The following is a 115,343-nucleotide window of genomic DNA, read 5'->3' on the forward strand; positions in this document are numbered from 1 at the left end:
CTTCGACTTCCAGCGCGCCAAGGGCGCCTCCGACGTCACCGTCTTCAACGAGGCGGTGAAGAAGCTCGCCGACCTCGAGAAGCGCAACCCCAACGTCCATTTCATCCTGCGCTCGAACAGCGTCAAATACACCGAGGCGCAATACGAATCCGCGATCCATGCGATGATCGAGGGCGCGGTGCTCGCGGTGCTCGTCGTGCTGCTGTTCCTGCGCGACTGGCGCGCGACGATGATCTCGGCGCTGGCGATCCCGCTGTCGGCGATCCCGACCTTCTGGTTCATGGAGCTGCTCGGCTTCAACCTCAACCAGATGACGTTGCTCGGTCTCAGCCTCGTCGCCGGCGTGCTCGTCGATGACGCGATCGTCGAGATCGAGAATATCGTCCGCCACATGCGGATGGGCAAATCCGCCTATCAGGCGTCGATCGACGCCGCCGACGAGATCGGCCTCGCGGTGCTCGCCACCACCATGTCGATCGTCGCGGTGTTCATGCCGGTCAGCCTGATGCCCGGCATCTCGGGCCAGTATTTCCAGAATTTCGGCCTTACCGTCGTCGTCTCGGTGCTGATGAGCCTCGCCGTCGCGCGTCTCATCACGCCGATGATCGCCGCCTATTTCCTCAAGAGCTTCGGTCACGCCAGCCATGGCGAGGGCAGGCTGATGGACGTCTATATGGCGGTGCTGCGCTGGACGCTCGACAGCAGCCGGCAAAAGGCGAGCGCGGCGCGCGGCGGCGTCCACCGCTTCACCAGCCGCTGGCGCGATCACCGCATGTGGGTGATGGGCTTCGGGTTCCTCACCTTCATCGCGACGATCCTGATGTTCGGCGCGGTCCCGATGCAATTCTCGCCCGCCGAGAACAGCGACAATTCGACCGCGACGATCGAGATGGTGCCGGGCGCGACGCTGGCCCAGACCGACGAGGTCGTGACGCGGGTCGGCGAGCTGCTGCGGCGCCAGCCCGAGGTCGCCTCGGTCTATACCCGCACCGGCTCGAACGGCGCGGTCAACACCGGCCGCGTCACCGCGACGCTCAAGGAAGACCGCACCGTCACCAGCACCGAATTCGAGCGCAACCTCGCGCCCGAACTCGCCAAGATCGCCGATGCGCGCGTCGGCTTCCGCTCGCAGTTCGGCTGGGGCTCGTCGGGCCGCGACATGACCGTCGTGCTCGGCGGCGACGATCCCGTGCTGTTGCAGAAGACCGCGAACACGCTGGTCGACCAGATGGCGACGCTGCCGACGCTCACCCAGCCGCGCATTTCGGGCAACCTCCAGCGGCCTGAGATCGTCATCAAGCCGCGCTTCGACCTCGCCGCCAATCTCGGCGTGACGACGCAGGCGCTGTCCAGCGCGATCCGCATCGCGACGCTCGGCGACATCGACCAGAATTCGGCGCGCTTCTCGCTGTCGGACCGGCAGGTGCCGATCCGCGTCGCGCTCGATCAGGGCGCGCGCACCGAATTGTCGACGATCCAGAACCTGCCCGTCTCCACCGCGAGCGGCGGGTCGGTGCCGCTGTCGCTGATCGCCGACATCAGCCTGGGCTCCGGCCCGACGCAGATCGACCGCGTCAACCAGCAGCGCCGCATCGCCGTCGGCGCCGATCTCGCCCCCGGCATCGTCTCCGGCACCGCGCAGAAGCAGATCGACAATCTGCCGATCATGAAGAACCTGCCGCTGGGCGTGAACAAGCTGACGCTCGGCCAGGCCAAGTGGCAGCAGGAGATGCTCAACAATTTCGTCGTCGCGGTGATCGCGGGCACCTTCCTCGTCTTCGCGGTGCTGGTGCTGCTCTACCGCCGCGCGCTGCCGCCGTTCGTCAACATGGCCTCGCTGCTGCTCGCGCCGCTGGGCGGGCTGATCGCCTTGTGGGCGACGGGCAATCCGCTGTCGCTGCCGGTGTTCATCGGGCTGCTGATGCTGCTCGGCATCGTCGCCAAGAATTCGATCCTGCTGATCGACTTCGCGCTGGAGGAGATGAACAAGGGCGTCGACACGCTCACCGCGATCATCGACGCCGGCCACAAGCGCGCGCAGCCGATCGTGATGACGACGGTCGCGATGGTCGCCGGCATGGTGCCGACCGCCGCGTCGATCGGCAGCGACGGGTCGTGGCGCGCACCGATGGGCATCGTCGTGATCGGCGGCCTGCTGCTCTCGACGCTGCTGACGCTGGTGATCGTGCCGGCAGCCTTCAGCCTCGCGGTCGGCATCGAACGCTACATCGGCCCCCGCCTCGGCAGCCGCCTGCTCACCTACCGTCCCGGCGACGACGGCAGCACCGTGGTCGGCATCGCCGGCCCCGACCAGCCGAGCATCGCCCCGGTCCCGGGCCGCATCGGCCGCGACGATCCGGGCGCGCAGCCGGCGGAATAAGGGGGGGCGAGGCGGAACGACGCGTCCGCCACCCTACCGTCATCCCCGCGCAGGTGGGGATCCAGACGCGCAGGTCGGGCTTGGGCCGCAACCTCAGCGTATATGGATCCCCGCCTGCGCGGGGAGGACATAGGAACAAGCGGTATCGACCGACGCCGCGCCATCCCAATCGCCCCATCCACTTGAACTTCCCCCGCGCTCGGGGATTGTTTCGCATATGACAGCCTTCCCCCGCGCCAGCACCACCGAGGCGGCACCGCCCGCGCTGGTCCGGATGCGGCGTATCGCCGTCGGCCTTCTCGTCGCGATGGCGGCGCTGTTCCTCGTCAGCCGCCAGCTCGCCCCGACGCACCCCGGCTGGGGGTTCGCGCAGGCGTTCGGCGAGGCGGCGATGGTCGGCGGGCTCGCCGACTGGTTCGCCGTCACCGCCTTGTTCCGCCACCCGCTCGGCCTGCCGATCCCGCACACCGCGATCATCCCGCGCAACAAGGACCGGATCGGCGACACGCTCGCCGCATTCCTGCGCACCAATTTCCTCCAGCCCGCGGTGATCGGCCGGCGCATGCGCCGCGTCGACGTCGCCACCGCAATCGCGCGCTGGCTCACCGATCCGCCCGAGGGGGCAGGGGGCCGTTTCCGCCAGGGCGCGTCGAAGCTCGTCGCGCAGGTGCTCGAAGGCCTCGATCCGCAGCGGCTCGGCGGCATGGTCAAGGCCGGCATCGCCGCCCGGCTGCGCGAGACGGAGGTCGCGCCGATCCTCGGCCGGGTGATGCAGGCCGCGCTCGCCGAACAGCGCCACGCGCCGCTGCTCGACGGCGCGATCCGCTGGGGAGCGAAGGCGCTCGCCGCCAACGAGCATCTCATCCGCCAGATGGTCCACGACCGCGCCGGATCGATCCTGCGCTGGACCGGGCTCGACGAGAGGGTGGCGGACAAGCTCATCGCCGGGCTCGACAAACTGGTCGCCGACATGGCCGACGATCCGCAGCATCCGCTGCGCCTCAAGGCGGAGGAGGGGCTCGACCGACTCGCCTGGGACCTGCAATTCGATCCCGCCACCCGCGCCCGCGTCGAGGCGATGAAGGTCGAACTGATCGCCAATCCGGCGATGCAGCGCTGGCTCGACGGGCTCTGGGAGTCGGCACGCGCGGGCCTGCTTCGCATCGCGCGCGATCCCGAGGGGGCGATGCAGGGCCAGCTCGGCGACATGCTGCGCCAGCTCGGCCAGACGCTGACGCAGGACCCGCGGCTGTCGCATACGATCAACCGCTTCGTCCGCCGCGCCGTGGTCGGCATCGCCGCGGATTATGGCGACGGCATCGTCCGTTTGGTCTCGGAGACGGTGCGCGGCTGGGATGCCGATACGATCACCAGCCGGCTGGAGAATGCGGTCGGTCGCGACCTGCAATATATCCGCATCAACGGCACGCTGGTCGGCGGTCTGGTCGGCCTCGCCATCCATGCCGTCGACGTGCTGTTGTGAACCCGCGCTGTCCGGTCAACCCAACCGTCCCGTATGATAAACGCCTTGCCGTGGATCGGAACTTGCCGCACAAGCGCAAGCGATGAGCGCCACAGCCGAATTCGAGCAGGACAGCGGCGGAACCCTTCGCTTTTCCGGTGATCTGCTGTTGCGGACGCTCGGCACGCTGCCCGACCGGCTCGACGCGATCAGCGGCCCGGTCGAGCGGATCGATCTCAGCGGCATCGGCCGGATCGACACCGTCGGCGCCTGGGTCGTCCATCGCCTCGCGACCCGCCACGAGGCGGCGATCGAGGGGCTCGACGAGGACGGCCGCTATCTGCTCGATTCGGTGGTCGCCGCCGACCGGCCGGTGGCGCTGGCCCCGCACGCGCGCAACGCCTTCAGCAAGATGCTCGGCGAGATCGGCGATGCGGTCATCATCACGCTGCGTACGCTGTACGGCCTGCTCGGCTTCATGGGCGCGACGACGATCGCCTTCGTCAACGTCGTGCGTCATCCCAGCCGTTTCCGCTTCAACGCCACGGTGCACCGGTTCGAGGTGGTCGGCGTCCAGGCGCTCGCCATCGTCGGTCTGATGAGCTTCCTGATCGGCATCGTCATCGCCCAGCAGGGCGCGGTCCAGCTCCGCCAATTTGGGGCAGAAGTATTTACCATTAATCTGGTCGGCCGGCTCACTTTGCGTGAACTTGGTGTACTTATGACCGCGATCATGGTCGCCGGCCGCTCCGGCTCGGCCTTCGCCGCGCAGCTCGGCACGATGAAGCTGACCGAGGAGATCGACGCGATGCGCACCATCGGCGTCTCGCCGATGGAGGCGCTGGTGCTGCCGCGGACGATCGCGGCGGTGCTGCTGATGCCGCTGCTCGGCTTCTATTCCTCGCTGATCGCGATCATCGGCGGCGGCCTGCTCGCTTGGGTGTCGCTCGACATCCCGCCGGTCACCTTCATCCAGCGCATCCGCGAGGTCGTGCCGATCACCGACCTCTACATCGGTCTCATCAAGGCGCCGGTGTTCGGTGCGATCATCGCCATCGCCGGTTGTTTCCAGGGCATGCTGGTCGAATCGGACGCCGAACAGGTCGGCCTGCGCACCACCTCGGCGGTGGTGCAGGCGATCTTCCTCGTCATCGTGCTCGACGCCTTCTTCGCGGTGTTTTTCACCTGGGTGGGGTGGAACTGATGGCGCAGCGCGAGCCGCAGGACGACGCACCGATCATCCAGGTGCGCGGCCTCAAGAACGCCTTCGGCGACGCGGTCGTCCACGACAATCTCGACCTCGACGTGCGTCGCGGCGAGATCCTCGGCGTGGTCGGCGGCTCGGGCACCGGCAAGTCGGTGCTGATGCGCTCGATCATCGGGCTGCAGACGCCGGTCGAGGGCGACATCACCGTCTTCGGCGAACCGACGATCGGCCGCGAGGAGACCGAGGCGACCGACATCCGCAAGCGCTGGGGCGTGCTGTTCCAGGGCGGCGCATTGTTCTCGACGCTGACCGTCGCCGAGAACGTGCAGGTGCCGCTGCGCGAGTTCTACGGCGACCTCAACCCCGCGCTGATGGCGGAGATCGCCGCCTACAAGGTGGTGATGACCGGCCTGTCGCCCGACGCCGGCCCCAAATACCCCGCCGAACTGTCGGGCGGCATGAAGAAGCGTGCCGGCCTCGCCCGCGCGCTCGCGCTCGATCCCGAATTGCTGTTCCTCGACGAGCCGACCGCGGGGCTCGACCCGATCGGCGCGGCGGCGTTCGACGGCCTCACCAAATCGTTGCAGAAGACGCTGGGGCTCACCGTCTTCCTGATCACCCATGATCTCGACACGCTCTATGCGATCTGCGACCGCGTCGCGGTGCTCGCCGACAAGAAGGTGATCGCGGTCGGCACGATCGACGAACTGCTCGCGCTCGACCATCCGTGGATCGAGGAATATTTCAAGGGTCCGCGCGGCCGCGCCGCGATCGCGACCCAGGAAGCGCATGCCGACGCGTCACAGCATCCGACCGAAGTGAAGACGCAGCAGATCGCGGCAAGTCCGGCCGCCGCCACCGAACCGGCCGAACCGGCCCGACCCCCTGTAGGGACCGACTGATGGAAACCCGTTCCAACCATGTGATCGTCGGCGCGGTGGTGCTGATCCTGCTCGCCGCGCTCGCGATCTTCACGATCTGGATCGCCCGGCTCGGCGGTGCCACCGAGCGCGAATACGACATCTTCTTCAAACAGTCGGTCGACGGTCTGGCGAAGGGATCGACGGTCACCTATTCCGGCGTTCCCACCGGCCAGGTCAAGACGATCGCGCTGTGGAAGCCCGATCCGCAGTTCGTCCGCGTCCGCGTCACCGTCAACGAGGAGACGCCGATCCTGCTCGGCACCACCGCGACGATCCAGGGCAGCTTCACCGGCACCAGTACCGTCGCGCTCGACGGCGCCCGCAAGGGCGCGCCACCGATCGTCTGCCCCGAGCGTGCCGATGCGACGCAATGCCCCTATGGCGTGCCGGTCATCCCGACCAAGCAGGGCGGCATCGGCGCGATTCTCAATTCGGCGCCGCAGCTGCTCGAGCGGCTGTCGACGCTGACCGAGCGGCTGACCGGGCTGCTGACTGACCGCAACCAGGCGTCGATCGCCGGCATCCTCGAGAATACGAACCGTCTGTCGGGCGCGCTCGCCGATCGCGGGCCGGAGATCGCGGCGACGCTGGCGCAGACGCGCATCGCGATCCAGCAGGCGGGCGACGCCTCGCAGCAGATCGGCAAGCTCGCCGAGACGACCAACGGCCTGCTCGCCGAGGACGTCAAGCCGACGATGCAGAACCTCAACAAGGCGATCGCCTCGGCGCAGCAGAGCGCCGAGACGCTCAACTCGGCGATCCAGGACGCGCGGCCGGGCCTCCAGACCTTCTCCAAGCAGACGATACCGGAGGCGAACCGGCTGGTCCGCGACCTGCGCGTCACCGCGACGGCGCTGTCGTCGATCGCCGACAAGGTCGATCAGGGCGGCGCCAGTTCGCTGATCGGCCAGCAGAAGCTCCCCGATTACAAGGGCAAGTGAGATCATGAAGACCAAGCTTCTCCTCCTCGCCGCGGCGCTGCCGCTCGCCGGCTGCATCAGCTTCGGCGCCAAGCCGCCGCCCTCGCTGCTGACGCTCGACGCGACCTCGGCGCCCGCGGTCGGTGCCGACCAGAATTCGGCGAAGACGCGCTCGATCACCATCCAGGTACCGTCGACGCCGACCGCGATCGCCGGCGGACGGGTGCCGGTGCAGGCGACGCCGACGACGATCGCCTACGTCAAGGACGCGTTATGGGCCGAGCCGCCGGCACGGCTGTTCGCGCGGCTGCTGTCCGATACGGTGTCGGCGCGCAGCAACATGGTGGTGCTCTCGACCGTCCAGTCGATCGCCGACCCGAGCGCGACGCTCGCCGGTGAATTGCGCCGCTTCGGCCTCGACGCGACGACGCGCGAGGCGGTGGTGACCTATGATGCGTCGCTGACCCGTGCCGGCAAGGAGACGGTCGAGAAGCGCCGGTTCGAGGCACGCGTCCCGGTGACCGCGATCGACGCGGCGAGCGCCGGCCCGGCGATCAGCCAGGCGGCCAACCAGGTCGCGGTCGAGGTCGCCGCCTGGGTCGCCGCGAGCTGATCGGCTAGCGCGGCGTGCGCCGGACCGTCGGCAGCACGTCGCACACCGCCGCGCCGCCCAGCCCGACCGTCGGCGCGTCGGGGGTCTCGCGCTTGGCCACCGCGGCGGCGAACCGTGGATTGTCGGCGCTGCGATACTGGAAATGCGGCCGGTCGCCCGCGGGCATGTCGCTGGCCAATCGCACCGAGACGATCGGCAGCCGCTCCGCCGCGCTCGCATAGACGCCCATCGCCGCATCGCTGCGCGGCAGGCCCGACAGATACCCCATCCCCTCGACGATCCGCCCGACGACGGTATAGTTGCGATCGAGCCGCCGCGCCGACTGGCCGATCGGCGTGAACAGTTCGGCGCCCGAGCCGGTGCTCGGCAAGGCGTCGCGCGCGACGCCGACCATGCCGTAGCAATGCGTCAGCCACGCCTGCCGCCCGTTGGTCGCGACCGGCCAGCCGTCCGCGGTGATGCCGCTCGCGGTCGAATAGCTGTCCGCCTTCGTCATCCGTACCGCGGGCCGGAAGGCGGCGATCTCGAACTCGGCGGCGGGATGATCGGTGATGCCGGCGGGCAGCGGCTTCTTCTCGGTGGCGTCGCCCCATTGCGCCACCCAATTCTCCTGCACCCGATAGACGCTGGCATCGTCCCACCAGCGCGCCCGGGCGAGCGTGCGGATGTTGGCGACGTGCGCGGGGGCGAAGCCCGGCGCGAGCCGGATGACGACCTGCTTGCCGGTGGCGAGCGTCATCACCAGCAATTCGTCGTCGGGCACCGCGTGCCAGTCGGCCTCGACCGGGTTGGCGGGGGAGGCGGCGGGGGCGGCCTGGGGCGGCGGCGCGGCGGCGAGAAGGAGCAGGCTCAGCATGGCCGCGAGACTGGCCCAGGCGCGCCGATCACGCAATCACTTGCAGCCCGGATGCGGACCGGCTACGCGCGCCTTTCCAGGACATGCGGAGCGGTGGCCGAGTGGTCGAAGGCGCTCGCCTGGAAAGTGAGTATACGTCAAAAGCGTATCGAGGGTTCGAATCCCTCCCGCTCCGCCACTTCAGTACCTGACCGGGCACGCCGATCGGCACAGATTTCTCCCCCTGCGCCGTTACGAGCGTCCTGAGTAGGTCGCTTTGCTCCCATGATGCCGGCCTCGTCGTCGCTGACCTTGATGCGCTAGGCGAGCGCGCGCCGATGATCGAAAGGCTCGCCGAGCGGTTCGGAATGTCCAATCTTCTTGCGATGAGCGGCAAGTTCAGGTCCACGCCTGCGATCAGCCCCGCAGGCGTCAGCCAATCAAGATCGTTCTTCCTAGACGCATCGATCGATCAGGCCGTCGCCATCAAAGCGGCATGGCGTAGAGCGCGTGATGGGTCAGGATGAACAGCGTGCGTTTGTCCTTCCCCCCGATCAATAGCTGCAATGGCCGCTCGGGGGTGTCGATCCGGCGCTCGAGCTTTCCGTCCGCGCCGTAGACGAACACCTGCCCGTTGGCGACGTAGAGGGTCCCGGCGTCATCGCGCGCGACGCTTTCGCCGCCACGGTCTGCTACCACCTTCAGGTCGGTCAATTGTCCGCCGATGCCGACCAGTCCGCTGTACGTCCGGTTTTCCGATGCATTCGTCAGGACCACGCGCTCACCCTGTTTCGCGGCCACCAATCCATAAGCGTCGAGCGAGTCCGACCAGCGCCAGCCGAGAGTGTCCGCCGTGCTCTGGTTCCAGACGCGAAACGCCGGCAGCACCAGCGACCCGTCGGGCGAGACATATTCCTGCGGCTTGGCCTCGGCCATCTTGTCCACGAAGAATGCGGACAGGGGCGGGAAGGCATAGGTCTTGGGATCGAGCCGATCGGCGAACTCGCCATTGGCATAGACGTTGACCGGCAACAGCGTCGCCGCGTCGCCGTTTCTGCGCGCCGGGGTGGCGGGGATCGTGCGGATCTGCTCGGGATGCGCGGGATCGATGCTGTACACGCTGGCGTCCGTCCCCGCCGACGAGAGCACCATCAGGTCGCCGGAGCGGGCGACCGCCAGATTCACCGGGTCGAGCGGCGTATCCGTCAGCAGCGACAATCCCTCCTCCTGCGACCAGCCATGGATGCGGTGTTGAAAGCGGTCGATGAAGTAGAGCTTGCCGCTGGCATCGACCGCGCCGCCGGCGACCGAATAGAAGCCGTCCGCCAGTTTCCGGATGCCCGGCGTCACCACGACGCCGGACTCAGTGGCCGCGGCTGCCGCGGTGGCGGGGACGTCCAATCTGGCGAACTCGCGCTCGCGCACCTCCTGCCGGCGCGTGTAATCCTTGATCGCATTCTCGAACGGATATTTGCTGGCGCGCGAGAAGGTGCCGCAACCCTTTGCGTCGCAATGCGCGAAGCTGTTGTCCGCGTTAACGTGGACGTTGCGGAACCGGATGTCGCCCGAATCGAACAGCCGCACCGCCGTGTCCATCGGCTTGGCCGACCGCGTCACCCGATAGCTGTGGTAATTGGCGAACAGGATGTTGCGCGAATGGTGGAACTCGGTCGACACCGCATTGACCCCGTCGGTGACCTCCTGCTCGGTCTGCGGCCCCAGGAATTGCCAATTCTCGACGTTGCGCAGCACGATCTCGTTCTTGAGGTGATGCTCCGCCGACAGCTCGTAGACATAGCCCGGCGTCTTGGTGTCGGACACCATGAAGCCGCTTGACGCGAGTCCGTTGGGGGTCCAGATCGCGGCGAAGGTGCCGCCGCCGCCATCGGTCACCCAGATGCTGGCATGTTGCGAATCCATCCGTGCGCCGGGTTCGTTGACGCCGGTCGGCTTGCCGCCCGCCAGGACGACCGGGCCGTGGATGCGGACGTCGTTGACCAGCGATGCCTCGCCGGCCTTCCAGATCAGCGCCGTCGCACGCGGGTTGATCGCCCCCGCCCACAGGCCGAGCCCCGAGACGATCGCATTGCCGCCGCGGGCGCTCTCCACCATCGCCTTGGCGGCGCCCGTACCCGCATAGCCTTCCGTCCGGTTCGCCAGCGTGATCTGGGTCAGATCGGGATGCAGCGCGATGACCACGCTGTCCGGCCGCAGCTTCAGCGTATCGGTGATCCGGTAGCGGCCGATCGGCAGGTAGACGACGCGATGCGCGGTGATCGCGCGCTGGAGCGCGGCGGTATCGTCGGTGCTGTCGTCGCCCCGCGCGCCGGCGTCGCGCACGTTGGCCCATTCGCGCACCGGCGGCAGCGCGCGGATCGCCGGCGCGCGCCGCGTCGGCACCCGGGGCAGCGGGCTCATGCTGAGGTCGGTCGCATAGTCGCCGACGGCACCGAGGCCGGGTAGTTTCAGCCCGTAGGAGAAGTCCTTGACCAGCCAGCGGCTGCCCTGGCCTGCCAGCGTCCTGCCGCTGTCGCGAAACAGCGCGAACGTCGGCGTGTTGATGCCGATCGCATGGTCGAAGCCGATCTGGGTGAAGACGCTTTTCTCTTCGGAGATCAGCACGGCGGCGCGCGACACGTTCTCGAAGCGGACGTCCTTGCCCCACAGGGAATCCGAATAGCCGCGATCGATCTCGATGCCGACCGGCGTGTTGCGGATCGAGACGTTGACCAGCGTCAGGCCTAGTTCGTGTTCGCGGATCGCGGCGTCGCGCTGCCCCTCGAATTCGGAATCGATGAGCGTGAACGGCCAGGCGGGCGACGTCTTTTCGCTGATGATGCCGTAGCGACCGCCGTAGAAGCGCAGGTCCTCGCATTCGTTGCCGGCCTGGTAGATGCCGGCGAGGCCGGATCCGAGCTGGAAGTCGGCGTGCCGCACGAAGGCATGTTGCGCCACGCGGAAGCGGATGGCGACGGCGCCGGCATTGCCTTGGCCGAGCGCGAAGTCGACGTTCGAGAGGGCGGAATAGAAGGTCGTCTGGGTCGCATCGAACACGGCGGGGTCGAACGGGCGGGTGGTGGGCGGCGGGATCGGTGGCTTGCCCGACCGGTATTGATCGTCGCCGGTGAAGCTCACCACCGCGGCGATACCGTCCGCAAAGCCCGGCGTGTTGTCGCCGAGCACGATCACCGGGCGCGTCTTGCCGATGCCGAACACCCGGACCGCGGAACGGATCAGGATGGTGCGACCGACCCGATAGCGTCCCGACGGCAGGAAGACGATGCCGCCCTTGGCGCCGCCGGTCCTCGCCGCGGCATCGATCGCCTGCTGGATCGCCGCGGCATCGTCGGCGACGCCATCGCCGACGCCGTTCACCGTGATCGCCCGTGGCTCGTCCGGACGGGTGACGTACACCGACGAGGACGCCCCATATGCGGGACCGGCGATGCTCGCCAGGGCGACGCCCAGCATCACGAAGGCTTTCAACTCATGCTCTCCCGGGACCGATCCGTTCGCGGACTGGGTTATGCCGCGCGGCGGGGGCGCGCAATCCGTCGTAAGGTCGTAGATTCATTGGTATTTTCGGAAGGTCGGATCGGCTTCAGTCCTTGAACAGCAGGGGTGCCATCTCGCGCAGGCTCCGTCGCCACGACAGGAATTCGTGACCGGTGCCGGGCGAGACGTAGAAGACGCTGTTGATGCCGGCCTTCTTCAGCGCATCGGCATTCGCGCGCGGATCGACGCGCGGGCCGCCGGGCGGACCGGTGCGTCCCCCGTCCAGCTCGCGGCTGCCGAAGCTGACGAAGGTCAGCTTGACGCGTTCGCGGTATCCCGGCGTCTTGTCGACGTCGTTCAGCGACATGGTCCCGCCGCTCAGCAGGCCGATATAGGCGAAGGTGTCGAGGTGCTTCGGCGCGATCAGCTTGGTCTCGAAACCGCCCATCGACAGCCCGGCCATGGCACGGTGGCGCTGGTCGGCGAGGGTGCGGAAGTGCGCATCGACGTAAGGGATCAGCTCGTTGACCAGCACGGTCTGGAACGGCTTGATGTCGAAGCGCGCGAGGCCGCCGGGACTGCCCGGCCTAATGTCGTTGGTCATGCCGTAGGTCATGACGATGATGAAGGGCCGCGTTCGGCCGGACGCGATCAGATTGTCCATGATCAGATTGGCGTGCCCCTGATTGGACCAGGCGGTCTCGTCCTCGCCCCAGCCATGCTGGAGGTAGAGCACCGGATAGCGCGTCGGCTTGCCGGCGTCGTAGCCGGGCGGCGTGTAGACGAACGCGCGACGCTGCGTCTGCGTGCTCGGCGACGGGAACAGGATCTGTTCGACGTGGCCGTGCGGGACGGCCTTCAGGGCGTAGAATTCGGCATCGTCGGCCGGTATCTCGATGCCGCTCTCCCAGCGCGTCGATCCGTAGAAGTTGAGCGTGCCCGGATCGTTGAACGTCCCGCCATCGACGGTCAGGTGGTAATAATGGAATCCCGGGTCGAGTGGGCCTTCCGACGTGCCCGTCCACGATCCGTCCGCCGCCTTGGCGAGCACCGTGCCGCCGCGCCCGCCAAGGCCGAGGCTGACCTTGACGCTCCTCGCTTCGGGCGCAGTGATCTTGAAGCGGACGAAGCCCTGCGAATTGACCTGGGGATAGCTCTGCCCTGGCTGGTTCAGCGTCGAGGGCCTGAAATCCTCGACCACCGCGGGCACGGCGGTTTGCGCCAGAGCTGTAGGAGCGATCATGGCCGCGGCCAGCATCGCAGCAAGAGCGATCTTCACCAGACATCCTCCCTCAAAGAAGCATATCCGCATCTAATATCGCCTTGTTGTCAATGACCTATGCGTCGCTTGCCGACCCTCCGTCCGATCGTCATCAGGCCGGGCAATCATTTGTAATGTGGGAGTATTGACAGCCGGCCCAAATCCCACGACACGTGATGGTAACGTTACCAGATACATCTGGACAGGAAGGGAGAGGCCATGTTGAACCGTGCTGGCGGATCGCGTTTGCGAATGAGAGGGATCGGCTCGGCGAGCGTCGCCGCCATCGCCATCGGGCTCGTCTGCACGCCGGCAGCGGCGCAGCAGACGCCGGCCCCGGTCGACGTCCAGCGCGCCACGCCGGTCCAGACGGACGCCGGCGGTCAGTCGGCGGATGCGGCAGGGGGCACGATCACCCAGGCGGACCCGCAGTCCGCGGCAGCAGCCGGCCAGGATACGCCGGCCGAGGATATCGTGATCACCGGATCGCGCATCACCACCGGCGGCTTCACCGCGCCGACGCCCACCACGATCATCGATTCGGCCGCGATCGCCGCGAACGCACAGCCCAACGTCTTCACCACGATCGCGCAATTGCCCTCGCTGCAAGGCTCGACCGGCACGTCGGTCGGCACGTTCAGCACCTCGAGCGGGCAGCAGGGGCTCAGCTCCTTCTCGCTGCGCGGCGTCGGCGCGATCCGCACGCTGACCTTGCTCGACGGCCAGCGCGTGGTCGGCGCGAACGTGACCGGCGTTCCCGACATCAGCCTGTTCCCGCAACTGCTCATCAAGCGCGTCGACGTCGTCAACGGCGGCGCGTCCGCCTCCTACGGTTCGGATGCGGTCGGCGGGGTGGTCAATTTCATCACCGACACCCGGTTCAAGGGCATCCGCGGCAACGTTCAGGGCGGCATCACCACCTATGGCGACGACGAGCAGGTGCTCGTCCAGCTCGCGGCCGGCACCAGCGCGCTGAACGATCGGCTGCACCTGATCGCCAGCACCGAATATGCGCATGAGGAGGGCGTCGGCGGCGGCGACTTCGGCATCGGCCTGGCGGGCGGGCGTGACTGGTTCCGCCAGTCGACGCTCATCAACCGCAACGTCGTCAATGACGGTTCGCCGCAATATCTGTTCCGCGACTTCGCCCAGCCGTACAATTACACCAAATACGGGCTGATCACGGCGGGGCCGTTACAGGGTATCGCCTTCGATCAGGGCGGCAATCCGTTCCAGTTCAACTATGGCTCGAACGGCGTTCCGGCGCGCGACGCGGCCGGCAACGTCAACGGCTGTTACCCCGGCTTCTGTCTGGGCGGCGATCTGTCCGGCAACGTCGACGCGGGGCGGACGCTCCAGTCGAAGATCCAGCGGGTCAACAGCTACGGCCGGATCGGCTTCGACTTCGCGCCCAACGGCGAGATCTACGCCACCGCCAACATCGGTCAGGTGAAGACCAGCAACCAGCCGGTGGGCGGGCAGAATCGCCCCAATCTCACCATCCAGTGCGCCAATCCCTTCGTACCCGCGCTGGTGCAGGCCGCCTGCGCCACCGCCGGGATCACCAATTTCCAATATGGCACCAGCAACGCGGCGCTCGGCAGCACGCAGGTGTTCACCGATCGTCGGCAATACCGGTTCGTCGCCGGCGCGAAAGGCCGCCAGCCCGTCGCCGGCTCGGAGTGGAGCTACGACATCTATTACGAACATGGCACCAATTATTCGAACATCGACGTCAACAACATCCTGCTGTCCAACCGCTTCAACCAGGCGATCAACGCGACGACGCTGAACGGCGCGATCGTCTGCGCCAATGCGGTGGCGCGCGCCAACGGCTGTCAGCCGCTCAACATCTTCGGCGGCAATCCGTCCCAGGCGGCGCTGTCGTACATCATGCCCGAGAACGGGCCGCGGCAGCGGACGCGGCAGACGCAGGACGTCATCAGCCTCAACTTCTCGGGATCGCCCTTTTCGTCGTGGGCGGGACCGGTCTCGGTCGCCTTCGGCGGCGAATTCCGGCACGAATTCTACACCGTGCGTGCCGATCCTTATGGCGCCGGCTTCGCCAACACGCCCGCCGATGCGGCCTATCCCGCCGATCCGACGCTGCTCGCGGGCGGCAACAACTGGTATGCGGGCAATTACAAGAACGGCAACGGCGCCTACAGCGTCAAGGAAGCCTTCGTCGAGGCCGATTTGCCGCTGATCAACTCCGATCTGGCCGGGCGCGCCAACGTCAACGGCGCGGTGCGCGTCACCGACTACAGCACCTCCGGAACGGTATGGGCGTGGAAGATCGGCGGCACCTGGGACCTGCCGCTGGACGGCCTGCGGGTGCGCGGCGTCACCTCGCGCGACGTGCGCGCGCCCAATCTGTCCGAATTGTTCGCCGCGCCGGTGACGACCACGCTGCCGGGCTTTTTCGATCCCTTCCGCAACGTCAACGTGCTGGCGATCCAGAACACGATCGGCAACCGCAACCTGACGCCGGAGATCGCCCGCAACACCACCTTGGGGATCGCCTTCTCGGGCTCGAAGGCGCTGCCGGGGCTCAGCCTGTCGGTCGATTACTACAAGATCAAGATCACCGACGTCATATCCAGCCTGGGCGCGGCAGACATCGTCAACCTGTGCTTCCAGAACATCGCGCCGGAAACCTGCGGCGCCTTCAACCTGAACAACAATGCGGGTCCGAACTTCATCAACGTCCAGGCCTTCAATCTCGCATCGATCGAGACGGACGGGTTCGACATCGAGGCGAGCTATCGCTGGCAACGGCCGCTGGGACTGCCCGGCAGCCTGACGTTGCGGGCGCTGGCGACGAACATCCGCAGCTTCGTCACCGATACCGGCCTGCCCGGTACGATCCCGGTCGACAGCGCCGGCGCCAACATCGGCAACACGCCCGACTGGAAGTGGCTCGCGGTGCAGACCTATGCCACCGACGATTTCTCGCTGCTGGTGCAGGAGCGCTGGTTCAGCGACGGCGTGCTCGGCCATCAATATGTCGAGTGCACGACCGGCTGCCCGGTCTCGACCAACAACCGTCCGACGATCGACACCAATTTCATCCCCGGTGCCTTCTACATGGACGTCGGCGGGACCTACAATCTCACCTCGGCGATGACCGCCTATTTCAAGGTCGACAACGTGTTCAACCGCGATCCGGCGCGCTCGCCGTATTTCGTCAATCCCGCGCTCTACGACGTGCTCGGCCGCGTCTACCGCGCCGGCGTCCGTTTCAAGTTCTGAACCGTCCCCCCTCTGTGGTCCGGGAGCAGCGCTTCCGGACCACTTTTTTGGAAATTCCATGGTGCGCGCTTCCCGCCTGACCGCAATGCTGCTGCTGACCTCCGCCGTCGCGAGCGCGGCGCCCGACGTCCGGCCCGGCGCCAATCCGATCATCCGCGACACGTTCACCGCCGATCCGGCGCCTCTGGTGGTCGGCGACCGGCTGTACCTCTACGTCGGGCATGACGAAGCGCAGCGCGACGAGATGTTCAACATGAAGGAATGGCTGGTCTATTCCACGACGGACATGCGGCATTGGACCCGCCACGGGCCGATCATGAAGGTGTCCGACTTTACATGGGCGAAGAAGGACGCCTGGGCGTCGCAGACGATCTTCAAGAACGGCAGATACTGGTTCTATGCCGCGGTCGAGCATGACGACACGCATCCCGGAAAGGCGATCGCGGTCGCGGTGTCCGATCGCCCGACGGGGCCGTTCGTCGATGCCAAGGGGTCGGCGCTCATCACCAATGGCATGACGCCGAAGGGCACGCATAGCTGGGAGGATATCGATCCCACCGTGCTGACCGACGACGACGGCACGACCTGGATCGCATGGGGCAACCGGCAATGCTACATCGCCCGGCTGAAGCCCAATATGGTGGAGATCGACGGGCCGATCGTCGAGATCACGCCCCCGCATTTCGAAGAGGGGCCGTGGCTGCACAAGCGCGGCGGGCTTTACTATCTGACCTATGCCTCGCTGGATCGCGCGACGCATCGTGACGAGCGCGTGTCCTATTCGACCGCACCGTCGCTGAAGGGGCCGTGGACGTATCGCGGCGAACTCACCGGATCGGGGAAGTACAGTTTCACGATCCATCCCGGCATCGCCCGGTTCAAAGGCGCGTGGTATCTGTTCCTGCACAATGCAGCGCTGACGATCGGCGACCTGAACGGGGCGATCGGACGGCGGGCGGTGACCGTCGAGCCGCTGCGCTACAAAGCGGACGGCGCGATGATCCCCGTCGTGCAGACCGATGCCGGCGTCACCGCCCCGACGCGGTGATCGCCTACGGCATGGTCCGGACCGGATGGGGCAGGGGGTTCGACCGCGGCGTCGCCGTGGACTCGCGTTCGATCAACTGGTGGTCGAGGATGGTCGCGCGCGCATCGTCGTCCGCCACCGGGCCCGCACGAATGTCCTGGATCAGCAATTGCAGCGCCGCCGCAGCGAGCGCGCGCACCGGTTGGCGGATGGTGGTGAGCGGCGGCCAGAGCGTGGTGGCGGCGGTGCTGTCGTCGAATCCGGTCACGGTGAGATCGGCGGGAACGTCGAGATGACGGCGATGCGCCACCGAGACGACGGCCGCGGCCATATCGTCGTTGCTCGCGAAGATCGCCGTAGGCGGATGCGCGCCGGCGAGCAGCGCCTCGCCGGCGACGAGTCCCGAGGCATAGCTGTAGTCGCCCTGGACGATCTGGACGTCGAGGTCGCCTTCCTCGTCGACGGCCGCCCTGAAGCCGGCGAGCCGTTCCGCGCTGGCGGACTGGTCGGGATTGCCGAGGATGAAGCCGAGGCGCCGGTGTCCCAGCGCGATCAGGTGCCGCGTCATGTCATAGGCGGCACGGCGATTGTCGATGCCGACGCAGATCGCGCCGCGTGCCGCCCCGCCCACCACCGCGACCGGCAGCTTCGCGGCACGCAGGATCTGACCGACCACTTCGGATTCGCCGAGGGGCGGCGCGAGGATCATGCCCGCTACCCGCGAATCGATCAGCCCCTGGATCGCCTCGCGGCTCGGCGGCTTGCCATTCTCTCCCTTCAGCAGGATCAATTGGGCGGCGCGGGCCGACGCTTCCTCGAAGACGCCGGCGAGCAGGTCGCTCATGAACGCCGCGCTGGGATTGGAATAGATCACGCCGATCCGGATCTCGCGCGACGTCACCAGGCTGCGGGCGGTCAGATTGGGCGTATAGTTCAACGCGCTGATGATCTCGCCGACGCGGGCACGCACCTCGTCGCGCACCCCCGGATCGCCGTTGATGACGCGCGACACCGTCATCGGCGACACGCCGGCATGTTTCGCGACGTCGATGATCGTGACGCCACGCGAGCGGCCTCTGGAACGGGTCAACTGTCTAGCGTCCTATCATCGGGCGCGTGGACGCCCGGCTGTTCCGCATCGACGTGCATCGTGCCGGGCGTGCAGGTCAATGGGGTCGTGCCGTCCTGCGCCGCTTCGGTACGCAAGCCGCGATCGGAACGCTTGCCATCCCATACCGCCAACACCTAACCCTGCATGGTAACGTTATCGAGGAGCGGCGACGTGAGGCGTTTCCCATATATACGCTGGACGATCATCGCGCTGTTCGTGGTTGCGATGATCATCAATTATCTGACGCGCAGCATCCTCGGGGTCGCCGCGCCCGCGATCATGGCGGAGCAGCACATCTCCTCCGCGCAATATTCCTGGATCACCGGCGCCTTCCAGTTCGGCATCATGTTCCAGCCGCTCGCCGGATACCTGCTCGATGTGATCGGGCTGAAGGTCGGCTTCACGCTGTTCGTCGCGATCTGGTCGTGCATCACGCTCGGCCATGGCTTCGCCAACGGCTGGATGGGCTTCGCCGGCCTGCGCGGTGCGCTCGGCCTGGTCGAGGGATCGGCGCAACCGGCGGGGATGAAGCTGGTGGCGGAGTGGTTCCCGGCGCGCGAGCGCGGGGTGGCCGGCGGGATCTACCAGATCGGCGCCTCTTTCGGTGCCGTATTCGCGCCGCCGCTGGTCGCCTGGGCGGTGTTCAACCATAGCTGGCGTGCCGCCTTCTTCGTCGCGGGGGGCCTCGGGCTCGCATGGGTCGTCGCATGGCTGGCCTGGTATGCCCCGCCGCAGCGCCACCGGCGGCTGTCCGATGGCGAACGGACGCTGATCGTGGCGGGGCAGGAGGCCGCGCTGGTGAAGCATCGCCGCCGCCCGCCGCTCGGCGAGTTGCTGCGCAAGCGCAATCTCTGGACGATCGCGGCGGCGCGATTCCTCGCCGATCCGGTCTGGGGCATGCTGTCGCTCTGGATGCCGCTCTATCTGGTGCAGGCCCGGCATTTCGATCTCGGCCAGATCGCGTTGTTCGCGTGGCTGCCGTTCCTCGCCGCCGATCTCGGCTGCCTGTTCGGCCCGGCGGTGGTCGCCTTTCTCCAGCGCCGCGGCGTCGGCCTGATCGACGCCCGGCGCGGCGCCTTCACGCTCGGCGCGGTGCTGATGACCGGCATGATGTTCGTCGGCACGGTGACCAGCCCGGCGGCGGCGATCGCGTTGCTGTGCCTCGGCGGCTTTGCGCATCAGACACTGTCGGTCACGGTGATCACCTTATGCTCCGACCTCTTCCCGCACGATCAGGTGGCGACCGCCACCGGCGTCTCGGGCACCGCCGCCAATCTGGGCGTGCTGATCTTCACGCTTTCGCTCGGCTCGATGGTCGACCAGATCGGCTATCAGCCCTTCTTCATCGTGCTCGGCCTGCTTGATCTGGTGGGCGCGGCGCTGCTCTGGACCCTGATACGGAAAGCCGTATGACCCCTTCCAATCCCATCCTGCCCGGCTTCAATCCGGACCCGTCGATCGTGCGGGTCGGGGACGATTTCTACGTGGCCACGTCGACCTTCGAATGGTTTCCCGGCGTCCGCATCCATCACAGCCGCGACCTGGCGACCTGGCGGCTGGTCGGCCGGCCGCTGATACGGCCATCCCAGCTCGACATGCGGGGCAATCCGGATTCCTGTGGAGTCTGGGCGCCCGATCTCAGCTACAAGGATGGTCGTTTCCATCTGCTCTTCACCGACGTGAAACGCTACGGCCGGACCACGGTGGACGGCGCGAGAGGCGCGTCGCTGCGCGATTTCCACAATTACTGGGTGTGGAGCGACCGGATCGACGGCGACTGGTCCGACCCGGTCCACCTCAACAGCAGCGGGTTCGACCCCGCCTTGTTCCATGACGACGACGGGCGAAGCTGGCTGCTCAACATGCTGTGGGACCATCGGCCCAACCGGCGCAGGTTCGCCGGCATCGTCGTGCAGGAGATCGATCTGTCCACCGGCCGGTTGCTCGGCGAGCGCCGGCGCATCTTCGAAGGCACCTCGCTGGGCTTCACCGAAGGTCCCCATCTCTACAAGCGCGATGGCTGGTATCATCTGCTCGTTGCCGAGGGCGGGACCGAACGCGGACATGCCGTCGTCATGGCGCGGTCGCGGTCGCTGACCGGGCCCTATGAACCGCATCCCGACGGCCCGGTCCTTACCGCGCGCAACCGGCCCGATGCGCCGCTGCAACGGACCGGCCACGGCGATCTCGTCGAGGGGCCGGACGGCGCGACCTGGATGGTCTATCTCTGCGGCCGGCCGCTTCCCGCCAGCGACCGCTGCGTGCTCGGCCGCGAAACGGCGATCCAGCGGATGGCGTGGGGCGAGGACGGCTGGCTGCGCCGGGCCGACCCCTGTGCGGGTCACGGTGCGGACCACGGCCGCGCCGAGCCGGTCCGCGCGCTGGACCGGTTCGACCGGCCGACGCTGCCGCCCGCCTTCCAGTGGCTCCGTTCGCCGCACCCCGAACGCCTGTTCAGCCTGACCGATCGACCGGGGCATCTCAGGCTCTTCGGTCGCGAGACGATCGGCAGCCATTTCGAACAGGCGTTGGTCGCGCGCCGGCAGACGGCGTTCCGCTATGACGCCCGGACGCTGCTCGACTTCGATCCGGCGCATTTCCAGCAGGCGGCCGGTCTGGTCTGCTATTACAACAGCACCAAATATTTCTTCTTCCACGTCACCGCCGGTGACGCCGGCGAGCGCCAGATCCAGGTGCTTTCGGTGACGCCGGAAGGCGAGGGGCAGAGCCTGCTCGGCGATCCGATCCTGCTCGATGCGGGGCCGGTCGAGCTGCGCGCGCAGGTGGATCACGAGCGCCTGCGTTTCGCCTTCCGGACGGGGCAGGACGCCGACTGGCGATGGATGCCTGCGTCGTTCGACGCCAGCCTGCTGTCGGATGAGGCGACGCTGCCCGGACTTCCCAACTTCACGGGCGCCTTCGTCGGCATGGCCTGCCAGGACATGGCCGGCACCGGCCGCCACGCCGATTTCGCCCGTTTCGATTATGTCGAGGAGGTCGGCTAGCGGTCAGGTCCGGCGCCTCGAGGGGCTGGACTGCTCCAAGGCGGAATGCGCCGGGATCGACCTCAGTAAAGATCGTTCCTCACGCTGTTCCGATAGTGAGTATCGACCGCCTCGGCATCGGCGGGCGACCCGCCGGCCATCGCGACCTTCATCTGACCGACCGAAGGCAGACTTTTGCGGTCGAGACGTGCCTCCGGCTGCCACAGGCGCGCCCGGTTTATCGCCTTGCCGCAGTGGAAGAGAACTTGATCGATCGCCAGCACGATCGCCGTCTTCGGAGCCTTCTGGCCCTCCTTCAACGATTCCAGCAGATCGACATCGGTGGAGATGCGAGCCTGACCGTTGATGCGGAGGAACACCTCCAATCCCGGAAACAGGAACAACATGGCGAGCCTGGAATCCTCGACCAGATTGCGCATCGTCTCGATGCGATTGTTGCCGGGCCAATCGGCAAAGGCGACGTGATGCGGATCCAGCACCTTCACGAATCCCGCTGGCCCCCCGCGCGGAGAAGCATCGAGGCCGAGTGCGCAGCCACTCGCGAGGCAGAAGAAGGTCGCGGCGGCGACATATGCTTCGTGGAACGGCAGCAGATACGGTAGCACGGCGCGCTGGATGGCCTCGGCAGGCTGTGCGTAGAGACGATCGAGATCGTCGCCGGTGACATTCGACATAACGCCTGACTCCCTGATGCACTTGCCCTTGTAGCGGTTCCGCCTTGGCGGCACTAAGCCACTCATGCCATTCGGTAGCAGTTTCACGCCATGATCGACCGTCGCCCACCCGATCAGATCGGCAACGATGCGGAGGGGCCGTCGGTCGTCGCCTTCACCGTGGAACTGCGGACAGAGTTCGCGACGCCGCCCCACAGACATGCCCGCGGGCAGATGATCGGCTGCAGCAGGGGAGTTGTGACGATCGCCACCGATGCCGGCTCATGGGTCGTTCCGGCCGGTCATGCGATCTGGCTGCCGCCCTATCAGGTGCACGGTGGTCAGAGCTTCGGACCCGGTGCCGGCTGGAGTCTCTATTTGGCGCCGAGCACCTGTCAGGCGCTCCCGCCCGCGCCGCGTACCGTCGCCATACCGCCGCTGCTGCGCGAGGCGATCCTGCGTGCGGCGTCATGGCCGGACGAAGCCATGGACGAGCCGCGCCAACGGATCGCCGACCTCATCGTTCACGAGATCGGCATGCTCCCCGCCGAGGCGCTCGGGTTGCCGGTTCCGCGCGACCCCCGGCTCCGGCGGATCGCCCGCGCGCTCCTGGAGCAACCGGCCGATGGCCGTTCGATCGATCAGTGGGCGGCTTGGGCGGGCACCACGGCACGAACGCTCAGTCGTCGCTTTCCTCAAGAAACCGGGCTGAGCTTCGTCGATTGGCGGCAGCGGGCGCGGCTGATGCGAGCGCTCGAGATGCTCGCGGAAGGAACGCCAGTCACGACGATCGCGATCGACCTCGGATACAATAGCATCAGCGGTTTCATCGCGCTTTTCCGTCGCACCTTCGGCGTCACGCCAGCAGCCCATCCGATCAGGCTGGCGCGTTAATCTTACTCGGCCGAGGACCGTTCACGCTGCCGGCAGGCCCGACCGCTGCCGCGTCATACATAGGCTGCCGTCGAAGCATCGGTAAACGGAACGCGCAGCCCAGCCGCGCGCTTAGCTCGCAGCAAAGGAGTTGATCATGATCAAGACGTTACTCGTGGCTGTCGTTGCGGCCGCAAGCCTTGGTTCACCCGCTTTCGCCGACACGCCGGGCAAAGGCTGGATCAGCGACGCGAAGGTCAAGACCATCCTCGCTAAGCGCGGCTATCAGGTCACCAAGTTGGAAGCCGACGACGGCCATTGGGAAGGCGAAGCGCGCAAGGCCAATGTGCGATATGAATTCCACGTCGATCCGCGCTCGGGTGCGATCACGAAGATGGAGCGAGATCACAACTGATCGGTGATTCCGCAAGTCTGGGGCACGGCGGCAGCGATCGGCGCTACGCGCCGCTGTCCTTTCTTCGGCGACTGCTTTCGGCAATTGCCGGAACGCGCCTGACCGTCCGTAAATTGGTAAGCTCGCGGTTTGCTATGCATCGCCCGCAACGCCCGGAATGATTTAGCTGTGGCACATTGCCAAGCGCCGCCTCCGCGCCGATGATGCGCCATGCAGACCCCGATCGACCCCGATCCTCCCCTCGAGGAGGGTATCGCTGCCGACCCGCGATACCAGGCGCTGGTGCGCGACCGGCAGCGCTTTTCATGGACGCTGACCGCGATCACCGTGCTGGTCTATAGCAGCTTCATCTCGCTCATCGCGTTCGACAAGCCGCTGATGGCACGCCCGATCGGCGGCGGCACGGTAAGCCTGGCGGTGGTGCTCGGCGCGGCGATGCTGGTCGGAACGGTGGCGATCTGCGCGGTCTATGTGCGGCGCGCCAATGGCGAATATGATGTGCGGCTGAGCGAACTGCTGGCGAGCGCCCGCCGGTGACCCGCGTCCTGCAATACGCCGCGCTTCTGACGCTGCTCGGCTGGACGAGTGGCGCGAACGCCGCAATCGCGGGCGCGGTCCAGCGTCAGCCTACCAACTGGACCGCGATCCTGATGTTCGGCGCCTTTGTCGGGATCACGCTGTGGATAACCGGTGCGGCGGCACGGCGGACGCGTACCGTTTCGGATTTCTACACCGGTGGTGGCATCACGGGCTTCCAGAACGGGCTGGCGATGGCGGGCGACTATTGCTCGGCGGCATCCTTCCTCGGCATTACCTCGCAGATCTTCAACGACGGCTACGACGGGCTGATCTACGCAATCGGATTCCTCGTCGGCTGGCCGATCGTGCTGTTCCTGATCGCGGAAAAGCTGCGCAACCTCGGCCGCTTCACCTTCGCCGACGTCGCCTCATACCGGTTCCTGCAGGGGCCGGTACGCAGCTTCTCGGCGATCAGCACATTGCTCGTCGTGTCATTCTACCTGATCGCGCAGATGGTCGGCGCGGGGCAGCTGGTCCAGTTGCTGTTCGGGCTTCCCTATCTCTATGCGATCGTCGTCGTCGGTGGGCTGATGATGGTCTATGTCCTGTTCGGCGGGATGCGCGCGACATCGTGGGTGCAGATCATCAAGGCGGTGATGCTGCTGTGCGGCGCGACATTCCTGGTCCTCGGCGTGATGGCGCATGTCGGCTTCTCGTTCGAGGCCCTGTTCGCCAGGGCCGTCGCGGTGAAGACGAAGCTTGCGCTCGATTCTGGCCTTGCACCGGGCGATGCGGCGGCGAAGGGCCGGGCGATTATGGGGCCGGGCGGCTTCATCAAGGATCCGATCTCGGCCTTGTCGTTCGGCTTCGCGCTGATGCTCGGCACCGCGGGGCTGCCGCACATCCTGATGCGCTTCTTCACCGTTCCCGACGCCCGCGAAGCGCGCAAATCGATCATGTGGGCGACGGTGTGGATCGGCTATTTCTATGCACTGACCTTCGTTCTCGGCTTCGGCGCGATCGTGATGATCTCGTTCAATCCCGACTATGTCGATGCGGCCGGCGCGCTGCGGGGCGGCAACAACATGGCGGTGATGCACTTGGCGCATGCGATCGGCGGCAACCTGTTTCTCGGCTTCATCTCGGCGGTCGCGTTCGCGACGATCCTCGCGGTGGTCGCAGGGCTAACGCTGTCCGCGGCCTCGGCGATCAGCCACGACGTATATGCCAGCGTCATTCGTAAGGGGGATGCTGATCCCGGGAAGGAACTGCGCGTGTCGCGCATCACCACGATCCTGCTTGGCATCGCGGCGATCATTTTGGGCATCGTGTTCGAGAAACAGAACGTCGCCTTTATGGTCAGCCTCGCTTTTGCTCTCGCCGCGTCGGGCAACTTCCCTGTGCTGGTGATGTCGCTGCTCTGGAAGGGCTGCACCACCAAGGGGGCGGCGTGGGGCGGGGCGATCGGGCTGCTGGCGGCATTTGGGCTGACGCTCGTCTCGCCGGTGATATGGGTGGCGGTTTTCGGTTTCGAACGTGCGATATTTCCGTACAGTTCGCCTGCGTTGTTTTCGGTCCCCGCCGGGTTTTTGGCGATCTGGCTCATCTCGACGCTCGACCGATCTCCACGTGCCGCGATCGACAGGGCGGGCTATCCGAACCAGCGATTGCGGTCCGAAACTGGCATCGGGGTTCATGAGTCCGTGAGCCACTGACCTCTGCCAGGTCTGGGTCGCTGCGGACATTCATGTGAACGTCCTGCAAGCGCAGACGTCCACATCAGTGGTTTTTCATACCGAGCCGAAGCGTGGCCTCCAGCCCGCCGGCGGGACGGTTGGCAAGGGACAGGTCCGCCCCGATCGCCGCCGCCTGCGCCAGCGCGATCGTCAATCCTATGCCGGTGCCGTCGCCGCTCGATCGCGACTGGTCGGCCCGCACGAAGGGATCGAATGCGCGGGCCAGTAGCGCCTCGTCCATGCCCGGGCCGGAATCCTGCACCGTGACGATCACAGACGTGCCGGCGCGGTGCGCGGCGATGTCGGCGCCGCCGCCATATTTGATCGCATTGTCGATCAGGTTCGACAGGCAGCGCGCCAAGGCATCGGGTCGCACCCGCACCAGCGCGCCGCAGCCTTGGGTGAAGCGCACCGCATGGCCGAATTCGGCGGCATCATCGGCAAGGCTGGACAGGAGCGAGTCGAGATCGACCGTCGACCAATCCTCGGCGCTCTCGCCGCTGCGGGCGAGGTCGAGGCCGCGTTTCACCATCGCCAGCGTCGCCGATAGGTCGGCGACCAGCCGTTCGCGCAACGCCTCATCCTCGACCTGCTCGAGACGCAGCCGCAGCCGCGTCAGCGGCGTCTGGAGGTCGTGGCTGATCGCCGCGAGCATCCGCGTCCGCTCGCGCAGGCCGGCGCGGACGCGCGCCTGCATCAGGTTGAAGGTCGCCAATGCCGCGCGCACGTCGCCGGGGCCGGTTTCGACCACCGGCTCGGCGTCGATCGATCGGGCAAAGGCGTCCGCCGCCGCGGAAAGGCGCCGGAGCGGCGCGGTCGCCAGCCTCGCCACGATCAACGACAGCGCGATCGCCGCGACGACGACGAGCAGCAGGAACAAGCGGTCGGTCGTCCAGCCCGGCGGGGCGGGCAGCCGCGGCAGATCGATCGCCACCGCGACGGGGTGCCCGCCCACGCGCAGCGTCAGCAGCCAGCAATCGGGCAGCATCAGCGGTTTTAGTCCTGCCGCGCGCGCACGGGAGCGGAATGGGTCGTGAAGCTGGCAGACACCGGTGGGCGCGTGCGCGAGCACGGCCTGTATCGCCGGCGCGGTGCGCCTTGCGAGCGTTGCGGTGAGGTCGTCGTCGCGCGGCGGGATCGGCCTGATCCCTTCGCCCGCGAGATGCGCGCCCAACAACCGGCCGTCGCGCAGGCTGACGAGCGCACCGGCGGGGTCGCGGTGCAGCCGATCGATGACGTCGAGCGCGCTCGCGATGACGCGCTCGTCGCGCACCCGCCGGAACTCGGCCCGCCGCCCCTGTTCGGCGAGGAACAGCGCGGCGAGCGACGCGATCGAGATGCCGACGACGAGGATCAGCGCGATCCGGCCCGCCAGCGATCCGAGAAAGCGCATCGGCCGGGCGGCGACGCGCCTCATGCGAACGTGGTCGTCGCCGCGAGCATATAGCCCTGGCCGCGTACGGTGAGGATCAGATCGTCGCCATCGGGTTTGAGCTTCTGGCGCAACCGGCTGATCTGATTGTCGATCGTCCGGTCGAACGCGGCGGTGGCGGCGCGCGTCGGCACCAGCGCCTCGCGCGACAGCGGCCGCCCGGCGGCGTGGACGAGGCGCGACAGCATGTCGAATTCCGCGGTCGACAGCATCACGACATTGTCGCCGGGGGCGAGCAGGCGACGTTTCACCAGATCGAGCCGCCAGCGGCCGAAGGTGGCGATGCGCGCCGGCGTGCCCGTGCCGCGGCGCAGCAGGTTGCGGATCCGTGCGGTCAGTTCGCGCGGCTCGAACGGCTTGGTCAGATAGTCGTCGGCGCCGAGTTCGAGCCCGAGCACGCGGTCGATCGCGCTGTCGCGCGCGGTGACCATGATGATCGCGCCGCCATAGCCCTCGGCGCGCAGTTCGCGGCACAGCATCAGCCCGTCTCCATCCGGCAGGCCGAGGTCGAGCACGATAAGATCGATCGCCGCCGCCGCCAGCGCCGCGCGGATGCCGGCGACGTCGCCCGCCGCGCTCAGCCGATAGCCCTCGCGCGCGAGCTGCGCCGCGACCAGGTCGCGGATGTCGGGATCGTCGTCGGCGATCAGCAGATGCGGACGGTCCGCCGCGGCACCGGGCATCATATCGTCGTCCCTCCGCTGCGGCGGCGGCAGCCGGCCGCCAGGCAGCGGGCATAGCCGGGTGGGCGGCGGCTGCCCAGCCATCGCCCGGTCACAGCGTGTCGTCCGATCCGATCGCCTGATACAGCGTCACCCGGTTGGCGAGGTCGGTGAGCGCCGCCGAGATCGCGGTCTGCTGCGCGCTGTACAGCGTCCGCTGCGCGACCAGCGCGGTGAGGAAACTGTCGCTGCCCTCGCGATAGCGCGCCTCGCCGATCGCATAGCTCGCCTGCGCGGCGGCGACGAGATCGGCCTGCGCCTGGCGCTGCCGCGCGATCGTGCCGCGGCGGGCGAGGCCGTCGGCGACCTCGCGATAGGCGGTCTGCGCCGCCTTGCGATAGGTGGCGAGATAATAGTCCACCTGCGCGCGCGCATAATCGAGATTGCCGCGATTGGTGCCGCCGAGGATCGGCACGCTGACCGACGGTGTCGTCGTCCAGGTCGAGCCGGAGAACAGCCCGGTCAGCGCGCTGCTGGCGAGGCCGAGCACGCTGGTCAGCGAGATCTGCGGGAAGAAGGCGGCACGCGCCGCGCCGACATTGGCGTTCGCGCCGAGCAATTGATGCTCGGCCTCGACCACGTCGGGCCGGTCGAGCAGCACCGCCGACGACAGGCCGGCGGGGACGGTGGCGATGCCGGCGTCGAGCGCGGTCAGGCTGGCGGGCAGCAACGCATCCTCGACGTGCGCGCCGACGAGCAGATCGAGTGCATTGCGATCCTGCGCGACCTGCGTCGTACGATCGGCGACGTCCGCCTGCGCCTGTGCCAGCAGCGTGCGCGCATCGGCGAGGTCCGAGCCGCTGACCAGCCCGGCGTCGTGGAGTTCGGCGTTGAGGCCGACCGTCCGCGCGCTGCTGCGCACCTGCTCCTGCGACACCTTGAGCAGGTCCCGGTCCGCGGCGAGCGTGACATAGGCGGTCGCGGTCTCGGCGACGACGGCGAAGCGCGTCGAGCGGGCGCCACTCTGCGTCGACAGATAGGTCTCGAACGCCGCGCGCGACAGGTTCTTCTGCCGACCGAACAGGTCGAGTTCGAAATTGCTGACCCCGGCGCTCGCCGAGAACAGGTCGCCCGATCCTGCGGTCGCGGTGCCGCCGCCGGTGACCGCGCGCGCGATCGACGCCCCCGCATCGGCGGAGACGGTGGGCAGGCGATAGGACCGCTGCACGCGATATTGCGCGCGCGCCGAGGCGACGTTGGCGACCGCCGCGGCGAGATCCTGGTTCGCCGCCAGCGCGCGTTCGATGACGATGCGCAAGGTCGCGTCGGTGACCAGCGACCGCCACGGCATCCCCGCCTTGCCCGCCGCGGCGGGGGCGTAGGCGGCGCCCGCGGGCCATGACTGCGGCACCGCATCCGCCGCGGTGCGGACCTCGTGCGGCGCCAGATCGCAGGCGGCGAGCGCGCTCGCCCCGAGCAGCAGCATCGCGATGCGCAAACGGATCATGCCGCACGCTCCCTGCGTCCGTGGAACAGCCGCGCGACGACGACGAAGAACATCGGCACGTAGAAGATCGCCAGCGCGGTGGCGGTCAGCATGCCGCCGACCACCGCGGTGCCGATCGCGATCCGGCTGTTGGCGCCCGCGCCGGTGGCGACCGCCAGCGGGAAGACGCCGAAGATGAAGGCGAGGCTGGTCATCAGGATCGGCCGCAGCCGCGTCCGCGCCGCCTCCAGCGCGGCGTCGACCACGTCCTTGCCCGCGCGGCGCGCCTCCTCGGCGAATTCGACGATCAGGATCGCATTCTTGGCGGCGAGGCCGATCGTGGTGATGAGCCCGACCTGAAAATAGATGTCGTTGTCGAGCCCGCGCAGCGTCACCGCGAGCACCGCGCCGATCACGCCGAGCGGCAGCACCAGCAGCACCGCGATCGGCACCGACCAGCTTTCGTACAGCGCCGCCAGGCACAGGAAGACGATCAGGACCGACAGGCCGTAGAGCATCGGCGCCTGCCCGCTCGCCTCATTCTCTTGGAACGACAGGCCGGCCCAGGCATAGCCGGTGCCCGGCGCGAGCTGCCGTTGCAGCTTGACCATCTCGGCCATCGCCGCGCCCGAACTGCCGCCCTCGGCGGGTTCGCCCTGGATTTCGTAGGAGGAGCGGCCGTTGAACCGCGACACGCTGTTCGGCCCCTTCTCCCACGACAAGGTCGCGATCGACGAGAAGGGGACCATCGTGCCACTCGCGGTGCGCGCGAACCAGCCGCTGAGGTCGCCGGGCAGCATGCGATAGGGCGCGTCCGCCTGCATATAGACGCGCTTCACCCGGCCGCGATCGACGAAGTCGTTGACGTAGACGCCGCCCCAGGCGTTCGACAGCGTGTTGGTGACGTCGGCCTCGGTCAGGCCGAGCACGGCGAGCTTGGCGTCGTCGAGCGTCACGCGCAGTTGCGGCGTATCGGGCAATGTCGAGGCACGGACCTGCGCCAGTTTCGGATCCTTGTTGGCGGCGGCGATCAGTTTGTCGCGCAGCGCGACGAAGGCGTCGCGGCCAAGGCCGCCGGTATTGGTCAGCTCGAAGGTGAAGCCGTTCGACTGGCCGAGGCCGGAGATCGCTGGCGGCGTCAGCGGGATGACGGTCGCGTCGCGGATCGTGCCGAAATTCCGGATCGCGCGCGCGTTGATCGCCGAGGCGCTCTGGCTGGCGTCCTTGCGCTCGTCGAACGGCGTGAGGCTGGCAAAGGCCATGCCGGCATTCTGCCCCGAGCCGCTGAAGCCGAAGCCGGTGATGCTGAACACGTTTTCGATCGTCGCCTTCTCGTGCGTCGAATAATAGCTCTGGACGCGGTCGCGCACCGCCTCGGTCCGCTCGTCGGTGGCGCCGGCGGGCAGCGTGTACATCACCATCACCTGCCCCTGATCCTCGACCGGCAGGAAGCTGGTCGGCAGCCGGACGAACAGCACCGCGAGCACGACGGTGATCGCCGCGACCACCGCCAGATGCAGCCAGCGCCGGCCGATGACGCCGCGCGTCGCCGCGACGTAGCGATTGGTGGTCCGGTCGAACCAGCGGTTGAACCGGCCGAACAGGCCGGGCCGCGCCAGCGGATCGCCATGCGTCGGCTTGAGCAGCGTCGCGGTCAGCGCCGGGCTGAGCACCAGCGCGACCAGCACCGACAGCAGCATCGACGACACGATGGTGATCGAGAACTGGCGGTAGATCACCCCGGTCGAGCCGCCGAAGAACGCCATCGGCAGGAACACCGCCGACAACACCAGCGCGATGCCGACCAGCGCCGAGCCGATCTCGCCCATCGAGCGGATCGTCGCCGCTTTGGGATCGAGCGCCTCCTCGGTCATCACCCGCTCGACATTCTCGACCACGACGATCGCGTCGTCGACCAGCAGGCCGATCGCCAGCACCATCGCGAACAGCGTCAGCGTGTTGATCGAATAGCCGCAGACCGCGAGCACGCCGAACGTGCCGAGCAGCACCACCGGCACCGCGATCGCCGGGATCAGCGTCGCGCGCCAGTTCTGCAGGAAGACGAACATGACGATGATGACGAGGACGATCGCGATGGCCAGCGTCTCGACCACTTCCTCGACCGACAGTTTGACGAAGGTGGTGGTGTCGCGCGGATAGGCGATCGCATAGCCCGCCGGCAGGTTGGTCGCGAGCTCGGCCATCCGCGCCTTGACCGCGGTCGCGGTCTCCAGCGCGTCGGCGCCGGTCGCGAGCTGGATCGCCATGCCCGCGGCGGGATGGCCGTTGAGCTCGGCGGAGGTGGTGTAGCTGTCCTGCCCCAGTTCGACGCGTGCGACGTCGGACAGGCGAACGATTGCGCCCTCCGTGGTGGTCTTGAGCACGATCGCGCCGAATTGCGCGGGCGTGCTCAGCCGCGACTTGGCGCGGACGGTGGCGTTGAGCATCTGCCCCTTCACCGCGGGCAGCGCGCCGATCTGGCCAGCGGCGACGTCGACGTTCTGCGCCTCGATTGCGCTCTGCACGTCGGAGGGCATCAATTGCACCGCGGCGAGCTTGGTCGGATCGAGCCAGATGCGCATCGCATATTGCGCGCCGAACACCTGGCTCTGCCCGACGCCGTCGACGCGGGCGAGATCGTCCTGGAAATTGCTGACCAGATAATCGGCGATGTCGCTCGCCGATGCCTTGTCGCTTTTGTCGTAGAGCGCGACGATCATCAGGAAGTCGCTGTTCGACTTGGTCACGGTCACGCCCTGCGACGTCACCGCCGAGGGCAGCCGCGCGCTCGCCTGCTGCACCTTGTTCTGCACCTGCACCTGCGCGGTATCGGGGTCGGTGCCCTTGGCGAAGGTGACGGTGATCGACGCCGAGCCCGCGGAATTGGAGCTGGACTGGAAATATTGGAGCCCGTCGATGCCGGTGAGCTGCTGCTCGATCACCTGCGTCACGCTGGTCTCCAGAGTCTCGGCGGAGGCGCCGGGATAGGTGGCGCTGATCGCGATCGTGGGCGGCGCGACGTCGGGATATTGCGCGATCGGCAGCGACCGCAGCCCGGCGACGCCGCCGAGCATGATGCAGATCGCGATCACCCAGGCGAAGATGGGGCGTTCGACGAAGAAGCGGCTGATCCCCATGTCAGCGCTCCTGTTTCACGGCGACGGGCTTGACCGTCGCGCCCGGCTGCGCCTTGTCGGTGCCCTCGACGATCAGCCGGTCGCCCGCCTTCAGCCCGGCGGTGACCAGCCAGTTGCTGCCGATCGCCTCGCCGGTGGTGATCTGGCGTTGCACCACCTTGTCGTCGGCGCCGACCACCAATGCGGTGGCATTGCCCTTGGCGTCGCGGGTGATGCCCCGCTGCGGTGCGAGGATGCCGTTGCGCACCACCGTCTGCGGCACGGTGACGCGGACGAACATGCCGGGCAGCAGCAGCCCCTGCGGATTGGGGAAGCGCGCGCGCAGCGTGACGGTGCCGGTGGTGGCGTCGACCGTCGCCTCGCCGAACTCGATCCGTCCCGCCTGCGGATAGGCGCGGCCGTTGTCGAGCGTCAGGCGAACGGTGGTGCTCGCCGGCAGCGCCGAACCGCTGGCGAGGCTCTGGCGCAGGTCGAAGACGTCGCTGCTCGACTGCTGGATATCGACGAAGATCGGGTCGAGCTGCGCGATCGTCGCCAGCGCGGTCGTCTGCGCGGCGGACACCAGCGCGCCCTGCGTATAGGTCGAGCGGCCGATCCGCCCCGAGATCGGCGCATAGACGCGCGTGAAGCCGAGCTGCACGTTCGCGGTGCGCAGCGTCGCGCGATATTGCGCGATGCTCGCCCGCGCCTGGCGTGCGGTGGCGACCGCATCGTCGACGTCCTGCCGCGCGACCGCGTCTGCGCTCTGCAACCGGCCGTAGCGCGCGACCTTGGCCTGCGCGGTCGCCGCCTGCGCCTCGGCGCTGGCGACCTGCGCCGCCGCCTCGTCGCGGGTGGCGCGATAGAGGCGCGGATCGATCTGGTAGAGTGGCTGGCCGGCGCGGACCAGTGCGCCCTCGGTGAACAGCCGCGCCTTGATGATGCCGTCGACCTGCGGGCGCACCTCGGACATCGCGGTCGCGGCGGTGCGGCCGGTCAGCACCGTCGTCGTGGTGACCGGCGAGGTGGTGAGCGTGACGACGCCGACCTCGGCGGGCGGCGGCGGTGCCATGCCGCCCTTCGAACCGCCGCCGCAGCCGGCGAGCGCGAGCGCGAGCGCGAGAGACGCCGCGACACACGGAGAGACGGGTTTCATGCCGCGCGACCGCCTGCATCCCGATCGACACCCGAACCGGAGAAAAACGCGAGAGGATGGCAAGCGAACATGGCGGAGGACCCCGATGAAGGTCAGTCCCTCTATTCCGATCCGGTGGGGGGAGACAGACATGGTCCGTAAGCGAATGTAATGGTTTGTAACGGGTGGTTTCTATAGTCTTGCGACCCGTATCGGATACTTGGCTCGATAAAGGCTTCGCGGATGATCATGACATGTTCGCACCGCGTCGACCTCTAAGGAGCTTGGGTTTGTGATCGTGGGTGTGGGCCATCTATTGCCGCGTGAGGCGTTCGATCCGCCGTCCGCTGGGTGAACCCCTTCGCATTTGATCGCGCTGCCTGCTTGCAGCATGATCATCGCACGCCAGACAATAGGCGGAAGGATAGAGGGTGTCGTGAACGGGTCGCTGCGGTGATCGTCGAATCATGCTGGCGCTCGCGGCGCCGCGCGGCGGTATTGCGGACCGGCGCGGCGATGCCGCAGACGACATTCCTCTGATCCTTTCCGACCTCGAGCAATGATTTCGAGAATTGTGCAGGTCGGCGACTGTGCTGGACCCGGCCGTAACGGAATGGATAGCAGATGACGAAGAATCGTTGGATCGTCCTGGTCGCCCTGGCCTATATGCTTTCTATCGGGATGGCGCTGCCCATCTATGCGGGCAGCGTGATCAACACGTCGATGGTCGTCGACATGGGCTGGAACCGGCAGACGCTCGGGCTGCTGGTCGGTGCGAACATGATCGTCAATGGCCTGCTCGCCCCGGGCGGCGCGTTCGTCGTGCAGAAGATCGGCGTCCGTCATGCGCTGATCGCCGGTGCGACGCTGATGGCGCTCGTCAGCGCCGCGCTGGCGACGATCGTCACCGCGCCGTGGCAGGCGATCCTCGCCTTCGGCCTCGGCCTCGGCATCGCCGGCAATCTGACCGGGATCATCGCCTGCCAGACCGGCGTCGCGCAATGGTTCGACGAGCAGCGCACCACGGCGCTGTCGCTGCTCTACGCGGCGATGGGGGTCGGCGGCTTCGCCTCGGTATGGATCGTGACGCGCGCGATCGAGGCGTCGCACGACTGGCGTGCCGGCTGGTGGATCTTCGCGGTGGCGGCGGCGGCGGGCGCCATCGTCGCGACGCTGGTCATCCGTAACCGGCTGGACGCATCGGGCACCATGGCCGGTCCCGGCATGCCGATCGCGCCGGACAGCGGTGCGGCGCGTTCGGTGGACGAGACGCTCACCCTCGGCGGGGCGCTGCGCTCGCCGTTCCTGTGGGCGGTGTGTCTGTGCATGCTCGCCTCGACATCGGCGGCGGCGTTCGTCGTGGCGCACGTCCAGGCGTATCTGCGCGACGTGGGCTTCTCGCCGACCGGTGCGGCATCGGCGGTGTCGCTGTTCTCGCTGGCGACATTGGGCGGCAATCTCGCCGTCGGGCCGATCGCCGCCAAATCCTCGCCGCGCATCGCTTATGCCGCGGCACTTGGCACGCTGGCGATCGCCATGCTCATCCTCATCAACGTACACGGATCACCGATGCTGTATGCCTTCGCGATCATCGCGGGCATCGGATTCGGGGCGAGCCAGGTCGGGTCGATGGCGATCCTCGGGCATTACTGGAGCACGCGGCTGTTCCCTGCGCTGACGGCGCTGGGCCTGCTGATCCAGACCGCGGGCGGCGGTGCCGTGCCGATCATCGCCGGCGCCTATTTCGACGCCAATCACAATTACACCGCGATCCTCGTTGCGATCGTGCTGCTCAACGTCATCGGCGCGGCGGTGCTGATGGTCGCCCGCCCGCCGGTCCACGCGCCGGTCGCTGCGGTCGCCTGACGCGCCACGCCGCGCGTCGTTCACGCGGCGGACGCACACGCATTCGACCTACCGTCGCCGCATGCGGGTTCCTAGCCATCGCGCGATGCCGACCGGTGGCCAGGAACAGGAAAGACCCGATGAACAAGCTATTCGACTCCCCCGACGCTGCCGTCGCCGATATCGCGGACGGCGCGACCGTCGCGATCGCCGGGTTCGGGGTCGGCCACAGCTATCCCAACAGCCTGACCGTCGCATTGCGCGATCAGGGGGCGACGCATCTGCGCGTGGTCGCCAATTCGCTCGGCGGTGGCGGCCAGCACCGGCCGCAGATCCTGGTGGAGAACGGCCAGGTCGACGCGGTCGTCCTGTCGTTCTCGGCCCGTCCCGGCATCGCCTCGCCCGAGGAGGCGCTGGTCGCCGAAGGCAAGCTCGACCTCGAAATGGTGCCGCAGGGCATTCTGGTCGACCGCCTGCGTGCCGCGGCGGCGGGGCTGCCCGCCTTCTATAGCCCCGTCACGGTCGGCACGCCGCTGGCCGATGGCAAGGAAGTCCGCGATTTCGACGGCAAGGCGTATGTGCTCGAACGCAGCCTGCCGGTCGATGTCGCGCTGATCCGCGGCTGGCGGGCCGACCGCTTCGGCAACGTCCAGTTCCGGGGCAGCAGCGCACATTTCCACGCATCCTTCGCCAAGGCCGCCCGGCTCGCGATCGTCGAGGTGCAGGAGATCGTCGAACCGGGCGTCATCGCGCCCGACCAGATCGATCTGCCCGGCATATTCGTTCATCGCGTGGTCCAGTCGACGATCACGATCGGGGCGAGTGCAGGGCGGATGGGACGGCGCGCCCCCGAAAGCGGGCGCGACTATCTCGGCAAGCCGGCGCTGTCCCGATCGGCGATCGCGCGGCGTGCCGCGGCGCTCGTTCCCGATGGCAGCTACATCAATCTCGGCTCGGGTCTGCCGACGCTGGTGGCGGGTCATATCCGCGGCCGCGAGGTCTTCTTGCATGCCGAAAACGGCGCGCTGGGCTATGACCTGCTCGACGATCCCGAGGACTATGACCCGGACTTCTTCGACGCGGCGGGCAATTTCATCCGGCTGCGGTCCGGCGGCGCGGTGTTCGAAAGCGTCGCGTCGTTCGAGATCGCGCGGTCGGGCAAGCTGTCCGCGATCATGCTCGGCGCCTATCAGGTCAGCGAGGCCGCCGACCTCGCCAATTGGGCGACGCCGGGCCAGCAGGGTGGCGGCATCGGCGGCGCGATGGATCTGGCCGCATCGGGTGCGCCGGTGATCGTGGTCATGGAGCATACCGACAGCAAGGGGCGCCCGAAGCTGGTCGCCGACTGTGCCTATCCGCTGACCGCGCCGGGCTGCGTCACGACGATCGTCACCGATCTGGCGCTGTTTCAGTGGCGCGACGGTCGCTTCGTCGTCGAGGAGATCGCGCCAGGATTCACCCGGGAGGACATCCGCGGCCTGACGCCGATGCGGTTCGATTTCGCCGCCACCCTTGGCGTGCTGGGCGAGGGCTGATGCGCGCCGGCCGATCGTCGCGGTACACGCAGCGGACCATGATGTGTCGACACTTCCCGTTGCGCAGGCCGGAGCATAGCCTTTCTACTATGATCTAGCGAACCGTTCATCTCCAATAGTCGGATGGTTCCGCAGGGAAATGTCCGGCTTGCGGCCAAATTGAACTCCGGCGGCAAATCGTTTCTGCGCCGCTTAATGCGAACAAAACTATAAAACGGCCGCAAGTGTTTGAAGCGGCGTGCAAAAACATGAGAGGATATTCGATGGCCCGTTGTGTGGGAGGCCTGCTCGCGCGCGTCAGCGTGAGCGCTCTGTTGCTTGGCATAGCCGCGCCCAACGTGGCGTTCGCACAGTCCGCGACCCCGTCGGTACCCTCCGCCACGACGCCGTCGGTATCGACGGACGGACAGGTCCAGCCACAGGCCCGGTCGGGCACGGCCGCCGCCGCCCCGGCACCCACGTCGCAGACCGCGCCGCCTGCCAACAGCGATATCATCGTCACCGCACAATTCCGTTCGCAGCGGCTGCAGGATACGCCGCTGGCGATCACCGCGATCAGCGCTGCCGACCTCGAGAAGCGCAACCAGACGAGCGTCGTCGATCTCGCCGGCAACGCGCCCAACATCACGATCCTGAAAGGCGGGTCGGGCTATGGCCTGACCCCGACGATCAGCATTCGCGGCGTCGGTGCCGGCGATTATAATTTCGCGCTGAGCCCCGCTGTCGGCGTCTATCTCGACGATGTCTATATGCCGACGTTGTTCGGTTCCGCGTCGGATCTGGTCGATATCGATCGCGTCGAGGTCCTGCGCGGGCCGCAGGGGACGCTTTCGGGCAAGAATTCCGTTGGCGGTGCGATCAAGATCTTCTCGAAAGCTCCGGACAACGATTTCGGCGGCGTCGTCGAGGGCGGATATGGATCCTACGATACGGTGCGCCTGCGCGGGGCGATCAACATCCCCATCGTCAAGGATACGCTGGCGCTGCGGATCACTGGCGCCTTTTCGCGCGAGGACGGCTATCTCACCCGCATCGATTACGGCTGCCGCTTTCCCAATTCGGGGATAGCCGCGACGACGACCGCATCGAATTGCGTGCTGGGCAAGGAGGGCGGCACCAATCACCGTGGCATCCGCGGCCAGCTGCGCTGGACGCCGACCGCTGCGCTGCAAGTCGATCTCAGCGCCGATTATACGAAGATCGACGACCAGCCCGCCGCGACCAAGCTGACCTATGCGCGTAACCCGCAGAACATCCCGCAGACGAACTTCGCGCAATTCCTGACCGACGCGCGGTTCGTCAACTACGCGACCAATTGCGTCGCCGAACTTGGCTATTGCCAGCCGTCGGTCGCGAAGTCCGATCCCTGGGGCGTGTCGGCGCGGGTCAGCTACGATTTTGGGCACAAGCTGTCGCTGGTCTCGATCTCGGCCTATCGCGCCTATACCGCGCGCTTCACCAGCGACGGCGATGCCGGCCCGCTGACCGCGCTGCAGCAGGACAACCAGCTCAAATACCGGACGTTCACGCAGGAACTGCGGCTGAACGGGTCGCTCGGGTCGCTCGACTGGACGCTCGGCGGCTTCTACTCCACCGATCGCGGCGTCCAGGCCGGGCGACAGAACGTCGGTTACGTCGGGGTGCCGTTTCCGCCCTTCGCGCAATTGTCCGATTTCAACCAGAACGACGTCATCACGGCGAGCAGCCTCGCGGGCTTCGTCCACGGCGTGTATCACTTCAACGACAAACTCAACCTGACGCTCGGCTATCGCCGCACGCACGACGCGCGCGACTATACGTTCAACCGGACCGCCAATACCCCGGCGGCCGATCTGGCGGCGTCGATCAACGGAACGACGAGCCGGTTCCGCGGCAACTCCAACGATTACCGCGCGACGCTCGACTATCGCTGGTCGAACCAGATCCTGACCTATGCCACCTTCTCCACCGGCTTCCGCGGCGGCGGCATCAATCCCCGTCCGTTCGTGGCCAGCCAGGTCGTGCCATTCGGACCGGAGCGCCTGAAGAATTACGAGATCGGCATGAAGACCGATCTGTTCGACCGGCGACTGCGATTGAACGCCAGCGCGTTTTACGATCGCTACAACGACATCCAGGAAACGATCACCAGCGGCTACGGCGGTTTTCCGATCTCGGCAGTGCCGGTCAATTCGGGCGATGCGACGCTGAAGGGCGTCGAACTCGAAATGAACGCGCGCCCGTTCGGCGCGCTGCAGCTCGACGGTTCGGTAAGCTACATCAAGTTCGACTTCACGCGCCTGTCGGCCGATGCGCTCGCCTCGGGGCTGACCAGGGACATGGTGTCGCCGTTCACCCCATCGTGGAAGGCGAGCCTCGGCGCGCAATATGCGGTCGACCTCGATCGCTTCGGGGTGCTGACGCCGCGTCTCGACGTCAACTACCAGTCGTCGCTCTACACGCAGGCGGTGAACAACGATCGCAACAAATTGCAGGCGTTCACCGTGCTCAACGCCAAGCTGAGCTATGCGCCGCGGGATTCGGCCTGGCTGTTCTCGATGGCGGTCACCAACGTCACCGACAAATATTATTTCGTGAACATCGACGACACGTATCAGGGGACGGGAACGACCCGCGCGACGCCGGCGCGGCCGCGGACCGCATTCTTCTCGGTGAAGCGGACGTTCTGAACCGGTGTCTACCGGCGCGTACACGATACGGACGCCGCCCGGTTGCCGATGTCGCCGCCCCCCGGATCGACCTACCATCACGCCAACGACCGAGCACATACTCGGGCAGTAGGATGAGGTTTTCCATGGCTACCGCAATTGCACCCGCGCTTCGCGCCCTCGTGCCGCCCGAACCCGAACTGACGCCCGAGGCCATGATCGCGCGTGCGCATGCGATGATCCCGACGCTGCGCGCGCGGCAGGCGCAGGCGGAGGCGGCGGGTCGCCTGCTCGAGGAGACCAATCGCGACTTTCTGGGAGCGGGGTTCTACCGGATCGTGCAGCCGCGCCGCTTCGGCGGTTATGAATTCGGGCTGCCGACCTATGTCCGCGTCATGATTGAGATCGCGCGCGGCTGCCCGTCGAGCGGCTGGGTGCTCGCGCTGGTGTCGGGCCATCCGATCATGCTCGCCGATTTCGACGAGCGCGCGCAGGAAGAGGCCTATGGCGACGACGGCGACTATCGCTGTCCGTCAGTCGGCTCGCCGGTGCCGGTCAAGCCGGAGAAGGACGGCTTCCGCGTCAGCGGCGCGTGGGACTATACTTCGGGCTGCGACATATCGACGCATGCGATGGTCAGCGGCCTGATCCCCGACGGCAAGGGCGGCATGACCGCGCGCCTGATGCTGGTCGACCGCGCCGACTATACGATCGTCGACAATTGGCGCATGATGGGGATGCAGGGCACCGGATCGCGGCAGGTCGTGGTGAAGGACGTGTTCGTGCCTGGCTATCGCACCGCGCCGATGGCGATGTGGCTGGCGCGGGGCGAGAATGCCGCGCACGCCAATCCGATGTACAACGGCCGCAAGGGCTCGTTCTTCCTCATCGAACTGGGCGCGGTCGTCGTCGGCACCGTCAAGGGCGCACTCGATCTGTACGAGGATATCTGTCGCACCAAGACGATGCGCTTCCCGCCGAAGGTGTTCCTGTACGAAAGCCATGAGTTTCAGCAATATTTTGGCGACGCCCAGGCCAAATTGGACGCGGCCGAGGCGCTGTTGCTCAAGGTGACCGAGCACTACGTCGAGGCGTGCAGTGCCGATCCGGTCACCGGTGGCGACTTCAGCGAGGAAACCGATCGCCGGCTGTTCGCCGCCGCGCAGGAGGCCTGCAAGATGGCCTGGGATGCGCTGGAGATCATCTTCACCACCGCGGGAACCAGCATCGGCCAGCGCGATTCGATGTTGGCGCGCATCTATCGCGACGCCAGCGTGCAGAAGACGCATTTTGTCCAGCAGAGGTCGCGCACCGCGGTGAACGCCGCCCGCCTGCACTTCGGCCTGTCGCCGCTGACGCCGTTCTGAGCCGTGGCCATCGCATCGGATCCGACCGCCGGCGGCGCCACGCCGGACCCCGATCACGTGCGCGACGAATTCCGCCGTCGCCGTGGTCATTGGCATGACGATTGGGAGGCGATGCTCGCCTATTCGCCGGCCTATGTCGCCGCCTATCTCGATTTCTCGGTCTATGCTGCGGAGCGCGGCGCGCTGACGCCGCGGTTCATCGAATTGCTGTACGTCGCGACCAATTGCACGCCGACGCATATGTTCGATCGCGGCCTGCGCAATCACGCGCGTCAGGCGCTGGCGATGGGCGTTACCCGCGACGAGCTTTTGTCGGTGGCGGCGACCGTGAGCGCAATGGGGATCCACTCCTATCTGCTCACCGCACAGGCGGTGACCGATCTGGTGCCCGAGGCGGGGACGGAGGCGGATCCGCATGCGATCCAGCGGGCATTCGACGCGCATGCCGCGCTGTTCGGCGAGGTTCTCGACGATGTCGACGTCGCGGTTCGCGTCGATCCGGACTTCTACCTGCACTGGCTCAATTTCGTCGCCGCCCCCGTGCGCGGCGCCAAAGCGGGGCTGTCGGCCAAGGAGGCGCATCTCATCTCGCTCGCGGTCCACGCGCAATGCACGCAGCTGAACGCGGCCGGGGTGCGACATCACGCCCGCGCGGCGATCGCGCACGGGGCGAGCGTCGAGGAAGTGCTCGACGTCGGGCGGTTGATCTCCAGCATGGGCATCCATGCGATGGTCTTCGCGCTGCCGATCATCAACGATCTCACCGGGCTGGATTCGTGACGATGGGAAGCGATTTCGCTTATACCGGCGGCGGCGTGTCCGCCCGGGGCTATTATGCCGAACCGGCGACGCGCGACATCCGTGGCGCGGTGCTGGTCTTTCCCGAGGCGCCCGGCATCGGCGGCCATGTGCGACGGCGCGTCGACGCGCTCGCCGCGGCCGGTTATGCCGCGCTGGGCGCGGACCTGCACGGCAGGGGGCGACTGGCCGAAGGGCATGACGAGGCCCGCCGCTGGGTCGAGGCGCTGAAGGCCGATCCCGCGACCCTGATCGCGCGCATGGAAGCGGCGCTCGCCGCGCTGGTCGCGAGATGCGGTGTCGACGATCGACGCGTCGCGCTCGCCGGCTATTGTTTCGGCGGCTGGTGCGCGCTCGAACTGGCGCGCTCGGGCGCGGCGGCGGGCAGCGTCACCTCGTTCCACGGCTCGGTCGCCAGCGCGCGCGGCGTCGACGGCCTGATCGGCCGGTCCGTGCTGGTCTGTACCGGCGATGCCGATCCGTTCGTGCCGGCCGACCAGCTTGCTGCATTCGGCGCCGCGGTGCGCGGCGTGCCGGTCGATTACCAGCTGTGCGTCTATGGCGGGGTCGGCCACGGCTTCACCGACCGCGACGCACCGACCATGCCGGGCTTCGCCTACGACGCCGCCGCCGACCGGCGATCCTGGCGATCCTTCCTGCATCTGCTCGACGACCAGATGACCGCTGCCGACGTGAGGACGACGCAATGACGAGTTTCGATGGCCAGACGATCCTGATCACCGGCGCGGCGACCGGGATCGGGCGCGCGACCGCCCGCAAGCTGGCCGATCTCGGCGCGCGTCTGGTGATCGTCGATCTGGACGGCGACGGCGCGGTCGCGGCCGCCGCGTCGCTGCCCGGCGATGCGCGCGGCTATCGCTGCGACGTGCGCAGCGACGCCGACGTCGACGCGCTGCGCGCCGTCGTGCTCGCCGAATGCGGCGGTGTCGACGTCCTGGTCAACAATGCGGCCAAGCCGCCGGTGACCGGGCCGCTCGCCGACACCGATATCGAGGTGTGGCGCGACGCCCTGGACGTCAACGTCCTGGGCTATGTCCGGATGATCCGCGCCTTCCTGCCGCATATGGTCGCGCGCGGCACGGGGCGGATCGTCAACACCGCGTCCGGTCTCGCGCTGCTGCCCGATCCGCCGACCCGCTTCATGGGGCCGTATATCGCCTCCAAGGGCGCGCAGCTGGCGATGAGCTATGCCTTCGCGCATGCGCTCGAGGATACGGGCGTGACGCTGTCGGTCTTTTGTCCAGGCTTGACCGCAACCTCGGACCGCCCCGGCGGACCGCCGCCGGCGGGTGTCGGCGCGCCCACCCTCGACGATTTCCGTCGCGGCGTGCCGGCGCGGCGCGCCCGCCCCGCGACCGCCGACCATGCCGCGCAGACGTTCGTCGACGGGCTGCTCAGCGGCGAATTCCTCACCTGTTCGCAGGAAGGCTATCACAGCGATCTCGTCGACTTCGCCTCGGCCAATCTCGATCCCTATTCGATCGTGCGCCAGGCGCAGGCCGAGGCGGCCTGACGATGGGGCGCCTCCGCTATCTCGACAACGCTGATCTCGCCCCGGAATTCCAGGACATTCCGCGGATGAAGTCGAACATCACGCGCGCCGTCGCGCACAGCCCGAAGCTCGCGCGGCTGGTCGCGGGGCGTGGCATGTACCTGCGCCACGACAGCGGGCTCGACGCGCGATTGCGCGAACTGGCGATCCTCCAGGTCGGCTATTCGACGCGTTCCGCCTACGAATGGGCGCATCACGTCGACGTCGCGCTGTCGTTCGGCGTGACCGAGGACGATATCCGCGCGATCGCGACCGAGACCGCGGGGGAAACCTCGCATCTGGAGCCGCTGGCGGTGGCCGTGCTGGCGGCGACGCGAACGCTGACCGACGACCTGATCCTGCCCCAGCCGCTGTTCGATACGTTGGCGGCGGCGCTGCCCACCGATCAACTCGTCGATCTGCTCGTCGCGATCGGGGAATATAACGGCCTCGTCCGGGTCATGGCGGCGATCGAGATCGATCTCGAGCCCGAATACGTCCGCTATCTCGACCGCTTCCCGCTGGCGTCCCCCTCCATTTCAGCAAAGGAATCCTGATGAAACTGTTGAGCTTCAAGATCGACGGGCGCGAAAGCTTCGGCGCGGTGGTCGGCGACGAGGTCGTCGATCTCGGCCGCCGGTTCGAGGGCCGCTTCGTGACCATCGTCGACGCGCTCAGGGCCGACGCGCTGGGCGAACTGGACCGGGCCGTCGCGGGCGCGACCGGCGATCACGCGCTGGCAGACATCGAGTTTTTGCCAGTGATCCCGAACCCGCCCAAGATCATCTGCATCGGCGTGAACTACGAGACGCACCGCAACGAGATCGGTCGCGATCCGAGCGCCAAGCCAATGGTGTTCGCGCGCTTTCCGATCAGCCAGGTCGGTCACGGCGAGCCGATGATCGCGCCGCCCGAATCCGGGACCTACGATTATGAAGGCGAGATCGCGGTCATCATCGGCAAGCCCGGACGGCGCATTTCGCAGGCGGATTGCTGGGACCATATCGCCGGTTACGCGCCGTATAACGACGGCAGCATCCGCGAATGGCAGCGCCATACGCCGCAGTGGGGGCCGGGCAAGAACTGGTACAAGACCGGCGCGTTCGGCCCGTGGATGACGACGCGCGGCGAGATCGCCGACGATCAGGATCTGCACCTGAAAACCCGCCTGAACGGGGTGGAGGTGCAGAATGCCAAGAGCAGCGACATGATCTTCAAGATCCCCGAGCTGATCGAATATTGCTCCACCTTCATCCCGCTGGAAGCGGGCGACGTCATCGTCACCGGCACGCCGGGCGGTGTCGGGGTTCGGCGGGAGCCCAAGTTGTTCATGAAGGACGGCGACGTGGTCGAGGTCGAGATCACCGAGGTCGGCGTCCTCAGCAACCCGATCAGGGCGGAAGCCGTCTGATCAAACGGCACGGCGGGCGGCGGTCAGCGTCGCCCGTCTCGCCGATGGTGCCACATCGGCGCGCCGGCGACCGGACTGCGGAAGCGCAGGACATGGTCCATCCGGATCGATCCGACGTAGAGCGTGCGGCGGTTCGGCCCGCCGAAGGCGATGCTCGCCGGGAAATCCAGCAGCGACGCGTCCGGATCCTCGTACAGGCATTGCGCGATACCGTCCGGCGCGATCCGGTAGAGGGCGTTGCGCGTGACCTCCGTCACCCATAGCCCACCCTCGACGTCCCAGGCGAGACCGTCGACGATGGCGTTCGCGAACAGCGGGTCGGGGCCGAACGGCATGGCCGGGCCCAGCGTGCCGTCGGCGCCGATCGCCATCCGCACGACCCGGCCGCGCGCGGATTCGGCCAGATAGGCCCATCGCATCGGGGGATCGATGCGCAGCTCGTTGGCGAAGCACAGGCCTTGGGCCATCAGCCGCGGGCCGTCGGCGCGCAGCGACAACACATAGCCGTCGGGGATCGGCGCATCGATCGCGCGCGAGCGCGGGACGGTTCGCGTCGAGACGGTGAGCCAGAGATCGCCGCGCGGGTCGCAATAGGGGAAGTTCACCGCGCCCAGCGGCTCGCCGTCGAACCGGTCGATCAACGGCATGCTGCTGCCGTCGGGTCGCAGGGCGTGCACCGTGCCGCTGTCGATGCCGGCGAGGATCAGCGTGCCGTCACGCCGTTGAGCCACGCCGTTGGTGGCGCCGCCGGGACAGGGAAGGTGCGTGCAGCGATCCATCGCGTCGATCCGAGTCACGCCGCCGCGCGCGTCGGAGACGAACACCGTGCCGTCGGCGGCGACGAGCACGCATTCCGGCCGGCGCAGGTCGCGCCCGATCCGGCCGGCGGGTTTCAGCAGCGCAGGCATCGCCGGCGTCAGCCGGCGCCGGCGAGCGGGATGGTGCGCGTCAGGGCGTCGAGCGCCTCGGCAGTGCGCGCCGTGCCGAAAATATAATGGTCCGGGCGGATCAGCACCGCCGCGGCATCGATGGTCGCGAGATAGTCGTGCGCCGCGTCGGTGACGATCACCACGTCCGCCCTCGACCAGATGACGCGCGTCGCCGGATCGACGGTGTCGACGATGTCGGGACGCGCGAGCAGCACGAAGCGCAACGGTGCGGCATCGTCGAGCAATGTGCCGTCGCCCAGCCGCGGCTGGGGCGCGAGCGTGCCGGCGAGCGGATCGGCCGTCGCCGCGTCGCCGCCGAGCCGCGGTCGGATCGGCACCAGCACCTGCGGTTGCGCCAGCAACGTCGCATCCCGCACGCGGGCACGATCGGGATCGCGTTCCTGGATGATCGCGCCGATCCGGTTGGCCTCGGCGATATAGTGGGTGACGTGGGGGGCGAGTTCGGCCTGATAGGTGTCCAGCAGCGCCGGCGTCGCGCGACCCTCGATCACCCAGGCCAGCTTCCACGACAGATTGGCGGCGTCACGCAGACCGGCGCACAGACCCTGGCCGAGAAAGGGGGGCGTTTGATGCGCGGCGTCGCCGGCGATCAACAGCCGGCCGCTGCGCCATCGCGATGCGATGACGGAATTGAAGGTATAGACCACCGCGCGCTCCAGCTCGGCATCGTCGGGCGCGAGCCAGCGGCCCAGCAGCGCATGCACGTTTTCCGGCCGGGCGAAGTCCGCGGGGTCGTCGCCGGGCAGCAGCATGACCTCCCAGCGCCGGCGTCGACCCACTGCCTCGATATAGGTGAAGGGGCGGGCGGGATCGCAATATTGCACCGTGCCTTCGGGAAGATCGGGGGCATCCGGGCGGAGAATGAGGTCGGCGACGAGCCATCGTTCGGACGGGGCGAGCGTCCGGGTTTCCGCCCCGATCGCCTGTCGCACGCGCGACCGGGCGCCGTCGCAGCCGACCGCATAGCGTGCCCGGATAGGCGCGAGCGCGCCATCGGGGGCGGACGTGGTGAGCGTGACGCCGTCGTCATCCTGGGCGATGCCGGTGACCGTCCAGCCGAGCCGCAGGTCGATGCCCGCCACGGTCGCGGCACGCGCGCGCAGTGCGGCTTCGAGATCGGGCTGGTGAAAGCGATTGCTGTCGCGCCAGCCATGGATCCCCGGCTCGACCGGGCGCGGCCAGTCGATCAGCATTGCGCCATCGGCATCCTCGAACCGCATGCGGCGATAGATGCCGAGATGCGGCGACAGCGCGTCGGCGGCGCCCGCGGTCTGCAGGATGCGCAAAGCCTCGCCGTCGATATGCGTGGCGCGCGGCAGGGGATAGGCCTCGGCGAACTGGTCCACCAGGACCACCCGCCGGCCTTGCCGCTCGAGCAGATTGGCCAGCGTTGCGCCGACCGGGCCACACCCGATGACGGCGACGTCGTAGATTGCGTTCATCGTTGCCCCGCGGCGATCCGAGGGCGTCAGAGCGTCGCGATGTCGCGCGCGACGTCGGCGCTCCATTGCCGCATCGGCGTGAAGCCGGGTGCCTTGCGACACATCGCCTCCGTCTGCGCGACGATCTCGTCTTCGGGCGCGGCGAGGTCGATCGTCGTGCGATGCGGCTGGGTGATGTACCAGGGCGTGTCGACATAGGCCTCGACGCGATTGCCGTCGGGATCGGGGAAATACACCGACCAGGCGATGCCGTGGGTCAGCGGTTCGAGGTTCGGCACACCCTCGTCGACCAGCTTCTTGTACACGCGCTGCAATTCGGCGAGCGTCTGCAGACGGAACGATAGCTGGTTCATCAGATGCTGGTCGCTGTCGGGCCGCCCGGTGACGAGCACGAGCTGGTGGTGCGACGTGGGGTCGGCGGTCAGGAACGCGATCGAACGGCTGTCGCTGCGCGCCTCGTCCGTCACCGCGAAACCGAAGATCTTCCGGTAGAAGGTCAGCATGCGGTCGAAATCGCTGACGTAAAGCCCGACGTGGCCAACTTCCATGACGTCTACCCTCCGGATGCGCGCAGATGCCCTCGGCACGTGCGTCTGATCGCGGCGAGCTAGGCGGGCGGGGAGGGCGGCGTAAATCCGCATCGGGATGGCGTCCGCGGGGTGAACCGCGGCCATCCGGCGGCGTCAGTCGCGCGCGTCGCGTTCGAGATTGCGTTCGATCTCGGTCTGCGCGCGCATCAATGCGGGGACGAACTGGTCGATCCCCTCCTGCACCTTGATCGCGCGCGAGATCCAGGCGACGTCGATACAGGCGAGCACGCGACCGCGGAAGCGGACGGGGGCGGCGATCGAGGTGACGTGCGGATAGGCCAGCCGCTGTTCGAGCGCATAGCCCTTCTCGCGCACCGTCGCGAGCTGCGCGCGCGTCTGCGTCCCCACCCGTGCCTCCGGATCGACCGGATCGCCGAACCGCTCGATATGGCGCAGGATCAGGTCCGTCTCCTGGTCGGGCGCGAACGCCAGATAGGCCCGTCCCAGCGCGCTCGTCAGCATCGAACGCGGTCGATCGTCGAAATTGCGCACGTCGATGCGGAACGGGTTTTCGAGGTGCATCGAGTCGCGACGGACCATCGCATAATCCTCGAACGTCGCGATCTCGCACGTCCAGACGACTTCCTTCTGCAACTCGGCCAGCGTCGGCGTCGCGGTCCACAGCGCCCAGGCGCGATCGGTGAGGCCATTCTCCAGCGCGCGCACCGCGAAGGTCGGGTGATAGACCTTGTCCCCGTCGACGGAGACCAGACCGCTGGCGACCAGCGTTTCGAGAATGCGGTAGACGGTGGGACGCGACAGGCCGAGTTCGTTGGCGATCTGCTGGCAGGTCGTGCCGCCGGTGTCGCTGACGATGCGCAGCGCGCTTATCCCCCTGAACAGGGCGCGGATATTCTCGTTCATCACGTGGATGTAAGCCTCCGCCCGAGCCGAGACCAGACGAAACCGGGATACACCAGGCGGACGTTGCCGCGGAGGCATTGGCGTTGCCGCACGCGCGCCAGCACAGCGGGGGACAGGTGTCGGACCACGGCACGACGGGCTCGATTGGAGGGGCGACGTGACCAACTTGGACCCCTCGCGGGCCTCGGACCCCTCGCGCGGCAAGGGCTTCGGCTGGCGGCTGCGGCTGGGCATGTTGCTGCCGTCGAGCAATCCGGTCGCCGAGCCCGAGATCACGCGCATCCTGCCCTCCGGCGTCTCGCTCAACACGACGCGGTTGAAGCTGGCGGGCAGCACGCGCGAGGACCTTCTCGGCATGACCGAGGGCGTCGAGGCGGCGGTCGGCCTGCTGAGCGACGCCGGGATCGATCGGCTGCTGTTCAACTGCACCGCGGTCTCGACGTTCGACCCGGAGATGGGAGAAGCGTTGCGATTGCGCATGGAGGCGGTCGCCGGACGCCCGGCGATCAGCACCGCCGATGGCATCGTCGCGGCGATCAGGGCGCTGGGAGCGCGCCGCGTCATGATGATCTCGCCCTATATCGCGCCGGTCGTCGAGCGCGAGGTGGCGTTCCTCCGGCATTGCGGCGTCGAGGTCGTCCACGCCTCCGGCATGGGGTTGAAGGAGGGGCGCGCGATGTCCTCGGTCGAGCCCGGCGAATGGTATCGGCAGGCGATGGACCAGGCCGGCAGCGGCGCGGACCTGTGCTTCCTCAGCTGCACCGCGATCCGCGTCTTCGGCATCATCGCCGACCTCGAACGCGACCTCGGCATGCCGGTGATGACCAGCAACCAGGCGATGATCTGGTGGTGCCTGCGCGAGGCGGGCGTCCGCGATCCGCTGCCGTCGCTCGGCCGGCTCGCCGCATGACCCGCCCCCTGGAGGAGTTTCGATGAGCATTCGCGGCAAGGCCCATATCGCCGGGGTCTTCGAACATCCCGGACGCGATCTGCCCGATCATTCGGTGCAGCAGATCCATGCCGAATGCGCGATCGGCGCGCTGGCCGATGCCGGGCTGTCGATCCGCGATGTCGACGGCTATTTCTCGACCGGGCAACTGGGCTTCGGCGGCGTCTCGCTGACCGAATATCTCGGCCTGGCGCCGCGCTATGTCGATGCGACGTTCGTCGGCGGCTCGTCCTATCTGTCGCACGTCGGCCATGCGGCGGCGGCGATCGCGGCGGGCAAATGCCGCGTCGCGCTCATCACCCAGGGCGCCAAGGTGCGCGGCGTCATCCGCGGCAACAAACATACCGCCGACACACCGGAATTTCCGTTCGAGACGGTATATGGCGAGACCAATGCGGGCATCTATGCGCTCGCCGCGCGGCGCCACATGCACGACTATGGCACGACCGCGGCGCAGCTCGCCGCCGCCAAGGTCACCGCCTCGGAATATGCGCAACACAATCCCGCTGCGCTGCTCAGGAAGCTGGTCACGGTCGACGACGTCGTCCATTCGCCGATGATCGCCGACCCGCTGCACCGGCTCGACTGCTGCGTCGTCACGGATGGCGGTGGCGCGATCGTCGTCGTCGCGCCAGAGATCGCGCGCAGCCTCCAACGCCGCTCGGTGACGGTCCTTGGCCATGGCGAGGCGATCCGGCATGGCGGTCGCGGCGCCATCGACTTCACCAGTACCGGCGCGACGATATCGGGGCCGAGCGCCTTGGCCGAGGCGGGCGTCGCGCTGGCCGACATCGATTATGCGTCGATCTACGATTCCTTCACGATCACCGTCATCATGACGCTGGAAGACCTCGGCTTCTGCAAGAAGGGGGAGGGCGGTGCGTTCGTCGCCAGCGGCGCGCTGCGCCGCGACGGTGCCATTCCCGTCAACACCGACGGCGGCGGGCTGTGCAACAACCATCCCGGCTATCAGGGCGGTATGGTCAAGATCGTCGAGGCGGTGCGGCAGCTGCGCGGCGAGGCCCATGCCGAAACGCAGGTGCGCGACTGCGAACTGGCGATCGCGCACGGCACCGGCGGCGGCATGTCGCGGCAAGCCAGCGTCTCGCTGATACTCGGACGGGAGGACGCATGATGGCCGATCCAACGACACGCGCCGGCCTGCCGACGCCGGCGCCCTATGTCTCGCCCGAGACCCGGCCGTTCTGGTCGGCGGCGAAGGCGGGCCGTCTGGTCCTGCCGTTCTGCACCGGATGCGGCGTGGCGATCTGGTATCCCAAGGCGTTCTGCAGCGCCTGCGGGTCGATGCACGTCGATTGGCGCGAGGCGTCGGGCCTCGCCACCGTCTACAGCCACAGCCACGTCCATCGCGGCGAGGGCGCCTATCGCGAAGCCGGCAGTTTCGTTCTCGCCCTTGTCGACCTCGACGAGGGGCCGAGGGTGCTGACCAATATCGTCGACATCGACCCTGCCGACGTCGCGATCGGGCAGCGGGTGCAGGTCGTGTTCCACGACGCGGGCGACGAGGCATCGCTGCCCCGGTTCGCGCCGATGGCGCCGGCCCGGGCCGCGGCAGTCCACGATTGAACGAATCCCCAAAGGAGAAGTGACGTGAAGATATCCCAGTCGATCAAGCTCGCGGCGCCGGCCGATACGGTGTGGACCTACGTCCGCGATTTCTACAATTTCGAGGAATGGCAGCCGCACATCGTCTCCACCGAAAAGGGCGAGAAGGATGGCGAGCGCGTCGTCAAGATGGCGCGCGGCAACACCGTGCTCGATCGCATCGCGACGCTGGACGACGACCAGCGCATCCTCGCCTATGAAATGGTGCCCGACCAGATCCTGCCGCCCGGCGTGCCGCGCCTCGAGGGGTTCCTCGCGACGTTCAAGGTCAACGCGGCGGGCGAGAGCTCGCAGGTCGACTACAGCATCGCGGTCGAGATCCCCGATGCCATGAAGGAGATGGCCGAGAAGGGCATCGGCGGCGATATCGCCGGCGCGCTCAAGGGGCTCGCCGACAAGTTCGGCACGGCCTGACATCGCTGCGACACGGATCGGACGAATGACCGATCGTCCGGTCCGTGTACATCGATCTTATCGAGTTAATACAACGACATAAGCCACTTGTGCGGATGACGGCGGGTTCCCCGGCGTTTGTGGCCCGCCCGTCGCCATGCTAGTCTCTCCGCCATAAAAGAACCTGGAGAGGTTATGACATACAAGCATATCCGGTCACTCTCGCGTGGCATCGAGGTCTTGCGCTATTTGAACACCGTCGATGGTGCGCATCCCAGCGACATCTGCCGCAGCCTCGATCTGCCGCGCCCTACCGTTCACCGCATCCTCGAAACGCTCGGCGAGCTCACCCTGATCTATCAGGGGCCGTTCTCGCGCGAATTCCGCGTGTCGCCGAAGGTGCGCGAGCTCGCGCAGTCGCGCGACCAGTTCGGCCTCATCCGCCACGCGGCATGGCCGGCGATGCACGCGCTGACCTCGCAGGTCGTCTGGCCTTCGGACATCGCCGTGCCGCAGGACCATGCCATGCTGATCGTCGAATCGACGCACCGGATCAGCTCGATGTCCGCCGATATCGGCATGATCGGGCAATCGCGGCCGATGCTCGTCAGCCCGCTCGGCCTCGCCTATCTGAGCCATTGCGGCGATGCGGCGCGCGACGCGATACTCGACGATCTCTATGCCACCGCCACGGCGGACGATGCGTTCGCGGACCGGGCGACGATCGAACGCGCGCTTGGCGACGGACGGCGTGACGGCTTCGTCATCTGCCACGATCTCGCGCATCGCCGGTGCGCGAGCATGGCGGTGCCGGTCCGCGTCGGCGGCGACGTCGTCGCCTGCATGAACGTCGTCTGGCATGCCGCCGAACTGACGTTCGACGAGGCGCGCGACCAGCTCGGCGGACCGCTCATGGCGGCGCGCGACCGGGTGGAGGAAAGCCTGCGCGACTTGATCCCCGCCGCCGCCCCCGGTCCGGACGGCGGACCGGGCTGGGCGCGGCTCGCCGCCTGACGCCGTACACCAGCCGGACGGCCGGGGCGTGGCCATTGCTGGCCGGCGCCCCGGATGGACAGGTCGTCGCCGACCCTCACGCAAAGGATATGTTCGGTGAAGACTCTCGGTTTTCTAGGTGCAGGCCGTCTTGCACAGATGCTGGCGCCCAAAGCCGGCAAGGCCGGCTGGCGGGTGATCCTGTCGAATTCGCGCGGACCGGATACGCTGAAGGCGCTGGTCGACGGTATCGATGGCGACGTCGTCGCGGCGACTCCGGCGGACATGCTCGCACAGGCCGATATCGTGCTGCTGGCGATCCGCTGGCCCCAGCTGGCCGCGGCGACCGACGGCCTGTCGTGGCAGGGCCGGATCGTGATCGACGCGACCAACAATCGCCTGGGGCCGACGCCGTTGGACGTGATCGATATCGGCGGCGCGCTGTCGAGCGATATCGTCGCGGACCACGTTCCGGGCGCACGTCTGGTCAAGGCCTTCAACCATGAGCCGATCTTCCTGTTCGACAAGGCATTGCCGCCGCAGGACGATGCCAAGGTCCTGTTCCTGGCCGGTAGCGATGCCGAGGCCAATGCCGCGGTCGCCGCACTGATCCGCGACCTCGGTGCCGAGCCGGTCGATCTCGGCCCGATCGATCAGGGTGGCAAGCAGATCGCGATGGGCGGTCCGCTGACCAACAAGATGAAGCTGTTCACGGTCGAGGAGGCGGCGTCCGCAAAGACGCCCGCCTGATCAACCGGCGAAGGGTGAGGGTGTCGCGGGCAGCGGGTTGCGCGCGACATTCATCACCATCGCCAGCAACGCATAATAGCCGCATACCGAACACAGATCGATCACCCCCGCCGCGCCGAGCAGGTGGGCGACCGGCGCATAGATGGTGTCGTCGACGCTGCCCGACCGATGCAATTGGCGGCAGAATTCCAGCACCATCGCTTCCTCTGGCGTCAGTCCGGCCACGTCCGTCCCCGCCGCCAGCGTCGCGATCGCGCTGGCGCTGACGCCCGCCGTCGCGGCCAGCGCGGCATGGACGGTCCATTCGTAATCCTGTCGCCAGTGGCGCGCGGTCGCCAGGATCGCCAGTTCGCGCAGATTGGCCGGGATCGGGCTTTCGAAGCGCAGATAGGCGCCGAGCCCCTGTGCCGCCGCAAACGCCCCCGGACTGTTCAGCAGGACCGCGAACGGCCCGCGCACCGACCCGCGTGGTCCCGCGGCGACGACGGCCGCGGCGTCGCGCTGCGCCGGCGTCATCGCCTCCGGATCGACCGCCGCGATCCGTGGTGTCGTCTCGTCGCGCATGGCCGTCCCTCCCGCTTGGTATCGCCATGTCCATGCGCTCGGGCCGCCGGCGAGGGAAGCCAAACGAGGTACGCGGAGCGGACGGGCGACGGTGTCGCGTTGCCGGCCGGTGCCGGTCGATCCACACACGCTGCATCTGTCATCTAGAAGTGGGTATCCCGTGGCAACTCTCCTGAAAGACGTGTCCTCGGCCGCTGCCGGCCTGCCGCAGCCCGAGCCTGACCTTACGTCGGCGGAGATCGTCCGGCGCGCCAGCGCGCTTCGCCCGCTCCTGCTGGCCGACCAGGCCAATGTCGAAGCCCGCGGGACCTATTCGGACGAGATGCATCAGCGATTCCGCGATGCCGGCCTGTACCGCATCCTCCAGCCCCGGATGTATGGCGGTTACGAATTCGACCTCACCGTGTTCGCCCGCGTGGTGATGGAGATCGCCCGCGGCTGCCCCAGCACCGGCTGGGGCTTTTGCCTCGCCTCGGCGCATGCGCTCAATGCCGCCGCGCTCTATTCGAAGGCGGGGCAGGACATTCTGTTCGGCGCCGACGGTCATTTCGCCGCATCGGCCCGCGGCGTGCCGAGCGGCACCGCGACCGAAACGCCCGAAGGCTGGGTCGTCAACGGCCAGTGGGATTATTGCTCCGGTTCGCCGCACAGCAGCCATGCGATGTTCGGCGTGCGGCTGATCCCGCTGGGCGGCGCGCCGGTCGGCCCGCCGATGTTCGGCACGGTGACCGTCCCGCGCGAACAATGGGCGATGCTCGACAATTGGCGCGGTTTCATCGGGTTGCGCGGCAGCGGGTCGAACAGCATCCGGGTCGAGGATGCGCTGGTCCCCGATGCGCTGGTCAGTCGCCAGAACTTCTTCTCGATCAACATCGATGGCGGCACCGTCGGTTACCACCTGCACGGCAACGCGATGTATTCCGGGCGCATGTTCGGCTTTTTCCAGACCGAGATCACCTCGATCCTGGTCGGCATCGGGTTCGCCGCGCTCGACGAGTTCGAGCTGATCCTGAAGAAGAAGGCCGAGGGGCCGGCGGGTCCTCCGGGCGCGCCGGGCAGCGGCGTTGACGACCTGCTGCGGCCCTATGGCCTCGCTGCCGGCCTGCTGGAGGCGGCGCGCAATGCGGTCATCTCGGGTGCGCAATCCTACCTCGATTATTGTGCGGCCGGCGTCGAGGACGCCGCCGCTTATGCGGAGATCGACGACATGCGGATCCAGGCCGGTTTGCAGCAGGCCGCACGCATGGCCGGGGAAGCGATCGATCTGTTGTACACCGCCGCCGGGACGAGCACCTCGGCGAAGGACGGCAACCGGTTGCAGCGCTACTTCCGCGACATATCGATGGCGCGGACCAATCCCGGCCTTGCCTACGAGCGGACCGCGGTGATGCTGGCCCGCCGGACGGTCGCGGAGCGGATCGCGCCGGACAGCGCGGCTCCCGGCGGCCCGCGTCCGGACGGTGCGCCGGTCGGCGCTCCCCCGCCCGGTGCCGCACCGGTCGCGCGTTGACCGCCGTCTGACCCCGCGAACGATCCTCCTCACCGTTCCGGGATCATGATGCACGCACGCTCGCCTTCCTTTTCCCCGTGGCGCGGCCCCTTCCTGAAGGTCTGGCTGTTGCGTGCATGTTCAACGCTGGGGGGGCAGGTGCTGGCGTTCGCGGTGACGCTGCGGCTGTACGAGGCGAGCGGCTCGGCGCTCGACCTCGGGCTGGTCGGACTGGTGCAGTTCCTGCCGGGTTTCGCGCTGGCCATTCCGGCGGGACAGCTCGTCGACCGGTTCGCCCCCGCGCGGGTCGCGATCGGCGTCCAGTCGGTGAACGCGCTCGCCGCCGCGATGCTGCTGGTGCCGGGATTGTCCAAGGACGGCCTGACGGCGCTGCTCTTCGCCGCGGCGCTGGCGACCGGGGCGACGCGGGCGTTCGACCATCCCGTCAACACCGCCCTGCTGCCCAGCGTCGTGCCCGATCGCCATGTCGCGCGCGCCGTCGCCTGGACGACGTCGATCGCCAAGATGGGGACGCTCGCCGGGCCGATCCTCGGCGGCATGCTCTATGCGCTGTCGCCGGCGGCCGATTACGCCGTCGCCTGCGGCCTGTTCCTGCTCGGAATCGTCGCGGCCGGGACCATCCCCGCCATCGTCCGCAGCGCGACTGCCCCGGCGCTCGATCTCCGGGCAGCCTTCGCCGGTTTCTCGATCATCCGCCGCGACCGGGTGCTGGGCGGGGCGATGCTGCTCGACATGGTTGCCGTGCTGCTCGGCGGTGCCACCGCGCTGCTGCCGGTGTTCGCCAAGGACGTACTGCACGTCGGTGCGGCGGAGCTCGGCATCCTGCGCGCGGCACCGGCGGTCGGTGCGGTGCTGACCGGATTGTGGCTCGCGCGCCATCCGGTCGAACGCCATGCCGGGCGCGTGCTGGTCGCGACGACGCTGCTGTTCGGGGCGCTGACCTGCGGCTTCGGGCTGACGCAGAGCCTCGTCCCGGCCTGCGCTTTGTTGTGCGGGATCGGCGCGGCAGACATGATCAGCATCCATATCCGCAGCGCGCTGGTGCAATTGCGCACGCCGCCCGAGCTGCGCGGCCGGGTGGGGGCGGTCAACGGCCTTTTCATCAGCAGCTCGAACCAGATCGGCGCGTTCGAATCGGGAGTGACCGCTTATTGGTTCGGGCTGGTGCCGGCGATCCTGCTCGGCGGTGGTGCGACGATCGCGGCCACCGCGGCGATCGCGCGCCTGTTCGCACCGCTGCGCCGGGTCGACCGGCTGGCGGACACGCCCGCTCCGCCGGCACGGCCCCGACAGCGGCAACCGGTATGACCCCTCTTGCATGAAGGCAGGCCTATGTTCTGGCGCGACCAGTCTCCGACGATACGGGCACATGACGGCCGGCACTCGCGCATCCAGTCGCGGTTCGTGCTGTTCGGGATGATCCTGTCGGCCAAACATTCGAACGACGGCATGGGCGTCGTGCCGCGCGACCGGCCCACCGGGACGGATACGCCCGGCAGAGGGATCGACTGACGTGAGCGACGATGCCATGGACGCGATCACCGCCCGCGCGCTGCGCAGCGTCGAGGGCGCGGCATCGCCGCGCGCGCGGCAGGTCAGCGAGGCGCTCATCCGCCATCTCCACGCCTTCGTGCGCGAGGTCGCGCCGACCGAGCAGGAATGGATGGCGGGGATCGCCTTCCTGACCCGGACGGGCCAGATGTGCAGCGACAGTCGACAGGAATATATCCTGCTGTCCGACGTGCTCGGCGTGTCGATGATCGTCGATGCGATCAACAACCGACTGCCGGCCGAGGCGACCGAGACGACGGTGTTCGGCCCATTCTATGTGCCGCCGCCCAGCTTCCCGTCGGGCGCCGACATGCGCGGCGATCTGGCGGGCGCGTCGCTGTTCATCTCGGGCGTCGTCCGTGCCGCCGACGGATCGCCGATCGCGGACGCGACGATCGACATCTGGCACGCCGATGCGGAAGGCTTCTACGACGTGCAGAAGCAACACGACCGTCCGGGGCTCGCCGCGCGCGGCCGCTTCCGGAGCACGGCGGATGGCGGGTTCAGCCTGTGGACGGTTCGGCCGACCGCCTATCCAATCCCCGACGACGGCCCGGTCGGCGACCTGCTGAAGCTGCAGGGGCGCCACCCCTACCGGCCCGAGCACGTCCATTTCATGGTCAGCGCGCCGGGCTATCGCAAGCTGGTGACGCATCTGTTCGCTGCCGGCGATCCCTATCTTGATTCGGACGTGGTGTTCGGCGTCAAGCCGTCGCTGATCCGGCCGATCGTCGTCCATCCCGCCGGGCCGGGACCTGACGGCGGCATGCGGACCGGACCCTGGCACGAACTACGTGCGGACGTCGTGCTCGCACCGGAATGAACGGCCGCCCGCGGGCGGCGGGGACACGTGGCGGACATCGGCGGCGGGGAAATTGTGATCGCCCGGGAACAAGCGATAACCCGGGTCCAGACGATCGGCGGGCGATCTCGACATCGGTCCAGACGCGATTTCCGACGTACAGGAGAGCATGATGTCCGCCTCGACCGTAGCGATGATCGATCCGGCGAGTTTTCGGAAGGTCCTGGGCGCCTATCCGACCGGCGTGTGCGTGATCACCTCGGCGAAGGACGACACGCGGTTCGGCCTCGCGGTCGGGTCGTTCACCTCGATCTCGCTCGATCCGCCGCTCGTCGGCTTCTTTCCCGGCAAGACGTCGTCCAGCTGGCGCAGCATCGCCGACAGCGGACGCTTCTGCGTCAACGTGCTGGGGGCGGATCAGCTCGACATCTGCCGCCGCTTCGCGTCGAAGATGGAAAACAAGTTCGCCGACCTGTCGCACGGGTCGAGTCCGGCGGGATTGCCGCTGATCGACGGCGCGCTCGCCTGGATCGACTGCCGGGTCGAATCGGTGTTCGAACTCGGCGACCATTATCTGGTCGTCGGCGCGGTCGACGATCTCAGTTGCGCGGATGCGGGCGATCCGCTGATCTTCCTGCGCGGCGGATATCACAACGTCCGGGCGATCGACGCGGTCGGCGCATGACATCGCCGGCCGATCCCCAGCGTCCCGACCGCCGCGGCGACGGCGCCATGCGGTCGGGCCGGCGCATCCCGGTCGCCACCCCCGACGAGATCATCGACGAAGCCCGCAACGGCCGCATGTTCATCCTGGTCGACGACGAGGATCGCGAGAATGAGGGCGATCTGATCATCCCGGCGCAGATGGCGACGCCCGAGAAGATCAATTTCATGGCGCGTCACGGGCGCGGGCTGATCTGCCTCGCCATCACCAAGGCGCGCGTCGATCATCTCGGTCTGGGTCTGATGACGCGGCAGAACGGCACCCGGCACGAGACGGCGTTCACCGTCTCGATCGAGGCGCGCGACGGCGTGACGACGGGCATCTCCGCCGCCGACCGGGCGCGTACGGTGGCGGTGGCGATCGATGCGGGCAAGGGCGCAGACGAGATCGTGACCCCCGGCCACGTCTTTCCGCTGGTCGCGCGCGACGGCGGCGTGCTGGTGCGTGCGGGGCATACCGAGGCGGCGGTCGACGTGTCGCGACTGGCGGGGCTCAATCCGTCGGGCGTGATCTGCGAGATCATGAACGAGGATGGCACGATGGCGCGGCTCGACCAGTTGCTGCCCTTCGCCGAGCGGCACGACCTCAAGATCGGCACGATCCGCGATATCATCGCCTATCGCCGGCGCTTCGACCGCGTCGTCGAACGCGTCGCGAGCAAGGCGTTCGATTCGGCCTATGGCGGCGATTGGCAGCTCCTGACCTATCGCAGCAAGGTCGACGGGTCGGAGACGCTGGTGCTGCAGAAAGGCGCGGTCGCGGCGGACGGCGAGACGTTGGTGCGGATGCATACCGCGTCGCTGCTGTCCGACCTGCTGGGGGAACAGGGCTCGCGGACCCGTGCCATCCCGCAGGCGATGGAGCAGATCGCGCGGGCCGGGGCGGGCGTCATCGTCCTGATCGTGCCGCGGACCGAGCGGGGCGTACCACTGCCCGCGACGCGCGAATCCGACCCCGATATCGACCCGCGATCCTATGGCGTCGGCGCGGAGATCCTCGCCGATCTCGGCGTGCACGATCTCGTGCTGCTCACCAGCTCGCCGTCGCCGCAACTCGTCGGGCTGGAGGCGTTCGGATTGCGGATCGTCCGGCAGCAACCGTTCGATTTCCCGAAATGACCGGCGCCGACGCGTTGGGCGTGGAGGACACGCACGGCATCCTGGCGCTGCCCGGCCAGACGCTCATCGCGTCGAGCGAGGGGCTCGGCTGGCGGACGCTGTTCGCCTCGCGGCAGATCGAGCAGCCCTATACCGGCTATTTCGGGGCCTGCGCGGATCATCTGATCGTCATGCATCTCAGCGGCCCGGTTCGGATCGAACGCGACTTCAGCGGCGAGCGGGCCTGTGCGAAGGTGCAGCGCGGCGGCCTGTTCATCCTGCCGGCCGGGCGCGATTTCGGCGTTTCGCTGGACGGCACGCTCGAGACGATCCACATCTACGTGCGCGGCACGATGCTCGATGCGGCGGCGCGCGAACTGGGGGTCGATCCCGCCACGCTCGCGATCATGCCGGGGCTCGGTGTCCACGATCCGGTGATCGAGCAGATGGGGACCGTCTGCTGCACGATGCTGGCCGAGCGCCAGTCGGGCTTCTTCGCCGATGCGGTGGCGCGGATCCTCGCGGCGCGGATCGTCTCCGCGCATTCGAGCGCGATGCACGCGGCATCGGCGTCGGCCGCCGGGTTGAGCAGCGACCAGATCGATGCCGTCCGCGATCTCGTCCACCGGCATATCGAAGAGGCGATCACGGTCGATTCCCTGGCGCTGGCGGCGGGTCTCCCGCCGGGGCAGTTCGCGCGCCGGTTCAAGCACACGACGGGACGCTCGCCCTATCAGTTCGTCATGGACGCGCGACTGGATCTGGCGCGCGACCTGCTGTTGCGCGGCGCGGCCATCGCCGAGGTCGCGGTGCAGACCGGCTTTACGCATCAGGAGCATCTGACGCGGATGTTCGGCCGGCGCTTCGGGATGACGCCGGGCCGGTTCCGCTCGGCCGCCATGCACTGACACTGCCGGATCATGCAGAGGAAAACCCGTATCGTGCAGGACGGGCCTCGGCATCCCCCGGTATCGTCTGTTCGGATCAATCGCGCGCGACGCGAAGATGCAGGAGTTGGATATGGACGGTGTCGTAACCCAGTTCGGGAGCTTGCGCGACTATCGCAAGGGCGGGGTCGAGATCATCGACGACAACCCCAAGAACTACGTCTTTTCGAACGTGTTCGAGGTCGCCGACACCTCGGCGCCGTACGAGCGCGTCGCGGTCGGCAAGAATTTCGAATATGTAATCGAAACCGCCCGCGCCGAGGGCGTCTCCGGCTGGTTCGGCTGCGCCCATGACGAATTCGTGCTGTGCATGGACGGCGCGGTCGAGGTCCATTTCGTCAAGCTCGACGACCCGGACGCCGTGGTCGATCCGGAGGGCGAGGGCGCGGTGGCGCTCGGCGACGCGATCCCCGCAGGGCGAAAGATGGGGCGCGTCGTGCTCGGCCGCGGCCATATGGCGATGCTGCCGGTCGGCGCCGCCTATCGGTTCCAGGCGGACACGCCGTCCGTCATCCTGTTCCAGACCATCGAAGGTGCCGTCACCGTCCATAAATGGGCGACGATCTGCCAGACCGAAGCCGCCTGAGCTTCAGAGGAGAATATCGAAATGGCCATGTCCGAAGCGCTGTTCGCAACCCAGCCGTCGACCGAAGGACTGCGCAGCGATGTCGCCGTCCTGTCGACCAACAACCAGACCGGCTATCGCGCCTTCAAGGCGGGCAGCTTCGAATTCAGCCGCGACGAATATTTCGCGCGGCTGGCATGGCCGGGCGGGACGCACATCCTGCCGATCGACGTGTTCCTGCGCGCCATGATGCGCGACGTCGCCTGGGGCTTCTTCTACGGCGTGGTCAATTTCGACGGCGTGTTCGGGACGATCAACCATTATGGCGAAGTCACCGTGTTCGCGGGTCGTTTCAACGACGCCTATACCGCCGCGGGCCGCGATTACGAGGAACGCTTCGCCGCCGGAGTGCTGATGGGGGTGTTCAAGGATATCCTGTCGGACTGGACCAACAGCGGGTTCGATCCCTTCGCCGCGCCGATGGAAACCGGAACGCCATGGGGCATCAAGAACGGCGACAATGACGAGGCGATCACGCGCCAGCGCGTCACCGCGCGCCGCATGGTCGGGCTGCCCGGCGATACGCCGGTGCGTTCCGATGCCAACGGTTTTCCGGTCAACCGCCAGTTCGCCGACGTCGCGCAGGATCAGCCGCTCGTCGAGGCCGAACCCGGCTTCGAGCATGAGGTGAGCGCCTACAATCTGTTCGGCTATCTCTCGCGCAGCGACGTGACGTGGAATCCCAGCGTCTGTTCGGTGGTGGGCGACAGCCTATTCTGCCCGACGTCGGAGGAGTTCATCCTGCCGGTCGAACATGGCAACGACCGCTGCGAATGGTTCCTGCAACTGTCCGACGAGATCACCTGGGACGTGAAGGACAAGGATACCGGCAAGCCGCGGGCGCGCGTCCTCGCCCGTGCCGGCGACATCTGCTGCATGCCCGCCGACATCCGCCATCAGGGCTATTCGACCAAGCGGTCGATGCTGCTGGTGTGGGAGAACGGGTCGAGCAGGATCCCCGAGATGATCGCCAACGGTACGGCGCCCGTCGTCGCCGTCGATTTCTGAAGGTATCTGCGTGACGGGTCTACAGACGAAGCTGCTGATCGGCGGCAAATGGGTCGACGGCGTCGAGGGCGGGACGATCCGCGTCGACAATCCGTACGACGGCGCGCTGCTGGCCGAGGTCGCCGAAGCGACGGCGGCCGACGTCGATCTCGCCGTGGAGGCTGCCCGTGCCGCCTTCCCGGCGTGGAGCGCACTGGCCGCGCATGAGCGCGGCCGGCTGCTGCTGAAACTGGCCGACGCGATCGAGGCGGATGCCGCCAACCTCGCGCGGCTCGAGGCGATGGACACCGGCCATCCGATCCGCGACTGCCTGTCGCTCGACGTGCCGCGCACGGTGCTGTGCTATCGCTACTTCGGCGGCATGGCGGACAAGCTGGAAGGATCGGTCATCCCGGTCGACGCCGGCTTCCTGAACTATGTCGAGCGCGAGGCGATCGGCGTGGTCGGCGCGATCGTACCGTGGAATTTCCCGCTGATGTTCACCAGCTGGAAAATGGGACCGGCGCTCGCCGCTGGGAACACGATCGTCATCAAGCCGTCCGAGATCACGCCGCTGTCGACGCTGCGCATCGGCGAGCTGATGCAGCAGGTCGGCATCCCCGACGGCGTGGTGAACATCGTCACCGGCTACGGCCACACCGCGGGGCAGCGGATCGCCGAGCATCCCGGCATCGGCAAGGTGGCGTTCACCGGATCGACCAATACCGGGCGGACGATCGTCCATGCCTCCGCCAGCAATCTGAAGAAGGTGCAACTGGAGCTGGGTGGCAAGGGGGCGAACATCGTCTTCGCCGACGCCAATATCCCCGCGGCGGTCGGCGGCGCGGCCTTCGCGATCTTCCACAATCAGGGGCAAGCCTGTATCGCCGGTTCGCGGCTCATCATCCACGAAGACGTGGTCGACGACTTTCTCGACCGGTTCGCGACGCTTGCCCGATCGATCCGACTGGGCGACCCGCTCGATCCGGAGACGGAGATGGGGCCGCTGACCTCCCGCCTGCATCAGCAGCGCGTCCTGTCCTATGTCGAGGTCGCGCGTGAACAGGGGGGCGAGATCGTCACCGGCGGTCGCCAACCCGATGGCGAGGACTATGCCAAAGGGTGTTTCGTCGAACCGACGATCGTCCGCGCCCGGCCCGGCGACCGCGTCGCGCAGGAGGAGGTGTTCGGCCCGTTCGTCACCGTGCTGACCTTCCGCACCGACGAGGAGGCGCTCGCGATCGCCAACGGCACCGAATATGGCCTCGGCGCCGGCCTGTGGACCAGCGACCTGACGCGGGCGCACCGCATCGCCCGGCGGCTGCATGCCGGCATGGTCTGGATCAATTGCTACAAGCGCGTCCATCCCGCTTCGCCGTTCGGCGGCATGGGCCAGTCGGGCTATGGCCGCGAAATGGGTTTCGAGGCGATGCGCGAATATACCGTGCCGAAATCGGTATGGGTCAATGTCGACGCCCAGATCCCGCCCTTCTACCGGCGATGAGCGTCCAGACCTTCCGCTATGAGGGCCTGCCCGGGCGCGTGCTGTTCGGGCGGGGGGTGACCGCGCAACTGGCCGACGTCATCGGTCAGGTCGGCGGCACGCGCGCGCTGCTGCTCTCCACCGCACAGCAGGCGGATCAGGCGCGGACGCTGGCCATGCACGCCGGCGCGCTGATCGTCGGGCATTTCGCCGAGGCGACGATGCATACGCCGGTGGAGGTGACCGCGCGCGCGCTGGCGATGCTGAACGACCTGGATGCCGATTGCGTCGTCGCGATCGGCGGCGGTTCGACGATCGGGCTCGGCAAGGCACTGGCGCTGCGCACCGACGTGCCACAGGTCGCGGTCGCCACCACCTACGCGGGGTCGGAAATGACCCCGATCCTCGGCGAGACGGCGGGCGAGCGCAAGACGACGCAACGCACGCTCAACGTCTTGCCGGAGGCGGTGATCTACGACGTCGACCTGACGCTCGACCTCCCGGTCGCGATGACGGCGACCAGCGGGCTGAACGCGATCGCGCATGCGGTCGAGGGGCTGTACGCGCGCGACACCAATCCGGTGATCGGTCTGTTCGCGGAGGAGGCGGTCGGCGCCTTCGCCGCGGCGCTCCCCCGGTTGATCGACACGCCGCGCGATCCGGAGGCACGAGCGGAGGCGTTGCGGGCGGCGTGGTTGTGCGGCATGGTCCTCGCGACGACGTCGATGTCGTTGCACCACAAATTGTGCCACACGCTGGGCGGCGCGTTCAACCTGCCGCATGCCGAGACGCACAGCGTGGTCCTGCCCCATGCGCTCGCCTATAACGCACCCGCCGCGCCCGCCGCGATGGCCGCGCTGCGCCGTGCGTTCGGTGGCGAGGATCCCGTGACGGCGCTGGTCGCGCTGGCGCGGCGGATTGGGGCACCGACCGCATTGCGCGACATCGGCATGCCGGCGGACGGGATCGACCACGCCGCCGACGAGGCGTTGCGCAATCCCTATTGGAACCCGCGGGCCGTCGAGCGCGACGGGGTGCGCGCGCTGATCGCGCGTGCCTATGCCGGCGACCCGCCGGCAGCCTGAGACGCAGCGATGGCCACCCCGACCGACGACGGCTGGCGGCTGCGGCCCAATGCGCCGGCATCGGGCCGCGTGCTGGGCGATGCGGCACTCGTCGCAGAGGGGCAGGCGCGACGGTTCGCGTTCGGTCGCGGGCGCAGCGCCTTCGGCATGTTCGTCGTGCGCCGCGACGGCCGCTATTTCGGCTATCTCAACCTCTGCCCGCATTATTCGCTGCCGCTGAACCACCAGGCCGACCGGTTCCTGAACGACGGACAGATCGAATGCGTCCAGCATTTCGCCCGGTTCGCGATCGAGGACGGCCGTTGCCTGTCCGGGGCGTGCGAGGGGGAGGGGCTGTGGCGCATTCCGGTGATCGTGACGCCGGACGGTCAGCTGGCGATCGCGTGACCGACCGGTTCCTGTTCCACGCGGTCGATCGCCCCGGCACCGCCGCCTTGCGGCAGCGGCTGCGTGAGGCGCATCGCGCGTCGATCCGGCGATCCGACCCCGAATGCCGCTGCATCCTCGGCGGGCCGTTGCTCGACGCGGCCGCCACGATGACCGGCACCGCGCTGGTGTTCGCGGCGGTCGACGCCGCCGCGGTCCACGCCTTCATGGCGAGCGACCCTTATTTGTTGCATGGCCTGTTCGAACGGATCGACGTCCGGCCGTGGGCGATCGGGCTCGGCGCGATCGCCTGACCGGTCAGACCCGCTCGACCGCGAGCGCGACACCCATGCCGACGCCGACGCACATCGAGGCCAGTCCCAGCCGGCCGCCACGTTTCTCCAATTGGTGTACCAGCGTGAGCGCGAGCCGCGCGCCGCTCATGCCGAGCGGGTGGCCGAGCGCGATCGCGCCGCCGTTCGGATTGACGTGGGCGGCATCGTCGGCGACGCCGAAATGGCGGAGCACGGCGAGCGCCTGGCTGGCGAACGCCTCGTTGAGCTCGATCGCGTCGAATGCGTCGATGCCGAGGTTCAGCCGCGCGAGCAGCTTTTCGATCGCCGGCACCGGCCCCATGCCCATCACCCGCGGTTCGACCCCGGCCGCGGCGAAACCGAGAATGCGTGCGCGCGGCGTCAGGCCCTCGCGGGCGATCGCAGCGTCGTCCGCGATCAGCAGCGCCGCCGCGCCGTCGTTGATTCCCGAGGCATTGCCCGCGGTCACCGTGCCGCCCGCGAACAGCGGCCGCAGCGCGGCCAGCGCTTCGATCGTCGTGTCGGCGCGCGGATGTTCGTCGACGCGCGCCTCCGCCGGCGGGGCACCGCGCCGTTGCGGCAGCGGTACCGCGACGATCTCCTCGGCGAAGAAGCCCGCCTGATGCGCCGCCGCCGCACGTTGCTGGCTGCGCAGCGCGAACGCATCCTGATCGGCGCGGCTGATCCGGTGGTCCTCCGCGACGTTCTCGCCGGTGCGCGGCATCGTCTCGGTGCCGTACAGCGCCTCGAGCAGCGGGTTGACGAAGCGCCAGCCCATCGTCGTGTCCTCCAGCGTCTGGCCGCGCCCGAACGCCCCGTCCGCCTTGCCGACCACGAACGGCGCACGCGTCATGCTTTCGACCCCGCCGGCGATGGCGAGGCCGATCTCGCCGGCGCGGACCGCGCGTGCCGCGCTGCCGACCGCGTCGAGGCCCGAGGCGCACAGCCGGTTGAGCGTGACGCCCGGCACCGTATGCGGCAGACCGGCGAGCAACAGGCTCATCCGCGCGACGTTGCGATTGTCCTCGCCGGCCTGGTTGGCGCAGCCGAGATAGACCTCGTCGATCCGCGCCGGATCGAGCGACGGCTGGCGGGCGAGCAACGCACGGATCGGCACGGCGCCCAGATCGTCGGCACGGACCTTCGCCAGCGCGCCGCCGTAACGCCCGATCGGCGTCCGCACCGCGTCGCAAATATAGGCGTGGGTCATGCTGATCTCCCGGCGGCATCGTCCGCAAAGGTGAGGGGGACGCCGCACAGGCGGCGCAGTTCGTCCGCGTCGAGACCGTCGACGACCCGGCGAACGCGCGCGCCGTCGGGACCGAGGTCGAAGATCGCCAGATCGGTATACAGGCGCGAGACGCAGCCGATCCCGGTCAGCGGATAGCTGCAGCGATCGACGAGCTTGCTGCTTCCCTGTTTGGTGAGCAGGTCCATCATCACGAACGTACGCTTGGCACCGATCGCCAGATCCATCGCGCCTCCGACCGCCGGGATCGCATCGGGTTCGCCCGTATGCCAGTTGGCGAGATCGCCCGTCACCGACACCTGGAAGGCGCCGAGCACGCAGAAATCGAGGTGGCCGCCGCGCATCATCGCGAAGCTGTCGGCGTGATGGAAGAAACTGCCGCCGGTCAGCAGCGTGACCGGCTGTTTGCCCGCATTGATAAGTTCGGGATCCTCGTCGCCCGCCGCCGGCGCCGGCCCCATGCCGAGCACGCCATTCTCGCTGTGCAGCAACACATCGCGATCCGCGCCGAGGTGATTGGCGACCCTAGTCGGCACCCCGATGCCGAGATTGACATAGGCGCCATCGGGAATGTCCCCGGCGACCAGTCGCGCCATGTCGTCGCGGCTCCAGCGGTTCATACGATGGCTCCTTTCTGCACGGACGACGCTTCGACGACATATTGCACGAAGATCCCGGGCGTGACGATCGCTTCCGGATCGAGCGTTCCGAGCGGGACGAGTTCGGCCACCTGCGCGATCGTGCAGGTCGCCGCCATCGCCATGATCGGCCCGAAATTGCGCGCGGTCTTGCGATAGACCAGATTGCCCCACGGATCGCCGCGATGCGCCTTGATGAGCGCGAAATCGGCGCGCAACGGATATTCGAGGATATAGTCGCGTCCGTCGATCGTCCGCGTCTCCTTGCCTTTGGCGAGCAGCGTTCCGTAGCCGGTCGGCGTATAGAATGCGCCGATGCCCGTGCCCGCCGCATGGATCCGGGCGGCGAGATTGCCCTGGGGTATCAGCTCCAGCGCGATGCGCCCGGCGCGATAGGCGGCGTCGAAATGATGCGAGTCGGATTGTCGCGGGAAGGAGCAGATGATCTTGCGGACCCGCCCCGCGGCAATGAGCGCGGCGACACCCGTATCGCCATTGCCCGCGTTGTTGTTGATGATCGTGAGATCGCGAGCCCCCGTATCGATCAGACCATCGATCAGTTCGTTCGGCATGCCGGCAGTGCCGAAGCCGCCGATCATGATCGTCGCGTTATCCTCGATCGCGGAAAGCGCATGCCCGATTGATGCGGACGATTTATCAAGCATGATCTGGCCTTGTCGAAATGTCGAACTGTGTTCCAAACGACTTGGTACGGCGATGGCATTACGTGGATTGCAATCCGGAAATAGGGTCGCGCTTATCTAAGGTGACAGGTTCCTTTCCGTAAATGAATTGGCCGGCAAGGCGCTATGCCGATCGGTCCGCCTGACGTATCTCCTGCCTGATCGATCGACCCACGCGGGTCCCGCTTCTTCGGACGGTGCGAAGAAGCGGGATTCCGGCATGACGGGAAGTGCGACTTCGACACCCGATCGAGCCCTGCCTCATGGGGGCGTTCGATCCACCCTAGAATTTCAGCGTCGTGCTCACGAAGAAGGCACGCCCATAAGGGTCGTAAGTCGACGGATAGGTGTTGGCCTGTTCCTGATTGTCGCCGAGGATCGGCGGCTGCTTGTCGAACAGATTGTTGATGCCGACCGACCAGGTGAAGCCGGGCTTGACCTCGAAGGCGGTGGTCAGATCGAAGTAATTGTACGCCTTGATGTGGTTGACCGAATATTCGCCTGAATCGTCGTCGACCGGCGAAAGGTAGCGATAGAGCAGCGACACCGTCACCGGCCCGCTCGCCCAGGTCGTGCGGCCCGACAGGCGCCATTTGGCATAGGGGTTGCCGCAGGTGACGCCGAACTTGCCCGCGCAGTCGATCGTCAGGTCGGCGATCGCCGCGAGCGGATTGTAATCGAACGCGATCAGGCGCGTGCCGCTGAACCGCAGGTCGAGCCGGCTGGTCTGCTCGCCGAACAGGCCGAAACCCAGCTGCGTGCGATAGCGCGCCTCGAAATCGACGCCGCGCGTGCTCACCCCGCCGGTGTTCGACAGCGTGTTGACCGCATCGGTGATCGCATAGCTGTTGGCATCGCGCGGCAGGGCGGCGCAATAGCCGGTGTCGTACGGCGTATAGCCGTTGCCGGCATCGCCGTAACAGGCGCGGATGAGGTTCGAGGTGCCGGCCGAGGCGATGTAATTGGCGATCTTGATCTTGTAATAATCGACGGTGAGCGAGAAATTGCGCAGGACGCGCGGCTGCAGGACGATGCCGGCGGTATAGGTGTCCGACGTTTCCTCGCGCAGATTGGGATTGCCGCCGGTGATGCTCTGGATCTGCGTGCTGCCGCCGTCATAGGCGGTGCCGAGCAGTGCCGCCGGGACCCCGGAAGAGAGGCAGCTTGCGCGCAGATTGGCGTTGCTCACCGCCGTCGCCGTGGTGCAGAGGTCGGTCGCGGTCGGGAAATCCTGTGCGGAACCGCTGAACAGGTTGCTGACCGTCGGCGCCCGCACCGCACGCGCATATTGGCCGCGCAGCGAAAGGTCCTGGACGATTCCCCAGACGACGCCGCCCGAATAGGTGTTCACCGACTTGGCCGCGGTCGAATAATAGGAATAGCGATAGGCGCCGTTGACCTCGAGCCGCTTGACGAACGGCTTCTCGGCGAGCAGCGGCACCGCGATCTCGGTATAGGCTTCCTTGACGTCATAGCCGCCGCTCAGCCCCTCGCCGGCGTTGAAGCCGACGACGTCGCCCGACGACAGCGAGAAATCGGGACTGTAGCTGCCCTTCTCCTTGCGATATTCGGTGCCGAAGACGATCCCCGCCGGCCCCGCGCCGAGGTCGAACAGATGGTTGTTGGTGATCGACGCGCTGGCGACCTGTTCGGTGATCGTGCTGCCGTTCTGCACCGGAATGCTGATGAACGATGCCGCATCCGCGCCGATATTGCCCTCGCCGAAGATGTTGAGCGGGACGCAGCCGTTGCTGGTGTTGGCGCAGACCAGATTGCCGCCGGCGTCATAGGTGGTGCGCAGCGCCTGAAGCACGCGGCTGCGCGAGACGTTGCCGGTCTGCGTCTCGGTCGAGCGGGTGCGGGCGTAACTGTAATAGGCGTCGTAGGCCCAGCCGCGGCCGATGTCGCCATTGGCGCCGATCACCGTGCGATAGGCGGTGTTGTCGTTGCTGGACACGCGATTGCCGACCTCGCTGAGGCGGCGGTAGATGGTCGAGGTGACATAGCCGTCGCCGTCGGTGTCGAGTCCGCGCAGCAGCGCCTGCGAACCGGCGGACAGGAACGAGGAATCGACGTCGAGCGCGACCGAGCCGGTGAACGGCGTCGGCGCGAGCTGGTTCTTGACGCGATTGTTGATGAACTGGCCCTCGGCATAGATGTTGAGCGCCGGGCTCACCTCGTAATGCGTCTGCGCGCTGATCAGCAGGCGCTTCTGCGGCACCTGCAGGTAATTGTAGGGGGCATAGTTATAGGCGTCGGTCGCAGAGTTATAGGCGCTGTAGCTGCCGTCGGCGGCGAACTTGCGGTTGACCCCGCCGATCGCGAAGCGCGTGCCGGGGATCGAGCCGGAGCCGCCGGCGATCAGGCCGCCCGATCCATCGTCGACCAGCGCCTGCCGCGCATAGCTGCGATCCGCCTGCAGGATGCCGTCGCGCTTGGTGTAATCGACGTAGAAGGTCGCATTGCCGCGGCCGTCGGCGAAATTGCCGCCGAGCAGCAGGTTGGAATTGAACGTACCGCCGTCGCCCGCGCCGTTGATGCGATAACTGGCGTTCGCCTGCGCGCCGCTGAAATCCTTCTTCGTCACGAAATTGACGACGCCCGCGATCGCATCCGAACCGTAGACGGCGGAACGGCCGCCGGTGACGATGTCGACGCGTTCGATCAGGCCCGCGGGGATCGTGTTAAGATCGACGATCTGGCTGGAATCGTACGAAACATAGCGCCGGCCATTGACCAGCACGAGCGTGCGCGTCGCGCCGAGGCCGCGCAGATCGGTGGTGGCGACGCCGCCGCCGGGATTGTTCGACGCGCTGGTCACGCTGGGGACGAGCTGCGGCAGGTCCTTGATGATATTCTCGACGTTGACCTGCCCGGACAGCGCGATCTCGCGTGCGCTCACCACCGCGATCGGCGAGGCCTGTTCGAGCTGCTGCCCGCCGAGGCGCGATCCGGTGACGACGATCTCCTGTCCCTCGCCATTCTCCTCGGCGCTGTCCTGCGCGGCGGCGGTCGCGGCGGGATCGGTTTGCGCCCAGGCGGGCTGGGCGACGCCCAGCAACAAGGTGGACGCCAGCAGGCGTTTGCGAACGACCAGACGCATGTCTTCACTCCCAGAAATTCAACTGATTTTTCGGCGATCGAATGTTGCGGAGTCAGTCCGCAGGCCTTGGGTGGCGGCCAAACGCCATCATGACAATGTCGTAATCTGGAAGAGGCGCAGCATTTCTTGGATGAGTTGTCGGACAGCCACGGTTTGCTTCAGTATCAAGTCGAATGATACATGGAGAAACATTGTTTCCCGATGGATATATATCAAAATGTTAACGGGGTGCTGCCGGAATGAGGAAGGCGCATCGTTGCTCCGCCGCCAAGTTTGTCATTTGCAACGTGTGGAAACATCAGGGAAAATCATTGCTGGCAGGAAAGCCGTTTCCGCCCCGCCCGGGGTCCAGCAAAGGAAACGGAAGGATGACCCAGGACGTCCTGCGAAACGTCGCGCACGGCCCGGTGGCGGCGCACCTCCCGGTCGCAGGCGACGACGCACCCGTACGCGTGCTCGTCGTCAACCGCGATTCACAGGCGGCGTCGGTGCTGGTGGCGATGCTGTGCGATCATGGCTTCCTCGCCGAGGCGGTCGGCGTGACGGCCTTGCGCAATGGCGCCGGCGGTCAGGATTGCGATCTCGTCATCCTCGACATGATGGTCTGTGAGGACGGCGGCCTGGCGATGCTGCGGATGTTGACGCAGCGGCGGCATTGCCCAGGCGTCATCATGCTCAGCCGCCATGCCAGCGAAGTCGACCGGATCGTCGCGCTCGAAATGGGGGCCGACGATTGCGTCGCGAAGCCGACCAGCCCGCGCGAGATGCTGGCGCGGGTCCGGTCGGTGGTGCGCCGCCGCAGCCGGACGCCGCCGGTTGCGGCGGTCGATATCGGCGAGGCCGGGCTGGATCGGGACAAAAGGATCGCGGTCGCGCGGTTCGCCGGCTGGACCTTCGAAGTCGAGACGCGCACGCTTACCTCGCCCGCCGGCGCGGTGGTGCCGTTGACCAACGGCGAATATGGCATGCTGCTGAGGTTCGTCGCCCAGCCCCGCACGGTACAGTCTCGCGAGCGGCTTGCGGTGGCCAGCGGCAAGCCGGCCGGCGGGCAGCGCGACCGGACAATCGACGTCAACGTCAGTCGGTTGCGCCGCAAACTCGCCGATCACACGGCGGACGAACTGATCCGCACGGTGCGCAGCGGCGGCTATCTGTTTATGCCGGTCGTCGCCTGCGATCTCGCGACGAACGGCGGCTGTTAGCGATTTGAAGGGAGGTCGGAATCCTGTGCGCGGCCCGGCGACCCTTGATCGTGCCGTCGCCGTGGCGGCGCCTGACGCTCTTGCCGCGACCGCTCCGCCTGGCGGATGATGAGCATCTGGCCGGGACAAACGTCTCAAGAAGATGCACGTGGTAAGATCCGACCCAGCGCAGGACCCGAGCGAGCTTCTGACGGTGATGCGCCGGATGCGTCCGGCATTGATGGCGTTCTTTCTCCGGCGGCTGCACGATCGGACCCTGGCCGAGGATCTGGTCCAGGACATGTTCGTCCGGATCGCCGACATGGGCGGTCGAACCGCCGGCAATCCCGAAGGCTATATCTTCCAGGCCGCCGCCAACCTGCTGCGCGACCATGTCCGCCGCGAGGCGACGCGGTCCCGCTACGTCCAGGCGTGGATGGAGGACGGCACGCTCGGCATCGACACGTTCGACGCCGAGCGGCTGCTCGCGGCACGGCAGAGCGTCAGCTGCGTCGCCAGCACGCTAGGCACGCTGCCCGACCGGACCCGGCAGATCTTCATCCTGTATCGGCTGGAGGCCATGCCGCGTAAGGTGATCGCCGCGGCCTTCGGCATTTCGGTCAGCGCCGTCGAAAAGCATATCGCGAAGGCGATGCAGGCGCTGCTGGCCAATATTGAGGATATACGATGACCGGCAGCCTCGGGTCGACCGACCAGGACAATGCGATCATCTGGTGCATGCGGCTGAGCGAGGGGGCTCTGACCGCCGCGGAGCAGCAGGACCTGCGCGACTGGCTCGCGGGCGACGCCGCGCGTCAGGAGCAGCTCGATCTGGCCCTCGCGGTCTGGACGGGGCTGGAGGCGGATGCCGAGGCGCCGGAGCTGCTCGGCCTGCGCCGCGAGGCGCTCGGTGCGATGCACCGGGCGGAACGGCGACGCTGGATGCGCGGTGCCGTGCTGCCGGCAGGCTGGCGCGCGCTGGCGGCGGTCGTCGCGCTCGTCGCGGTGGCGCTCGCCACGATGGTCTGGCAGCGACACGGCGGCACCTCCTATCGCACCGGCATCGGCGAGCGTCGGGTGATCGCTTTGGCGGACGGGTCGCGGCTGTCGCTCGACGCGGACAGCGCGGTCTCGGTCGCTTTCAGCGACCAGCGCCGCGATCTTACGCTGGAACGCGGGCGTGCACGCTTCAAGGTGGCGAAGAACCCGCTCCGCCCCTTCGCCGTCCATATCGGCGACGATGTCGTTGTCGCCACCGGGACCGAATTCTCGGTCGAGCGTCTCGCCGGCGAGATGCGCGTCGCGCTGTTCGAGGGGCGCGTCGCGGTCCTGCACGACGGCCGGCACGGTCCGGTCGCCGCGCTGACCCGACGCGACGGCGCGATCGTCGCTGCCGAACGGGCGCTCGCGCCGGGCTCGGAGCTGCGGATGCCGTTCGGCAAGACGATCGGCGGGATCGCGCCGATCGGTCTCAACGACGGCATGGAGGAGGGGCAGATGAGCTTCACTGCCGAGGCGCTGGGCGTCGCGGCCGAGCGGATGAACCGCTATGCCGGCGCCCACCGGATCGCGGTTGCGCCCGATGTCGCGGCGCTGCGCATCAGCGGCGTCTTCAATGCCGGCGACAGCGACGCCTTCGCCCAGGCCATCGCCGCCACCTTTCCGGTACGCGTCACGCGCGATGGCGACACGTTGCGGATAGTCGCGCCCTGACCGGCCAATCTGATACCAAATTGCGGCAATGGTTATAAAAATGTTGGAAAGCTGCTGAGCATTCCGTCCGGTCGTCCGTCATAAAACCACAACATAAAAGAGGGGTGTGACATGATCGGGACTCGACGCATCGGTGCCGCCGTCAGCAGCGCGGCAATCGCCATCGTGATGATCGCCTCGCCGGCGCTGGCCCAGCAACGACCCGTGCAGGTCGATATCAAGGCGCAATCGCTGGGTCAGGCGTTGCGCACCTTCGGTCGTCAGGCGCGTATCCAGTTGGTGTTCGACGAGGCCCTGCTCGGCAATCGCATCGCGCCGGCCGTGGCGGGCAGCATGACGGTCGACGCCGGACTCGACCGCCTGTTGCAGGGCAGCGGGCTGACCGTCGCGCGGACATCGCAGGGCGTGTACGTCATCAACCGCGGTGCGGCGTACACGCCGGTCGCGATGACGACGCAGGCGGGCGCCGCGACCGCTGCGCCGCAGGCCGCCGTGCCGTCCGACCCGGTGACGCCCGATGGCGCCGACGTGATCGTCACCGGCTCGCGCATCCGCTCCAAGAACCTCGTCGAGACCGCGCCGGTGACGAGCGTCGGGCAGGCGGAGATCAAGCTGCAATCCGCATTCAGCGTGCAGGAGGTGCTCAACCGCGTTCCGGCGATCAAGAACAGCGATACCAACCTGTCGAACGGCAACGGCCGCCAGCAATTCGACTTCCACGGGCTCGGCACCAACCGGACGCTGACGCTGATCGACGGTCAGCGGATCGGCGTTACCGAAGGGATCGACGCTTCGGTGATCCCGGTCGGGCTGATCGAGCGCGTCGACCTGCTGACCGGTGGCGCCTCCGCCGTCTACGGCTCCGACGCGATCGGCGGCGTCGTCAATTTCGTGCTCCGCAAGAATTTCGAAGGCGTCAACGCCAACGTCAATTACGGTTTCTACAACGCCGACAACAGCGACAATATCGCCGCGCAGGCCGCCCGCAACGCCGGCTTCGCCGTCCCCAGCGGGTCGCGCAACGACGGCGGCCGGTTCGACGCCAACATCAGCATCGGCCACAATTTCGCCGACGGGCGCGGCAATATCTCGGTCTTCGGCGCCTATAGCCAGGTCGAGCCGGTGCTCGCCTCGTCGCGGTCCTTCTCGGTCTGTCCGATCACCTTGTCCGCGCAGACGGTGGTCTGCGCCTCGCCCTCCTCGGCGACGCCGGCGGGCTATTTCCAGGCGCTGTCGGGGCCGGCGCAGAACGGGACGATCTTCAGTAACGCGGCCGACGGCTCGCGCGCCTTCGTGCCCTACACCGGCGCCAACGGCTATAATTACAACGAGACCTTCTACTTCCAGCGCCAGAACACCCGCTACAACGGCGCGGCGTTCCTCAATTACGAAGTGTCGCCGGCGATCCAGCTCTACGCCAACGGTCTCTACCTCAAGTCGAACGCGACCAGCCAGTCGGACCCGGCGACGATCCAGCCCGGGTCGGTGGCCTATAACATCAATTGCGACAATCCCCTGCTGTCCGCGCAACAGGCGCAGTCGCTGTGCGGCACCGCGGCGGGGACCGCGACCAACGTCACCACCGACGTGCGCTATCGCTTCACCCAGCCGCAGGTGACGCGTTCGTCGAACGAAATCTATCGCGGCGTCGCCGGCGTTCGCGGCGATCTCGGCAGCGCGTGGCATTATGACGTCGGCGGCGTCTATTCGACCACGCTCTACCGGCAGCGCCAGCTCAACCGCGTCGATCCGGCCAAGGTCGCCAATGCGTTGCAGGTCGTCGACGTCAACGGCGTCGCGACCTGTGCGTCGGTGGCGACCAACCCCGGCTGCGTGCCGCTCGATATCTTCTCCACCGCCGGCCCCAGCCAGGCGGCGATCGACTATCTGTCCTATGGCGAGGGCGGCGGCCTGTTCCGCGAACGCTACGAACAATGGGTCGGCAATGCCAACGTCACCGGCGATCTCGGCGAGTACGGCATCCGCAGCCCGCTCTCGACCAAGGGGATCAACATCGCGCTCGGCACCGAATATCGCGCCAACACCTATCGCTCCAATCCCGACGCGGCCTATCAGGCGGCATTCGGATCGACGCCGAACCGGCTGTCGAACCACGCCTTCGACGTCTACGGCGAGGTCAACGTGCCGCTGGTCAGCGATCGTCCGTTCGTCCGCGATCTGAGTTTCGGCGCGGCGATCCGCGGCTCGAATTATTCGGGGGTCGACAAGATGCGCTCGACCTACAAGATCGACGGCAGCTGGCGTCCGATCGAGGATCTGCTGCTGCGCGCCAGCTACAACAAGGCGACGCGCGCGCCGAGCATCTACGAATTGTCGTCCAACGCTGCGGTCAGTTACGGCACGCTCGACAGCAACACGCTGGGCGATCCCTGCGCCGGCGCCAGCCCGTCGGCGAGCCTCGCGGTGTGCCAGAAGACGGGCGTCACCCAGGCGCAATATGGCGCGATCCCGCAATGCCCGGACAATCTGTGCACCGTGCGCAACGGATCACAGGGCCTGGTGACGCCGGAGATCGCGCACACCTATACCTATGGCCTGGTGCTGACGCCGCGGATGCTGCGCGGCCTGTCGATCACCGCCGATTATTACAGCATCGAGATCGAGAACGGCATCGGCTATTACCGCGCCATCGACTTCCTGCAGACCTGCGCCAACACCGGCTATGACTTCTTCTGCGGCCAGCTGGTCCGCAACCCGGACGGCAGCCTGTTCAGCAATGCCGGATCGTCGAGCGGCTACATCAACCAGGGTTACAGCAACCTCGGCAAGACGAATGCGCGCGGGTTCAACTTCTCGGCGAATTACGATACGCGTGTCGGAAATTGGGCGCATTTCTCGACGAGCTACGTCGCGACGCTGCAGACCGCGAAGGGTGGCGACCTCGGCCTGCCCGACACCGACTTCAACGTCGTCGGCCTGTTCGGACCCTATGCGGGGCAGGGCTATCGCCGCTACCAGCATAATTTCCGCTTCACCCTCGCCTCGCCGGACAGCGCGCGGACGCAGGGTCTGGTGTCGCTCAACTGGCGGCACAATTCGGGGCTGAAGAATTCGCGGCTCGACGGCAATCCGATCTTCGGTGCGGACGATCCCAACGTGCCCGACCAGTACAAATATCTGCCGGCCTATGACGTGTTCGACCTCAGCACCAGCGTCACCGTATCGCGCAGCCTGACGCTGCGGGTCGTCGTCAACAATCTGCTCAACGCCAATGCGCCAGTCCGCCCCAGCCCGCCGCTCGAGGCGGCGGAGCGGGTCAATACGTCGCCATCGGTGTATGATGCGCTCGGCCGCTCGATCAACATGGGAGCAACGCTCAATTTCTAGGCCGACCTCTCCGATCGGCGACGACGGATCGCCGGCGGTCTCGCGCCGCGACCTGCTCGCCGGGGGAAGCGGCGCGGTGATCCTGGGCCTGCTCGCCAGCGGTGACGCGGCGCTGGCGCAGGAAAGCGCGCCGACCCGCGGCCATCGTCTCGTCGCGACCGCACCTGCCGGCGAGTGGCTGCTCGGCCATCCCGTCGGCAACGGCCGGATCGGCGCGATGATGGGTGGCGGCGTCGCCAGCGATACGATCTCGCTCAACCACGACACGTTGTGGACGGGGCAGCCCGCGACGTCGCCCGACCACGACGGGCGCGCCGAGCTGGCGGCGGTGCGTGCCGCGGTGTTCGCCGGCGACCCGCCCGCCGCGGACCGGCTGAGCAAAGCGCTGCAAGGCGCCTATAGCCAGAGCTACGCGCCGATGGCGAACCTCGTGCTGGCGATGACCCATGCCACGCCGCCGCGCGCGTACCGGCGCGAGCTCGACCTCGACCGCGCGGTGGCGTCGGTCGCCTATCGCTGCGACGGCATCGGCTTTCGTCGCGAGCTGTTCGCCTCGCATCCCGACGGGATCATCGTGCTTCGCCTCAGCGCCGATCGTCCGGGTGCGCTGCATGGCCGGATCGGCCTGACGACGTCGTTGCGCGGCGATACCGTCGCCGACGGCACGACCCTCACGCTGACCGGCAAGGCGCCGACGCGCTGCGAGCCCGATTACCGCAACCTGCCCGATCCGATCGCCTATTCGGACGAGCCCGGTCACGGCATGGCGTTCGCGACCATCCTGTCGGTCGAGGCGCGGGGCGGCATCGTCGTCGCGCACGGCGATACCGTTTCCGTTCGCGGTGCCGACGAGATCGTCGTACGGATCGCCGCGGCGACCGGGTTCCGGGGCTTCGATCGGCTGCCCGATACACCACCGGCCGCGGTGGTGGCGGCGGCGGGACGCGACCTCGCCGCGAGCGCGGGCCGGCCGTTCGCGCTGCTGCTCGACCGCCATATCCGCGATCATCGCGCGCTCTATCGCCGCACGGCGCTGTCGCTCTCCGCCGCGGATGCCGACGCGGTGCAGGCCGAGCGGCTGTTCCATCTCGGCCGGTATCTGATGATCGCCTGCTCGCGCGCGGGAACCATGCCCGCCAATCTGCAGGGGCTATGGAATGCCACGGTGCGCCCGCCGTGGAGCTGCAATTACACGACCAACATCAATCTGCAGATGAACTATTGGCCGGTGGAAAGCTGCAACCTGCCGGAATGCCATCTGCCGCTGATCGACCATATCGAGCGGCTGGCGGCGAACGGTGCCCGGACCGCGCGGACGCTGTACGGCATGCCGGGCTGGTGCGTGCACCACAACAGCGACCTGTGGGCGATGACGCATCCGGTCGGCGCGCGCGAGGGCGACCCGAACTGGGCGAACTGGCCGATGGGCGGGCCGTGGCTGGCGCAGCACGTCTGGGACCATTACCGCTTCACCGGCGATCGGCGCTTCCTCATCGACCGCGGCTTCCCGCTGCTGCGCGGCTGTGCCGAATTCTGCGCCGCCTGGCTGGTCGCCGATCCGGCGGGCGACGGACTGACCACCGCACCGTCGATCTCGCCCGAGAACCTGTTCATGGCCGCGCCGGGCAAGGCCGCGGCGGTCGGCGCAGGCTGCACGATGGACCTCGCGCTGATCCGCGAGCTGTTCGCGCATTGTATCGAGGCGGCGACGCTAGTCGGCGATACCAGCGATCTCGCCGCGCGCCTGTCGCGCCTGCTGGACCGGCTTGCCCCCTATCGGGTCGGGCGCTTCGGCCAGTTGCAGGAATGGTCGGCGGACTATGACGAGCAGGACCCCGGCCACCGCCACGTCTCGCACCTCTATCCGCTTTATCCCGGCACCGCGATCGATCCGCAGCGCACGCCGCAGCTGGCGCAGGCCGGCGCGGTCTCGCTGGCGCGGCGCGAGGCGCATGGCGGGTCGAGCACGGGCTGGAGCCGGGCCTGGGCGACGGCGATCTGGGCGCGGCTCGGACGCCCGGCCGATACCGCACGGTCGCTGTCGGCCTTTCTGGCGCATAGCGTCGCCGCCAACCTGCTCGACACGCACCCGGCGCAACCGCGCCCCGTCTTTCAGATCGACGGCAATTTCGGCATCACCGCCGCGATCGCGGAGATGCTGCTGCAGAGCCACGGCGACGCCATCGCGCTGCTGCCGGCAGTGCCGGCGCACTGGGCGAGCGGCACGATAAGCGGGCTGCGCGCGCGGGGCGGCCATGCGGTGGACATCGCGTGGCGACCGGCGGTGGTCCGTGCGACGGTGACCGCGGGCGGCGACCGGCTCGCGGTGCGACCGCCGGCCGGGTTCGTCGTGACGGCGATACGGCAGGACCGCCGCGCACTCCGCTTCGCGCCGATTCAGGGCGTGACGCAAATCCACACCCGGCCGGGCCGACGCTATCGCATCACGCTGAGCCGGATTCCCGTCGGGGCGGCCTGATCGTCCCGAGCCTTCCCTCCTGCATCAGGACCAGCCATGTCGTCGCTCTCCCGCCGAACCCTTCTCGCTTCCGGTCTCGCCACCGCCGGCGTCGGCGCCGCCCGCGCGGCACCGCGCGCCGCGGCGGACGCTCCCCCCGCGGCCTATGGCGCGACGCCGTCGCCGCGGCAGCTCGCGTGGCATCGGCGCGAGCAATATGCCTTCGTCCATTTCTCGATCAACACCTTCACCGATCGCGAATGGGGCTATGGCGACGAAAGCCCCGCGCTGTTCGATCCGACCGACTTTTCCGCCGAGCAGATCGTCGACGCGGCCAAGGCGGGCGGGTTGCGCGGCATCGTGCTGACCGCCAAGCATCACGACGGCTTCTGCCTGTGGCCGACGATGCTGACCGAGCATTGCGTGCGCAACAGCCCGTTCCGCGGTGGCAAGGGCGACGTCGTGCGCGAATTCGAACAGGCCTGTCGTCGCGCCGGTCTCGCCTTCGGCCTGTATCTGTCGCCTTGGGATCGCAACCACGCCGATTATGGCCGCCCCGCCTATATCGATTACTACCGCAAGCAGATCGTCGAATTGTGTACCCGCTATGGCCGATTGTTCGAATTCTGGTTCGATGGCGCCAATGGCGGCGATGGCTATTACGGCGGCGCACGCGAGACGCGCACGATCGACGCGGCCGCTTATTACGACTGGCCGTCGATGTTCGCGCTGGTGCACCGTTACCAGCCGCTCGCCTGTACCTTCGAACCGCTCGGCTCCGATGCGCGCTGGGTCGGCAACGAGGACGGCGTCGCCGGCGATCCTTGCTGGCCGACGATGCCCGACCACAAGCCCAGCCAGGCGGAGGGCAATGCCGGACTGCGCGATGGCCCATTATGGTGGCCGGCGGAAACCAATACCTCGATCCGCCCCGGCTGGTTTTATCACGCCGACGAAGACGCCAAGGTCAAGGACCCGCAACGGCTGGTCAGACTCCATGACGAATCGGTCGCCCGCGGCACCAATCTGATCCTCAACCTGCCGCCCGACCGCCGCGGCCGGCTGGCGGACGTCGATACCGCGGTGCTCCGCGCCTTCGGGGATGCGCAGCGCGCGACCTATGCGGTCGATCTGGCCAAGGGGGCGATCGCGCATGCCGATCATGAACGCGGCGTGCGTTTCGCTGCGGCCAAGGTGCTGGACGGCGATCCCGACAGCTATTGGTCGACACCGGATGGCGTACACACGCCGCAAATCGTGCTCGACGTTCCACCCGGCCGCAGCTTCGACATCATCCGCATCCGCGAATACCTGCCGCTCGGTGTTCGCGTCACGCGCTTCGCCGTCGATCTCGATACGGGATCGGGCTGGCGTGAGGTGGCGTCAGGCGCCTGTATCGCCGCGCAACGGATTGTCCGCCTCGCCGCTCCCGTCCAGGCACGACGATTGCGGTTGCGGATCACCGATGCACCCGTCTGTCCGGCGATCAGCGAGATCGCTCTGTTCCGCCAGACCGCCCCGGTCGCGGTCGCACTGCCGAGGCCGCGCGCGCCCGATACCGTCCCGCCGTCGGCCTGGTCGATTGCCTCGTCGTCGGGGCCGGACGTGGAGGCTCTGTTCGACGACGATGTCGGCACGTCCTGGCGGGTCCCGGTGGCGGATCGGTCGATGGCGGTGACGGTGGTGCTCAAATTCGACCATCGGCAACGGCTCGGCGGCTTCGTTCTGACCCCATCGCGCGCGGTGATGACCGATGCCGCTCCTCCACGGCGGTATCGTGTCGAGGCCAGCGTAGACGGCGAGACCTGGAGCGATCTCGGCGCCGGCGAATTTTCGAACATCGCCAATGCCCTCTCGCCCCAGCGCATCGCTTTCGAGACCGTCACGTCCTGCGCCTATGTTCGCTTCAGCTTCATCGGCCTGGCGTCCTCGGCGCATCACATGGCGATCGCCGACCTGAAGCTTCTACGGGCGGGGTGACCCGGACGACACCGCAACCGACCGATGGCGGACGTGACGGCGAGATAGCACGTCGATATCGTTGATCCCCGCCAGCGTCAGCGTGCGGCGGAATTCCTCGTGCAGCAGCGTCAGGAGACGATCGACGCCCGGCTCGCCGCCCGCGGCGAGGCCGTACAGATAGGGGCGGCCGATCGAGCAGGCGGTCGCGCCCAGGGCGAGCGCCTTCACCACGTCCGAGCCGCGCCGGATGCCACCGTCGCAGATCACGTCCGGTGCGTCGCCGACGGCGTCGCGCACCGCCTCGATCTGGTCGACCGGGGCGGGCGCGCCGTCCAGCTGACGCCCGCCGTGGTTGGAGATCATGACGCCGGTCGCGCCCGAGTCGATCGCGCGGCGCGCATCCGCGGGCGTCATCACGCCCTTGATCGCCAGCGGTCCGTTCCATTCGCGGGCGAGCCATTCGACGTCGCGCCAGCCGACCGAGCGGTCGAACTGACCGCCGATATAATCGAACAGGCTCATCGGTCCCGCCGCCAGCGCATCGACCTTGTGGCTGACGTTGGCGAGGTCGAACCTCGATCCGGTCAGCGCGGGCAGCGACCAGGAGGGATGGAGGGCGAAGCTGAGCAACGAGCGGAGCGTCAGTTTCGGCGGCAGCGACAGGCCGCTGACCCGGTCGCGCTCGCGATTGCCGGCGACCGGCGTATCGACCGTCAGCGCGAGACCGTGGAATCCCGCCGCCCGACAGCGCGCGACGAATTCGGCGGTGAGGCCGCGATCCTTGAAGATGTAGATCTGGAAGACCTTCGGCCCGGCGAAGGCCTGCGCGAGATCCTCCAGCCGCGTCGTGCCCATCGTCGAGAGGCTGTAGAGGAGCCCGTGTCGCGCGGCGGCGCGAGCGACGGCGTGTTCGGCGTGGCCGTGGAACATGCGGGTGAGGCCGGTGGGCGACAGCATCAGCGGCCACCGCGCGGGTTGGCCGAAGATACGGGTTTCCGTCCGGATCGTCGACACGTCGTTGAGGACGTCTGGAACCAATTCATAGTCCGCAAAGGCGGTGGCGTTCCGCCGCAGCGACACTTCGTCGTCCGCACCGCCATCGATATAGTCGAAGATCGGCCGCGGCAGCCGGCGACGCGCCATCAGCCGCAGGTCGGCCACGTTGTTCGCCCGTTCGAGTCGCGTCATGCCGCACGCTGCGTCGGGAGCGCGCGGATCGACAACCGGTTTCGCTGTGCCGAAGCGCTTGGCGGCTGTGCGTGCCGATCGATCGCGCGGACCGGACGGGATCAGGGCTGCGGCGATGCGTCCTTCTGCGCCGGCGGTTCGGCGGCTTGCGCGCGGTTCATGCTCTCGACCTCGGCCGCGGTCTTGAAGTCCAGCAATTCGACCTGGAAGACGAGATCGGCATTGGCCGGGATCGGCCCCGACGCCTGCGCGCCATAGCCCAGCGCGGCGGGGATGCAGAACCGGGCGACGCCCGACCGGGCCATCGTCTGCAGGCCCTGGGAGAAGCCGGGGATCACGCCGTTGACCGGCAGCGGCGAGCGCATGCCTTGATCGAACACCGCCCCCGTTGCCGCAAGATAGCCGATGTAGTTGACCAGCACGACATCCCCTGCCGCGGGTTTGGCGCCGGTGCCGGCGCGCAGTACCGTCGATCCCAGGCCGGACGGTGCCGTCACCGAACACAGCCGCTGCCCCGCCGGGACGATGGGATTGAGCGGCAACGCGATGATCGCATTGTCCGGCTTGGCCGGTGCGGGTGCCGCGGCCCGTGGCTTGGCGCGGCGGGTCGCCGCCGCGTCCGCCGGCAGCGGCGCGGCGAGCAGCGGCAGGAGCGCGGCGAGGATCAGGCGGGATGAAGCGTGCGAAAGGAATGGCATGGACCCGGCTATATGCAAGGCCGGCGATCGACGCCAACCCGATGTCGCGCGCACGGCGTATTGAAGTCGCTATTGTTCGTGGCACGAACGAACCGCGCGCATTGGCGCGGCGTCGGGACGCGGCGTGAGGCCGGCAAGCGTCGTTGTGCGTTAGATGATTGTGCCAGTGCCGATCGATCTTGTGACGATGCCTTGGGAAATGCGCGCGACGCGGACAACGACGGCCGGCCGCTCGGATCGCGATCGCCGCTCGTGACGGTCGCCGCCCGCGAGACGGCGCTTGCGCTGCTGGCATCGCGATCCCCGGATGCGACGGTGTGTCCGAGCGAGGTGGCGCGCGCGATCGCGCCCAAGGAGGCTTGGCGAGACGCGATGCCGCTGGTCCATGCCGCGATCGATGGTCTCGTCGAGGAGGGCCAGGTGCGGCTCAGCTGGAAAGGGCGGCCTCTAGCCGTCCGCGACGGGCCTTATCGCATCGGTCGCGCGACGCCGCCGTCGTAGACCGGCGATCGAGTTCCGCCGTGCGGGCGCCATCACCGCCGATCCGTATCGACGGTCCGCTGGACGAAGCCCGCGACGTCGTCGAGCACCGGGGCACGACCGCGAAACGGTCGGGCGAGCGCCAGCAGGATGCCGATATGCCCCAGCTTCGCGTAGGCACGTTCGTCCACCGCCACGCCGCCGGCGCGCAACTTCGTGGCCAATGCCTGGCTGTTGCGCGGGCGCACGACGGTGTCGTCGCTGCCGTAGAGCAGCAATGCAGGCGGATCGCCGGCACCGGCCCAGGTGACCGGCTGCGTCGCGGCGGGATCGGGTGACTGGCCGAAGGCGGCGCGGCTGGCCGCCACGTCGAAGGGGGCGAAGTCGTAAGGGCCGGCGAGCCCGACCAGGCCCTTGACCGCGGGTCGCGAGGCACCGAGCCAGCGAGGGTCCACCGCCAGCATCGCGGCGATATAGGCGCCCGCCGAATGACCCATCAGCACCACCGATCCCCCGTCGCCGCAATAGGCGTCGGCATGGGAGATGGCCCAGCGCACCGCCGCCGCGCCATCCTCGACGAAGGCGGGATAGTGCACGTCGGGGACCAGTCGATAATCCGGCACGACCGTCACGAAGCCGCGCGCGGCCAAGGCGCGGCCGACGAAGGCATAGCCCGCGCGCGTGCCGCTGTTCCAGCTGCCGCCGTAGAAGAATACCACGACGGGTCGCGGCCGGCCGCAGGCTTTGCGCGGCGCGTAGACATCCAGCCGTTGGCGCGGCGCGGCGCCATAAGCGAGGTCCTTCGCGACGCGGACGCCGCCCCGATCCTTCGGCACCAGCCTGTCGAAGGTGGTCAGCGGCGAACACGCCGCGGCCAGCGAGCCCAGCGCGGCGAGGACGCCGACGTGGCGGCGGACGGCCCGCGGTCGGATCATGCCGCCGGGGTCACGGGATGGACTGTCACGATGGCGGCCTTTCGCGGGAGGGCGAGGGCAGGACGAACGCTGGCGGGCATCGTTCCGTTTGCCCCCGGCCGCGCCTGCGCCCGCGCCTGCGTCCGGACGGGCGTCAGTCCGGATAGCGCCGCAGCGTCTGGCGTATGCTGCCGGGCCGCGCGGCGGCGCCGGCATCGTTCACCAGATGGGCGATCGTGCCCTTGTCGTCCCCGAGCGAGATGGTGGTCACATTCGCGATGCGCACGCCGGGGGTGTCGGGCACCTCGACCGCGCTCGCCAGGACGATCGTCGGGTCCGCGGTGAAGTTCGCATAGACGCCCATGCCGATCGCCTCGTGACGGCGGACCCGGTCGGCGACCTTGTACGCGGCCCAGCCGCGCGGCGACTCCGGCCGCCAGGCGTGCTGGCTCGGCGGATCGTAGGGCAGTTCGTTCTGGTAGAAGAAGGTGCGGCCGTTCTCGCCGTTCCATACCGTCTGCCAGCCTTGGAAATGCTCCACGAACAGCCCGTAACAGCATATGTCGTCGCCGTTGACGACCAGCCCGTGCTCACCGCGGCTCTCGGTCCAGCCGACATGGACGCGACCACCGTCCCGATCGCCGTGGTCGGCGCGCCAGATCCACAGATGGTCGGCGATCACATGATGGCTGTTGATCTCCAGGCACGTGCCGGCGTTGCCGATCGCGGCGCCGCCGACCCGGAAGAAGAGGTCGGCGAGCAGCGTCGGATTGGCCCGGTGGTCGCGTACGGCGCCCCGCGGCCCGACCTCCATCAACACCGGCGAGGATTGCGGCCCGGCGTCGATCAGCAGGCCGGCGATCGACACGCCCGGCACGTCGGCGACCGTCATTGCGGCATTGCCCGCCTCGCTGAGCAGCGTCGCGAGGCCCAGTCCGAGGACGATCGTGTCCGCCCGGACGACGCGGATCGGCTGGCGCAGCCGGTAGACGCCCGGGGTGAGCAGCAGGTGGCGCCCCGTCGCCAGCGCGCGGTTGATCGCCGCGATCGGCGTCGCGGGGGTGGCGATGAGGAAGTCGTCCAACCCCACGACGCGGCCGTCGGGCCGGCCCTGCCAGGAGATGCCGGTCGCATCGCGACGCAGCGCCGGCACGAACACCGCCCAGCGGCCGTCGGCGGCGACGTGGAGGAACGGCTTCTCGCGCATGCGCGGCACCGACGGCAGCGTGGTGATCGGCGGTTCGGGAAAGCTGCTGGCCGGCGCGCCGACGACGCCCATGAACATCATGTTCCAATTGGCGCCCTGCCAGCCGCCGATCTGCGAACTGCGGGTGAACCATTGCTGCTGCGTGCCCGAACGGATTGTGCCGTCGATGCGGCAATCGGCCATGAAGCCGCCGCTCGACCAGCCGCCGTCGTCCAGCGCGAGATCCCCCGCGAGGTGGACGCGGCGATAGGGCGCCGCCTGCGAGACCGCCCAGCGGTCGGCGCCATCGGGCGGAAGGACGGCGAGATTCTCGACCGCACGCCAGAAATTGACCAACGCCATGCCCTTGGCCCAATCGGCCTCGGCATGGACGTGGCCGGTGACCGTCACGTCGCCGGGGCGCAGGCCGAGGCCCGCCACCTGGGTGAAGAAGCCGACGTTGATGTCGAGCCGGTGTTCACCCGGTTTGAGCAGCACGGCATAACGGCGATCGGTGAAATGCGCGCGTTCCTGCTGCGCGAACCAGCCGTCGATCCGGCGCTGCGCGTCCGGCATGCCCGGATCGACGACGAGCACGTTGGGACCGAAATCGGGGTCGCCCATCGACGCACGCGGTCTCGCGCCGGCAGGGGCGAGGCCGATGGCGGCGATGCCGGCCAATATGCCGCGCCGTGTCGTCTTCGAGGTCAACCCGTTGTCCGCCAAGTCAAATCTCCCCGCGATGATCCGCTACCGATCCTCGAACGGCAGGTCGATGGCTGGATCGCCGCGCGTAAATAGCAGCCGTTCGAGGCGCTTGGCGTCGGCGGGGGTGGCGGGGTTGTAGATGATCATGCCGAGTTCCGGCCGTCCTTCGACCGAGAAGGACGAGAATTCCATCGCGAACAGCCCCGCGTCGGGGTGATGGATGCGCTTCGTGCCCTCGCCGTGCGCGACGACGTCGTTATCCTGCCACAGCGCCGCGAAGTCGGGGCTGAGGCGGGACAGTTCGGCGACCAGCGCCATGACCTCGGCGCTGCTGCTGGCACCCGCGCGCGCCACGTCGGCGCGGAAGGCGCCGACCACGAAGCGGGCGATGTCGGCGAAATCCGCGTTGCGCGCGCGGACATGGTCGCTGGCGAACATCAGCCGCAGGATGTTGCGGCCCTCGCGCGGCAGCTTGGCGTAATCGGTCAGCAGCACCGCCGCGGCGCGATTCCAGCCGACCACGTCCCACATCGCGGTCTTGATGATCGCCGGGCTGAGCACCATCCCGTCGAGCACGCGCTGCAGCCGCGGCGAGATGCCGTCGACCGGCCGGTAGCGCGCCTCCGGCAGGCGGCCGAGGCCGAGCATGTAGAGGTGCTCGCGCTCCGGCTCGGTCAGCATCAGCCCCTTGGCGATGCGGTCGAGCACGTCGGCCGACGGCGCGCCGCCGCGCCCCTGCTCCAGCCAGGTATACCAGGTCGGGCTGATGTTGGCGCGGCTCGCCACCTCTTCGCGGCGCAGGCCCGGCGTGCGCCGCCGGCTGCCGGCGAAGCCGAACGCCGCCGGATCGAGCCGGGTGCGCCGGTCGCGCAAATAGGTGCCGAGCGGGTTGGACGCGTCACTGGCCATGGTCGATCCTGTTGAACGGTATACCACGATAAGGTCACTACTTTAACACGTTGGAAAGGCTCGCGATACCGTATGGGTAAGAAGGAGATCACCCATGCGCGTATTCCTGACCGGCGCGACCGGTTTCATCGGCTCACACGTCATCCCCGAACTGCTCGCCGGCGGTCATCGCGTGCTCGGCCTGACCCGTTCCGATGCCGGCGCGCGGCAGCTCGAGGCGGCCGGCGTCGAGGTGCATCGCGGCGATCTGGATCGCCCGGAGACGCTCGCCAGCGGCGCGGCGGCGGCGGATGCGGTGATCCATTGCGCGTTCGATCACAATTTCGCGACCTTCTTCGAGAATACCAGGAAGGACGAGCGCAACATCACCGCGATGGGCGAGGCGCTGGAAGGAACGGGCAAGCCGATCCTGATCACCTCGGGCGTCGGCATCGGCACGCCGGTGAACGGCGGCCCGGCGACCGAAGACGTGCTGAACCCGCACCACGCCAATCCGCGCATCGCCACCGAACTGGCAGGCGCGGCGCTGATCGCGCGGCGCATCGACGTCCGCACCATTCGCCTGCCGCAGGTCCACGACACGACCAAGGCGGGGCTGATCACGCCGCTGGTCGCCGAGGCGCGCCGCGCCGGGGCGGTGGCGTATCTGGAAGAGGGGCGGACGCGCTGGGCCGCGGCGCATATCAGCGACGTGGCGAAGCTGTACGTGCTGGCGCTGGAAAAGGGCGAGCCGGGCGCGCGCTATCATGCGTCGGTGGAGGACGGCGTCTCCGCCCGCGCCATCGCCGAAGCGATCGGGGCGGGGGCGGGCCTGCCCGTCCGCTCGATCGGGCGGGAGGAGGTCGAGCTGTATTTCGGCTGGATGGCGCCATTCGCCGGGCTCGACATGATCGCGTCGAACGCCTGGACGCGCGCCCGGCTGGGGTGGATGCCGAGCGGCCCCGATCTGCTGACCGACCTCGCGGCGATGGACTATTCGGCAACCGCGCCGGCGTGACCGGTCGCCGTGTGGCGATTTCTCCCGGCGGTCGGGAACCGGCCGAGCGGTCCGATCCTTCAGCCGGGGGAGACAGGATATGAAGCCGATCGATCGTCGCCAGGGATTGTGGATGCTCGCGGGGAGCGCGGTCGCCGTGACCGCGCTCGGCGCACGGGCGATGGCGCAGGAGGCCTTGGCCGTGCCGGGGCGGACGCTCGCGCTGGTCGAGAAGAGCGCCGGCCGCGTCGCCTTCTACGCCCTGCCCGACGGCAGGCGGCTCGGCACGGTCGCGCTGGGGACGCAACCGCATGAGATCGCCGCCGATGCGGCGGGGCGGTTTGCCTATGTCGGCCATTACGGCGTCGCGAGCTGGAAGGCGCCCGGCGCGGGCGGCAGCCAGATCTGGGTCATCGACCTGCACAAGCGTGCGCTGGCGCGGACGATCGACATGGCGCCGTTCGGCCGCCTCCACGCCGTCCGTGTCGATGCGCGTGGGCGGCTGTACGTCCTGTCGGAGCAGGACAGCATGCTGGCCCGCTTCGACGATCCCGCCAACGATACCGCGCCGTCACGGCTGATCCCGGTCACCGGCGCGCGCAGCCATTATCTGATCGTCCGGCGCGACGGCGCCCGCGCCTATGTCGCCGACACGTTGAGCGGCGCGGTCATCATGGTCGATCCCGAGGATATGGGCGTTGCCCCGATCCGCCGGCGGATCGGCACCGCGCCCGAAGGGATGACGCTGAGCGCCGACGAACGGACGCTCTACGTGATCGACCGGCCGAGCGGGACGATCCATGCGCTGGACGCGACGACGCTGGAGGAACGCGCGCGCCGGCCGCTGCGCGGCGAGGCGGTGCGCATCGTCACGCAGGCCGACGGCCGGCTGATCGTCTCGAACACGGCGGACAAGAGCCTGTCGCGGCTCGACCCGGCAACGCTGGTCGAGCAGGATCGCCTGTCGCTCGATGCTGCGGCGCCGGGGCTCAACCTCTCTGGCGAGACGCTGTACGCCGCGCTCGAAAACAACCGGGTGGCGATCGTCGATACGCGCCGCTGGGCGCTCGCCGGCGGGTTCGCGACGGGGGCGGCGCCCGACGCCTCGGTGCTCGTCTAGGATGGATCGATGGTCAGGGTTTGGGAGGAAGCCATCCTCGCGAAGACCTATCAAGGTTCAGGCAAATTCCTCCCCCGTGCGGGGGAGGAATTTTGCTATGCGGCGACACTCCTATCCCGTCACCCCGGCGCAGGGCCGGGGTGACGGATCTGGTGAGGACGGCGATCGAGCCTCATGGGCGCTCCCCGGATCGACCATCGCGGTTGTAGACGTCTGATTTCTTTCGGTTAATGTCCTTCGCAACGCGGCGCCCCGCCGCTGCATCCCCGCCGAGACACGCGCGGCTGGCTGGAGACGATCCCTGACTGATGCCGCGTCCGTGGTGATTTGCGTACCCGCGCGCAACGAGGAGCAAGCCCTGCCCGGCCTGCTCGCCGCGCTCGGCCGTCTCGATGCGGTGGGCGGGGCGACCGTGTGCCTGTATCTGGACGGGTGTGTCGACGGCAGCGAGACGGTGGTGCGGCACGCCGCCGCCAGCGCGCCGTTCGCGTTGCTGCTGCAGGTGGGGCCGGGCAGCACGGCATCCAACGCCGGCGTTGCGCGGCGCGCGGCGATGGCGATGGGACTGGCGCATCTGGCCGGCGCCGACGGCCTGCTGTTCACCACCGATGCCGACAGCCGGCCGCAGCGGGACTGGATCGCCGCCGGCCGTGCGGCGCTGGATCATGCCGATGTCGTCGCGGGCCGGATCGTCCGCCGCCACGGCGCACGCGACGGCGCGCAGACGCGGCTGGAGGGATATTACAACCGGCTGCACGCCTATCGGCGGCTGATCGACCCGGTGAGCTGGGAGGCGCACGACACGCATCATTTCAGCGGCGGCGCCAATCTGGCGGTCCGGGCGTCGGCGTATCGTGCGATCGGCGGCTTCCGCCCGCTGCCGTTCGCCGAGGATGCGACCCTGCTCGACGATGCGGCGCGGGCCGGTTTCCGGGTACGGCGCGATGGCGCGATGCTGGTCGAGACCTCGTCGCGCCGGCACGGGCGGGCGCCGCAGGGACTGGCCAGCGCGTTGCGCGCCGCGGATGTCGGCGAGGTGCCGCGCGTCGCGCATCCCGCGCAGATGGCGTGGCAGTGGCGCGAGCATGCCGCAATGCGCTTCGGCTTCCCGACGATCGATCATGGCAGGACCTGCGCCACTCTCGGTGCGCGGCTGGGGCTGAGCGACGACCATGTGCGCGGCGTCGCGCGCGATTGCCCCAATGCGGAGGCGTTCGCGATGCGGATCGTGCCGGCGGCGCCGGGGGCGGCCGATCTGGTGACGCTGGACGAAGCCGAGGATGCGCTGGCGCGGCTCGAGGCGAGCTGGTGCGAGGCGGCGGCATGATCGCCATGCAAGACGCGTTGCGTGCGGCGATCGCACGCGCGGGATGGGATCGCGACCCGCCCCGCGATCCGGAGACGGCGGAGGCGTATCTGGCGCTGCTCGCCACGCTCTACGCCACGGGTCGGCGCGACCTGCCGCTCGGGCGCCTGCTGGAGGGGCATGTCGACGCGGTGCAGATCGTCGGGCGCTACGGCACCGCCGCGCAGGTCGAGCGGCTGCATGCGGCGCTGGCGGCGGGCGCGATGCTCGGCGTTTGGAACGCAGGGCTGGCGGGCGAACCGCTGATCCTCGCCGACGGCCGGCTGAGCGGCGGCAAGAGCTATGCGTCGGGGGCGGGAGTGCTGACCCATGCGCTGGTGACCGCGCAGACGGACGACGGCAACCGCCTGCTGCTGGTCGATCTGGCGGCGGTGCCGCCGGCGATCGATCGCGACTGGTGGCGGATGACCGGCATGCAGCGGTCCGAGACGCATCAGGTGCGCTGGGCGGGCGCGGCGATCGACGCGGCGGCGACCATCGGTCATCCGGAGGATTACGTGCGCGAGCCGTTCTTCAGCGGCGGCGCGCTGCGCTTCGTCGCGGTCCACGCCGGCGGCGTCGCCGGCTTGTGCGACCGGACGCGCGACCATCTGGTCGCGACCGACCGTGCCGGCGATCCGTTCCAGGCGGCGCGTCTCGCCGATCTCTATGGCCTGGCGGAGGCGGCGGCGGGCGTCGTCCGCCGGGTCGCGGACGACTGGTTCGCTCCCGGCAACGACGCGCGGCTGATGCGGGTGGCGGCGGCGCGGCTGGCGGTCGCCGACGCGGCCGAACGCGCGATCGTGCTCGCGCAGCAGTCGGTCGGGCTCGCCGGCCATTTCCGCGACCACCCGCTGGCCGCGATGCTGACCGATCTGGCGGTCTATCTGCGCCAGCCGGCGCCGGATGCGCAGCGATTGCGGGTCGGTGCGGCGGTCGCGAGCGGAGCGCTCGTCCCATCGCTGTGAGGCTGAGTCCGGGCCGGCCGCGCCATGCCGTCGTGGTCGCGCCGCACCCCGATGACGAGATCATCGGCGCGGCGGCGCTGATCGCGACGCTGGCGCGGCGCGGCACGCGGGTGTCGGTGGTGATCGTCAGCGACGGCGCCGCCTCGCATCCCGGCAGCCGGCGCTGGCCGCGCGCGCGCCTGATCGCGGAACGCTATCAAGAGTCGCGGCGTGCGCTTCGTCGCCTCGGCGTGACGGCGGGGGCGGTGCGCTGTCTCGGCCTGCCGGACAGCGCGGTCGGGGCGCATCGCGTCCCCCTCGCGCGGGCGCTCCGCCGCCTCGTGCGGTCGGGCGTCGACCTCATCGTCGCGCCGGCCGCCGCCGACGCGCATCCCGACCATCGGGCGGTCGCCGCGGCGCTGCACCGGCTCGGCGGGCGGGCGCGACGGCTGTCCTATCAGGTGTGGCCGCCGCAATCGCCGCTGCGGCGCGGATCGCGCCTCGTCGCGATGCCCGGCGGCGCGGCGGCCAAGCGATCGCTGATCCGCGTCCATCGCACGCAGCTCGGCGCGATCGACGACGATCCGGCCGGCTTCACGATCGCGCGGCACGAACTCGACGCCTTCTCGCATCCCCTCGAAGCCTATCTGGAGGTGCGGCGATGACCGCGATCGATCTCGGCGGGTTCGCCGGCAAATTCGCCGGCGAAGACGATCCCTGGGGCACGTTCAGCAACCGCGACGAGGCGGTCAAGCGCCGTGCGATCCTGCACGCGCTGGGGCCCGGGCCGATCGGCCGGGTGCTGGAACTCGCCAGCGGCAACGGATCGAACAGCGCGGCGATCGCGCCGCGCGCCCTGCGTCTCGACGCGACCGAGGGAACGGCGGAGGGCACGCGGCTGACCGCGGCGGCGATCGCGCGCTATCCGCGGGCGCAGGCGTCCGCGCTCGCGCTGCCGGCGGCCTTCCCGCACGGTGTGTACGATGCCGTCGTGGTGGCGGAGCTGCTCTATTATCTGTCGGAGCGCGACATGGCGCGGGTCGCGGTCGACGTCGCGGCCGCGCTGCGGCGCGGCGGGCGGCTGGTGCTGGCGCACCACCGGATCGACTTCTACGATTTCGCCCAGCATGCGGACGGTATCCAGGCGCGTTTCCTCCGCCAGACCGGGCGGCACTGGCACGTCCGGCGCGTGCGCGCGCGACGCCGGTGGCAGGTCTGCGTCGCGACCTGCACGGGCTGAAGCCGACCGGCGGGGGGCTCAGCCGGTCGGCGCGACGCCCATCGGCTCGCCGAGGCGCACGGGTCGTTCGGGCTGCCAGCCATCGTCGAATGCGATCACGCCGCGCCCGAACAGCATCACGACGGTCGAGCCGAGCAGGAAGCGGCCCATCTCCTCGCCCTTGCGCAACACGATGTCCCGGCCGGCATAGTCCCATTGCGATGCGCCATGCGCGCGGCGCGGATTGACGACGCCGTGCCAGACGGTCGCCATGCTGCCGACGATGGTCGCGCCGACCAGCACCATGACGAACGGCCCGTGGTCCGGCGAGTCGAAGACGCACACCACCCGCTCGTTGCGCGCGAACAGATTGGGCACGCCGCGCGCGGTGGTCGGGTTCACCGAGAACAGCGTCCCCGGCACGTAGATCATCCGCAGCAGCGTGCCGTCGCAGGGCATGTGGATGCGGTGATAGTCTTTCGGGGAGAGGTACAGATTGGCGAAACTGCCATGGCGGAACCGCGCGGCCAGCGTCGCGTCGCCGCCGACCAGCTCGGTCGTGGTGAAGCGATGCCCCTTGGCCTGGACGATGTGATGATCGTCGATCGCGCCGAACTGGCTGATCGCGCCGTCGACCGGGCAGGCGAAATCGGCGCCGGTGATCGGCCGCGCCCCCGCCTTGAGCGGACGGGTGAAGAAAGCGTTGAAGCTCGCGTAGCTGCGGACGTCCGCATCCGCGGCCTCGCTCATGTCGACGGCATAGGTGCGCACGAACCAGCGGATCAGCCGGGTCGTCACCGGTCCGCCCTCCGCGCCGGCGATGCGCCCGGCGAGGGCGGTCAGGCGCTGCTTGGGCAGCATATGCTGGAGAAGGATCTTCACGCGATCGGACATCGGCACCTCGAAACGTCGGCCGCCCACCCTAGCGCGATACGGGGGAAGGTCGAAGGAAATGGACCGCGGACCCGCCCGAACGTGGCGGGGCGAACGCGTGCGATGTATATTGACCGAGCCCGTCCTTCCGGACCATCTGGCCGGCGATGACCAAGAGCAAGGGACGCACCGGCGCACATGCGCGCGCCAACATCCAGCCGCCGCCCACCGCCGCCGAGCTCGACGCGGCGAAGCGCGAGGTCGCGCAGATCGAGGGGCGTCTGGTCGGCCTCGCCGCCGGCCATCCTTCGGTGAAGACGTGGAAGGCGCGCCTGCGGACCGCGCAGGCCGTGATCGCCCGCGCGCCACGCGACGCTTAGGGCCGATCGACAGTCACCGGCGCCGCGTAATTCCTCCCCCGCCAGGGGGAGGTGGCATGCCGAAGGCACGACGGAGGGGGAGGTAAGCGACGACTTCGGTTCCGTGTCCTCCCCCTCCGTCACGGCTCCGCCGCGCCACCTCCCCCTGGCGGGGGAGGATTTGGATTGAACGGCCGTCCCACCCAGACGGAGACACGCCGGGGCCGGGCGCGCGCAAGCATAGCTAGTGCGGCACGAACAATTTTGGCCGCCCGGCGTGATGGTTTCTGCGCTATTCGCGGCGGCATGACCGATCTCGCCATCCTTTTCGAGCATCCGCAATGGTTTGCGCCGTTATTCGCCGCGCTGGACGCCCGCGGCGTGGCGTATCGCGCGATCCATGCCGACGGCTTCGCCTTCGATCCCGCGGCGACCGCGCCGCCGGCCCGCGTCGTGTTCAACCGTATCGCCATGTCGAGCTTCCTGCGCGAGCCGGAGCATCCGATCTTCCACGCGGCGGCGGCGCTGGCGCATTGGCAGGAGCGCGGCGCGCGCGTGCTGAACGGCGCCGGCGCGCTGGCGATCGACGCCTCCAAGGCGCGGCAATTGTCGCTGATCGCGGGGCTGGGCCTCGCCATTCCGGCGACCCGCGTCGTCCATCGCGCCGCCGATCTGTCCGCCGCCGCGGCGGCGCTGCGCTTCCCGATCGTCGTCAAGGCGAATATCGGCGGGTCGGGCGCCGGGATCGTCCGCTATGACGATGCCGATGCGCTCGCCGCGGCGGTCGCCGACGGCGCGGTGCCCGACAGCATCGATCGCGTCCTGCTGGTCCAGGAATATGTGCCGGCGCGCGGTGGCACGATCACACGGATCGAGACGCTCGGCGGCCGCTTCCTCTATGCGATCGAGGTCGACGGCGGCGGCAGCTTCGACCTGTGCCCCGCCGACGCCTGCGCGGTGCCCGGCCGCCCGACGATCACGATGACGCGGGTCGATCCCGATCCCGCGCTGATCGAGGCGGCGGAGGCGATCGTACGACGCGCCGGGATCGACGTCGGCGGGGTGGAGGTGCTGGTCGACGATCGCGACGGCGTCGCGCGCTTCTACGACATCAACGCCCTGTCCAATTTCGTCGCCAACCCGCTCGAGATACTCGGCTGGGACCCGCATGCGCGGCTCGTGGATTGGTTGGCCGGGATCATCGCGGAGACGAGCAAGTGAGATACGGATATTGGATGCCCGTCTTCGGCGGCTGGCTGCGCAACGTCCCCGACGAGGGCATGGCGGCGAGCTGGAACTATGCCAAGCGGCTGACCCAGGCGTCGGAGCGCTGGGGCTATGACCTCACCCTGATCGCGGAGCTCAACCTCAACGACATCAAAGGGATCGAGCAGCCCGCGCTCGACGCCTGGTCGACCGCGGCGGCGCTGGCGGCGGTCACCGAACGGATCGAGCTGATGGTCGCGGTCCGCCCCAATTTCCACCATCCGGCGCTGTTCGCCAAGGCCGCGGCGAATATCGACCAGATCGCCGGCGGCCGGCTGGCGCTCAACGTCGTGTCGAGCTGGTGGGCGGACGAGGCACGGCAATACGGATTGCAGTTCGACCAGCACGACGACCGTTATGCGCGCACCGACGAATGGCTGCGCGTCGTCGACGGACTGTGGACCGAGCCGCGGTTCAGCTTCGAGGGGCGGTTCTACCGGACGGAGAACGCGATCTGCGCGCCCAAGCCGGTCCGGCGGCCGGTCGTCTATGCCGGCGGCGAGAGCGAGGCAGCCAAGACGATGATCGCGGCGCGCTGCGACGCCTATGTCATGCACGGCGATCCCGTCGCGGCGGTCGCGCCGAAGATCGCCGACATGCGCGCGCGCCGCCAGCGTGCGGGCGGACCGCCGATGCAATTCGGGATGGCCGCCTATGCGATCGTCCGCGACAGCGAGGCGGAGGCGAAGCGCGAGCTGGAGCGGATCACCACCGTCACCGATTTGCCCGCGGGATATGACAATTTCGACCAATGGCTGTCGGGCACGCAGCTGGAGCGCGACTTGCAGGTCCAGGAATATTCGGTGTCCAACCGCGGGCTGCGGCCCAATCTGGTCGGCACGCCCGAACAGCTCAAGGAGCGGATCGCCGAATATGAGGCGGCGGGGCTCGACCTGCTGCTGCTCCAGATGAGCCCGCAGGCCGAGGAGATGGAGCGGTTCGCGGTGCAGGTGATGGGCACGGCGTGAGGCGCGATCGCCGCCGGCGGGGTCAGCGCCGCGCCGTCGCCAGATGGTGCAGCACGATCCCCGACGTCGTCGCGACGTTCAGCGAATCGAACCCTGCCGTCATCGCGATACGCAGGCTGCGCGCGCGAGAGAGGATGTCCGGCGACAGGCCCGGCCCCTCGGCGCCGAGCAGCATGGCGTTGCGCGGACCCGGCCGCCAGTCGGCGAGTTCCGTCGCTCCGGCGGGACTGAGCGCGACCGGGGCGAAGCCGTGGCGGTCGAGCAGCGCGAGCGCGTCCTCGTCGCGCGCCAGCCGGGCGGTGGGGACCAGCAGCGTCGCGCCGACCGACACCCGGATCGCCTTGCGGTACAGCGGGTCGCAGCACTCCGCGTCGAGCAGCACCGCCGCCGCCCCGAAAGCGGCGGCGTTGCGGAAGATGCCGCCGATATTGTCGTGGTTGGCGATGCCGGACAGCAGCAGGACGTCGCCGTCGCCGCGCTGGCGGGCGAGCAGCGCGTCGGCGTCGGGCACGTCGGTGCGCCGGCCGATCGCCAGGATGCCGCGGTGCATCGCGAAGCCGGCGATGGCGTCGAGCATCGGCTGCGCGGCGACGAACACCGGCACGTCGTCGCCAAGCTGTGCGACGAGCGGCCGCAGCGCGTCGAGCCGCTTCGCCGCGATCAGCAGGGAGAGCGGGCGGTGCAGCGCACTCCCGACCAGTTTCTCGACGACCACCTTGCCTTCCGCCACGAACAGCCCGGCCCGCCCGACGAGGTCGCGCTCGCGGATGTCGCGATAGGGTTCGATCCTGGGATCGTCGGGGTCGTGGATTTCGATGAGCATCGGCATGGACGGTTACCCGGCTACGAACGGGGCGGCTAGAGCATGTGGGCATCGGTGTTGGCCTCTTGCTCCGCAACTCACCCCGTCATCCCGGACTAGTTCCGGGGTCCACTCCGCGGCGAGGAGAAAGGCTTGAGACGGCACCGTTCTCCTGCGGCCCGGTGGACCCCGGAACAAGTCCGGGGTGACGGGTATGGTGAGGTCATCGATCGAACCTCGCGGCGAGAAAACGCAAAATACGTGCCCCCGGCAACGCGTTTCGCCGCCGCCCCATTGATCGGCGATGACGGCGGATGCATCACGCGCGCCATACCCTGTTGATCGGACCATCCATGCGCCTGTTTGCCGCCACTGCCACGATGATGTTGCTGTCGACGACGGCCTTCGCCCAGACCAATGCACCCGCCGCCGCATCCGCCGCTCTGCCCGCGACCAACCCGTTCGCGCAGGCGAGCACGCGGCCGTTCGAGGCGCCGCCGTTCGACCGGATCAAGAGTACCGACTATGCGCCGGCCCTGCTCGCCGGCATGGCCGCGCAGCGGGCGGAGATCAACGCGATCACCCGCGCCCGCAGCGCCCCCACGTTCGAGAACACGATCGCCGCGATGGAGCGGTCGGGTCGCCTGCTCGAGCGCGCGAGCCTCGCTTTCTCGGGCGTGGTCGGCGCCAATACCGACGACACGCTCCAGAAGACCCAGGCCGACCTCGCGCCCGCCTTCGCCGCGCATCAGGACGCGATCAACCTCGACCCGGCATTGTTCGCGCGCGTCAAGACGATCTACGACCAGCGCCAGTCGCTCCGCCTCGACGCGGAGCAGCTGCAGGTCCTCACGCTCACCTATCAGAACATGGTCCGCGCCGGTGCGCAGCTGTCGCCGGCCGACAAGCTGACGCTCAGCCGCTACAACAGCCAGCTCTCGACGCTGGAGACCGCGTTCCAGCAGAAGCTGCTCGCCGCCGCCAAGGCGGGCGCCTTGGTGGTCGACGACAAGGCGAAGCTCGCCGGCCTGTCCGACGGCGAGATCGCCGCCGCGGCCGACGCCGCCAAGGCGCGCGGGCTGGCGGGCAAATACGTGCTGACGCTCCAGAACACGACGCAGCAGCCCGAACTCGCCACGCTGACGGATCGCGCGACGCGCGAGGCGCTGTTCAACGCGAGCTGGACCCGGGCGGCGAAGGGCGACGCCAACGACACGCGCGACACGATCGCGCAGATCGCGCTGCTGCGCGCGCAGAAGGCAAAGCTGCTCGGCTTCCCGACCTGGGCCGATTACGTGCTGCAGGACCAGATGGCGAAGACGCCGAAGACCGCGCTCGGCTTCATGCAGCAGCTCGGTACGCCGGTGGCCGCCGAGCAGCGCCGCGAGGCGGCCGAATTGCAGGCGCAGATCAAGGCGACCGGCGGCAACTTCGCGCTCAAGCCGTGGGACTGGGACTTCTATTCCGAACAGGTCCGCAAGGCAAAATACGATCTCAACCAGGACCAGCTGAAGCCCTATTTCGAGATCAACAAGGTGCTGACCGACGGCGTCTTCTACGCCGCCAACCAGCTGTACGGCCTGACCTTCAAGCGCCGCACCGACATTCCGGTCTATCAGCCCGACGTCATGGTCTACGAAGTCGACGAGGCCGACGGCACGCCGGTCGGCCTGATGTATTTCGATTATTGGAAGCGCGACAACAAGAACGGCGGCGCGTGGATGTCGAACTTCGTCAACCAGTCGAAGCTGCTGGGGACGAAGCCGGTCATCTACAACGTCGGCAATTTCACCAAGCCCTCGGCGGGGCAGCCGGCGCTGATCAGCTTCGACGACGTGACGACGATGTTCCACGAATTCGGCCATGCGCTGCACGGCCTGTTCGCCAACCAGACCTATCCCAGCGTCTCGGGCACCAACACCGCGCGCGACTTCGTCGAATTCCCGTCGCAGTTCAATGAACATTGGGCGCTCGATCCCAAGGTGCTGCCGCATTATGCGGTCGATTACCGCAGCGGACAGGTCATTCCGCAGGCGCTGGTCGACAAGATCAAGCGCGCCGGCACGTTCAACTCGGGCTATTCGTTCGGCGAGGCGCTCGCCGCGGCGGAGATGGACATGAGCTGGCATTCGCTGACCGCGGCACAGGGCAAGCAGAACCCCGATGCGTTCGAGACGCAGGCGCTCGCCGCCACCGGTCTCGACGTCGCCGACGTGCCGCCGCGCTATCGCTCGAGCTATTTCCTCCACATCTGGGGCAACGGCTATTCGGCGGGCTATTACGCCTATAGCTGGACCAAGATGCTGAGCGCGAACGCGTTCAACTGGTTCGAGCAGCACGGCGGGATGACGCGCGCCAACGGCCAGCGCTTCCGCGACCTGATCCTGTCGAAGGGCCATACCGAGGATTACGCGCCGATGTTCCGCACCTTCAACGGTGCCGACCCGCAGGTCGGGCCGCTGCTGAACGATCTCGGCCTCAACGCCGACGGTTCGCGCATCGCGGTGGACACGGCGACGCCGCCGGTCAGCGACGGCACGGTGCCGGCCGCCCCGTCCGCCAAGCCCGCGACGGGCAAGACGGGGGGCTGAGCCCGGCGCCACGACCATCGCGGGGAGGGGCGCTGCCTATCGCGCGCTGGTCGCCGGTCCCACCGGCAGCCAGCGTTCGGGCAGGGTCACCGTGACCCGCTGCTTGATATCGGCTGCCGAGGTCGCGAGCATCACCGTGTAGCGGCCGGGCGCGACATGCCATTGGTGTCGCGTCTCGTCCCAGGTGGCGAGCAGCCGCGGGTCGACCGTCACGGTGCGCTGCTCCGACCGTCCGGGACGCAACGCCGCCTTGGCATAGCCCGCCAGTCGCTTGGGCGCTTCCCAAGTGCCGTCGGGCGACGCGACATAGACCTGCCCCAGCGCCTGACCGGGGATCGTGCCGGTGTTGCGCAGCGTGAAGCCGACCTGAAGGTCACCCGCGACGGTGCGCGCGGTGAGCCCGCCGTGGTCGAAGCGCCCGTAACTGAGCCCGAAGCCGAACGGGAACAGCGGACGCGCGCCGGTCCGGTCGATCCATTTATAGCCGACCGCCGCTCCCTCGGCGTAGCGGACGCCGAAGATCTGTTTGTCGGGCAGGCCCTTGCCGGCGATCGTCGGCCGCGGATACTGGTCCGGCGTCGCCGGGAAGGTGATCGGCAGATGGCCCGACGGGTTGACCGCGCCCGACAGGATGCGAGCGATCGCGGGGCCGCCGCGGCTGCCGGGATACCAGCTTTCGACGACGCCGCGCACGTCGGCGATCCACGGCATGGCGACCGCGCCGCCGGTTTCCAGCACGACGATCGTGTTGCGATTGGCCTTGGCGACCGCGCCGATCAGCCCATCCTGATCGTCGGGCAGCGACAGCGGGAAATCGAGCGATTCGGCGGTCCATTGCGTCGCGAACACGATCACTACGTCGGCGTTCCTGGCCTTTGCGGCGCTGGCGGCCGGGTCGGTGCCCGGGTCGTAATCGACCGTCGCGTCGGGGCGTTCGGCCTTGATCGCCGCGAGCGGCGACGATTTGTCGTAGACGATCGGCCCCGGCCACGATTTGGGGCCGAGCCCGCGCACCGCATTGCCGCCGGGGGCATAGACCTGCGCCGACCCGCCGCCCGACAGCACCCCGACGTCGGCATGGCCGCCGACGACGAGGATGCGCTTCGCCGCGCGCGTCAACGGCAAGATGCCGCCCTCGTTCTTGAGCAGGACGATGCCATTCTCCGCCGCGGTCTGCGCGACGACCGCATGCGCGGCGAAATCGATCGGGCCGGGCGTCACGGGATCGTCGACCGCGCCGCTGACGATCAGCGCACGCGCGATCCGGCGGACCTTGTCGTCGAACGCCGCGATCGGCACCTTGCCGCTCGCGATCGCCGCCTTCAGCTTGTCGCGCCAGACGTAATTGTCCTTGTTGGACACGCCGGTTTCCTGATCGAGCCCGCCCAGCGCATTCTCGACCGTGTCGTGCTGCGCGCCCCAGTCGGACATCACATAGCCCTTATACCCCCAATCGCCCTTCAGCACGCGGTTGAGCAGCCAGTCGTTCTGGCAGGCGTGCTTGCCGTTGACGAGATTGTACGAGCACATCACCGAGCCGGGATCGCCGCGCTCGATCGCGATCTGGAAGGCGAGCAGGTCCGAGGTGCGGGCGGCGCCTTCGTCGATCGCGACGTCGACGGTGCTGCGTCCGGTCTCCTGGTCGTTGAGCGCGAAATGCTTGACCGTCGTGACGATCCGGTTCGACTGGATACCCTTCATGAACGCGCCGACCATCGTCCCCGCCAGCCACGGGTCCTCGCCGCCATATTCGAAATTGCGGCCGTTGCCGGGCTCGCGGGCGAGGTTGACGCCGCCGGCGAGCTGCACGTTGAAGCCGGACGCGCGCGCTTCGGCGCCGACCATCCTGCCGCCCGCCATCGCCACCGCCGGGTCCCACGTCGCCGCGCTGAGGATGCCCGACGGCAAAGCGGTGCGCTCCAGGGCCGGGGGCGCTTCGCCCTGCGTCGCGACGCCGCTGCCCGCATCTGCCTGCCATTGCGGCGTGAACCCCAGCCGGGGGACGCCCGGCACGAAGCCCGCCGATTGCGGTCGCGCCTGCGGATCGCGGAAGCTGTTCCAATCCTGCTGGGTGCCGAAGAAGCCCGTCACGACCGCGAGTTTCTCGTCCTCGGTCATCGCCTGGACCAGCAGCTCGGCGCGTCGGTCCGCGGACAGCGTCTTGTCCTGCCATGCGCTGGCCGCGACCGGCGCCGCAGCGGTGACGGGGCCGGAGGGGCCGGCGAGGGCGCCGACCAGCATTGTCGTGGCGAGTAGCAAAGCGCGCATGGTCGAAGCCTCCGAGTCGATACCGCGTCCGACGCGAACGGTCCGACCGCCACGGGTATTCCGGACTATCGGCCACCGCGTCAAACCCCTTGCAGTCGTAGGCGCAGCGCCGGGCGGAAGGCCGTCGTCGGCGAAAAATCGAGGGTAGCCAAATGTTTGTATGCCGATCGCGACCCCGATAAGCTGCCGTTGCCGCCGCCGTGACGACGGCAGCGGATCGGTGCGGACTGCATAAGGGAGCAAGACAATGCCGACGATCATCACCACGGACGGGACGGAGATCTTCTACAAGGACTGGGGGCCGCGCGACGCGCAGGTCGTCATGTTCCATCATGGCTGGCCGCTGAGTTCGGACGATTGGGACGGGCAGATGATGGCCTTCGTCGCCAAGGGCTATCGCGTCGTCGCCCACGACCGCCGCGGCCATGGCCGATCGAGCCAAGCGGCGACCGGCCACGACATGGATGGCTATGTCGCCGACGTCGTCGCGCTCACCGACGCGCTCGACCTGCGCGGCGCCGTTCACATCGGCCATTCGACCGGTGGCGGCGAAGTGGCGCGCTACGTCGCCCGCGCCAAGCCGGGGCGGGTCGCCAAGGCGGTGCTGATCAGCGCGGTTGCGCCGATCATGATCCAGAGCGATGCCAATCCCGACGGCGTGCCGCTGTCGGTGTTCGACGAGATCCGCGAACAGACCGCGACCAATCGCGCGCAATATTTCTACGACTTCACGCTGCCGTTCTTCGGCTACAATCGCGACGGCGCGGAGGTGAAGGAAGGCGTGCGGCGCAATTGGTGGCGGCAGGGCATGACCGGCAGCGTGCTTGCCCATACGCTCGGCATCAAGGCCTTCTCGGAAACCGACTTCACCGAAGATCTCAAGGCGATCACGGTGCCGACGCTGGTGCTGCACGGCGAGGACGACCAGATCGTGCCGTTCGCCATCACCGGCAGGAAATCGGCGGAGATCGTGCCGGGCGCCAGGCTCATCTCCTATCCCGGCTATCCGCACGGCATGCCGACGACGCACGCCGACCGGATCAACGCCGATCTGCTCGCCTTCGTCGAGGGCTGAGCCGCCACGGGCGGCGGCGGGTCCGGTGTCGCGACGCCGGACCTGCCGCATGCGAAGCCGATGCACCAGATTAGGACTTCGTTAACCCTAGACTGTTCCGACCTTCTCCGCAGGGATCGTCTATCGATCCGGCCAGGAGGCGGATCATGGCGCAGATTACGGCGGCGACCCTGTGGATGATATTGACCGGCGGCTTCGCGGCGTCGGTTCCGATCGCGCTGCTGCGGCGCGATGGCTCCGCGGCGCTCGCCATGGCGGTGGGCGGATTGCTCGCCGGCCACCTATCGCATCTTCCGGCGCCGATGCTGGCCTGGGCATCGATCGCGGTGGCGGTCGGGCTGGCGGCGGCGCTCGCCGGCTGCATCCTCAACGCCGCCTTCGGCGGTCGCTCCGCCTACGCGCTGGGGCTGGTGCTGACCGCGACGACGCTGGGCGCGATCGCCTCGGCACCCGCCACCGCGTCGCACGATCGCGTCAGCGGGCCGGCGGCGGGCATCGCCCTGAGCGCCGCGCTGACGACGCTGGCCATCGGGTGACGGCACGCCTTTAGTCGTAAAACGCACTTTTATATTTGACGTTGCGCTTTCGGATCGTCATGAAAATCAAGCCGTTAGGCATCCTCCCCAACAGGATTACTGGGGCCGCTCCGGCGGCCCCCTTTTATGTCCGGCCCCCTTTTAGGTCCGGCGGCGCGTCACTGGGTGTGCAGCACGCCGCTGAACGCCGCATCCTCCAGCGCGCGCCCGGCGCCGAGCGCGACGCACATCAGCGGCGCTTCGGCGACGATCACCGGCAGCCCGGTCGAGCGGCTGAGCACCTCGTCCAGCCGGCGCAGCAACGCCCCGCCGCCGGTCATCACGATACCCTGTTCGACGATATCGGCGGCGAGTTCCGGCTCGACCTGTTCGAGCGTCTTCATCACCACCTCGACGATCTGCGCGACGAGATCGGCGAGCGCATCGGCGATCTCGGTCTGGCTGATGCTGATCTCCTTGGGGATGCCGTTCATCAGGTCGCGCCCGCGCACGCGCATGTCCGGCTCCGGCTCGCCCGTCGGCCGGCTGGCGGCACCGATCTGCTGCTTGATCCGCTCCGCGGTCGCCTCGCCGATCATCAGATTGTGCTTGCGGCGGATGTGCGAGGCGATCGCCTCGTCGAGCTTGTCGCCGCCGACGCGCACCGAATTGCTGTAGGCGAGGCCGCCGAGCGAGAGCACCGCCACCTCGGTGGTGCCGCCGCCGATGTCGACGACCATGAACCCGATCGGTGCGGTGATCGGCAGCCCGGCGCCGATCGCGGCGGCGAGCGATTCCTCGATCAGCAGCACCTTCGATGCGCCGGCGCTGGTCGCCGCCTGGCGGATCGCGCGCCGCTCGACCTGCGTCGATCCCGCCGGCACGCAGATCACCATCTTGGGATTGCGCTGTAATCGGCCGGCGTCGCCATGCACCTTCTTGATGAAGTGCTTGATCATCTGCTCGGCGACGTCGATGTCGGCGATGACGCCGTCGCGTAACGGCCGGATCGTCTCGACGCCTTGCGGCGTCTTGCCCATCATCAGCTTGGCGTCGGCACCGACCGCGAGCACCTTGGGGATGCCGTCGCGCGTCTCGATCGCAACGACGGAGGGTTCGTCCAGCACGATGCCGCGGCCGGCGACGAACACCAACGTGTTCACGGTGCCGAGGTCGATCGCCATGTCATGCGAGGCAAGACCGAAATTGAGGGACAGTCGCAGCGCAGCCTACCTTGTTGGGAGTGGCACCGGCCGTCGGCCGATGCGAAGGCCCCGCGCATTGGCGCTTTGCCGGGCAGCGTCAACCGGCGTGCGTCCACCGGCCTGTCCCGGCGGACGGACGGTTTGCGGGGCGGATGGCGGGGCGGCGGGCTTGCTTGCGGCCGGCGGGGGCCGGGCCTACATCGGCGACGGCGTGGCTATCCCCTTGATCTCTCTTGCGATGCTGCCGGCGTACGGCCTCGGGGCCGGCGCAGGCCGGTCGTGATGCGCGACCTGTTCGACCGGCCGCTGCTGCCCGGGCTGCGCAGCGAGGAGGGGTTCGTCACCGCCGACGACGAACGCGCGCTGATCGCGGCAATTGATGCGCTCGCGCTGACGCCGTTTCAATTCCAGGGCTGGACCGGCAAGCGGCTGACCCACAGTTTCGGGCTGCATTACGATTTCGAGCGCGGGTCGCTCGCACCGGCGGCGCCGATGCCGGCATGGCTGGCGGCGATCCGTGCGCGGGCCGAGGCGTTCGCCGGGGTCGCCTCGGGGAGCTTCGTGCAGGCGCTGCTGATCCGCTACGATCCCGGCGCGGGGATCGGCTGGCATCGCGACCGTCCGCATTTCGATCACGTCGTCGGCATCTCGCTGGGCGCGGCGGCGGCGATGCGCTTCCGCCGCCGGACGGGCGAGCGGTTCGCGCGGGTCGCCGCACCGCTGCCGCCGCGCGGCATCTACCACCTCCACGGCGAGGCGCGCCACGACTGGGAGCATAGCATCGCCGCGATGACCGAGACGCGCTGGTCGATCACGCTGCGCAGCCTGTCCGAGCGCGGACGCCGGATGCTCGCCGCCGGGGATGGCGCGTGACGACCCCCGATTTCGTCGTGATCGACGTCGAGACCGCCTGTTCGCGGGTGAGCAGCATCTGCCAGATCGGCATCGTCGGCTTCCGCGACGGCCGCGAGGTCTTCGCCTATGAGACCTTGCTCGATCCGTGCGACGATTTCCACGCGATGAACACGCGCATCCACGGCATCGCCGCGCATCACGTGATCGGCCAGCCGACCTTCGCGCACGTCCACGCCGACATCGACCGCCATCTGACCGGCCGCGTCACCGTCGCCCATTCCTATTTCGACAAGGGCGCACTCGCCGCGGCGTGCCGCGTCCATGACCGGGCGATGATCGAGACGGTCTGGCTGGACAGCGTGCGGGTCGCCAAACGCGCCTGGCCCGATCTGCCCAACCACAAGCTCGGCGGCCTCGCGCGCTATCTCGGCATCACCCACCGCCACCATGACGCGCTGAGCGACGCGCGCGCCGCCGGCTGGGTGATCGTCAAGGCGATCGACCATACCGGCCTGTCGCTCGCCGACTGGCTGGCCCCGCCGCGCAAGCCGCAGCCGCCGCCCCGCGCCGCGCCGGCGGGGCCGCTGAAGGGCGAGCGGATCGTCGTCGTCGGCGAGGCGCGCGACGGGGCAATCGCGCAGGCGCTCGCCGCGCAGGGCGGCACGATCATGTCGGCGGTCGGGCTGACGACGACGATGGTGGTCGTCGCCGATCATCTGCCCGATGCGCGCGCGCCGCGCGCGAGCGCCGAGATGGACAAGGCCGCGGCGGCCCGCCGGGCCGGCCGGGCGATCCGGATCGTGTCGGCGCGGACGCCGGGCCTGCTCGACGACGATGCCGGGGCCATTGTTGGCGGCTGAGGGGTTGAGCCGTGAACGACGGGGCGCTTCCGCGCTCCCGAACCGCGAAGGACGTCTCATGGTAAAATCGATCTCCGGCATCGTAAGCGCGATCAACACCGCCGTCGGCAAGGCCAAGCAGAATGCCGACGATCCGTCGCTGCACGAAGAGGGCGCCGAACAGGAAGCGCGCGGCACCAAGCAGCAGGCCGACGCCAGGAAGAAGTAGGCGTATGCGCGTTCGCCGGCGGGGTCAGCCCTGCCGGTGGCCGCCCGCCCGGCGCCATTGCCGATAGCCGAGGACGGCGAGCCCGACCATCGCCGCATAGAGGCCGGCGGTCGGCAGCAAATCCTTCCAGACGAACATGCCGACGTAACAGACGTCGACCACGATCCACAGCAGCCAGCTCGCGGCGTGGCGGCGCCCGGTCCAATATTGCGCGACGAGGCTGAAGCTGCTCAGTGTCGCGTCCATCCAGGGCAGCGCCGCGTCGGTATGGTGGCTGGTCAGCCAGCCGATGCTCACCGCCCCCACCGCGCCCGCCGCCAGCCCCGCCAGCACCTGCGCCGGCCGCAGCGGCGCCACCACCACCTCGCCCTCGCTATCGGTCCCCCGCGCCCAGGCGACCCAGCCGTAGACGATCGCGATCGCGAACAGCAGTTGCAGCACCATGTCGGCGTACAGCCGCACGTCGAGGAACAGCTTCGCGTATAGCGCGCAGGCGAGCAGATTGACCGGCCAGCACAGCATGCGCCGCCGCGCGGTCAGCCAGATTCCGGCGAAGCTGACGACCACCGCGACGATCTCCAGCGGCGTCATGGCTTGGCCTCGCCGATCCGGCGCAGCAAAGCCTGCCCCGCGGCGGAGCGGAACCACACGGCATGGCCGATGGCATAGCCGTCCCAGGTCAGCGCCGCGGCGGCGGGATCGGCGACCACCGCGGTGAAATAGTCGATCTCCGACAAGGCGAATTCGAGGTGGACGAGCGGCAGCAGCCGGACGATCGCGGCGATATCGGCGGCGGCGAGCGGGACGCGCGATGCATAGCCGGCGAGCAGCGCCAGCGCCGCCGCGGGATCGGCGATGTCGTCGCCCTGCGGCAGGTCGAGCCAGCGGATCGCGCTGCGTTCGATCGCGGTGGCGATATCGTGCACCGCGCAGGTGCGATCGGCGAGGCCGAAGTCGATCACCGTGCGTACGCTGCCGTCGTCCGTCCAGAGCAGGTTCGACGGATGCCAGTCGTTGTGCGTCCACAGCGGCGGCTGATCCGCCAGCACCGCGGGCAGGCCGTCGCCGAGCGTCGCGAACAGCGCGGCGAGCTGCGCCCGCCACGGCCGCGTCGTCAGGAAGGCGGCCAGCGCCGGCCGGGCGGCGACATAGGCCTCGGCCGCGGCGAGCGGATCGCGGGCCGGCAGGATGGTGAGGCTGGCGACCAGCGGCTGCGCCCGACGCGCAGGGGCGGCGACGCCGGCCGCGGCGAGGTGCAGCCGCGCCAGCGCGACGCCGGCGGCATGCGCCTGCGCGTGCGAGAAGAATGGCGTCCACGACAGGCGGTCGCGGTAGAGATCGGCGCCCGGCGCCTGCCGGTGCGCTTCGTAGCGCCACGCGTCGATCGCGATTGCGGTCGCACCGTCGGCCGTCGCGAGGACCTTCGGCACCGATAGGCCGGCCGCGGCGAGATGCGCGATGAACGCATGTTCCTCGGCCAGCCCCGCGATCGAGCGCAGCATGTGGTGGTGGCGCTTGAGCAGGACGGTGCCCGTCCCGGTCCGGACCAAGGCCGCCGCCGAGAAGGGGCGTGGCGAATGCCAGTGCAGCCCGGTCGGCGGTCCAGCCGCCGGAAAGCGCGCCAGTACCGCGGTGGCCTCGCCGATGGTGATCGCCGGCCAGGTCGGCGCCTCCAGCGCCTGCCCCATGCCGTGCACCAGATGACCGGCGGGCGTCATCGCCTCAGAACGCGCGCGAGACGGTCGCCATCACCGCGGCGCCGCTGCCGATATAATAAGCGGGTGCCTGACCAGCGATGACGGTGCCGTTGCGGCCGATGGTGTCCTGCGCGTTGCTCGTCACCGCCTGGACGCCGGCGAGCACGTGCGGATCGGTGACGTTGATCGCGTTGACGCGCAGGTCGGTGCGCTTGCCGTCGAGCCACTCGGCCAGATGCACGCCGATCGACAGGTCGAGCGTCGCATAGCCCTTGATGCGCTCGTCGTTCGTGAAGGTGGCATATTGCCGGCCGAGATATTTCGACGCGATGCTGCCGAAGACGCGGCCGTCGTCATAGGTGCCGCCCGCGCCGAATTGCACCGTCGGGCTCGACACCGCATGCCGGCCGCGCGTCGGCAGCAGGTCGCCGCCGACCGGCAGATCGTCGTCGAGCCGCGCGTGCAGATATTCGCCCGACACATAGAGGCTGACCGCGGCGACCGGGCGATAGTCGATCTCGGCATCGACGCCATAAGAGGTCTGTCCGCCGGCGTTGAGCGTCGCATTGACCTGCGCGCCGCCCTGATCGACCACCGTCGCGAGCTGTCGGTTGCGGAATTTATAGTGGAAGCCCGTCACCGAGGCCGAGACCGCTTCGCCGATGAAGCGATAGCCGAGCTCTTCCGACACCGAATATTCGTTCTTGAGCGCGTTGCTGCCCTGCACGACCAGCGCTCCGCCGGCATAGCTGTTGTACAGCGTGAATTCGTTGGGCGTGCGGAAGTTGGTGGTGACGTTGGCGAAGAGCTGTTGCCGGTCGTCGAGCCGGTAATGGATCGCGGCGCGCGGCAAAGCGGCGAAACTGTCGATCCGCACCTTGTCCTGCGGTCCGGGCAGATAGTTGCGGCCGTTGCGCAGCACGTCGACGCCCTTGAACCCGACGTCGACCGTCAGCCGCGGCGCGACGGCGATGCTGTCGGCGAGGAAAAAGCTCTTGGTGACGGTGACGGTGCGCTGGTTCTCGTAAGCGAGCAGGCGGCCGTCGGCGGTGCGGATCGCTTTGGCGCGATAGCCCCAGCGGTCGGTCGGCCGGCCATCGGCAGCGATGCTGGTATAGGATTGGGTGACGCGATCGGTGCCGTAATCGAACCACAGCCCGGCGGTGATCCGGTGGCTGCCGGCCTGCAGCGTCAGCTTGGCGAGGCTGCCGCCGCGGAACTGGTCGCCGGTATAATTGCCGAGCACCGTCGCGACGCCGTCGACTGCGCCGGGCAGCGCGATCGGCTGCGCCAGCTCCTCGGTACCGAGGAAATTGCCGGTGGTGGTGAGCTGCGTGCCATAAGGCGAATTGCCGTAACCGAATTGCGCATAACTGGTGCTGTCGAACGTCAGCCGCTCGCCGAGCTCGAGATGCACCGGCGCCGAGGCGTAGAGATTGCGGAACGGCGCGCGATAGAGCCGCCAGTAATCGGTGGCGCCCGGCGTGTAGCGCTTGGCGTAGTTGAAGCCGCGGCTCTGCGCCTGCCATTCGGCGAGCGTCGGGCTGGGGTAACTCGAGGAATTGGCGTCGTTGAACGACAGCGCGAGGCTGGCGCGATTGCCCGCGCCCCATTCGTTGAGCAGCTTCGCGTCGATATGCTGGCGCGTGTCGAAGCCGGCACCGCGCCAATTGTCCGCACGCGTGTTGGAATAGGACAGGAAGGCCTTGAGCCCGGTGCCGCCGATCGTCCCGCTGTCGATCCGCACGAAGCCGCGCCGCGCCGCATAGCTGCCGAGCGACAGATCGACGAGGCCGCCCGCCCGCGCCCTGGGATCGTCGAGCGCCAGCGATAGCAATCCGCCGGCACCGCCCAGCGTCGGCGAGTCGATGTCGACCGACCCCTGCGCGATCGATATCCGCCGGAGGTTGCCGGGGTCGGCGAACTGTGACGGATAGGCGTAATAATAGCCGATGTCGTTCTGCGGTGCGCCTTCCATCAGCACGCCGATCTCGTCCTGCCCCAGCCCGCGCAGCGTCAGGCTGGAACTGGTCGACAGGCCGTAGGGATCGCTCGATGCGACATTGGCGCCGGGCAGCAAGGTGACGAGCTGGAAGGCGTTGAGCGTCGGCGCCTGTTTGACGATGAAGTCGGCCGAGATCGCGCTCTGGCTCTTCGGCGCCTGTTGGTCGGGCAGCAGCCCGGCGGGATCGGGATGGCCGACGACGCGGATCTCGGCGGGTTCGGCGGTCTGCGCCGCGGCGGGTGCCGCGAGGAGCAGCACCGGCACCCCCAGCGCGAGCCAGGATCGCGCGGGTCGCATGTCGAAACGGGAAACAAGAGCCGGAATCGTTCGCATCCACTTCATCGGAGGAACGACGGCGCACCGCAGACCCTCCCTACGCCGGTATCACCCGGATCAGGTTCAGCGGGTCATGGGCTGCTGCCCATTTCTCAGCCGCGCGTCAGCGGCCCCCCGGGGATGGCCCGGCTTAGGCGATCCCGCGGGGTAGCGATAGGGGGCTCGATTACAGCGCCAGATCGGGGTGGCGGTCGGCCTTGACGCGGGTGGCGGCGGGGCGCGGCCGGGTGGCGACATGGACCGCGGGCGGCGGCGTCGTCAGTTGCAGCGCGTCGCTGGTCTGCGCCCATTCCTGCGCGAGCAAGTCGGGATGATCGTTGAGCGCGATCCCGTAGGACGGCACGATCTTGCGCAGGCCGTCCTGCCACGCCGGGGTCGCGAGCCGCTTGGGGAAGACCGTCTTGAGCAGGTTCAGCATGATCGCCGGCGCGGTCGACGCCCCCGGCGACGCGCCGAGCAGCGCCGCGATCGAGCCGTCCTTCGAAGCGACGATCTCCGTCCCCAGCTTGAGCACGCCGCCCTTCTCGGGATCGCGCTTGATGATCTGGACGCGCTGGCCGGCCTGCCACAGCTTCCAGTCTTCCGCGCGCGCACCGGGCAGATATTCGCGCAGCGCCTTCAGCCGGTCCTCGTCGGACATCATCAACTGGCCGGCGAGATATTCGACCAGGTCGAAATTGTCCCAGCCGACCGCCATCATCGGGCGGAAATTGTCGAGCGTCACCGACGCCGGCAGGTCGAAATACGAGCCGTGCTTGAGGAACTTGGTCGAGAAGGTGGCGAACGGCCCGAACAGCAAGGCGCGGCGCTTGTCGAAATAGCGCGTGTCGAGATGCGGCACCGACATCGGCGGCGAGCCGACCGCGGCCTTGCCATAGACCTTGGCGAGATGGCGGTCGGCGATCTCGGGCTTTTCGGAGACGAGGAACGAGCCGCCGACCGGGAAACCCGCATAATTGTCGGCTTCGGGAATTCCCGAGGCCTGCAGGATCGGCAATGCGCCGCCACCGGCGCCGGCGAAGACGAAGCGCGCGTTGATGATCCGCTTGCCGCCGCCGTTGGTCGCCTCGGCGGTGACGCGCCAGCTCTTGTCCGCATTGCGTTCGAGCTTGCGCACCTCGTGGCCGCTGGTCAGCGTCACGCCCGTTTGGCGGCTGAGCGACGTGATATATTGCCGCGTCACCTCGCCCCAGTCGCAATCGGTGCCGAGCGGCGAGCGCGTCGCCGCCAGCGGCAGGCCACCGCTGCGCCCCTCCATCATCAGCGGCACCCATTGGCCGATCTGGTGCGGATCGGTGGTGAACTCCATCCCCGAGAACAACGGGCTGGCGCCGAGCGCCGCATGCCGCTTGCGCAGGAATTCGACGTTCTCGCGGCCCCACACCAGATTCATGTGCGGCGTCGAGTTGATGAAGGCGCGCGGGTCGCTGAGCACCCCGGCGCGGAGCTGGTGGCTGAGGAACTGGCGGGTGATCTGCCATTGCTCGTTGATCTCGATCGCCTTGGCGATCTCGACGCGGCCGTCGGCGGCGTTGACCGGCGTATAGTTGAGCTCGCACAGCGCCGAATGGCCGGTGCCGGCGTTGTTCCAGCCGTCGGAACTCTCGCCGGCGGCGCGGTCGAGCCGCTCGACCATCTCGATCGTCCACGTCGGTTCGAGCTGGCGCAGCAGCACGCCGAGCGTCGCGCTCATGATGCCGCCGCCGATCAGCAGCACGTCGACGCTCTGCTCGCTGCGCGCTTGCGCGCGCGCCGCCGCCGGCAGCAGCGAGGCGCCCCCCGCGGCGGCGACCGCGCCGATCAGCCCGCGGCGGGTGACGGCGGCAGCCGGAAGAGTCGACATGTCGGCGGTCGGGGCCAGCTCGCGGGGGTCGGAGTGCATCGCATGATCCTTCTGCAGCCGCTTGCGGTACGACGTCGCGGTAGGACGCGGATCGCAGCGGGGCGTGTCCACGGCCGCGACCGGCGAATCCGGACGGCCGATGCCGCATCGCTCCGGCGGAGCCATGCGACCGTATCGACCCGCTTGTGCCCGACCCGCGGATGCGGCCCGCGCAGAAAATGACACTTCGATATAATCGTTCTCTCACAACGACTTAGAACCAATCTAGCGTGCGGGGATGGTTCGCGGAGGGCAGGAAATGACACATCCTTTGCGGTGAAAGTGCAACTTCTTGCCACGCGGCAGGCGGGCGGGTAGGCATTCGGCCGTGAGTCTCCGCCCCCTGATCCGCGGCTGGCCCTGGCTGGCGGGCGTGCTGTTGCTCGCGATCGCCGCCGCGATCCTCGCCGGCGCGCTCGCACAACGGCGCACGATCGCGCAGCAGCAGATCGAGGTGACACAGGATGCGCGGCTGCGCGCGGCGCTGCTCGACAGCGAGATCGCCCGTTTCCGGCTGCTGCCGCTCACGCTTGCCAACGATCGCGACATTTCGGCGGCGATCGCCGGCACCGGCGCGGCGCGACCGGCGCTCAACCGCAAGCTGGAGGCGCTGGCCCGCGTCACCGGCGCGCCGGCGATCTACGTGGTCGGCCCGGACGGCTGGTCGATCGCCGCGAGCAACTGGCGCAGCCCGCGGGCCTTCGTCGGCATCGATTATCATAGCCGTCCCTATGTCCGGCAGGCGGAAGCCCGCGGCGAGGGCAGCCATTTCGCGATCGGCAGCGTCAGCCAGCGCCCCGGCCTGTATCTCGCCGCGCGGACCGCGACCGGCGGCGTCACCGTCATCAAGCTGGAGTTCGACCGGATCGAACGGGCCTGGGCGCGCAGCGGCGGGATCAGCTTCGTGCAGGACGCCCGGCAGCGCATCCTCGTCACCAGCCGCCCCGGCTGGCGCTTCGCCACCGTGACGCGGGCAACGGCGCCGGCGGCCGGCACGGTGGCGCTGGTGCCGCTCGGCGACGGCCGCGTGCGGATCGGCGGTGCGCCGGCGTCCTACGTCGCGCAGATGGTGCCGGTCAGCCAGCCGGGCTGGCAATTGGTGCAGATGCGACCCGTCGATCGCGCGGTCGCGGCGGCGCGGCTGTTCGCCGCGGCGGCGGCGGGGGCGAGCGTCCTCGCGCTCGGCGTCATCGCCTGGGCCATGCGCCAGCGTGTGCTGGCGACGCGTCGCCGCACCGCCGAGCTGGAGGCGGCGGTTGCCGAGCGCACCGCCGACCTGCGTCGCGAGGCCGCCGAGCGCGCGCTGTCCGATGCGCGCGGCGCCGAATTGCGCGAGGCGCTGCGCCAGGCCAACCGGCTCGCATCGCTCGGCCAGATCACCGCCAGCGTCGCGCACGAGACCGCGCAGCCGGTCGCGGCGATCCGCACCTATGCCGAAACCAGTCGCATGCTGCTCGACCGCGACGAGCCCGACGAGGTGCGTGCCAATCTCCGCACGATCGCGCAGCTCGCCGACCGGGTCGGCGTGGTGACCGCGCAGCTTCGCGCCTTTTCGCGCCGCCAGACCGACGAACTCCGCCCGGTTTCGCTCGCCGAGGTGATCGACGGCGCGCTGCTGATCGTGCGCGAACAGCTAAGGGATGCGGTGCTCGACCGGCCTGCGATCGATCCGGCGCTGAGGGTGGTCGGCGGCAAGGTCCGCCTCGAACAGGTGCTGGTCAATCTCGTCCAGAACGCGCTCGACGCACTCGCCGGCCGCGCCGAGCGGCGCATCACGCTGACCCTGGTCGAGGAGGAGTCGCGCGTCCGGCTCCGCGTCGCGGATACCGGGCCGGGCATCGATCCGGCGATCGCCGCCGGCCTGTTCAAGCCGTTCAACACCAGCCGCGCAGCGGGTCTCGGTCTCGGCCTCGTCATCGCGCAGGATATCATGACCGACCTCGGCGGCTGGCTGCATCATCTGCCCGCGCCGGGCGGGGCGGTGTTCGAGATCGGGATGCGGCGGGCATGACGACGATCGACAGGACACCGGTCGTCGCGCTGGTCGACGACGAGCCGGATCTCCGCGCGGCGGCGTCGCAATTGCTCAAGCTGCACGGTTTCGAGGTGCGACCGTTCGCCGACGCGCGTAGCGCGTTGCCCGAACTCACCGCCGACTTTCCCGGTATCCTCATCACCGACGTCCGCATGCCGGGCATGTCGGGGCTGGAATTGATGGACGCGGTGCGTGGCCGCGACGCCGACCTGCCGGTGCTGCTGCTCACCGG

The 115,343-nt window shown here is 68.3% G+C and carries 98 protein-coding genes, 1 tRNA gene and 1 riboswitch (2 of these 100 only partly in view); of the genes, 67 read left to right on the forward strand and 32 right to left on the reverse strand.

Features of this window, described 5'->3' with window-relative positions; genetic code table 11:
* From MC45_RS16385 to MC45_RS16410, 6 genes are all read left to right on the forward strand, one after another.
* Nucleotides 1–2,380 carry the 3' portion of an efflux RND transporter permease subunit gene (locus tag MC45_RS16385; RefSeq protein WP_038665462.1) on the forward strand. The gene continues 851 nt to the left of window position 1, outside the view, so 2,380 of the gene's 3,231 nt are visible here — the last part of the coding sequence; its start codon lies beyond the left edge, outside the window; it ends in the stop codon at nt 2,378–2,380.
* Nucleotides 2,381–2,597: 217 nt separating this feature from the next.
* Complete coding sequence (locus MC45_RS16390) at nt 2,598–3,863, forward strand: DUF445 domain-containing protein (RefSeq protein WP_245640752.1); 1,266 nt, start codon at nt 2,598–2,600, stop codon at nt 3,861–3,863.
* An 82-nt stretch (nt 3,864–3,945) separates the two neighbouring features.
* Nucleotides 3,946–5,046, forward strand: coding sequence for an ABC transporter permease (locus tag MC45_RS16395; protein ID WP_038665466.1), 1,101 nt, complete (start codon nt 3,946–3,948; stop codon nt 5,044–5,046).
* The gene (locus MC45_RS16400; protein WP_038665469.1) at nt 5,046–5,951 is read left to right on the forward strand and encodes an ABC transporter ATP-binding protein; all 906 of its coding nucleotides are present in this window, start codon (nt 5,046–5,048) and stop codon (nt 5,949–5,951) included. Before MC45_RS16395 ends, MC45_RS16400 begins: the two co-directional genes overlap by 1 nt.
* Complete coding sequence (locus tag MC45_RS16405) at nt 5,951–6,913, forward strand: MlaD family protein (RefSeq protein ID WP_038665471.1); 963 nt, start codon at nt 5,951–5,953, stop codon at nt 6,911–6,913. Before MC45_RS16400 ends, MC45_RS16405 begins: the two co-directional genes overlap by 1 nt.
* Nucleotides 6,914–6,917: 4 nt before the next feature.
* Nucleotides 6,918–7,505: an ABC-type transport auxiliary lipoprotein family protein gene (locus MC45_RS16410; RefSeq protein WP_038665473.1), complete on the forward strand. Its 588-nt coding sequence runs from the start codon at nt 6,918–6,920 to the stop codon at nt 7,503–7,505.
* 4 nt (nt 7,506–7,509) lie between these two features.
* Here MC45_RS16410 and MC45_RS16415 read toward each other — a convergent pair whose 3' ends face one another.
* Entirely contained in the window at nt 7,510–8,361 is an 852-nt protein-coding gene (locus MC45_RS16415) for a peptidylprolyl isomerase (RefSeq protein ID WP_038665476.1), read from the reverse strand.
* 87 nt (nt 8,362–8,448) lie between these two features.
* On the opposite strand from MC45_RS16415, the gene MC45_RS16420 reads away from it, so the two are divergent.
* A tRNA-Ser gene (locus MC45_RS16420) sits at nt 8,449–8,539 on the forward strand.
* 287 nt (nt 8,540–8,826) lie between these two features.
* Here the strand turns inward: MC45_RS16420 and MC45_RS16425 are convergent.
* A complete protein-coding gene (locus MC45_RS16425; protein ID WP_038667715.1) occupies nt 8,827–11,811 on the reverse strand; it encodes a glycosyl hydrolase family 28-related protein in 2,985 nt (994 codons plus the stop codon).
* Nucleotides 11,812–11,941: 130 nt separating this feature from the next.
* The gene (locus MC45_RS16430; RefSeq protein ID WP_218916677.1) at nt 11,942–13,114 is read right to left on the reverse strand and encodes an alpha/beta hydrolase; all 1,173 of its coding nucleotides are present in this window, start codon (nt 13,112–13,114) and stop codon (nt 11,942–11,944) included.
* Between the two features lie 234 nt (nt 13,115–13,348).
* Here MC45_RS16430 and MC45_RS16435 point away from each other — a divergent pair, with 234 nt between their 5' ends.
* Both MC45_RS16435 and MC45_RS16440 read left to right on the forward strand, forming a co-directional pair.
* Nucleotides 13,349–16,348 (forward strand): TonB-dependent receptor plug domain-containing protein, encoded by a 3,000-nt coding sequence (locus MC45_RS16435; protein ID WP_038665482.1) that lies wholly within the window; start codon nt 13,349–13,351, stop codon nt 16,346–16,348.
* A 58-nt stretch (nt 16,349–16,406) separates the two neighbouring features.
* On the forward strand, nt 16,407–17,396 hold the full coding sequence (locus tag MC45_RS16440) for a glycoside hydrolase family 43 protein (protein ID WP_038665485.1): 990 nt from the start codon (nt 16,407–16,409) through the stop codon (nt 17,394–17,396).
* Between the two features lie 4 nt (nt 17,397–17,400).
* Here the strand turns inward: MC45_RS16440 and MC45_RS16445 are convergent, their stop codons facing one another.
* Nucleotides 17,401–18,465: a LacI family DNA-binding transcriptional regulator gene (locus tag MC45_RS16445; protein ID WP_038665488.1), complete on the reverse strand. Its 1,065-nt coding sequence runs from the start codon at nt 18,463–18,465 to the stop codon at nt 17,401–17,403.
* 192 nt (nt 18,466–18,657) lie between these two features.
* On the opposite strand from MC45_RS16445, the gene MC45_RS16450 reads away from it, so the two are divergent.
* Together MC45_RS16450 and MC45_RS16455 are read left to right on the forward strand one after the other, a co-directional pair.
* Complete coding sequence (locus MC45_RS16450; RefSeq protein ID WP_245640753.1) at nt 18,658–19,899, forward strand: MFS transporter; 1,242 nt, start codon at nt 18,658–18,660, stop codon at nt 19,897–19,899.
* Nucleotides 19,896–21,491 carry a glycoside hydrolase family 43 protein gene (locus MC45_RS16455; RefSeq protein ID WP_038665494.1) on the forward strand — a complete coding sequence of 532 codons (1,596 nt, stop codon included), beginning with the start codon at nt 19,896–19,898 and terminating at the stop codon, nt 21,489–21,491. The genes MC45_RS16450 and MC45_RS16455 overlap by 4 nt, the downstream gene beginning before the upstream one ends.
* Nucleotides 21,492–21,553: 62 nt before the next feature.
* Here the strand turns inward: MC45_RS16455 and MC45_RS16460 are convergent, their stop codons facing one another.
* Nucleotides 21,554–22,165 (reverse strand): MSMEG_1061 family FMN-dependent PPOX-type flavoprotein, encoded by a 612-nt coding sequence (locus tag MC45_RS16460; RefSeq protein ID WP_038665497.1) that lies wholly within the window; start codon nt 22,163–22,165, stop codon nt 21,554–21,556.
* Nucleotides 22,166–22,255: 90 nt separating this feature from the next.
* On the opposite strand from MC45_RS16460, the gene MC45_RS16465 reads away from it, so the two are divergent.
* The 4 genes from MC45_RS16465 (at nt 22,256) to MC45_RS16480 (ending at nt 25,666) form a co-directional block, all read left to right on the forward strand.
* Nucleotides 22,256–23,038 (forward strand): AraC family transcriptional regulator, encoded by a 783-nt coding sequence (locus MC45_RS16465; protein WP_038665500.1) that lies wholly within the window; start codon nt 22,256–22,258, stop codon nt 23,036–23,038.
* 136 nt (nt 23,039–23,174) lie between these two features.
* Nucleotides 23,175–23,432: a PepSY domain-containing protein gene (locus tag MC45_RS16470; RefSeq protein WP_038665507.1), complete on the forward strand. Its 258-nt coding sequence runs from the start codon at nt 23,175–23,177 to the stop codon at nt 23,430–23,432.
* A 210-nt stretch (nt 23,433–23,642) separates the two neighbouring features.
* Nucleotides 23,643–23,969, forward strand: a complete 327-nt coding sequence (locus tag MC45_RS16475) for a DUF485 domain-containing protein (RefSeq protein WP_052075721.1) — start codon at nt 23,643–23,645, stop codon at nt 23,967–23,969.
* An 8-nt stretch (nt 23,970–23,977) separates the two neighbouring features.
* Entirely contained in the window at nt 23,978–25,666 is a 1,689-nt protein-coding gene (locus tag MC45_RS16480) for a cation acetate symporter (RefSeq protein WP_052075840.1), read from the forward strand.
* Between the two features lie 64 nt (nt 25,667–25,730).
* On the opposite strand, the gene MC45_RS16485 is transcribed toward MC45_RS16480, so the two are convergent.
* From MC45_RS16485 to MC45_RS16505, 5 genes are all read right to left on the reverse strand, one after another.
* Nucleotides 25,731–27,104 (reverse strand): ATP-binding protein, encoded by a 1,374-nt coding sequence (locus tag MC45_RS16485; RefSeq protein WP_052075722.1) that lies wholly within the window; start codon nt 27,102–27,104, stop codon nt 25,731–25,733.
* On the reverse strand, nt 27,101–27,802 hold the full coding sequence (locus MC45_RS16490; RefSeq protein WP_156143924.1) for a response regulator transcription factor: 702 nt from the start codon (nt 27,800–27,802) through the stop codon (nt 27,101–27,103). Before MC45_RS16490 ends, MC45_RS16485 begins: the two co-directional genes overlap by 4 nt.
* A gap of 91 nt (nt 27,803–27,893) precedes the next feature.
* On the reverse strand, nt 27,894–29,288 hold the full coding sequence (locus MC45_RS16495; protein WP_038665511.1) for an efflux transporter outer membrane subunit: 1,395 nt from the start codon (nt 29,286–29,288) through the stop codon (nt 27,894–27,896).
* Entirely contained in the window at nt 29,285–32,404 is a 3,120-nt protein-coding gene (locus MC45_RS16500; protein WP_038665514.1) for an efflux RND transporter permease subunit, read from the reverse strand. The genes MC45_RS16495 and MC45_RS16500 overlap by 4 nt, the downstream gene beginning before the upstream one ends.
* Nucleotide 32,405: 1 nt before the next feature.
* Nucleotides 32,406–33,539: an efflux RND transporter periplasmic adaptor subunit gene (locus MC45_RS16505; RefSeq protein WP_038665517.1), complete on the reverse strand. Its 1,134-nt coding sequence runs from the start codon at nt 33,537–33,539 to the stop codon at nt 32,406–32,408.
* Between the two features lie 603 nt (nt 33,540–34,142).
* On the opposite strand from MC45_RS16505, the gene MC45_RS16510 reads away from it, so the two are divergent.
* From MC45_RS16510 to MC45_RS16550, 9 genes are all read left to right on the forward strand, one after another.
* On the forward strand, nt 34,143–35,384 hold the full coding sequence (locus tag MC45_RS16510) for an MFS transporter (protein ID WP_038665520.1): 1,242 nt from the start codon (nt 34,143–34,145) through the stop codon (nt 35,382–35,384).
* Between the two features lie 119 nt (nt 35,385–35,503).
* Nucleotides 35,504–36,898: a 3-oxoacid CoA-transferase gene (locus MC45_RS16515; RefSeq protein ID WP_038665521.1), complete on the forward strand. Its 1,395-nt coding sequence runs from the start codon at nt 35,504–35,506 to the stop codon at nt 36,896–36,898.
* Between the two features lie 263 nt (nt 36,899–37,161).
* A complete protein-coding gene (locus tag MC45_RS16520; RefSeq protein WP_156143864.1) occupies nt 37,162–39,567 on the forward strand; it encodes a TonB-dependent receptor in 2,406 nt (801 codons plus the stop codon).
* A 125-nt stretch (nt 39,568–39,692) separates the two neighbouring features.
* Nucleotides 39,693–40,913: an acyl-CoA dehydrogenase family protein gene (locus MC45_RS16525; RefSeq protein WP_038665525.1), complete on the forward strand. Its 1,221-nt coding sequence runs from the start codon at nt 39,693–39,695 to the stop codon at nt 40,911–40,913.
* 3 nt (nt 40,914–40,916) lie between these two features.
* Entirely contained in the window at nt 40,917–41,693 is a 777-nt protein-coding gene (locus tag MC45_RS16530) for a carboxymuconolactone decarboxylase family protein (protein WP_245640754.1), read from the forward strand.
* 2 nt (nt 41,694–41,695) lie between these two features.
* Nucleotides 41,696–42,421: a dienelactone hydrolase family protein gene (locus tag MC45_RS16535; RefSeq protein WP_052075724.1), complete on the forward strand. Its 726-nt coding sequence runs from the start codon at nt 41,696–41,698 to the stop codon at nt 42,419–42,421.
* Nucleotides 42,418–43,245, forward strand: a complete 828-nt coding sequence (locus MC45_RS16540) for an SDR family NAD(P)-dependent oxidoreductase (protein ID WP_038665530.1) — start codon at nt 42,418–42,420, stop codon at nt 43,243–43,245. The genes MC45_RS16535 and MC45_RS16540 overlap by 4 nt, the downstream gene beginning before the upstream one ends.
* Before the next feature lie 2 nt (nt 43,246–43,247).
* Nucleotides 43,248–43,820 carry a carboxymuconolactone decarboxylase family protein gene (locus MC45_RS16545; protein WP_038665533.1) on the forward strand — a complete coding sequence of 191 codons (573 nt, stop codon included), beginning with the start codon at nt 43,248–43,250 and terminating at the stop codon, nt 43,818–43,820.
* A 98-nt stretch (nt 43,821–43,918) separates the two neighbouring features.
* Nucleotides 43,919–44,674: a fumarylacetoacetate hydrolase family protein gene (locus MC45_RS16550; protein ID WP_342666995.1), complete on the forward strand. Its 756-nt coding sequence runs from the start codon at nt 43,919–43,921 to the stop codon at nt 44,672–44,674.
* Nucleotides 44,675–44,697: 23 nt separating this feature from the next.
* Here MC45_RS16550 and MC45_RS16555 read toward each other — a convergent pair whose 3' ends face one another.
* The 4 genes from MC45_RS16555 to MC45_RS16570 form a co-directional block, all read right to left on the reverse strand.
* Nucleotides 44,698–45,582 carry an SMP-30/gluconolactonase/LRE family protein gene (locus MC45_RS16555; RefSeq protein ID WP_038665537.1) on the reverse strand — a complete coding sequence of 295 codons (885 nt, stop codon included), beginning with the start codon at nt 45,580–45,582 and terminating at the stop codon, nt 44,698–44,700.
* Nucleotides 45,583–45,590: 8 nt separating this feature from the next.
* Entirely contained in the window at nt 45,591–47,066 is a 1,476-nt protein-coding gene (gene mhpA, locus MC45_RS16560) for a bifunctional 3-(3-hydroxy-phenyl)propionate/3-hydroxycinnamic acid hydroxylase MhpA (RefSeq protein ID WP_052075725.1), read from the reverse strand.
* 26 nt (nt 47,067–47,092) lie between these two features.
* Nucleotides 47,093–47,614, reverse strand: a complete 522-nt coding sequence (locus MC45_RS16565; RefSeq protein WP_038665540.1) for a VOC family protein — start codon at nt 47,612–47,614, stop codon at nt 47,093–47,095.
* 135 nt (nt 47,615–47,749) lie between these two features.
* Nucleotides 47,750–48,520 (reverse strand): helix-turn-helix domain-containing protein, encoded by a 771-nt coding sequence (locus MC45_RS16570; RefSeq protein WP_038665543.1) that lies wholly within the window; start codon nt 48,518–48,520, stop codon nt 47,750–47,752.
* Between the two features lie 157 nt (nt 48,521–48,677).
* On the opposite strand from MC45_RS16570, the gene MC45_RS16575 reads away from it, so the two are divergent.
* The 6 genes from MC45_RS16575 (at nt 48,678) to MC45_RS16600 (ending at nt 53,231) form a co-directional block, all read left to right on the forward strand.
* Entirely contained in the window at nt 48,678–49,430 is a 753-nt protein-coding gene (locus MC45_RS16575; RefSeq protein WP_245640755.1) for a maleate cis-trans isomerase family protein, read from the forward strand.
* 22 nt (nt 49,431–49,452) lie between these two features.
* Nucleotides 49,453–50,604: a thiolase domain-containing protein gene (locus MC45_RS16580; RefSeq protein WP_038665546.1), complete on the forward strand. Its 1,152-nt coding sequence runs from the start codon at nt 49,453–49,455 to the stop codon at nt 50,602–50,604.
* Nucleotides 50,601–51,056 carry a Zn-ribbon domain-containing OB-fold protein gene (locus tag MC45_RS16585; protein WP_245640756.1) on the forward strand — a complete coding sequence of 152 codons (456 nt, stop codon included), beginning with the start codon at nt 50,601–50,603 and terminating at the stop codon, nt 51,054–51,056. Before MC45_RS16580 ends, MC45_RS16585 begins: the two co-directional genes overlap by 4 nt.
* 24 nt (nt 51,057–51,080) lie before the next feature.
* Nucleotides 51,081–51,509: an SRPBCC family protein gene (locus tag MC45_RS16590; protein WP_038665553.1), complete on the forward strand. Its 429-nt coding sequence runs from the start codon at nt 51,081–51,083 to the stop codon at nt 51,507–51,509.
* Between the two features lie 174 nt (nt 51,510–51,683).
* Nucleotides 51,684–52,502 (forward strand): helix-turn-helix domain-containing protein, encoded by an 819-nt coding sequence (locus MC45_RS18650; RefSeq protein WP_052075726.1) that lies wholly within the window; start codon nt 51,684–51,686, stop codon nt 52,500–52,502.
* 96 nt (nt 52,503–52,598) lie between these two features.
* Nucleotides 52,599–53,231 carry an NADPH-dependent F420 reductase gene (locus tag MC45_RS16600; protein WP_038665556.1) on the forward strand — a complete coding sequence of 211 codons (633 nt, stop codon included), beginning with the start codon at nt 52,599–52,601 and terminating at the stop codon, nt 53,229–53,231.
* Here the strand turns inward: MC45_RS16600 and MC45_RS16605 are convergent, their stop codons facing one another.
* A complete protein-coding gene (locus MC45_RS16605; RefSeq protein WP_038665558.1) occupies nt 53,232–53,795 on the reverse strand; it encodes a carboxymuconolactone decarboxylase family protein in 564 nt (187 codons plus the stop codon). It abuts the gene before it with no gap.
* Between the two features lie 181 nt (nt 53,796–53,976).
* On the opposite strand from MC45_RS16605, the gene MC45_RS16610 reads away from it, so the two are divergent.
* The 13 genes from MC45_RS16610 to MC45_RS16670 all read left to right on the forward strand — a co-directional run bounded on the left by MC45_RS16610 (nt 53,977) and on the right by MC45_RS16670 (nt 65,286).
* Nucleotides 53,977–55,305 carry an acyl-CoA dehydrogenase family protein gene (locus MC45_RS16610; protein ID WP_245640757.1) on the forward strand — a complete coding sequence of 443 codons (1,329 nt, stop codon included), beginning with the start codon at nt 53,977–53,979 and terminating at the stop codon, nt 55,303–55,305.
* Nucleotides 55,306–55,353: 48 nt separating this feature from the next.
* Nucleotides 55,354–56,613, forward strand: a complete 1,260-nt coding sequence (locus tag MC45_RS16615; RefSeq protein WP_281177499.1) for an MFS transporter — start codon at nt 55,354–55,356, stop codon at nt 56,611–56,613.
* A 24-nt stretch (nt 56,614–56,637) separates the two neighbouring features.
* Nucleotides 56,638–56,817: a hypothetical protein gene (locus MC45_RS16620; RefSeq protein ID WP_038665563.1), complete on the forward strand. Its 180-nt coding sequence runs from the start codon at nt 56,638–56,640 to the stop codon at nt 56,815–56,817.
* A 1-nt stretch (nt 56,818) separates the two neighbouring features.
* Entirely contained in the window at nt 56,819–57,679 is an 861-nt protein-coding gene (locus tag MC45_RS16625; RefSeq protein WP_245640759.1) for an intradiol ring-cleavage dioxygenase, read from the forward strand.
* A gap of 151 nt (nt 57,680–57,830) precedes the next feature.
* Entirely contained in the window at nt 57,831–58,343 is a 513-nt protein-coding gene (locus tag MC45_RS16630) for a flavin reductase family protein (protein WP_342666996.1), read from the forward strand.
* Between the two features lie 47 nt (nt 58,344–58,390).
* A complete protein-coding gene (gene ribB / locus MC45_RS16635; RefSeq protein WP_038667755.1) occupies nt 58,391–59,500 on the forward strand; it encodes a 3,4-dihydroxy-2-butanone-4-phosphate synthase in 1,110 nt (369 codons plus the stop codon).
* Nucleotides 59,497–60,387 carry a helix-turn-helix domain-containing protein gene (locus MC45_RS16640; RefSeq protein ID WP_038665565.1) on the forward strand — a complete coding sequence of 297 codons (891 nt, stop codon included), beginning with the start codon at nt 59,497–59,499 and terminating at the stop codon, nt 60,385–60,387. The genes ribB and MC45_RS16640 overlap by 4 nt, the downstream gene beginning before the upstream one ends.
* Nucleotides 60,388–60,499: 112 nt before the next feature.
* Nucleotides 60,500–61,012, forward strand: coding sequence for a cupin domain-containing protein (locus MC45_RS16645; RefSeq protein ID WP_038665569.1), 513 nt, complete (start codon nt 60,500–60,502; stop codon nt 61,010–61,012).
* A gap of 21 nt (nt 61,013–61,033) precedes the next feature.
* On the forward strand, nt 61,034–62,059 hold the full coding sequence (locus MC45_RS16650) for a hypothetical protein (RefSeq protein WP_038665572.1): 1,026 nt from the start codon (nt 61,034–61,036) through the stop codon (nt 62,057–62,059).
* A 10-nt stretch (nt 62,060–62,069) separates the two neighbouring features.
* Nucleotides 62,070–63,542, forward strand: coding sequence for an aldehyde dehydrogenase family protein (locus MC45_RS16655; RefSeq protein ID WP_038665575.1), 1,473 nt, complete (start codon nt 62,070–62,072; stop codon nt 63,540–63,542).
* Nucleotides 63,539–64,606, forward strand: coding sequence for a maleylacetate reductase (locus MC45_RS16660; protein WP_038665578.1), 1,068 nt, complete (start codon nt 63,539–63,541; stop codon nt 64,604–64,606). The genes MC45_RS16655 and MC45_RS16660 overlap by 4 nt, the downstream gene beginning before the upstream one ends.
* A gap of 9 nt (nt 64,607–64,615) precedes the next feature.
* Complete coding sequence (locus tag MC45_RS19040; protein WP_081974487.1) at nt 64,616–64,993, forward strand: Rieske (2Fe-2S) protein; 378 nt, start codon at nt 64,616–64,618, stop codon at nt 64,991–64,993.
* On the forward strand, nt 64,990–65,286 hold the full coding sequence (locus MC45_RS16670) for a YciI family protein (protein WP_052075729.1): 297 nt from the start codon (nt 64,990–64,992) through the stop codon (nt 65,284–65,286). Before MC45_RS19040 ends, MC45_RS16670 begins: the two co-directional genes overlap by 4 nt.
* A gap of 4 nt (nt 65,287–65,290) precedes the next feature.
* Here the strand turns inward: MC45_RS16670 and pcaF are convergent, their stop codons facing one another.
* From pcaF to MC45_RS16690, 4 genes are all read right to left on the reverse strand, one after another.
* A complete protein-coding gene (pcaF, locus tag MC45_RS16675; RefSeq protein ID WP_038665581.1) occupies nt 65,291–66,496 on the reverse strand; it encodes a 3-oxoadipyl-CoA thiolase in 1,206 nt (401 codons plus the stop codon).
* Entirely contained in the window at nt 66,493–67,155 is a 663-nt protein-coding gene (locus MC45_RS16680; RefSeq protein WP_038665584.1) for a 3-oxoacid CoA-transferase subunit B, read from the reverse strand. The genes pcaF and MC45_RS16680 overlap by 4 nt, the downstream gene beginning before the upstream one ends.
* A complete protein-coding gene (locus tag MC45_RS16685) occupies nt 67,152–67,838 on the reverse strand; it encodes a 3-oxoacid CoA-transferase subunit A (protein ID WP_038665588.1) in 687 nt (228 codons plus the stop codon). Before MC45_RS16685 ends, MC45_RS16680 begins: the two co-directional genes overlap by 4 nt.
* A gap of 301 nt (nt 67,839–68,139) precedes the next feature.
* Nucleotides 68,140–70,959 carry a TonB-dependent receptor gene (locus MC45_RS16690; protein WP_038665591.1) on the reverse strand — a complete coding sequence of 940 codons (2,820 nt, stop codon included), beginning with the start codon at nt 70,957–70,959 and terminating at the stop codon, nt 68,140–68,142.
* A 368-nt stretch (nt 70,960–71,327) separates the two neighbouring features.
* Here MC45_RS16690 and MC45_RS16695 point away from each other — a divergent pair, with 368 nt between their 5' ends.
* From MC45_RS16695 to MC45_RS16720, 6 genes are all read left to right on the forward strand, one after another.
* Entirely contained in the window at nt 71,328–72,161 is an 834-nt protein-coding gene (locus MC45_RS16695; RefSeq protein WP_052075730.1) for a response regulator transcription factor, read from the forward strand.
* 205 nt (nt 72,162–72,366) lie between these two features.
* Nucleotides 72,367–72,831, forward strand: a complete 465-nt coding sequence (locus MC45_RS16700) for an RNA polymerase sigma factor (RefSeq protein ID WP_281177500.1) — start codon at nt 72,367–72,369, stop codon at nt 72,829–72,831.
* On the forward strand, nt 72,828–73,853 hold the full coding sequence (locus tag MC45_RS16705; RefSeq protein WP_052075732.1) for a FecR domain-containing protein: 1,026 nt from the start codon (nt 72,828–72,830) through the stop codon (nt 73,851–73,853). Before MC45_RS16700 ends, MC45_RS16705 begins: the two co-directional genes overlap by 4 nt.
* A gap of 111 nt (nt 73,854–73,964) precedes the next feature.
* The gene (locus MC45_RS16710) at nt 73,965–77,201 is read left to right on the forward strand and encodes a TonB-dependent receptor (RefSeq protein ID WP_038665594.1); all 3,237 of its coding nucleotides are present in this window, start codon (nt 73,965–73,967) and stop codon (nt 77,199–77,201) included.
* 76 nt (nt 77,202–77,277) lie between these two features.
* A complete protein-coding gene (locus MC45_RS16715) occupies nt 77,278–79,680 on the forward strand; it encodes a glycoside hydrolase family 95 protein (protein WP_052075733.1) in 2,403 nt (800 codons plus the stop codon).
* Between the two features lie 36 nt (nt 79,681–79,716).
* Nucleotides 79,717–81,639 carry an alpha-L-fucosidase gene (locus MC45_RS16720; protein WP_038665596.1) on the forward strand — a complete coding sequence of 641 codons (1,923 nt, stop codon included), beginning with the start codon at nt 79,717–79,719 and terminating at the stop codon, nt 81,637–81,639.
* Here the strand turns inward: MC45_RS16720 and MC45_RS16725 are convergent.
* Nucleotides 81,625–82,809 (reverse strand): alpha-hydroxy acid oxidase, encoded by a 1,185-nt coding sequence (locus MC45_RS16725; protein WP_038665598.1) that lies wholly within the window; start codon nt 82,807–82,809, stop codon nt 81,625–81,627. The two genes, MC45_RS16720 and MC45_RS16725, sit on opposite strands and share 15 nt — an antisense overlap.
* A 101-nt stretch (nt 82,810–82,910) precedes the next feature.
* On the reverse strand, nt 82,911–83,507 hold the full coding sequence (locus MC45_RS16730; RefSeq protein WP_038665600.1) for an FKBP-type peptidyl-prolyl cis-trans isomerase: 597 nt from the start codon (nt 83,505–83,507) through the stop codon (nt 82,911–82,913).
* Between the two features lie 252 nt (nt 83,508–83,759).
* Between MC45_RS16730 and MC45_RS19865 the strand changes: the two genes are divergently transcribed.
* Nucleotides 83,760–84,008 (forward strand): DUF3253 domain-containing protein, encoded by a 249-nt coding sequence (locus MC45_RS19865; protein WP_038667777.1) that lies wholly within the window; start codon nt 83,760–83,762, stop codon nt 84,006–84,008.
* A gap of 32 nt (nt 84,009–84,040) precedes the next feature.
* Here MC45_RS19865 and MC45_RS16740 read toward each other — a convergent pair whose 3' ends face one another.
* From MC45_RS16740 to MC45_RS16750, 3 genes are all read right to left on the reverse strand, one after another.
* Nucleotides 84,041–84,922: an alpha/beta hydrolase gene (locus MC45_RS16740; RefSeq protein ID WP_038665603.1), complete on the reverse strand. Its 882-nt coding sequence runs from the start codon at nt 84,920–84,922 to the stop codon at nt 84,041–84,043.
* Between the two features lie 133 nt (nt 84,923–85,055).
* Nucleotides 85,056–86,798, reverse strand: a complete 1,743-nt coding sequence (locus MC45_RS16745; protein WP_245640760.1) for an adenylyl cyclase — start codon at nt 86,796–86,798, stop codon at nt 85,056–85,058.
* A 39-nt stretch (nt 86,799–86,837) separates the two neighbouring features.
* On the reverse strand, nt 86,838–87,704 hold the full coding sequence (locus MC45_RS16750; RefSeq protein ID WP_038665606.1) for a helix-turn-helix transcriptional regulator: 867 nt from the start codon (nt 87,702–87,704) through the stop codon (nt 86,838–86,840).
* Nucleotides 87,705–87,798: 94 nt separating this feature from the next.
* Between MC45_RS16750 and MC45_RS16755 the strand changes: the two genes are divergently transcribed.
* The 6 genes from MC45_RS16755 (at nt 87,799) to MC45_RS16785 (ending at nt 93,332) form a co-directional block, all read left to right on the forward strand.
* Entirely contained in the window at nt 87,799–88,701 is a 903-nt protein-coding gene (locus MC45_RS16755) for an SDR family oxidoreductase (protein ID WP_038665609.1), read from the forward strand.
* 79 nt (nt 88,702–88,780) lie between these two features.
* The gene (locus MC45_RS16760) at nt 88,781–89,800 is read left to right on the forward strand and encodes an outer membrane protein assembly factor BamB family protein (protein ID WP_081974492.1); all 1,020 of its coding nucleotides are present in this window, start codon (nt 88,781–88,783) and stop codon (nt 89,798–89,800) included.
* Nucleotides 89,801–90,119: 319 nt separating this feature from the next.
* On the forward strand, nt 90,120–91,127 hold the full coding sequence (locus MC45_RS19050) for a glycosyltransferase family 2 protein (protein ID WP_169742558.1): 1,008 nt from the start codon (nt 90,120–90,122) through the stop codon (nt 91,125–91,127).
* The gene (locus tag MC45_RS16775) at nt 91,124–92,113 is read left to right on the forward strand and encodes an acyl-CoA dehydrogenase family protein (protein WP_179944550.1); all 990 of its coding nucleotides are present in this window, start codon (nt 91,124–91,126) and stop codon (nt 92,111–92,113) included. Before MC45_RS19050 ends, MC45_RS16775 begins: the two co-directional genes overlap by 4 nt.
* The gene (locus tag MC45_RS16780) at nt 92,110–92,757 is read left to right on the forward strand and encodes a PIG-L deacetylase family protein (RefSeq protein WP_038665612.1); all 648 of its coding nucleotides are present in this window, start codon (nt 92,110–92,112) and stop codon (nt 92,755–92,757) included. Before MC45_RS16775 ends, MC45_RS16780 begins: the two co-directional genes overlap by 4 nt.
* Entirely contained in the window at nt 92,754–93,332 is a 579-nt protein-coding gene (locus tag MC45_RS16785) for a class I SAM-dependent methyltransferase (protein ID WP_038665615.1), read from the forward strand. Before MC45_RS16780 ends, MC45_RS16785 begins: the two co-directional genes overlap by 4 nt.
* Nucleotides 93,333–93,350: 18 nt before the next feature.
* Here MC45_RS16785 and asd read toward each other — a convergent pair whose 3' ends face one another.
* Entirely contained in the window at nt 93,351–94,193 is an 843-nt protein-coding gene (asd, locus tag MC45_RS16790) for an archaetidylserine decarboxylase (protein WP_342666997.1), read from the reverse strand.
* A 158-nt stretch (nt 94,194–94,351) separates the two neighbouring features.
* On the opposite strand from asd, the gene MC45_RS16795 reads away from it, so the two are divergent.
* The 3 genes from MC45_RS16795 (at nt 94,352) to MC45_RS16805 (ending at nt 96,777) form a co-directional block, all read left to right on the forward strand.
* Entirely contained in the window at nt 94,352–94,564 is a 213-nt protein-coding gene (locus MC45_RS16795; protein WP_038665618.1) for a hypothetical protein, read from the forward strand.
* Between the two features lie 285 nt (nt 94,565–94,849).
* Nucleotides 94,850–95,764, forward strand: coding sequence for an ATP-grasp domain-containing protein (locus MC45_RS16800; protein ID WP_038665621.1), 915 nt, complete (start codon nt 94,850–94,852; stop codon nt 95,762–95,764).
* Between the two features lie 14 nt (nt 95,765–95,778).
* Nucleotides 95,779–96,777 carry an LLM class flavin-dependent oxidoreductase gene (locus MC45_RS16805; RefSeq protein WP_245640761.1) on the forward strand — a complete coding sequence of 333 codons (999 nt, stop codon included), beginning with the start codon at nt 95,779–95,781 and terminating at the stop codon, nt 96,775–96,777.
* A 22-nt stretch (nt 96,778–96,799) separates the two neighbouring features.
* Here MC45_RS16805 and MC45_RS16810 read toward each other — a convergent pair whose 3' ends face one another.
* Nucleotides 96,800–97,606 (reverse strand): TrmH family RNA methyltransferase, encoded by an 807-nt coding sequence (locus MC45_RS16810; RefSeq protein ID WP_038665627.1) that lies wholly within the window; start codon nt 97,604–97,606, stop codon nt 96,800–96,802.
* A gap of 326 nt (nt 97,607–97,932) precedes the next feature.
* Here MC45_RS16810 and MC45_RS16815 point away from each other — a divergent pair, with 326 nt between their 5' ends.
* Nucleotides 97,933–100,170, forward strand: coding sequence for a M3 family metallopeptidase (locus tag MC45_RS16815; protein WP_038667798.1), 2,238 nt, complete (start codon nt 97,933–97,935; stop codon nt 100,168–100,170).
* A 36-nt stretch (nt 100,171–100,206) separates the two neighbouring features.
* Here MC45_RS16815 and MC45_RS16820 read toward each other — a convergent pair whose 3' ends face one another.
* Nucleotides 100,207–102,438: a beta-glucosidase gene (locus tag MC45_RS16820; RefSeq protein ID WP_038665629.1), complete on the reverse strand. Its 2,232-nt coding sequence runs from the start codon at nt 102,436–102,438 to the stop codon at nt 100,207–100,209.
* A gap of 247 nt (nt 102,439–102,685) precedes the next feature.
* Here MC45_RS16820 and MC45_RS16825 point away from each other — a divergent pair, with 247 nt between their 5' ends.
* Together MC45_RS16825 and MC45_RS16830 are read left to right on the forward strand one after the other, a co-directional pair.
* Nucleotides 102,686–103,513, forward strand: coding sequence for an alpha/beta fold hydrolase (locus MC45_RS16825; protein ID WP_038665632.1), 828 nt, complete (start codon nt 102,686–102,688; stop codon nt 103,511–103,513).
* A gap of 146 nt (nt 103,514–103,659) precedes the next feature.
* Complete coding sequence (locus tag MC45_RS16830) at nt 103,660–104,049, forward strand: hypothetical protein (RefSeq protein WP_038665635.1); 390 nt, start codon at nt 103,660–103,662, stop codon at nt 104,047–104,049.
* A 158-nt stretch (nt 104,050–104,207) separates the two neighbouring features.
* Here MC45_RS16830 and MC45_RS16835 read toward each other — a convergent pair whose 3' ends face one another.
* Nucleotides 104,208–105,251: a rod shape-determining protein gene (locus MC45_RS16835; protein WP_038665638.1), complete on the reverse strand. Its 1,044-nt coding sequence runs from the start codon at nt 105,249–105,251 to the stop codon at nt 104,208–104,210.
* A gap of 264 nt (nt 105,252–105,515) precedes the next feature.
* Here MC45_RS16835 and MC45_RS16840 point away from each other — a divergent pair, with 264 nt between their 5' ends.
* Genes MC45_RS16840 through MC45_RS19405 form a run of 3 tightly spaced genes read left to right on the forward strand, consistent with a single transcriptional unit; the run spans nt 105,516 to nt 107,156 of the window.
* A complete protein-coding gene (locus tag MC45_RS16840) occupies nt 105,516–106,106 on the forward strand; it encodes an alpha-ketoglutarate-dependent dioxygenase AlkB (RefSeq protein WP_038665641.1) in 591 nt (196 codons plus the stop codon).
* Nucleotides 106,103–106,948, forward strand: coding sequence for an exonuclease domain-containing protein (locus tag MC45_RS16845; protein WP_038665643.1), 846 nt, complete (start codon nt 106,103–106,105; stop codon nt 106,946–106,948). Before MC45_RS16840 ends, MC45_RS16845 begins: the two co-directional genes overlap by 4 nt.
* Nucleotides 106,949–107,006: 58 nt before the next feature.
* Nucleotides 107,007–107,156 (forward strand): CsbD family protein, encoded by a 150-nt coding sequence (locus MC45_RS19405; protein WP_156143866.1) that lies wholly within the window; start codon nt 107,007–107,009, stop codon nt 107,154–107,156.
* 24 nt (nt 107,157–107,180) lie between these two features.
* Here the strand turns inward: MC45_RS19405 and pnuC are convergent, their stop codons facing one another.
* From pnuC to mqo, 4 genes are all read right to left on the reverse strand, one after another.
* A complete protein-coding gene (gene pnuC, locus MC45_RS16850) occupies nt 107,181–107,747 on the reverse strand; it encodes a nicotinamide riboside transporter PnuC (protein WP_038665646.1) in 567 nt (188 codons plus the stop codon).
* On the reverse strand, nt 107,744–108,874 hold the full coding sequence (locus MC45_RS16855; protein WP_038665649.1) for a phosphotransferase enzyme family protein: 1,131 nt from the start codon (nt 108,872–108,874) through the stop codon (nt 107,744–107,746). The genes pnuC and MC45_RS16855 overlap by 4 nt, the downstream gene beginning before the upstream one ends.
* Nucleotides 108,875–108,878: 4 nt before the next feature.
* On the reverse strand, nt 108,879–111,155 hold the full coding sequence (locus MC45_RS16860; protein WP_038665652.1) for a TonB-dependent receptor: 2,277 nt from the start codon (nt 111,153–111,155) through the stop codon (nt 108,879–108,881).
* A 56-nt stretch (nt 111,156–111,211) separates the two neighbouring features.
* A riboswitch (TPP riboswitch) is annotated at nt 111,212–111,321 on the reverse strand.
* 39 nt (nt 111,322–111,360) lie between these two features.
* Nucleotides 111,361–113,076 (reverse strand): malate dehydrogenase (quinone), encoded by a 1,716-nt coding sequence (gene mqo, locus MC45_RS16865; RefSeq protein ID WP_038667801.1) that lies wholly within the window; start codon nt 113,074–113,076, stop codon nt 111,361–111,363.
* A gap of 328 nt (nt 113,077–113,404) precedes the next feature.
* On the opposite strand from mqo, the gene MC45_RS16870 reads away from it, so the two are divergent.
* Together MC45_RS16870 and MC45_RS16875 are read left to right on the forward strand one after the other, a co-directional pair.
* Entirely contained in the window at nt 113,405–115,087 is a 1,683-nt protein-coding gene (locus tag MC45_RS16870) for a sensor histidine kinase (protein WP_038665657.1), read from the forward strand.
* On the forward strand, nt 115,084–115,343 hold the 5' portion of the coding sequence (locus tag MC45_RS16875; RefSeq protein WP_038665660.1) for a sigma-54-dependent transcriptional regulator. 1,030 nt of this gene lie beyond the right edge of the window; the window shows 260 of its 1,290 coding nt (coding positions 1–260); its start codon is at nt 115,084–115,086; the stop codon falls past the right edge of the window. Before MC45_RS16870 ends, MC45_RS16875 begins: the two co-directional genes overlap by 4 nt.

The sequence above is a fragment of the Sphingomonas taxi genome (assembly GCF_000764535.1).
Lineage (GTDB): Bacteria > Pseudomonadota > Alphaproteobacteria > Sphingomonadales > Sphingomonadaceae > Sphingomonas > Sphingomonas taxi.

Coding starts and splice junctions, on each gene's coding strand:
- MC45_RS16820 (WP_038665629.1), bottom strand. CDS start 102,438: ATGCGCGCTTTGCTACTCGCCACGACAATGCTGGTCGGCGCCCTCGCC.
- MC45_RS16810 (WP_038665627.1), bottom strand. CDS start 97,606: ATGCCGATGCTCATCGAAATCCACGACCCCGACGATCCCAGGATCGAA.
- MC45_RS16405 (WP_038665471.1), top strand. CDS start 5,951: ATGGAAACCCGTTCCAACCATGTGATCGTCGGCGCGGTGGTGCTGATC.
- MC45_RS16435 (WP_038665482.1), top strand. CDS start 13,349: ATGAGAGGGATCGGCTCGGCGAGCGTCGCCGCCATCGCCATCGGGCTC.
- MC45_RS16440 (WP_038665485.1), top strand. CDS start 16,407: ATGGTGCGCGCTTCCCGCCTGACCGCAATGCTGCTGCTGACCTCCGCC.
- MC45_RS16400 (WP_038665469.1), top strand. CDS start 5,046: ATGGCGCAGCGCGAGCCGCAGGACGACGCACCGATCATCCAGGTGCGC.
- MC45_RS16415 (WP_038665476.1), bottom strand. CDS start 8,361: ATGCTGAGCCTGCTCCTTCTCGCCGCCGCGCCGCCGCCCCAGGCCGCC.
- MC45_RS16475 (WP_052075721.1), top strand. CDS start 23,643: ATGCAGACCCCGATCGACCCCGATCCTCCCCTCGAGGAGGGTATCGCT.
- MC45_RS16500 (WP_038665514.1), bottom strand. CDS start 32,404: ATGGGGATCAGCCGCTTCTTCGTCGAACGCCCCATCTTCGCCTGGGTG.
- MC45_RS16395 (WP_038665466.1), top strand. CDS start 3,946: ATGAGCGCCACAGCCGAATTCGAGCAGGACAGCGGCGGAACCCTTCGC.
- MC45_RS16690 (WP_038665591.1), bottom strand. CDS start 70,959: ATGCGTCTGGTCGTTCGCAAACGCCTGCTGGCGTCCACCTTGTTGCTG.
- pcaF (WP_038665581.1), bottom strand. CDS start 66,496: ATGACCCACGCCTATATTTGCGACGCGGTGCGGACGCCGATCGGGCGT.
- MC45_RS16615 (WP_281177499.1), top strand. CDS start 55,354: ATGCACGCACGCTCGCCTTCCTTTTCCCCGTGGCGCGGCCCCTTCCTG.
- MC45_RS16585 (WP_245640756.1), top strand. CDS start 50,601: ATGATGGCCGATCCAACGACACGCGCCGGCCTGCCGACGCCGGCGCCC.
- MC45_RS16650 (WP_038665572.1), top strand. CDS start 61,034: ATGGCCATGTCCGAAGCGCTGTTCGCAACCCAGCCGTCGACCGAAGGA.
- MC45_RS16805 (WP_245640761.1), top strand. CDS start 95,779: ATGCCCGTCTTCGGCGGCTGGCTGCGCAACGTCCCCGACGAGGGCATG.
- MC45_RS16545 (WP_038665533.1), top strand. CDS start 43,248: ATGGGGCGCCTCCGCTATCTCGACAACGCTGATCTCGCCCCGGAATTC.
- MC45_RS16505 (WP_038665517.1), bottom strand. CDS start 33,539: ATGAAACCCGTCTCTCCGTGTGTCGCGGCGTCTCTCGCGCTCGCGCTC.
- MC45_RS16755 (WP_038665609.1), top strand. CDS start 87,799: ATGCGCGTATTCCTGACCGGCGCGACCGGTTTCATCGGCTCACACGTC.
- MC45_RS16490 (WP_156143924.1), bottom strand. CDS start 27,802: ATGCCCGGTGCCGCGGCGGACCGTCCGCATCTGCTGATCGCCGACGAC.
- MC45_RS16510 (WP_038665520.1), top strand. CDS start 34,143: ATGACGAAGAATCGTTGGATCGTCCTGGTCGCCCTGGCCTATATGCTT.
- MC45_RS16645 (WP_038665569.1), top strand. CDS start 60,500: ATGGACGGTGTCGTAACCCAGTTCGGGAGCTTGCGCGACTATCGCAAG.
- MC45_RS19040 (WP_081974487.1), top strand. CDS start 64,616: ATGGCCACCCCGACCGACGACGGCTGGCGGCTGCGGCCCAATGCGCCG.
- MC45_RS16515 (WP_038665521.1), top strand. CDS start 35,504: ATGAACAAGCTATTCGACTCCCCCGACGCTGCCGTCGCCGATATCGCG.
- MC45_RS16410 (WP_038665473.1), top strand. CDS start 6,918: ATGAAGACCAAGCTTCTCCTCCTCGCCGCGGCGCTGCCGCTCGCCGGC.
- MC45_RS16640 (WP_038665565.1), top strand. CDS start 59,497: ATGACCGGCGCCGACGCGTTGGGCGTGGAGGACACGCACGGCATCCTG.
- MC45_RS16540 (WP_038665530.1), top strand. CDS start 42,418: ATGACGAGTTTCGATGGCCAGACGATCCTGATCACCGGCGCGGCGACC.
- MC45_RS16535 (WP_052075724.1), top strand. CDS start 41,696: ATGGGAAGCGATTTCGCTTATACCGGCGGCGGCGTGTCCGCCCGGGGC.
- MC45_RS18650 (WP_052075726.1), top strand. CDS start 51,684: ATGACATACAAGCATATCCGGTCACTCTCGCGTGGCATCGAGGTCTTG.
- MC45_RS16555 (WP_038665537.1), bottom strand. CDS start 45,582: ATGCCTGCGCTGCTGAAACCCGCCGGCCGGATCGGGCGCGACCTGCGC.
- MC45_RS16775 (WP_179944550.1), top strand. CDS start 91,124: ATGATCGCCATGCAAGACGCGTTGCGTGCGGCGATCGCACGCGCGGGA.
- MC45_RS16840 (WP_038665641.1), top strand. CDS start 105,516: ATGCGCGACCTGTTCGACCGGCCGCTGCTGCCCGGGCTGCGCAGCGAG.
- MC45_RS16425 (WP_038667715.1), bottom strand. CDS start 11,811: ATGCTGGGCGTCGCCCTGGCGAGCATCGCCGGTCCCGCATATGGGGCG.
- MC45_RS16565 (WP_038665540.1), bottom strand. CDS start 47,614: ATGGAAGTTGGCCACGTCGGGCTTTACGTCAGCGATTTCGACCGCATG.
- MC45_RS16760 (WP_081974492.1), top strand. CDS start 88,781: ATGAAGCCGATCGATCGTCGCCAGGGATTGTGGATGCTCGCGGGGAGC.
- mqo (WP_038667801.1), bottom strand. CDS start 113,076: ATGCACTCCGACCCCCGCGAGCTGGCCCCGACCGCCGACATGTCGACT.
- MC45_RS16725 (WP_038665598.1), bottom strand. CDS start 82,809: ATGACGCGACTCGAACGGGCGAACAACGTGGCCGACCTGCGGCTGATG.
- ribB (WP_038667755.1), top strand. CDS start 58,391: ATGCGGTCGGGCCGGCGCATCCCGGTCGCCACCCCCGACGAGATCATC.
- MC45_RS16800 (WP_038665621.1), top strand. CDS start 94,850: ATGACCGATCTCGCCATCCTTTTCGAGCATCCGCAATGGTTTGCGCCG.
- MC45_RS16580 (WP_038665546.1), top strand. CDS start 49,453: ATGAGCATTCGCGGCAAGGCCCATATCGCCGGGGTCTTCGAACATCCC.
- MC45_RS16860 (WP_038665652.1), bottom strand. CDS start 111,155: ATGCGACCCGCGCGATCCTGGCTCGCGCTGGGGGTGCCGGTGCTGCTC.
- MC45_RS16695 (WP_052075730.1), top strand. CDS start 71,328: ATGACCCAGGACGTCCTGCGAAACGTCGCGCACGGCCCGGTGGCGGCG.
- MC45_RS16630 (WP_342666996.1), top strand. CDS start 57,831: ATGTCCGCCTCGACCGTAGCGATGATCGATCCGGCGAGTTTTCGGAAG.
- MC45_RS16825 (WP_038665632.1), top strand. CDS start 102,686: ATGCCGACGATCATCACCACGGACGGGACGGAGATCTTCTACAAGGAC.
- MC45_RS16740 (WP_038665603.1), bottom strand. CDS start 84,922: ATGATCCGACCGCGGGCCGTCCGCCGCCACGTCGGCGTCCTCGCCGCG.
- MC45_RS16460 (WP_038665497.1), bottom strand. CDS start 22,165: ATGTCGAATGTCACCGGCGACGATCTCGATCGTCTCTACGCACAGCCT.
- MC45_RS16520 (WP_156143864.1), top strand. CDS start 37,162: ATGGCCCGTTGTGTGGGAGGCCTGCTCGCGCGCGTCAGCGTGAGCGCT.
- MC45_RS16455 (WP_038665494.1), top strand. CDS start 19,896: ATGACCCCTTCCAATCCCATCCTGCCCGGCTTCAATCCGGACCCGTCG.
- MC45_RS16750 (WP_038665606.1), bottom strand. CDS start 87,704: ATGGCCAGTGACGCGTCCAACCCGCTCGGCACCTATTTGCGCGACCGG.
- MC45_RS16710 (WP_038665594.1), top strand. CDS start 73,965: ATGATCGGGACTCGACGCATCGGTGCCGCCGTCAGCAGCGCGGCAATC.
- MC45_RS16470 (WP_038665507.1), top strand. CDS start 23,175: ATGATCAAGACGTTACTCGTGGCTGTCGTTGCGGCCGCAAGCCTTGGT.
- MC45_RS16795 (WP_038665618.1), top strand. CDS start 94,352: ATGACCAAGAGCAAGGGACGCACCGGCGCACATGCGCGCGCCAACATC.
- mhpA (WP_052075725.1), bottom strand. CDS start 47,066: ATGAACGCAATCTACGACGTCGCCGTCATCGGGTGTGGCCCGGTCGGC.
- MC45_RS16705 (WP_052075732.1), top strand. CDS start 72,828: ATGACCGGCAGCCTCGGGTCGACCGACCAGGACAATGCGATCATCTGG.
- MC45_RS16700 (WP_281177500.1), top strand. CDS start 72,367: ATGCGTCCGGCATTGATGGCGTTCTTTCTCCGGCGGCTGCACGATCGG.
- pnuC (WP_038665646.1), bottom strand. CDS start 107,747: ATGACGCCGCTGGAGATCGTCGCGGTGGTCGTCAGCTTCGCCGGAATC.
- MC45_RS16605 (WP_038665558.1), bottom strand. CDS start 53,795: ATGCGCGACGAGACGACACCACGGATCGCGGCGGTCGATCCGGAGGCG.
- MC45_RS16660 (WP_038665578.1), top strand. CDS start 63,539: ATGAGCGTCCAGACCTTCCGCTATGAGGGCCTGCCCGGGCGCGTGCTG.
- MC45_RS16525 (WP_038665525.1), top strand. CDS start 39,693: ATGGCTACCGCAATTGCACCCGCGCTTCGCGCCCTCGTGCCGCCCGAA.
- MC45_RS16855 (WP_038665649.1), bottom strand. CDS start 108,874: ATGACGCCCGCCGGTCATCTGGTGCACGGCATGGGGCAGGCGCTGGAG.
- MC45_RS16730 (WP_038665600.1), bottom strand. CDS start 83,507: ATGCCATTCCTTTCGCACGCTTCATCCCGCCTGATCCTCGCCGCGCTC.
- MC45_RS16495 (WP_038665511.1), bottom strand. CDS start 29,288: ATGATCCGTTTGCGCATCGCGATGCTGCTGCTCGGGGCGAGCGCGCTC.
- MC45_RS16620 (WP_038665563.1), top strand. CDS start 56,638: ATGTTCTGGCGCGACCAGTCTCCGACGATACGGGCACATGACGGCCGG.
- MC45_RS16570 (WP_038665543.1), bottom strand. CDS start 48,520: ATGAACGAGAATATCCGCGCCCTGTTCAGGGGGATAAGCGCGCTGCGC.
- MC45_RS16830 (WP_038665635.1), top strand. CDS start 103,660: ATGGCGCAGATTACGGCGGCGACCCTGTGGATGATATTGACCGGCGGC.
- MC45_RS16465 (WP_038665500.1), top strand. CDS start 22,256: ATGATCGACCGTCGCCCACCCGATCAGATCGGCAACGATGCGGAGGGG.
- MC45_RS16785 (WP_038665615.1), top strand. CDS start 92,754: ATGACCGCGATCGATCTCGGCGGGTTCGCCGGCAAATTCGCCGGCGAA.
- MC45_RS16815 (WP_038667798.1), top strand. CDS start 97,933: ATGCGCCTGTTTGCCGCCACTGCCACGATGATGTTGCTGTCGACGACG.
- MC45_RS16685 (WP_038665588.1), bottom strand. CDS start 67,838: ATGCTTGATAAATCGTCCGCATCAATCGGGCATGCGCTTTCCGCGATC.
- MC45_RS19405 (WP_156143866.1), top strand. CDS start 107,007: ATGGTAAAATCGATCTCCGGCATCGTAAGCGCGATCAACACCGCCGTC.
- MC45_RS16390 (WP_245640752.1), top strand. CDS start 2,598: ATGACAGCCTTCCCCCGCGCCAGCACCACCGAGGCGGCACCGCCCGCG.
- MC45_RS16485 (WP_052075722.1), bottom strand. CDS start 27,104: ATGAGGCGCGTCGCCGCCCGGCCGATGCGCTTTCTCGGATCGCTGGCG.
- MC45_RS16680 (WP_038665584.1), bottom strand. CDS start 67,155: ATGAACCGCTGGAGCCGCGACGACATGGCGCGACTGGTCGCCGGGGAC.
- MC45_RS16720 (WP_038665596.1), top strand. CDS start 79,717: ATGTCGTCGCTCTCCCGCCGAACCCTTCTCGCTTCCGGTCTCGCCACC.